General features: G+C 66.5%; 109 protein-coding genes, 1 tRNA gene, 1 pseudogene and 1 riboswitch (2 of these 112 only partly in view). Of the genes and pseudogenes, 56 read left to right on the forward strand and 55 right to left on the reverse strand.

What is annotated here, in order from left to right:
• From BVC93_RS16625 to BVC93_RS16660, 8 genes are all read left to right on the forward strand, one after another.
• A protein-coding gene (locus tag BVC93_RS16625; RefSeq protein WP_083738436.1) for an FAD binding domain-containing protein crosses the window boundary here: on the forward strand, window positions 1-277 show its 3' portion. Its footprint begins 614 nt before the window's first position; only the last 277 of its 891 coding nucleotides appear in the window; the start codon falls outside the window, past its left edge; the stop codon is at window positions 275-277.
• Window positions 278-293: 16 nt separating this feature from the next.
• A complete protein-coding gene (locus tag BVC93_RS16630; protein ID WP_083738437.1) occupies window positions 294-776 on the forward strand; it encodes a (2Fe-2S)-binding protein in 483 nt (160 codons plus the stop codon).
• Complete coding sequence (locus tag BVC93_RS16635) at window positions 773-3,160, forward strand: aerobic carbon-monoxide dehydrogenase large subunit (RefSeq protein ID WP_083738438.1); 2,388 nt, start codon at window positions 773-775, stop codon at window positions 3,158-3,160. Before BVC93_RS16630 ends, BVC93_RS16635 begins: the two co-directional genes overlap by 4 nt.
• A 67-nt stretch (window positions 3,161-3,227) precedes the next feature.
• Window positions 3,228-4,115: an XdhC family protein gene (locus BVC93_RS16640; RefSeq protein WP_083738439.1), complete on the forward strand. Its 888-nt coding sequence runs from the start codon at window positions 3,228-3,230 to the stop codon at window positions 4,113-4,115.
• Window positions 4,112-4,993, forward strand: a complete 882-nt coding sequence (locus BVC93_RS16645; protein ID WP_083738440.1) for an AAA family ATPase — start codon at window positions 4,112-4,114, stop codon at window positions 4,991-4,993. Before BVC93_RS16640 ends, BVC93_RS16645 begins: the two co-directional genes overlap by 4 nt.
• 28 nt (window positions 4,994-5,021) lie before the next feature.
• Window positions 5,022-5,675, forward strand: coding sequence for an SRPBCC family protein (locus BVC93_RS16650; protein WP_083738441.1), 654 nt, complete (start codon window positions 5,022-5,024; stop codon window positions 5,673-5,675).
• Window positions 5,675-6,880, forward strand: a complete 1,206-nt coding sequence (locus BVC93_RS16655; RefSeq protein ID WP_083738442.1) for a vWA domain-containing protein — start codon at window positions 5,675-5,677, stop codon at window positions 6,878-6,880. The genes BVC93_RS16650 and BVC93_RS16655 overlap by 1 nt, the downstream gene beginning before the upstream one ends.
• Window positions 6,877-7,782 carry an LLM class F420-dependent oxidoreductase gene (locus BVC93_RS16660; protein ID WP_083738443.1) on the forward strand — a complete coding sequence of 302 codons (906 nt, stop codon included), beginning with the start codon at window positions 6,877-6,879 and terminating at the stop codon, window positions 7,780-7,782. Before BVC93_RS16655 ends, BVC93_RS16660 begins: the two co-directional genes overlap by 4 nt.
• A gap of 87 nt (window positions 7,783-7,869) precedes the next feature.
• On the opposite strand, the gene BVC93_RS16665 is transcribed toward BVC93_RS16660, so the two are convergent.
• Window positions 7,870-8,712, reverse strand: coding sequence for an NAD(P)H-binding protein (locus BVC93_RS16665; protein ID WP_083741097.1), 843 nt, complete (start codon window positions 8,710-8,712; stop codon window positions 7,870-7,872).
• 90 nt (window positions 8,713-8,802) lie between these two features.
• Between BVC93_RS16665 and BVC93_RS16670 the strand changes: the two genes are divergently transcribed.
• Window positions 8,803-9,714 carry a LysR family transcriptional regulator gene (locus tag BVC93_RS16670; RefSeq protein WP_083738444.1) on the forward strand — a complete coding sequence of 304 codons (912 nt, stop codon included), beginning with the start codon at window positions 8,803-8,805 and terminating at the stop codon, window positions 9,712-9,714.
• Window positions 9,715-9,729: 15 nt separating this feature from the next.
• Here the strand turns inward: BVC93_RS16670 and BVC93_RS16675 are convergent, their stop codons facing one another.
• Entirely contained in the window at window positions 9,730-10,422 is a 693-nt protein-coding gene (locus BVC93_RS16675) for a VTT domain-containing protein (RefSeq protein ID WP_236949995.1), read from the reverse strand.
• Window positions 10,423-10,618: 196 nt separating this feature from the next.
• Here BVC93_RS16675 and fbaA point away from each other — a divergent pair, with 196 nt between their 5' ends.
• On the forward strand, window positions 10,619-11,653 hold the full coding sequence (gene fbaA / locus BVC93_RS16680) for a class II fructose-bisphosphate aldolase (RefSeq protein WP_083738446.1): 1,035 nt from the start codon (window positions 10,619-10,621) through the stop codon (window positions 11,651-11,653).
• Window positions 11,654-11,710: 57 nt separating this feature from the next.
• On the opposite strand, the gene BVC93_RS16685 is transcribed toward fbaA, so the two are convergent.
• On the reverse strand, window positions 11,711-12,499 hold the full coding sequence (locus tag BVC93_RS16685) for an Rv0361 family membrane protein (protein WP_083738447.1): 789 nt from the start codon (window positions 12,497-12,499) through the stop codon (window positions 11,711-11,713).
• A 96-nt stretch (window positions 12,500-12,595) separates the two neighbouring features.
• Here BVC93_RS16685 and BVC93_RS16690 point away from each other — a divergent pair, with 96 nt between their 5' ends.
• Window positions 12,596-13,012 (forward strand): DUF3151 domain-containing protein, encoded by a 417-nt coding sequence (locus BVC93_RS16690; protein WP_083738448.1) that lies wholly within the window; start codon window positions 12,596-12,598, stop codon window positions 13,010-13,012.
• A gap of 56 nt (window positions 13,013-13,068) precedes the next feature.
• On the opposite strand, the gene BVC93_RS16695 is transcribed toward BVC93_RS16690, so the two are convergent.
• Window positions 13,069-13,983: a cation diffusion facilitator family transporter gene (locus BVC93_RS16695; protein WP_083738449.1), complete on the reverse strand. Its 915-nt coding sequence runs from the start codon at window positions 13,981-13,983 to the stop codon at window positions 13,069-13,071.
• A gap of 100 nt (window positions 13,984-14,083) precedes the next feature.
• On the opposite strand from BVC93_RS16695, the gene BVC93_RS16700 reads away from it, so the two are divergent.
• On the forward strand, window positions 14,084-14,728 hold the full coding sequence (locus BVC93_RS16700) for a TetR/AcrR family transcriptional regulator (protein WP_442928960.1): 645 nt from the start codon (window positions 14,084-14,086) through the stop codon (window positions 14,726-14,728).
• Between the two features lie 194 nt (window positions 14,729-14,922).
• Here BVC93_RS16700 and BVC93_RS16705 read toward each other — a convergent pair whose 3' ends face one another.
• The gene (locus BVC93_RS16705) at window positions 14,923-15,702 is read right to left on the reverse strand and encodes a site-2 protease family protein (protein WP_083738451.1); all 780 of its coding nucleotides are present in this window, start codon (window positions 15,700-15,702) and stop codon (window positions 14,923-14,925) included.
• Between the two features lie 27 nt (window positions 15,703-15,729).
• Window positions 15,730-16,347, reverse strand: a complete 618-nt coding sequence (locus BVC93_RS16710; RefSeq protein WP_083738452.1) for a peptidase M50 — start codon at window positions 16,345-16,347, stop codon at window positions 15,730-15,732.
• A 57-nt stretch (window positions 16,348-16,404) separates the two neighbouring features.
• Between BVC93_RS16710 and BVC93_RS16715 the strand changes: the two genes are divergently transcribed.
• From BVC93_RS16715 to BVC93_RS16725, 3 genes are all read left to right on the forward strand, one after another.
• Window positions 16,405-17,697 carry an adenylosuccinate synthase gene (locus BVC93_RS16715; protein WP_083738453.1) on the forward strand — a complete coding sequence of 431 codons (1,293 nt, stop codon included), beginning with the start codon at window positions 16,405-16,407 and terminating at the stop codon, window positions 17,695-17,697.
• On the forward strand, window positions 17,694-18,311 hold the full coding sequence (locus BVC93_RS16720) for a PaaI family thioesterase (RefSeq protein WP_083738454.1): 618 nt from the start codon (window positions 17,694-17,696) through the stop codon (window positions 18,309-18,311). Before BVC93_RS16715 ends, BVC93_RS16720 begins: the two co-directional genes overlap by 4 nt.
• A gap of 83 nt (window positions 18,312-18,394) precedes the next feature.
• Window positions 18,395-19,057 (forward strand): hypothetical protein, encoded by a 663-nt coding sequence (locus BVC93_RS16725; RefSeq protein WP_442928961.1) that lies wholly within the window; start codon window positions 18,395-18,397, stop codon window positions 19,055-19,057.
• Between the two features lie 47 nt (window positions 19,058-19,104).
• Here the strand turns inward: BVC93_RS16725 and BVC93_RS16730 are convergent, their stop codons facing one another.
• From BVC93_RS16730 to BVC93_RS16785, 12 genes are all read right to left on the reverse strand, one after another.
• The gene (locus BVC93_RS16730; RefSeq protein WP_083738455.1) at window positions 19,105-20,301 is read right to left on the reverse strand and encodes a DUF222 domain-containing protein; all 1,197 of its coding nucleotides are present in this window, start codon (window positions 20,299-20,301) and stop codon (window positions 19,105-19,107) included.
• Between the two features lie 93 nt (window positions 20,302-20,394).
• Window positions 20,395-20,586: a ferredoxin gene (locus BVC93_RS16735; RefSeq protein ID WP_083738456.1), complete on the reverse strand. Its 192-nt coding sequence runs from the start codon at window positions 20,584-20,586 to the stop codon at window positions 20,395-20,397.
• Window positions 20,583-21,788 carry a cytochrome P450 gene (locus BVC93_RS16740; protein WP_083738457.1) on the reverse strand — a complete coding sequence of 402 codons (1,206 nt, stop codon included), beginning with the start codon at window positions 21,786-21,788 and terminating at the stop codon, window positions 20,583-20,585. The genes BVC93_RS16735 and BVC93_RS16740 overlap by 4 nt, the downstream gene beginning before the upstream one ends.
• An 82-nt stretch (window positions 21,789-21,870) precedes the next feature.
• Window positions 21,871-23,604, reverse strand: a complete 1,734-nt coding sequence (locus tag BVC93_RS16745; protein ID WP_083738458.1) for a dihydroxy-acid dehydratase — start codon at window positions 23,602-23,604, stop codon at window positions 21,871-21,873.
• Window positions 23,601-25,316: a phytoene desaturase family protein gene (locus tag BVC93_RS16750; protein ID WP_083738459.1), complete on the reverse strand. Its 1,716-nt coding sequence runs from the start codon at window positions 25,314-25,316 to the stop codon at window positions 23,601-23,603. The genes BVC93_RS16745 and BVC93_RS16750 overlap by 4 nt, the downstream gene beginning before the upstream one ends.
• Window positions 25,300-25,638 (reverse strand): hypothetical protein, encoded by a 339-nt coding sequence (locus BVC93_RS16755; RefSeq protein WP_157516960.1) that lies wholly within the window; start codon window positions 25,636-25,638, stop codon window positions 25,300-25,302. The genes BVC93_RS16750 and BVC93_RS16755 overlap by 17 nt, the downstream gene beginning before the upstream one ends.
• The gene (locus BVC93_RS16760; protein ID WP_083738461.1) at window positions 25,625-27,061 is read right to left on the reverse strand and encodes an aminobutyraldehyde dehydrogenase; all 1,437 of its coding nucleotides are present in this window, start codon (window positions 27,059-27,061) and stop codon (window positions 25,625-25,627) included. The genes BVC93_RS16755 and BVC93_RS16760 overlap by 14 nt, the downstream gene beginning before the upstream one ends.
• Window positions 27,062-27,073: 12 nt before the next feature.
• On the reverse strand, window positions 27,074-27,640 hold the full coding sequence (locus BVC93_RS16765) for a TetR/AcrR family transcriptional regulator (protein ID WP_083738462.1): 567 nt from the start codon (window positions 27,638-27,640) through the stop codon (window positions 27,074-27,076).
• A gap of 92 nt (window positions 27,641-27,732) precedes the next feature.
• Window positions 27,733-29,271: an APC family permease gene (locus BVC93_RS16770; RefSeq protein WP_083738463.1), complete on the reverse strand. Its 1,539-nt coding sequence runs from the start codon at window positions 29,269-29,271 to the stop codon at window positions 27,733-27,735.
• 109 nt (window positions 29,272-29,380) lie between these two features.
• A complete protein-coding gene (gene dmpG / locus BVC93_RS16775; protein WP_442929090.1) occupies window positions 29,381-30,340 on the reverse strand; it encodes a 4-hydroxy-2-oxovalerate aldolase in 960 nt (319 codons plus the stop codon).
• 41 nt (window positions 30,341-30,381) lie between these two features.
• Window positions 30,382-31,332, reverse strand: coding sequence for an acetaldehyde dehydrogenase (acetylating) (locus BVC93_RS16780; protein WP_083738465.1), 951 nt, complete (start codon window positions 31,330-31,332; stop codon window positions 30,382-30,384).
• 8 nt (window positions 31,333-31,340) lie between these two features.
• A complete protein-coding gene (locus tag BVC93_RS16785) occupies window positions 31,341-32,303 on the reverse strand; it encodes a hypothetical protein (protein ID WP_157516961.1) in 963 nt (320 codons plus the stop codon).
• 154 nt (window positions 32,304-32,457) lie between these two features.
• Here BVC93_RS16785 and BVC93_RS16790 point away from each other — a divergent pair, with 154 nt between their 5' ends.
• Window positions 32,458-33,231, forward strand: coding sequence for an IclR family transcriptional regulator (locus tag BVC93_RS16790; protein ID WP_083738467.1), 774 nt, complete (start codon window positions 32,458-32,460; stop codon window positions 33,229-33,231).
• Between the two features lie 70 nt (window positions 33,232-33,301).
• Here BVC93_RS16790 and BVC93_RS16795 read toward each other — a convergent pair whose 3' ends face one another.
• Entirely contained in the window at window positions 33,302-35,287 is a 1,986-nt protein-coding gene (locus BVC93_RS16795; protein ID WP_236949996.1) for an MMPL family transporter, read from the reverse strand.
• Between the two features lie 54 nt (window positions 35,288-35,341).
• Here BVC93_RS16795 and BVC93_RS16800 point away from each other — a divergent pair, with 54 nt between their 5' ends.
• The gene (locus BVC93_RS16800; RefSeq protein ID WP_083738468.1) at window positions 35,342-35,812 is read left to right on the forward strand and encodes a MarR family winged helix-turn-helix transcriptional regulator; all 471 of its coding nucleotides are present in this window, start codon (window positions 35,342-35,344) and stop codon (window positions 35,810-35,812) included.
• Here BVC93_RS16800 and BVC93_RS16805 read toward each other — a convergent pair.
• A complete protein-coding gene (locus tag BVC93_RS16805) occupies window positions 35,799-37,355 on the reverse strand; it encodes a Na+/H+ antiporter (RefSeq protein WP_083738469.1) in 1,557 nt (518 codons plus the stop codon). The genes BVC93_RS16800 and BVC93_RS16805 overlap by 14 nt on opposite strands.
• Before the next feature lie 73 nt (window positions 37,356-37,428).
• Between BVC93_RS16805 and purT the strand changes: the two genes are divergently transcribed.
• From purT to BVC93_RS16830, 5 genes are all read left to right on the forward strand, one after another.
• Complete coding sequence (purT, locus tag BVC93_RS16810; RefSeq protein ID WP_236949997.1) at window positions 37,429-38,742, forward strand: formate-dependent phosphoribosylglycinamide formyltransferase; 1,314 nt, start codon at window positions 37,429-37,431, stop codon at window positions 38,740-38,742.
• A complete protein-coding gene (locus BVC93_RS16815; RefSeq protein WP_083738470.1) occupies window positions 38,739-39,191 on the forward strand; it encodes an Rv0361 family membrane protein in 453 nt (150 codons plus the stop codon). Before purT ends, BVC93_RS16815 begins: the two co-directional genes overlap by 4 nt.
• 36 nt (window positions 39,192-39,227) lie before the next feature.
• Window positions 39,228-39,641 carry a rhodanese-like domain-containing protein gene (locus BVC93_RS16820; protein ID WP_083738471.1) on the forward strand — a complete coding sequence of 138 codons (414 nt, stop codon included), beginning with the start codon at window positions 39,228-39,230 and terminating at the stop codon, window positions 39,639-39,641.
• Between the two features lie 37 nt (window positions 39,642-39,678).
• Entirely contained in the window at window positions 39,679-40,896 is a 1,218-nt protein-coding gene (locus BVC93_RS16825; protein WP_083738472.1) for an O-succinylhomoserine sulfhydrylase, read from the forward strand.
• A 121-nt stretch (window positions 40,897-41,017) separates the two neighbouring features.
• On the forward strand, window positions 41,018-43,663 hold the full coding sequence (locus BVC93_RS16830; protein WP_192860017.1) for a helix-turn-helix transcriptional regulator: 2,646 nt from the start codon (window positions 41,018-41,020) through the stop codon (window positions 43,661-43,663).
• Here BVC93_RS16830 and BVC93_RS16835 read toward each other — a convergent pair.
• A complete protein-coding gene (locus BVC93_RS16835) occupies window positions 43,660-44,514 on the reverse strand; it encodes an SDR family oxidoreductase (RefSeq protein WP_083738473.1) in 855 nt (284 codons plus the stop codon). The two genes, BVC93_RS16830 and BVC93_RS16835, sit on opposite strands and share 4 nt — an antisense overlap.
• A gap of 125 nt (window positions 44,515-44,639) precedes the next feature.
• On the opposite strand from BVC93_RS16835, the gene BVC93_RS16840 reads away from it, so the two are divergent.
• The 3 genes from BVC93_RS16840 (at window position 44,640) to BVC93_RS16850 (ending at window position 46,597) form a co-directional block, all read left to right on the forward strand.
• The gene (locus BVC93_RS16840; RefSeq protein ID WP_083738474.1) at window positions 44,640-45,155 is read left to right on the forward strand and encodes a GNAT family N-acetyltransferase; all 516 of its coding nucleotides are present in this window, start codon (window positions 44,640-44,642) and stop codon (window positions 45,153-45,155) included.
• A complete protein-coding gene (locus BVC93_RS16845; protein WP_083738475.1) occupies window positions 45,152-46,270 on the forward strand; it encodes an LLM class flavin-dependent oxidoreductase in 1,119 nt (372 codons plus the stop codon). Before BVC93_RS16840 ends, BVC93_RS16845 begins: the two co-directional genes overlap by 4 nt.
• A gap of 108 nt (window positions 46,271-46,378) precedes the next feature.
• Window positions 46,379-46,597: a hypothetical protein gene (locus tag BVC93_RS16850; protein WP_083738476.1), complete on the forward strand. Its 219-nt coding sequence runs from the start codon at window positions 46,379-46,381 to the stop codon at window positions 46,595-46,597.
• 37 nt (window positions 46,598-46,634) lie between these two features.
• On the opposite strand, the gene BVC93_RS16855 is transcribed toward BVC93_RS16850, so the two are convergent.
• Window positions 46,635-47,378 (reverse strand): MBL fold metallo-hydrolase, encoded by a 744-nt coding sequence (locus BVC93_RS16855; protein WP_083738477.1) that lies wholly within the window; start codon window positions 47,376-47,378, stop codon window positions 46,635-46,637.
• A gap of 94 nt (window positions 47,379-47,472) precedes the next feature.
• Between BVC93_RS16855 and fgd the strand changes: the two genes are divergently transcribed.
• On the forward strand, window positions 47,473-48,483 hold the full coding sequence (fgd, locus tag BVC93_RS16860) for a glucose-6-phosphate dehydrogenase (coenzyme-F420) (protein WP_083738478.1): 1,011 nt from the start codon (window positions 47,473-47,475) through the stop codon (window positions 48,481-48,483).
• Here fgd and BVC93_RS16865 read toward each other — a convergent pair whose 3' ends face one another.
• From BVC93_RS16865 to BVC93_RS16885, 5 genes are all read right to left on the reverse strand, one after another.
• Window positions 48,484-50,184: an ArnT family glycosyltransferase gene (locus tag BVC93_RS16865; RefSeq protein ID WP_236949998.1), complete on the reverse strand. Its 1,701-nt coding sequence runs from the start codon at window positions 50,182-50,184 to the stop codon at window positions 48,484-48,486. It abuts the gene before it with no gap.
• On the reverse strand, window positions 50,181-52,139 hold the full coding sequence (locus BVC93_RS16870) for a cellulose biosynthesis cyclic di-GMP-binding regulatory protein BcsB (protein WP_236949999.1): 1,959 nt from the start codon (window positions 52,137-52,139) through the stop codon (window positions 50,181-50,183). The genes BVC93_RS16865 and BVC93_RS16870 overlap by 4 nt, the downstream gene beginning before the upstream one ends.
• Window positions 52,136-53,581: a glycosyltransferase family 2 protein gene (locus BVC93_RS16875; RefSeq protein ID WP_083738479.1), complete on the reverse strand. Its 1,446-nt coding sequence runs from the start codon at window positions 53,579-53,581 to the stop codon at window positions 52,136-52,138. Before BVC93_RS16875 ends, BVC93_RS16870 begins: the two co-directional genes overlap by 4 nt.
• On the reverse strand, window positions 53,571-54,695 hold the full coding sequence (locus BVC93_RS16880; protein WP_083738480.1) for a hypothetical protein: 1,125 nt from the start codon (window positions 54,693-54,695) through the stop codon (window positions 53,571-53,573). The genes BVC93_RS16875 and BVC93_RS16880 overlap by 11 nt, the downstream gene beginning before the upstream one ends.
• Before the next feature lie 764 nt (window positions 54,696-55,459).
• On the reverse strand, window positions 55,460-56,956 hold the full coding sequence (locus tag BVC93_RS16885) for a hypothetical protein (RefSeq protein WP_083738481.1): 1,497 nt from the start codon (window positions 56,954-56,956) through the stop codon (window positions 55,460-55,462).
• Window positions 56,957-57,515: 559 nt separating this feature from the next.
• On the opposite strand from BVC93_RS16885, the gene pta reads away from it, so the two are divergent.
• Window positions 57,516-59,594: a phosphate acetyltransferase gene (pta, locus tag BVC93_RS16890; protein WP_236950000.1), complete on the forward strand. Its 2,079-nt coding sequence runs from the start codon at window positions 57,516-57,518 to the stop codon at window positions 59,592-59,594.
• Complete coding sequence (locus BVC93_RS16895) at window positions 59,591-60,796, forward strand: acetate kinase (RefSeq protein ID WP_083738483.1); 1,206 nt, start codon at window positions 59,591-59,593, stop codon at window positions 60,794-60,796. Before pta ends, BVC93_RS16895 begins: the two co-directional genes overlap by 4 nt.
• A 33-nt stretch (window positions 60,797-60,829) precedes the next feature.
• On the opposite strand, the gene BVC93_RS16900 is transcribed toward BVC93_RS16895, so the two are convergent.
• From BVC93_RS16900 to glnX, 3 genes are all read right to left on the reverse strand, one after another.
• Complete coding sequence (locus BVC93_RS16900) at window positions 60,830-63,136, reverse strand: serine/threonine-protein kinase PknG (RefSeq protein ID WP_083741104.1); 2,307 nt, start codon at window positions 63,134-63,136, stop codon at window positions 60,830-60,832.
• Between the two features lie 114 nt (window positions 63,137-63,250).
• A complete protein-coding gene (locus tag BVC93_RS16905; protein ID WP_157517242.1) occupies window positions 63,251-64,210 on the reverse strand; it encodes a glutamate ABC transporter substrate-binding protein in 960 nt (319 codons plus the stop codon).
• Window positions 64,210-65,529 carry a protein kinase G-activating protein GlnX gene (gene glnX / locus BVC93_RS16910; protein ID WP_083738485.1) on the reverse strand — a complete coding sequence of 440 codons (1,320 nt, stop codon included), beginning with the start codon at window positions 65,527-65,529 and terminating at the stop codon, window positions 64,210-64,212. The genes BVC93_RS16905 and glnX overlap by 1 nt, the downstream gene beginning before the upstream one ends.
• 142 nt (window positions 65,530-65,671) lie before the next feature.
• Between glnX and BVC93_RS16915 the strand changes: the two are divergent.
• Window positions 65,672-66,118 (forward strand): annotated as a pseudogene (locus tag BVC93_RS16915) (NUDIX hydrolase); the annotation flags it as partial.
• Window positions 66,119-66,169: 51 nt separating this feature from the next.
• Here BVC93_RS16915 and thiE read toward each other — a convergent pair.
• Window positions 66,170-66,835, reverse strand: coding sequence for a thiamine phosphate synthase (gene thiE / locus BVC93_RS16920; protein WP_083741105.1), 666 nt, complete (start codon window positions 66,833-66,835; stop codon window positions 66,170-66,172).
• A gap of 127 nt (window positions 66,836-66,962) precedes the next feature.
• On the opposite strand from thiE, the gene thiO reads away from it, so the two are divergent.
• Genes thiO through BVC93_RS16950 form a run of 6 tightly spaced genes read left to right on the forward strand, consistent with a single transcriptional unit; the run spans window position 66,963 to window position 71,389 of the window.
• A complete protein-coding gene (thiO, locus tag BVC93_RS16925; protein WP_083738487.1) occupies window positions 66,963-67,973 on the forward strand; it encodes a glycine oxidase ThiO in 1,011 nt (336 codons plus the stop codon).
• The gene (gene thiS, locus BVC93_RS16930; RefSeq protein ID WP_083738488.1) at window positions 67,973-68,170 is read left to right on the forward strand and encodes a sulfur carrier protein ThiS; all 198 of its coding nucleotides are present in this window, start codon (window positions 67,973-67,975) and stop codon (window positions 68,168-68,170) included. Before thiO ends, thiS begins: the two co-directional genes overlap by 1 nt.
• Before the next feature lie 43 nt (window positions 68,171-68,213).
• Window positions 68,214-68,930, forward strand: a complete 717-nt coding sequence (locus tag BVC93_RS16935) for a thiazole synthase (protein ID WP_442929091.1) — start codon at window positions 68,214-68,216, stop codon at window positions 68,928-68,930.
• 43 nt (window positions 68,931-68,973) lie between these two features.
• Window positions 68,974-69,714: an SGNH/GDSL hydrolase family protein gene (locus BVC93_RS16940; RefSeq protein WP_083741106.1), complete on the forward strand. Its 741-nt coding sequence runs from the start codon at window positions 68,974-68,976 to the stop codon at window positions 69,712-69,714.
• Between the two features lie 5 nt (window positions 69,715-69,719).
• Entirely contained in the window at window positions 69,720-70,634 is a 915-nt protein-coding gene (locus BVC93_RS16945) for an ABC transporter ATP-binding protein (RefSeq protein WP_083741107.1), read from the forward strand.
• Window positions 70,631-71,389, forward strand: a complete 759-nt coding sequence (locus BVC93_RS16950; protein WP_236950002.1) for an ABC transporter permease — start codon at window positions 70,631-70,633, stop codon at window positions 71,387-71,389. Before BVC93_RS16945 ends, BVC93_RS16950 begins: the two co-directional genes overlap by 4 nt.
• On the opposite strand, the gene BVC93_RS16955 is transcribed toward BVC93_RS16950, so the two are convergent.
• On the reverse strand, window positions 71,360-72,055 hold the full coding sequence (locus BVC93_RS16955; RefSeq protein ID WP_083738490.1) for a slipin family protein: 696 nt from the start codon (window positions 72,053-72,055) through the stop codon (window positions 71,360-71,362). The two genes, BVC93_RS16950 and BVC93_RS16955, sit on opposite strands and share 30 nt — an antisense overlap.
• 337 nt (window positions 72,056-72,392) lie before the next feature.
• Between BVC93_RS16955 and BVC93_RS16960 the strand changes: the two genes are divergently transcribed.
• Both BVC93_RS16960 and BVC93_RS16965 read left to right on the forward strand, forming a co-directional pair.
• Window positions 72,393-73,895, forward strand: coding sequence for a M20/M25/M40 family metallo-hydrolase (locus tag BVC93_RS16960; RefSeq protein WP_083738491.1), 1,503 nt, complete (start codon window positions 72,393-72,395; stop codon window positions 73,893-73,895).
• Between the two features lie 133 nt (window positions 73,896-74,028).
• On the forward strand, window positions 74,029-75,501 hold the full coding sequence (locus tag BVC93_RS16965; RefSeq protein WP_157516962.1) for a M28 family peptidase: 1,473 nt from the start codon (window positions 74,029-74,031) through the stop codon (window positions 75,499-75,501).
• 11 nt (window positions 75,502-75,512) lie between these two features.
• Here BVC93_RS16965 and BVC93_RS16970 read toward each other — a convergent pair whose 3' ends face one another.
• The 3 genes from BVC93_RS16970 to BVC93_RS16985 form a co-directional block, all read right to left on the reverse strand.
• Entirely contained in the window at window positions 75,513-76,823 is a 1,311-nt protein-coding gene (locus BVC93_RS16970; RefSeq protein ID WP_083738493.1) for a uracil-xanthine permease family protein, read from the reverse strand.
• A 494-nt stretch (window positions 76,824-77,317) separates the two neighbouring features.
• Window positions 77,318-78,493 (reverse strand): APC family permease, encoded by a 1,176-nt coding sequence (locus tag BVC93_RS16980; protein WP_442929092.1) that lies wholly within the window; start codon window positions 78,491-78,493, stop codon window positions 77,318-77,320.
• 89 nt (window positions 78,494-78,582) lie between these two features.
• Entirely contained in the window at window positions 78,583-79,440 is an 858-nt protein-coding gene (locus tag BVC93_RS16985; RefSeq protein WP_083738495.1) for an alpha/beta fold hydrolase, read from the reverse strand.
• 64 nt (window positions 79,441-79,504) lie between these two features.
• On the opposite strand from BVC93_RS16985, the gene BVC93_RS16990 reads away from it, so the two are divergent.
• Window positions 79,505-80,116: a TetR/AcrR family transcriptional regulator gene (locus tag BVC93_RS16990; protein ID WP_083738496.1), complete on the forward strand. Its 612-nt coding sequence runs from the start codon at window positions 79,505-79,507 to the stop codon at window positions 80,114-80,116.
• A gap of 37 nt (window positions 80,117-80,153) precedes the next feature.
• On the opposite strand, the gene BVC93_RS16995 is transcribed toward BVC93_RS16990, so the two are convergent.
• Window positions 80,154-80,837, reverse strand: coding sequence for a GntR family transcriptional regulator (locus BVC93_RS16995; protein ID WP_083738497.1), 684 nt, complete (start codon window positions 80,835-80,837; stop codon window positions 80,154-80,156).
• Between the two features lie 208 nt (window positions 80,838-81,045).
• On the opposite strand from BVC93_RS16995, the gene BVC93_RS17000 reads away from it, so the two are divergent.
• The 8 genes from BVC93_RS17000 to BVC93_RS17035 all read left to right on the forward strand — a co-directional run bounded on the left by BVC93_RS17000 (window position 81,046) and on the right by BVC93_RS17035 (window position 88,336).
• Window positions 81,046-81,861, forward strand: coding sequence for a transporter substrate-binding domain-containing protein (locus tag BVC93_RS17000; protein ID WP_083738498.1), 816 nt, complete (start codon window positions 81,046-81,048; stop codon window positions 81,859-81,861).
• A 15-nt stretch (window positions 81,862-81,876) separates the two neighbouring features.
• The gene (locus BVC93_RS17005; RefSeq protein ID WP_083738499.1) at window positions 81,877-82,539 is read left to right on the forward strand and encodes an amino acid ABC transporter permease; all 663 of its coding nucleotides are present in this window, start codon (window positions 81,877-81,879) and stop codon (window positions 82,537-82,539) included.
• Window positions 82,539-83,249, forward strand: coding sequence for an amino acid ABC transporter permease (locus BVC93_RS17010; RefSeq protein WP_083741110.1), 711 nt, complete (start codon window positions 82,539-82,541; stop codon window positions 83,247-83,249). The genes BVC93_RS17005 and BVC93_RS17010 overlap by 1 nt, the downstream gene beginning before the upstream one ends.
• On the forward strand, window positions 83,246-83,974 hold the full coding sequence (locus tag BVC93_RS17015; protein WP_083738500.1) for an amino acid ABC transporter ATP-binding protein: 729 nt from the start codon (window positions 83,246-83,248) through the stop codon (window positions 83,972-83,974). Before BVC93_RS17010 ends, BVC93_RS17015 begins: the two co-directional genes overlap by 4 nt.
• Window position 83,975: 1 nt before the next feature.
• The gene (locus tag BVC93_RS17020) at window positions 83,976-85,574 is read left to right on the forward strand and encodes an N-acyl-D-amino-acid deacylase family protein (protein WP_083738501.1); all 1,599 of its coding nucleotides are present in this window, start codon (window positions 83,976-83,978) and stop codon (window positions 85,572-85,574) included.
• Window positions 85,575-85,611: 37 nt separating this feature from the next.
• Entirely contained in the window at window positions 85,612-86,748 is a 1,137-nt protein-coding gene (locus BVC93_RS17025) for a mandelate racemase/muconate lactonizing enzyme family protein (RefSeq protein ID WP_083741111.1), read from the forward strand.
• A 65-nt stretch (window positions 86,749-86,813) separates the two neighbouring features.
• Window positions 86,814-87,374, forward strand: coding sequence for a bifunctional 4-hydroxy-2-oxoglutarate aldolase/2-dehydro-3-deoxy-phosphogluconate aldolase (gene eda / locus BVC93_RS17030; protein WP_236950003.1), 561 nt, complete (start codon window positions 86,814-86,816; stop codon window positions 87,372-87,374).
• Window positions 87,362-88,336, forward strand: coding sequence for a sugar kinase (locus BVC93_RS17035; RefSeq protein WP_083738503.1), 975 nt, complete (start codon window positions 87,362-87,364; stop codon window positions 88,334-88,336). The genes eda and BVC93_RS17035 overlap by 13 nt, the downstream gene beginning before the upstream one ends.
• A gap of 16 nt (window positions 88,337-88,352) precedes the next feature.
• Here BVC93_RS17035 and BVC93_RS17040 read toward each other — a convergent pair whose 3' ends face one another.
• From BVC93_RS17040 to thiD, 6 genes are all read right to left on the reverse strand, one after another.
• Window positions 88,353-88,616 (reverse strand): hypothetical protein, encoded by a 264-nt coding sequence (locus BVC93_RS17040; RefSeq protein ID WP_083738504.1) that lies wholly within the window; start codon window positions 88,614-88,616, stop codon window positions 88,353-88,355.
• Between the two features lie 17 nt (window positions 88,617-88,633).
• Entirely contained in the window at window positions 88,634-90,124 is a 1,491-nt protein-coding gene (locus BVC93_RS17045; RefSeq protein ID WP_083738505.1) for a flavin-containing monooxygenase, read from the reverse strand.
• A gap of 80 nt (window positions 90,125-90,204) precedes the next feature.
• Complete coding sequence (locus BVC93_RS34065) at window positions 90,205-90,351, reverse strand: hypothetical protein (protein ID WP_236950005.1); 147 nt, start codon at window positions 90,349-90,351, stop codon at window positions 90,205-90,207.
• Window positions 90,348-91,748 carry a hypothetical protein gene (locus BVC93_RS17050; RefSeq protein WP_236950006.1) on the reverse strand — a complete coding sequence of 467 codons (1,401 nt, stop codon included), beginning with the start codon at window positions 91,746-91,748 and terminating at the stop codon, window positions 90,348-90,350. Before BVC93_RS17050 ends, BVC93_RS34065 begins: the two co-directional genes overlap by 4 nt.
• A 137-nt stretch (window positions 91,749-91,885) precedes the next feature.
• Window positions 91,886-92,506 (reverse strand): alpha/beta hydrolase family protein, encoded by a 621-nt coding sequence (locus tag BVC93_RS17055; RefSeq protein WP_083738506.1) that lies wholly within the window; start codon window positions 92,504-92,506, stop codon window positions 91,886-91,888.
• Window positions 92,503-93,333, reverse strand: coding sequence for a bifunctional hydroxymethylpyrimidine kinase/phosphomethylpyrimidine kinase (thiD, locus tag BVC93_RS17060; protein ID WP_157516963.1), 831 nt, complete (start codon window positions 93,331-93,333; stop codon window positions 92,503-92,505). The genes BVC93_RS17055 and thiD overlap by 4 nt, the downstream gene beginning before the upstream one ends.
• Window positions 93,322-93,431: riboswitch (TPP riboswitch) on the reverse strand. Its footprint overlaps the gene before it by 12 nt.
• Before the next feature lie 136 nt (window positions 93,432-93,567).
• Between thiD and BVC93_RS17065 the strand changes: the two genes are divergently transcribed.
• Window positions 93,568-95,310 carry an MFS transporter gene (locus BVC93_RS17065; protein ID WP_083738507.1) on the forward strand — a complete coding sequence of 581 codons (1,743 nt, stop codon included), beginning with the start codon at window positions 93,568-93,570 and terminating at the stop codon, window positions 95,308-95,310.
• On the opposite strand, the gene BVC93_RS17070 is transcribed toward BVC93_RS17065, so the two are convergent.
• Entirely contained in the window at window positions 95,274-96,329 is a 1,056-nt protein-coding gene (locus BVC93_RS17070; protein WP_083738508.1) for a LacI family DNA-binding transcriptional regulator, read from the reverse strand. The genes BVC93_RS17065 and BVC93_RS17070 overlap by 37 nt on opposite strands.
• A 309-nt stretch (window positions 96,330-96,638) precedes the next feature.
• Between BVC93_RS17070 and BVC93_RS17075 the strand changes: the two genes are divergently transcribed.
• The 4 genes from BVC93_RS17075 to BVC93_RS17090 all read left to right on the forward strand — a co-directional run bounded on the left by BVC93_RS17075 (window position 96,639) and on the right by BVC93_RS17090 (window position 100,173).
• Complete coding sequence (locus BVC93_RS17075; protein WP_157516964.1) at window positions 96,639-97,715, forward strand: ABC transporter substrate-binding protein; 1,077 nt, start codon at window positions 96,639-96,641, stop codon at window positions 97,713-97,715.
• An 85-nt stretch (window positions 97,716-97,800) separates the two neighbouring features.
• Window positions 97,801-98,586, forward strand: a complete 786-nt coding sequence (locus tag BVC93_RS17080; protein ID WP_083741113.1) for an ABC transporter ATP-binding protein — start codon at window positions 97,801-97,803, stop codon at window positions 98,584-98,586.
• The gene (locus BVC93_RS17085; protein ID WP_192860018.1) at window positions 98,579-99,346 is read left to right on the forward strand and encodes an ABC transporter permease; all 768 of its coding nucleotides are present in this window, start codon (window positions 98,579-98,581) and stop codon (window positions 99,344-99,346) included. Before BVC93_RS17080 ends, BVC93_RS17085 begins: the two co-directional genes overlap by 8 nt.
• Entirely contained in the window at window positions 99,343-100,173 is an 831-nt protein-coding gene (locus BVC93_RS17090; protein ID WP_083738511.1) for an ABC transporter permease, read from the forward strand. The genes BVC93_RS17085 and BVC93_RS17090 overlap by 4 nt, the downstream gene beginning before the upstream one ends.
• Before the next feature lie 5 nt (window positions 100,174-100,178).
• Here the strand turns inward: BVC93_RS17090 and BVC93_RS17095 are convergent, their stop codons facing one another.
• Window positions 100,179-101,357, reverse strand: a complete 1,179-nt coding sequence (locus tag BVC93_RS17095) for a M24 family metallopeptidase (RefSeq protein ID WP_157516965.1) — start codon at window positions 101,355-101,357, stop codon at window positions 100,179-100,181.
• Window positions 101,358-101,432: 75 nt separating this feature from the next.
• Here BVC93_RS17095 and BVC93_RS17100 point away from each other — a divergent pair, with 75 nt between their 5' ends.
• Genes BVC93_RS17100 through BVC93_RS17110 form a run of 3 tightly spaced genes read left to right on the forward strand, consistent with a single transcriptional unit; the run spans window position 101,433 to window position 104,327 of the window.
• Window positions 101,433-102,497, forward strand: a complete 1,065-nt coding sequence (locus BVC93_RS17100) for an alpha/beta hydrolase family protein (protein ID WP_083738513.1) — start codon at window positions 101,433-101,435, stop codon at window positions 102,495-102,497.
• Window positions 102,498-102,555: 58 nt separating this feature from the next.
• Window positions 102,556-103,512 (forward strand): ATP-binding cassette domain-containing protein, encoded by a 957-nt coding sequence (locus BVC93_RS17105; protein ID WP_083738514.1) that lies wholly within the window; start codon window positions 102,556-102,558, stop codon window positions 103,510-103,512.
• Complete coding sequence (locus BVC93_RS17110) at window positions 103,509-104,327, forward strand: ABC transporter permease (RefSeq protein WP_083738515.1); 819 nt, start codon at window positions 103,509-103,511, stop codon at window positions 104,325-104,327. Before BVC93_RS17105 ends, BVC93_RS17110 begins: the two co-directional genes overlap by 4 nt.
• Before the next feature lie 2 nt (window positions 104,328-104,329).
• Here the strand turns inward: BVC93_RS17110 and BVC93_RS17115 are convergent, their stop codons facing one another.
• On the reverse strand, window positions 104,330-104,602 hold the full coding sequence (locus BVC93_RS17115; protein ID WP_083738516.1) for a hypothetical protein: 273 nt from the start codon (window positions 104,600-104,602) through the stop codon (window positions 104,330-104,332).
• A gap of 79 nt (window positions 104,603-104,681) precedes the next feature.
• Window positions 104,682-105,494: an FAD:protein FMN transferase gene (locus BVC93_RS17120; RefSeq protein ID WP_083738517.1), complete on the reverse strand. Its 813-nt coding sequence runs from the start codon at window positions 105,492-105,494 to the stop codon at window positions 104,682-104,684.
• 144 nt (window positions 105,495-105,638) lie between these two features.
• Between BVC93_RS17120 and BVC93_RS17125 the strand changes: the two genes are divergently transcribed.
• Window positions 105,639-106,679, forward strand: coding sequence for a 4Fe-4S binding protein (locus tag BVC93_RS17125; RefSeq protein ID WP_083738518.1), 1,041 nt, complete (start codon window positions 105,639-105,641; stop codon window positions 106,677-106,679).
• A gap of 29 nt (window positions 106,680-106,708) precedes the next feature.
• Here BVC93_RS17125 and pth read toward each other — a convergent pair whose 3' ends face one another.
• The 8 genes from pth to BVC93_RS17165 all read right to left on the reverse strand — a co-directional run bounded on the left by pth (window position 106,709) and on the right by BVC93_RS17165 (window position 112,631).
• The gene (pth, locus tag BVC93_RS17130; RefSeq protein ID WP_083738519.1) at window positions 106,709-107,287 is read right to left on the reverse strand and encodes an aminoacyl-tRNA hydrolase; all 579 of its coding nucleotides are present in this window, start codon (window positions 107,285-107,287) and stop codon (window positions 106,709-106,711) included.
• 12 nt (window positions 107,288-107,299) lie between these two features.
• Window positions 107,300-107,950, reverse strand: coding sequence for a 50S ribosomal protein L25/general stress protein Ctc (locus tag BVC93_RS17135; RefSeq protein WP_083738520.1), 651 nt, complete (start codon window positions 107,948-107,950; stop codon window positions 107,300-107,302).
• A gap of 152 nt (window positions 107,951-108,102) precedes the next feature.
• Window positions 108,103-108,972 carry an oxidoreductase gene (locus tag BVC93_RS17140; protein ID WP_083738521.1) on the reverse strand — a complete coding sequence of 290 codons (870 nt, stop codon included), beginning with the start codon at window positions 108,970-108,972 and terminating at the stop codon, window positions 108,103-108,105.
• Window positions 108,973-108,982: 10 nt separating this feature from the next.
• On the reverse strand, window positions 108,983-109,636 hold the full coding sequence (locus tag BVC93_RS17145) for an LpqN/LpqT family lipoprotein (RefSeq protein WP_083738522.1): 654 nt from the start codon (window positions 109,634-109,636) through the stop codon (window positions 108,983-108,985).
• A complete protein-coding gene (arsC, locus tag BVC93_RS17150; RefSeq protein ID WP_083738523.1) occupies window positions 109,633-109,971 on the reverse strand; it encodes an arsenate reductase (glutaredoxin) in 339 nt (112 codons plus the stop codon). Before arsC ends, BVC93_RS17145 begins: the two co-directional genes overlap by 4 nt.
• Complete coding sequence (locus BVC93_RS17155) at window positions 109,972-110,952, reverse strand: ribose-phosphate diphosphokinase (protein ID WP_083738524.1); 981 nt, start codon at window positions 110,950-110,952, stop codon at window positions 109,972-109,974. It lies immediately after the preceding gene.
• 87 nt (window positions 110,953-111,039) lie between these two features.
• A complete protein-coding gene (glmU, locus tag BVC93_RS17160; RefSeq protein WP_083738525.1) occupies window positions 111,040-112,509 on the reverse strand; it encodes a bifunctional UDP-N-acetylglucosamine diphosphorylase/glucosamine-1-phosphate N-acetyltransferase GlmU in 1,470 nt (489 codons plus the stop codon).
• Window positions 112,510-112,559: 50 nt separating this feature from the next.
• Window positions 112,560-112,631 (reverse strand) — tRNA-Gln (locus BVC93_RS17165).
• 75 nt (window positions 112,632-112,706) lie between these two features.
• Here BVC93_RS17165 and BVC93_RS17170 point away from each other — a divergent pair.
• Window positions 112,707-113,300: a TetR/AcrR family transcriptional regulator gene (locus tag BVC93_RS17170; RefSeq protein WP_192860394.1), complete on the forward strand. Its 594-nt coding sequence runs from the start codon at window positions 112,707-112,709 to the stop codon at window positions 113,298-113,300.
• 295 nt (window positions 113,301-113,595) lie between these two features.
• Here BVC93_RS17170 and BVC93_RS17175 read toward each other — a convergent pair whose 3' ends face one another.
• Window positions 113,596-114,525, reverse strand: partial view of a diaminopimelate decarboxylase family protein gene (locus BVC93_RS17175; protein WP_083738527.1) — the 3' portion only. 264 nt of this gene lie beyond the right edge of the window; only the last 930 of its 1,194 coding nucleotides appear in the window; the start codon falls outside the window, past its right edge; it ends in the stop codon at window positions 113,596-113,598.

Consider the following 114,525-nt stretch of genomic DNA (forward strand, 5'->3'; position numbering starts at 1 on the left):
CGAGGACGGGGTGATCGTGGCCGCCCGGGTGGGGCTGACTGCGGTGGAACCCGATGCCGAGGCTCTGCGGGCGCTGTCCGCGGGATTGGTCGGCAAGCCCGCCGTCGAACAGACCTATGTCGAGGCCGGTCGCGCCGCCGAAGCAGCCTGCGAGCCCACGTCGGACATGCGCGGCAGCGCCGACTACAAGCGGCACCTGGCCGGCGAACTGACCATCCGAACGCTACGCACCTCCGTCGACCGGGTGCGCTTGGCTCCGATTCCCAGCGGCAACTAGAGGAGACCTCCCCGCCATGCATGTGAAGATGACCGTCAACGGCGAGCAGGTCAGCGCCGACGTCGAACCACGAATGTTGTTGGTGCACTTCCTTCGTGATCAGCTGCGGCTCACCGGAACCCACTGGGGCTGCGACACCTCCAACTGTGGAACCTGTGTCGTGGAGGTGGACGGAGAACCGGTGAAGTCGTGCACCATGCTCGCTGCGATGGCCTCCGGTCACTCGGTGGTCACCGTCGAGGGCCTCGAAGTCGACGGCCAACTCGACCCGGTGCAGGAGGGCTTCATGCAGTGCCACGGTTTGCAGTGCGGGTTCTGCACACCCGGCATGATGATCACCGCCCGCGCCCTGCTGCGGCAGAATCCCGACCCCAGCGAGGACGAGATCAGGGAGGCCATCTCCGGCCAGATCTGCCGGTGTACCGGCTACACCACCATCGTCCGCTCCGTGCAATGGGCGGCCAGACACCAGGATTCGACGGAGGTGAGCCCGGCATGACCACGCTCGAATCGCCCGAGGATCTGGCCGACAACGACAAGAAGCCCTGCGGCTACGGCCGGATGCTTCGCAAGGAGGATCCCCGGTTCATCCGGGGCCGGGGTACCTACGTCGACGACGTGAACCTTCCGGGCATGCTGCACCTGGCGATCCTGCGTTCGCCGTATGCCCACGCCCGCATCAACGCGATAGACACCTCTGCAGCCCTGGCACATCCGAAGGTCCGCGCGGTGGTGACCGGCGCCGACCTCGCTGCCAAAGGGCTGGCGTGGATGCCGACCCTGTCCAACGACGTCCAAGCGGTGCTGGCCACCGACAAGGTCCGGTTCCAGGGGCAGGAGGTGGCGTTTGTCGTCGCCGAGGACCGGTACTCGGCGCGCGATGCGCTGGAGCTCATCGATGTCGACTACGAACCCCTGGATCCGGTGATCGACGTCCGCCGCGCGCTCGACCCGTCGGCCGAGGTGATCCGCACCGATCTGGACGGCAAGACCGACAACCACTGCTTCGACTGGGAGACCGGTGACGCGGCGGCCACCGAGGCGGTGTTCGCCCGCGCCGACGTGGTGGTCAAACAGGAGATGGTGTATCCGCGCGTGCATCCGGCGCCCATGGAGACCTGTGGTGCGGTAGCCGATCTGGACCCGGTCAGCGGGAAGCTGACGCTGTGGTCCACCACCCAGGCGCCGCACGCGCATCGCACGCTGTACGCGTTGGTGGCAGGCCTGCCCGAACACAAGATCCGGGTGGTGGCGCCCGACATCGGTGGTGGTTTCGGTAACAAGGTGCCGATCTACCCGGGTTATGTGTGTGCCATCGTCGGCTCGCTGCTGCTGGGCAAACCGGTCAAGTGGATGGAGGACCGCAGCGAGAACCTCACCTCAACCGGGTTCGCCCGCGACTACATCATGGTGGGCGAGATCGCCGCCGACACCGAGGGCAAGATCCTGGCGATCCGCTCGCACGTGCTGGCCGACCACGGCGCGTTCAACGGAACGGCGGCGCCGGTGAAGTACCCGGCCGGCTTCTTCGGCGTGTTCACCGGGAGCTACGACATCGAGGCGGCCTATTGCCACATGACCGCGGTGTACACCAACAAGGCGCCGGGCGGTGTGGCCTATGCCTGCTCGTTCCGGATCACCGAGGCGGTGTATTTCGTCGAACGCCTGGTCGACTGCCTGGCATACGAGATGAAGATCGATCCCGCCGAACTGCGGCTGCGAAACCTGTTGCGCAACGACCAGTTTCCCTACACCTCCAAGACCGGCTGGGTATACGACTCGGGCGACTACGAGACCACCATGCGGTTGGCCATGGACATGATCGGCTACGACGACCTGCGTGCCGAGCAACAGGCGAAGCGGGAACGCGGTGAGCTGATGGGCATCGGCATGTCGTTCTTCACCGAAGCCGTGGGTGCGGGGCCCCGCAAGGACATGGACATCCTGGGGCTCGGCATGGCCGACGGGTGTGAGCTGCGGGTGCACCCCACGGGCAAAGCTGTGGTGCGGCTCTCGGTGCAGACCCAGGGGCAGGGCCACGAAACCACCTTCGCTCAGATCATCGCCGAGGAACTCGGCATCCCGCCCGACGACATCGACGTGGTGCACGGGGACACCGACCAGACCCCGTTCGGGCTCGGCACGTACGGCAGCCGTTCGACGCCGGTGTCCGGTGCGGCGGCCGCCCTGGTGGCCCGCAAGATCCGCGACAAAGCCAAGATCATCGCCGCAGGCATGCTGGAGGTGTCGGTGGCCGACCTGGAGTGGGACAAGGGCAGTTTCCACGTCGCCGGTGATCCCACGGCGGCGGTCACCATCGCCGATATCGCGATGCGCGCGCACGGTGCCGGCGACCTACCCGACGGGCTTGAAGGAGGTCTGGACGCCCAGATCTGTTACAACCCCTCCAATCTCACCTATCCGTACGGTGCCTACTTCTGCGTGGTGGATGTCGACCCCGGCACCGCCGTGGTGAAGGTTCGCCGATTCCTGGCCGTCGACGACTGCGGAACCCGGATCAATCCCATGATCATCGAGGGTCAGGTACACGGCGGTCTGGTCGACGGCATCGGGATGGCGCTGATGGAGATGATCGCCTTCGACGAGGACGGCAACTGCCTGGGTGGGTCATTGATGGACTACCTGATCCCGACGGCCATGGAGGTGCCGCACTTCGAGACCGGCCACACCGTGACCCCGTCGCCGCATCATCCCATCGGAGCCAAGGGAATCGGTGAGTCGGCCACGGTCGGCTCACCGCCTGCGGTGGTCAATGCCGTCGTGGATGCCTTGGCGCCCTTCGGTGTTCGACACGCCGACATGCCACTCACCCCGTCGCGGGTGTGGGAGGCCATGCAAGGCCGTGCCACCCCACCGATCTAGCGACACGACGATGCAGAGCGAGGGACGAGCGATGAGGAGGAGTGGCGCAATCGAACCTGTGACATCCATGCAGACCATCGGGGAACGGGCGCGGCAACTGCGCCGGGACCGCACCCCCTTTGTGCACGCCACCGTGGTGCGAGCACAACAACCGACCTCGGCGCATACCGGTGACGAGGCGATTCTGTTGGCCGACGGCACCATCGAGGGTTTTGTCGGCGGCCAGTGCGCCCAGACATCGGTGCGCCGGGCTGCGTTGGGCGCCCTGCAGGCGGGTGAGAGTGTGCTGCTGCGGGTGTTGCCCGACGGTGACATCCACTTTCCGGAGGCCCCCGGTGCGTGCGTGGTGGTGAATCCGTGTCTGTCGGGGGGTGCGTTGGAGATCTTCCTGGTGCCCGAGGTGCCGCCGCCTCTGCTGCATATCTGCGGGACCACGCCCATCGCCGAGGCACTGGCGCAGCTGTGCACCGGCCTGGGATACGACATGACCCGCGACGGCGACTCCGCCGATCTGGCCGGTGTCAGCGCGGTGGTGATCGCCAGCCACGGGGGCGCGGAGGCCGTCCAGATCCGTGCTGCGCTGAATGCCGGCGTCGGCTATATCGGCCTGGTGGCCAGCCGGACTCGTGGCGCGTCGGTGCTGGCCGAGTTGGAGCTCGACGACACCGAGAGGCCGCGGATCCACACACCGGTTGGGTTGGCGATCGGTGCCAGGACGCCGGCGGAGATCGCGGTGTCCATCCTGGCCGAGGTGATCCGCGGCATCAGGATCGACGGGCTGGCGCCTGCCGCCGGTGCATCCGCGCCACGTGTTGCACAGGCGGTGGACCCGGTGTGCGGAATGACGGTGATCGCCGGACCCGGCGCGGTGGCACTGCACGTCGACGGTGTGCCGCACTGGTTCTGTGGTGCCGGCTGCCGGGACGCCTACGCCGCCCGGCTCGAGGGCCTATGACGGCCTTCCGTGACGTGGATGAGGTGGTGCGCCGCTTCGATGAGCACGGCCATCTGATAGACCAGGGCACCGCAGCCGCCTTCTTCCTGGCCACTTCGATGGGCAGGCCGCTGTTGCTGGAAGGCGAGCCCGGCGTCGGCAAGACCTCTGCTGCCAAAACCCTTGCCGCCATCCTGGATTCACCGCTGATCCGGCTGCAGTGTTACGAAGGGCTGACTGCCGCTGAGGCGCTGTACGACTGGAACTACCAGCGTCAGCTGCTGTCCATCCGGCTGGCGGAGGCACAGGGAACCTCCATCAGCGAGGCCGACCTCTACACCGAGGCATATCTGGTGGACCGCCCGATCCTGCAGTGCATCCGGTATGAGGGATCCGCACAACCTGTGCTGCTGATCGATGAGATCGACCGCGCCGACGATGAGTTCGAGGCGCTGCTGTTGGAGTTCCTGGGCGAGTCGAGTCTGACGGTTCCCGAGCTGGGCACGCTGACCGCGCGCCGGTCGCCCATCGCGGTACTGACCTCCAACCGCAGCCGCGATCTGCACGATGCGCTGCGGCGCAGGTGCCTGTACCACTGGATCGACTACCCGGATCCCGGCCGGGCTGCGGCGATCGTGCGCCGCACCGTCGCCGGAGCCACCGACGCGCTGATCGCCCATGCCACTCAGTTCGTCGGCACGGTACGGGATCTCGATCTCGACAAGGCTCCAGGAGTGGCCGAGACCATCGACTGGGTGGCGGCGTTGGCGACGCTCGGAGTCGCCGACCTGGTGCCCGCCACCGCCGCACAGGGCCTGATGAGCCTGGGCGCGCTGGCGAAGACCCCGGATGACCGCGGCGCGCTCGAAGCCGCCTTCGCGCAGTACTGCCCATCGTGAACGCCGACCCCGAAAGGACCCGAGCACCATGAAGATCGCCAACGAGTTCACCGTCAGTGCCCCGATCGACCAGGCGTGGGATGTTCTCCTGGACCTCGAACAGGTGATCCCGCTGATGCCGGGCGCCCAGATGACCGGCCGCGACGGCGATGACGTGCTGGGCAAGGTGAAGATCAAGGTCGGTCCGGTCACCAGTGAGTTCAGCGGCAAAGTGCACTTCGTCGAACAGGATTCGGGCGCCTACCGCGCGGTGATCGACGCCAAGGGCAAGGAGGCGCGCGGTACGGGCAACGCGGCCGCCACCGTGACCGCCCAGCTCCAGCAGGCCGGGGAGGTCACCCGTGTTGTCGTCGACACCGACCTCAAGATCGTCGGCAAATTGGCTCAGTTCGGTAGCGGTATGCTGCAACAGGTTTCGGAGAAACTGCTCGGACAGTTCGTGGACTCCCTGGAGGCCAAGCTGGCGGCAGACAATTCCACCGACACCGCGGTGGTCGAAAGTGGTTCGCCGGAGCAGGTTTCCGTCGAATCCACACCGCCGGCCGCCGCCGAACCCGCGCCCATCGACCTGTTGGAACTGGCCGGGGGTACGAAGCTGAAGACCTACCTTCCCGTCGCCGTGGCGGTGGTGCTGGTCTTGCTGGCGGTGCGGGTTGCTCGTCGCAGGTCACGTCGAGGCTGATGGCTGCGCCGCTGCTGCTCCGCGGTGTGGACCGGGCGGCGTTCGCCGTCGCTCTGGTGGCGCGGTTGCGAGCCGCTGGTGTGATGGTGCCACCCGGTGGCCCGTCGACACTGGTGCAAGCGCTGGGGCTGCTGGATCCCACAACGCCCGACCAGATGTACTGGACGGTGCGCCTGACCCTGGTCAGCCGCGCGGACGACCTTCCCGCGTTCGACCAGGTGTTCGCGGCCGTCTTCAGCGACGCAGTGCTGGGCATGGATCCGCCGAGCTTGAAATCGAACTTGCCGCAACGCGTCTCCGAGGCCGAATCGATGGAGGGCGCCGACAGCGGTGAGGCGGCAGGCGGTGGACTGCCGTGGTCGACACGTCCGGCCCCGATGCGGGCCGGGGCACCTGCGGACACCGAGCGAGTGGTCCTCGACGTGTTGCCCAGCCGTCTCGCGGCCCGGGCGGAGGAGCCGTTCGACCAGTTCGACGCCGCGGACCTGCAGCTGATCGGTACGTGGCTGGAACGGGCCAGTGCCACCTGGCCACGTCGGCGGAGTCTGCGCAACACCGCGGGCTCACGCGGAAGGCGGATCGATCTGCGTCGCACCCTGCGGGCGTCCCGCAGTACCGGCTGGGAACCGTTGCGGTTGGCGGTGACCCGCCGAAGGATGCGGCCCCGCCGTGTCGTATTGCTCTGCGATGTCAGCAGATCCATGCAGCCCTACGTGTCGGTCTACCTGCACCTGATGCGGTCGGCCGCATTGCACGCGGTGGATCTTCGGCCCGAGGTCTTCGCCTGCGGCACCTCTCTGCGCCGGCTGACCCCGGTGCTGGCGCACCGCAGCGCCGACGTGGCCCTGGCGCGCGCCAATGCCGCCGTCGTGGACCGGTACGGCGGCACCCACCTGGGCGCGGGTCTGGCGAACCTGCTCGCAGGTGTGCACGGTGCCGCCCTCCGTGGGGCGGTGGTCGTGATTGCCTCCGATGGTTGGGATTCGGACCCGCCGGAGGTGCTCGAACAGGCCATGGCCAGGCTGTCGCGACGGGCGGACACGGTGGTGTGGCTCAACCCGAGGGCGGCCGCGGCGGGCTATGTACCGCTGGTGAAGCCCATGGCAGCGGCACTGCCGTACTGCGATCTGTTTCTCCCGGCCAACTCGTTGGCCGGGCTGCGTGAACTGGTCGAGGTGCTGTCCGCATACCATCGGACGGCATGACCGAAGGCTCGCGTGCGCGGATCGACTTTCCTTCCCGGATCGGTGTTTGGTGGGCCAGCGACACCTGGCCTATCACCGCGGCGCAGGAGGTGGCCCGCGACATCGAGGAGCTTGGTTTCGGGTCGCTGTTCCTGCCGGAGACCGTGGCCAAGGAGTGCCTCACCCAGTCGGCGGCGTTTCTGGCTGCCACCGAAAGGCTGGTGATCGGCACCGGCATCGCCAACATCCATGTACGACTGCCGTCTGCGGCCGAATCGGGTGGCCGCACGCTGACAGCGCAGTATCCCGGCCGGTTTGTGCTGGGCCTCGGCGTCAGCCACGGGCCCCTGGTCGAGCGCGGCATGGGCGGTACCTACACCAAACCTCTGGCCACCATGCGTGGTTACCTCGAGCGGATGGCCGCCCTGCCGGAACAGATCGAGCCGGGTTCCGGGCGTCCCGTCCGGCTGCTCGCCGCGCTGGGCCCCAAGATGATCGAACTGTCCGGTGAGCTCGCCGACGGTGCCCACCCGTATCTGGTGCTGCCCGAGCAGACGGCCACCACTCGGTCCATCCTCGGGCCCGACAAGTGGATCGTCTCCGAACAGGCGGTGGTGGTCGGCGGTACCGAGGAACAGCAGCTGCGGTACGCCCATGCGCACCTCAACGTCTACAGCGGGCTGCCCAACTACCGGAATTCTTGGCTCCGGCAGGGTTTCGACGAGTCCGATCTGGTGCGCGGTGGCTCGGACCGGCTGGCTCGTGCCGTCGTCGGCATCGGTTCGGTGCAGGACGCGGCGGCCAAGGTGACCGCGCATCTGGACGCGGGGGCCGACCACGTCGTGGTCCAGGTGCTCGGGGAGAGCCCGACGGACGACCCGCGGGAGGCGCTCAAGCAGCTCGCCGAGGAGCTGCCGCTCTAGCGTCGGGCGCCGAGGCGTCCCTCCCGCGGCCTTCGAGCGGTCGGGTAGGTGAGCCGGCGCCGGCCATCGAGTGCAGGTCCGTGTTCTTCACAGGAACGCGTCGCGGCGGCGTCCCACCCAGTCGTGAAAAGTCATGGGTGCACGGCCGGTGATCTCCCGTACCGCCGGGGTGACGACGGCGTCCTCGTTGACCTCGAATGCCCACTGGCTCATGAGGAGATCGAGGTACTGCGGCGGCAGTACCCGCCCGTAGAGTGCCCGGGCCTGGGCATCCGACAGCACGGTGATGTCGATTGTCTCGCCGATGACCTCGCTGATCACGCTCACCTGAGCCCGCATCGTCAACGATTCGGGCCCGGTGAGGACGATCTTCTCGCCGTCGAGCTCTGCGGAGGTGAGTGCGTGCACCGCGACGGCGGCGATGTCCTCATCGGCGATGGGCGCCTGATGGGACTCCGGGAACGGTAGACCGACGGTGCGGTGCTCACGAATCTGACTGGCCCAGAAGCGGATCGCGTTGCGCGCGAATGCGCCGGGGCGCAGGCACACGGTGGTGAAGCCGGCGTCGATGACCGCGTTCTCCACTGTTAAATGCCGCTGCTTGTTGTACTCGACGAACGGCTCGGTGCGCGTGGTGTCGATTGTGGACAGCACGACGACCTTGTCGACACCTGCGGCCTTCATCTCCTCGACGAGTCCCGGCAGAGCATCCGGGTGCGCGAAGCTGAACAGGAATACGGCGTCGACGCCCTCGAGGGCGGGTTTAATCGTGTGCGGTTGATCGAGGTCGCTGGGCACCGTCTGTAGCCGTGGCCACCGTCGGGGGTCGGGCCGCCGGCACGTCGCACGCACCTGAACTCCGGTGTCGCGCAGCTCTTCGATGATGCTGGAGCCCACGCCGCCGCTGGCTCCGGTTACCAGTATCCGCATCGTCATGTCCTTTTCCTTCGGTCGAATTCGACTTTAGGATTCGGGAACTATCAGCACCAATCATCTTTCGCAATATGCGACATTCATTGGATGAATCTTTCGGGTGTGGATCTCAACCTCCTCGTGGTGCTGCAGGCGGTGCTGCAGGAGCGCAGTGCCACCAAGGCCGCCGCGCGGCTCCATCTCACCCAGCCCGCAGTGTCGAATGCGCTGGCGCGCCTGCGTGTGCTCTTGGGTGACCCGCTGTTCGTGCGCGCAGGTCGCGGCCTGAGCCCCACCCCCGCCGCGCTGGCCGTGCAACCGCGACTGGAGCAAGCACTTCGACTCCTGGAGGAGGTGGTGCAGGATCTCGACGACTTCGACATGTCGACCACCACCCGTGAGTGGGTTGTCGCCTTCGCCGATCTCTACGGTCCACTGGTACTGCCCGAACTCGACCGCAGGCTGCAACAACAGGCTCCCCGGTCCAGCGTCCGGGTCGTCGCGCTGGACCGCATCAGCGTCGCTGACGCCCTGGCCACCGGTGAAGTCGACGTGTACTTGGGCATTCCCACCACAACACCGCCGGCGTGGTGCTCGGAACCGGCGTACACCGACGACCTCGTCGGCGTGATCGCCACCCACCACCCTGAGGCCGGCAGCGCCATGACACTCGACCGGTTTGTCGATCTACCCCACGCGCACGTTCGCATCAGTCCGGGGCGAGGCCGCGAGGTCGACGATGCGTTGGCTCGGCTCGGGCACAGTCGGCGCATCCGTCTCACGGTGTCGCACTACAGCTCGCTGTTTCCCGTGGTCGAGAACGGTCACTGCATCGCCGTCGCGCCTCGGCGACTGGCTCGGCACTACGCACGCCGGTCGGCAATCACCCTCTTCGAGTTGCCGCTGGAGTTGCCGACCTACGACGTTCGGCTGTTCTGGCATGTCCGAGTGGACGGCGACCCAGGCGTTGCCGCCCTGCGCGAAATTCTCCGCGAGATCGTTCACGCCGACGCCGCGTGAACCTCGCCAACGGGCTCAGGGCTGCTCGGGAGCGGGCGTGCCCTTGGACCGGCCGCGGGAGCGTTTCACGACCTCGAGGACGATCGGGATGATCGAGATCAGCACGATGGCGATGAAGATCATGTCGACGTTGTCGCGGATGACGGCGATCTGGCCGAGCAGGTAGCCCAGCAGGGTCAGGCCGGCACCCCAGATGACGCCGCCGAGGATGTTCCACTTGATGAACGTGGAGTACCTCATGTTCGCCGCACCCGCCACCAGTGGGGCGTAGGTCCGCACGATCGGTACGAACCGGGCCAGGAAGATCATCGCCGGACCATGCCGCTCGAAGAAGTCGTGCGCTTCGTCGATGTAGCTCTTCTTGAAGAGCTTGGCGTCCTCCTTGAACAGCCGCTCGCCACCGTTCTTGCCGATCCAGTAGCCCACCTGGTCACCCAGCACGGCGGCGATCGGGATGGTCAGCATCAGCACCCACAGCGGCGCGAACGCCGGAACTTCCTCCGATCCGCCAGCGGCCACCAGACCCGCGGTGAACAGCAGCGAGTCGCCCGGCAGCAGCGGGAACAGCAGGCCCGATTCGATGAACACCACCAGCAGCAGGCCGGCCAAGGTCCAGCTACCGAATGAGTTCAGCAGCGTCACTGGCTCCAGAAACCCTGGTAGGAGTGCCAAGTGGGTCACGGTTTCGGCGGAGGCCAGGGCGGTCACGGCGACCAGCGTACCGGCGAGGACTGTCAGTCCGGTCGATGCCGGCGTGGGGCACCCCCAGCGGAGCGAGGGGCGGACGAGCCGGGGAGAGAGGGCCGGACTGCGAAGGTCTTGACCCGGTCCGCGCTGCCGGCCGGGAACTCTTCTTGAGATACTGCAGGCACGCCGACGTCACGCCAGCCAGGAGGAGCACGCCATGCCGATCGCAACGCCCGAGGTCTACGCCGAGATGCTGAGCCGCGCGAAGGAGAACTCCTACGCATTCCCGGCCATCAACTGCGTCGGCTCGGAGTCCATCAACGCCGCATTGAAGGGTTTTGCCGACGCAGGCAGCGACGGCATCATCCAGTTCTCGACCGGTGGGGCCGAATTCGGGTCCGGCCTGGGCGTCAAGGACATGGTGACCGGAGCGGTGGCACTGGCTGAGTTCGCACACGTCGTCGCCGCGAAGTACCCGGTGACCGTGGCGCTGCACACCGACCACTGCCCCAAGGACAAGCTCGACACGTACGTGCGTCCGCTGCTCGCCATCTCCGCCGAGCGCGTCGCCAAGGGCGGCAATCCGCTGTTCCAGTCGCACATGTGGGACGGCTCGGCGGTGCCGATCGACGAGAACCTCGAGATCGCCAAGGAGCTGTTGAAGCTGTCGGCGGAGGCCAAGATCATCCTCGAGATCGAGATCGGCGTGGTCGGCGGCGAAGAGGACGGCGTTGAGGCCGAGATCAACGACAAGCTGTACACCACTCCCGAGGACTTCGAGAAGACCATCGACGCGCTCGGGGTCGGTGAGCACGGCAAGTACCTGCTGGCGGCCACATTCGGCAACGTGCACGGTGTCTACAAGCCGGGCAACGTGAAGCTGCGCCCCGATGTGCTGGACCAGGGGCAGAAGGTGGCCGTCGCCAAGCTCGGGCTGGCCGAGGGCTCAAAGCCGTTCGACTTCGTGTTCCACGGTGGCTCCGGCTCGCTGAAGTCCGAGATCGAGGACTCGCTGCGCTTCGGTGTGGTGAAGATGAACGTCGACACCGACACCCAGTACGCGTTCACCCGCCCGCTGGCCGGGCATATGTTCACCAACTACGACGGTGTGCTCAAGATCGACGGCGAGGTCGGCAACAAGAAGGTCTACGACCCGCGCAGCTACCTCAAGAAGGCCGAGGCGTCGATGTCCGAGCGTGTCGTCGAGGCCTGCAACGACCTGCACAGCGCCGGCAAGAGCGTCAGCGCCTAGGGATTTCGGCGTGATTCCGGTCGCTGAGCGGTCGGAATCACGCCGAAATCGCGGGAACTACTGGGGTGACTGGCAGATCTTCCAGCTGTTGTCCCGGAACTCCAGATCGAAGCTGCGAGTCGAGCGGGTCGACGGGTCGAACGCCATGAACGAGGTGACGTTGGCTTCGGCATGATCGCCGTTGACCACCACCTGATCGATGCTCGCCACCACCGGGTATTGCTTGGCCGCGGCCACCCGGGAGTGGGTGTCTTTCCACTGCCGGTCGTCGTACTTGATGTAGCTCTCCGCTGTGGAACCGCAGGTGACGCTGCGCAGAGTCGCCAAATCGCCGTTCTGGATCGCGGTGTCGAAGCTCTGGATGGTCTCGCGGACCTTGTCCTCCTGCGAGGCCACCGGCTCCTCACTGCGGGTCAGCAGCACCGTGGCGAGGATCGCGATGGCGGCCAGAGCGGCGATCACCAGGATCACCGCGATGACCCAACCCCAGCTGCGCCGGCGGCCCGGGATCTTGGGCACCTCGGTGCGCGGTGGGATGGTCTGCGGACCGGCAGGTCGCGGCGCGCCTTGCACGGCGAAGGCCGGGTCGGTCGGTGGGGCGAAGACCTCGGTGGCCGGCTCATCCGGCGTGCGACCGATGATCTGCGTGGACCCCGCGTCCATGCCCGACGGTGCGGTGTAGCGGCGTTCACCTGGGGTGATGGCCGGCTCGGTCTGCTGGTCGCCGGTCTGATCGGCGGCGGCGAACACCTCGGTGGCCGGCTCGTCGTGGGCCTGTGTGGTCTCGGTGTCAGCCTCGGATCCAGTTCCGGAAGCGTCCTGGTCCGGCCCAGAGGGGTCTGACATGGATCTAGGGTCCTCCCGTGCTGGCTGCATGACTGTGGTTCGAGACTAGTGCCACCGGCGCGTGCCCACTCCCACCCGCACGGCACAATAGTCGCCATGACGCGCATGGGTGATCTTCTGGGTCCGGAACCGGTGCTTCTGCCAGGTGACATCGAGGCGGAAGGTGATCTTGCGGCCGGCGAGAATCCGGCGATCGTGGCGGCGGCGCACCCGTCGGCCTCGGTGGCCTGGGCGACGCTGGCGGAGCAGGCACTCGACGAGGACAAGGCCGTCACCGCTTACGCCTACGCACGGACCGGCTATCACCGCGGTCTTGATCAGCTGCGGCGCAACGGCTGGAAGGGGTTCGGTCCGGTGCCGTTTGCGCACGAGCCGAACCAGGGCTTCCTGCGTTGTGTGGCTGCGCTGGCGCGGGCCGCGGATGCGATCGGCGAGACCCCCGAGTACGCACGGTGCCTCGATTTGCTCGACGATTGTGATCCGCGGGCGCGCGGGGAGCTCGGTCTGGCCTGATCGCCGCGAGAACACACGCCGCGGTTGTGCACCGGCGTGAGTTGGTCAGACGGGTACTAGTGGCTGTGCCCGTGGTGTTCGGGTTCGGGGCTGCCGCAGTCATTGGTGCAGCCGGGCGGCTCCACCTGGACGGTGGCGTGTGCCAGGCCGCGGGCGGTCATCACTGCCCTGGCGGCGCCCAGCACTCGCGCTGAGTCTTCGGTGCTGGTCAGATGCGCGGTGGCCATGTCCTTGCCGGGCACCAGCGTCCACACGTGCAGATCGTGTACCTCGGTGACGCCGGGGACATCACAGAGCGCCTGACGCAGTTCGTCGACGTCGATGTGAGTGGGGGAGCTCTCCGAGAGAATCCGCAGTGCCGCGCGGGCCAGGGCGACGGCCCGGGGCAGCACCCACAGGGCGACGAAGACAGCCACCACGATGTCGGCATAGGGCCATCCGGTGGTGACGGTGACGATGCCCGCGATCAGCACGCCGATGCTGCCGACGGTATCGGCCACCACCTCCATGTAGGCACCCTTGACGGCCAGGCTCTTCTCGGAGTCGCCGCGTAGCAGCACCACCACCGCGGCGTTGGCGATCAACCCGGCCAGGGCGACCACGATGAGCGGAACGCCGGGCACCTCGGGTGCGTCGCCGAGACGCTCGAAGGCCTCGTAGAGAATGAAGCCTGCGACGCCCATCAACAGGACGGCGTTGGCGACGGCGGTGAAGACTTCGGCGCGGTGCCAGCCATAGGTCCGGGCCGCCGAGGCCGATCCGCGCCGGGCCAGCAGAACCGCGGTCAGGCCCATGAACATCGCCACCAGGTCGGTGAGCATGTGGCCCGCGTCCGCCAGTAGGGCGATCGAGTTGATCATCAACGCTGTCACCAGCTCGACGAGGAAGAACACGGTGAGAATCGCGGCTCCGATGAGCATGCGACTGACTCGCGTGTCACCGCCGTGGCTGTGATCGTGACCGGCACCCATACCGAGCAATATATGCGCATCTGTGCATGTGTTGCAAGCAGATGTGTTCCCGCCATGCGGGAGAAGCACTTACATACAGACAGAAATGTATCCTGGAGCGGTGATTCGGCAGACGACGCGGCGGCGCAGCCAGGAGGAGCGCAGCGCTGAAACGCGCACCCGCCTGCTCGATGCCACCATCGAATGCCTGCTGCGCTACGGCTACGCCGGCACCACCACGCCACGGGTGGCCGAACTGGCCGGCGTCACTCGCGGGGCCCAGGTGCACCATTTCGGGTCCAAGGACGACCTGATCCTGGCGGCTTTGCAGCACCTGACGGCCAAGCGGATCTCCACCGAGGTGGCGCGGTTCTCCCTCGACTACGCGTCGGCAGAAGACCCCATCGACGCCATCCTTCAGCTGCTCTGGGATATCCACAGCGCACCTATTTTCATTCCGATCGTCGAGCTTTGGGTGGCCGGGCGCACGAACGCAGAACTGGGGCGGGAGGTGGCGAAGTTCGAGACCGTCGCCACCAGCACGCTGATGTCGGTCATCGGAGAGTTCGCGCCGGAGGGGATCCACCGCTCCATGGCCGACTTCGTCTACACCGCCATGGACTCGCTGCGCGGCATCCTGATCTCGAGCTTCGTCGACGGTGATCCCACGCGAGCGCGCCGGCGCTGGGACCGGGCCAGTGCGAATCTTCGGCGCATCGTCGACCCCGAGATCGTCGACTGGGCGCTGGCCCAGACCGCTCGCTGAGCCGGTCAAGTGGACGCACTTACATACACAGCTGTATGTTTATGTCAGCTTGCGGCGGCACGCCGGGGTGGCATTGGAAGGGCGGCACGACAGAGGGGGTCGTGCGGGCCCACCGAGGGGTCTGATGCGGCCCTGGCGGACCGCCGCGAGCTGCTCTCACTGTCGGCGGATAGCCGCCGAAACCGGGGCCGCGGCTACAGCCAGGCCGACCAGAAGCGGGTCAGTTGCCCGCCGATCGACGAAAGATATCCGGGCACGCCGGACAGTTCGTAGAGCCAGTACACGCCGGTGAAGAACCACTGGTTGAGGGCCGGTGCGATCAGCAGGATCAGCAAGATCATGAAACCCCACGGCTTGAACCGCTCCAGGGCCCGCTGCGTGTCGTAGCTCAGGTGCGGCTCGAGGGCGCCGTAACCGTCCAATCCCGGGATCGGCAGCAGATTGAGCAGCAGCGCCGTCACCTGCAGGAAGCCCAGGAACGCCACGCCTGCCCAGAACACCCCGTGAGCGGTGTCGTAGAACAGCCGGGCCAGCGTCAGGAGTATCACCGCCAGCACCAGGTTGGCGAACGGCCCGGCCAGGCTGACCATGGTGCGCTGTCGCGGGGTCATCGTGTATGTCTGCACATACACCGCCCCGCCGGGCAGACCGATGCCGCCGAGAGCGATGAACAGCAGCGGCAGCCCCAGTGACAGCAGCGGGCTGGAGTACTTCAACGGGTTCAGCGTGAGGTAACCCCGCACTGCGACATCGTGATCTCCGTAGCGCCAGGCGGTGTAGGCGTGCCCGAATTCGTGCAGGCACAGCGACAGCACCCAGCCCGCGATGACGAACACGAACACACCGGCGTAGGCCAGCACCGTGACCGACTCGGCGGCCAGCCAGGCCAGCACCCCACCAAGTGCGGTCACCGCGACGATCGCCAGGAAAACCGGGCTGGGCCGAACTGACTGCCCGGGGGGACGGATGCTCACGTATCGAAGCTACCTACCCGCCGACGCTCATACCCTCAACCAGCCCTCGATGTGCCGGTAGAACGTCGAGCGGCGCACCGGCCGCGGGGCCGCCACGCCGTCGCGCACCACGACCGCGCCCGGCGTGCCCAACTGCGCGGCGCGCCCGCTGACCCAGGGGCCGGAGCGCCAGCCGGTGCTGAGCACCCGGGCTCGCAGTCCCGGCATGGTGTGAGTCGGCTCCACCACAACGCCGGCCACCGCACCGTCGAACAGCACGGTGTCATCGACGATGCCCTCGCCTTCCAAAAGCTGGCCGTCGGCCGCCGGACGCCAGTAAGCGCGGCGCACCAGCACGGTCCCGGTTTCGTCGCGGATCAACGGAACCCGTTGTGCCGCAGCGGTAAGCGCGCGTCGCGCGCCGCGAGATCCCGGCAGATGCGCCACTTCCACGGCCAGCCGGTCGGCGCGCAGCAGCCGGGCCAGCACCGTCGCAAGATCGGCATCGCTGCCCAGCACCACCGCCCGTGTGACCTCGCCGACGGCGGCATCCACGTCGGCCGGTTCGGTGATGTCGACGCGCGGAATCGCGGTCAGCGCGCGGGGTATGGAACGCCCCCCGAAACGCAGCACCGTGGTCAAAGACGCTCCCGTCGAAATATGCAGGCAAAAGTTCGGATAAGGTAGCTCACCGGCTGGATCACAATACGCAGGAGAAACGCCATGCCGGCAATCGTCCTGATCGGCGCCCAGTGGGGCGACGAGGGCAAAGGAAAAGCCACCGATCTACTCGGTGGCCGGGTGCAGTGGGTTGTGCGCTACCAAGGTGGCAACAACGCCGGGCACACCGTGGTTCTCCCGACGGGAGAGAACTTCGCCCTGCACCTCATCCCGTCCGGGATCCTGACCCCCGGGGTCACCAACGTCATCGGCAACGGCGTCGTCGTCGACCCCGGTGTGCTGCTCACGGAGCTTTCGGGCCTCGAAGAACGCAAGGTCGACACCTCACGGTTGCTGATCTCGGCGGATGCGCACCTGTTGATGCCCTACCACGTCGCCATCGACAAGGTGACCGAGCGGTACATGGGCAGCAAGAAGATCGGCACCACCGGCCGTGGCATCGGTCCCTGCTACCAGGACAAGATCGCGCGCATCGGCATCCGGGTGGCAGACGTCCTCGACGAGGCGCTGCTGGCGCAGAAGATCGAGGCGGCCCTGGAACTGAAGAATCAGATCCTGGTCAAGATCTACAACCGCAAGGCGCTGGACCCCGACGAGGTGGTGCAGCAGCTGCTCACCCAGGCCGAGGGGTTCAAGCACCGCATCGCCGACTCCAGGCTGCTGCTCAACCAGGCTTTGGAAGCCGGTGAGACGGTGCTGCTGGAGGGCTCCCAAGGCACCCTGCTGGATGTCGATCACGGCACCTATCCGTTTGTCACGTCGTCGAACCCCACCTCGGGCGGCGCAGCGGTGGGCTCGGGGATCGGCCCCACCCGGATCACCACCGTGCTGGGCATCCTGAAGGCCTACACCACGCGGGTGGGCTCTGGCCCGTTCCCGACGGAGTTGTTCGACCAGTACGGCGCCTACCTGGCCAAGACCGGCGGCGAGGTGGGCGTCACTACCGGACGCCCTCGACGCTGCGGCTGGTTCGACGCCGTGATCGCCCGTTACGCCACCCGGGTCAACGGCATCACCGACTACTTCCTGACCAAGCTCGACGTGTTGTCGTCGCTGGAGACGGTGCCCGTCTGTGTCGGTTACACGATTGACGGCAAGCGCACCGACGAGATGCCGATGACCCAGAGTGACATCGCGCGCGCCGAGCCGATCTATGAAGAGCTGCCCGGCTGGTGGGAGGACATCTCCAGCGCCCGGGAGTTCGACGACCTGCCCGCCAAGGCCCGTGACTACGTGCTGCGGCTGGAAGAGCTTGCCGGGGCTCATGTTTCGTGTATCGGAGTCGGGCCGGGACGGGATCAGACGATCGTGCGCCGCGACATCCTGGCTCCGTGACCGATCCCGACTACGACCGCCACGGCGGGTTCCCGGTCTTCGAGCCCGCCCACCCAGGCCCCGGTTTCGGCCGGTTCCTGGCGTCGATGCGACGGTTGCAGGACCTCGCGGTGTCCGCCGACCCGGACAGCACGACGTGGGACGACGCCGCCGATCGGGTCGAGGCACTGGTGGCACTGCTGGCCCCGTCCGAGGCCGCAGAGGGCGTGGGACCGGCCAACCGGGTCGTCGAGCTGCCCGGTGGCGGCAGCCTGTTGATGCCGCCGTTTCGGGTGCGCAGCTTCGAGCCCGAGGGCGTCGAGTTGACTGTGCAGTTCAGTCGCTTCCACGTGGGCGGCAACTACGCCGTACACGGTGGGGTGCTGCCGCTGCTGTTCGATTCGATCTTCGGCATGGTGATCCACGCCGCGGGACGGCCCATCAGCCGCACCGCCTTCCTGCACGTGGACTACCGCAAGGTCACGCCCATCAACACCACGCTGACCGCGCGTGGCTGGATCCGTGAGGTGCAGGACCGCAAGGCCTTCGTCAACGCCGAACTGCGCGACCCCGACGGCAATGTGTTGGCCGAGGCCAACGGGTTGATGGTGCGTCTGCTCGCCGGGCAACCCTGACGGTCGGCGTAGAGACTGCACGTAGTGCGGCGTTTTGCGCTGAAATCCCGCACCCCGTGCAGTTTCGGCGGCACCATGATCACGTGACCATCGAACGTCCCGAGCGCACCCTGCGCCGGTTGTCCACCCCGCGCGCGGCGGGCCTGGCCGGAGTGTTGTTCGCCGTGCTGTTCGGCGTCGCGATCGCCCTGATCCACACCGCGCTTCCCGAAGGCGCCCAGCCGGGTGCGCAGTGGGTGGAAGGTTCGGAGGGCAAGCTGCGCGCTGCCGCGGTGCTGATGCCGTTCGCGGGCATCTGCTTTCTGTGGTTCATCGGGGTGGTGCGCGACGGGTTGGGCAGGTTCGAGGACAAGTTCTTCGCCTCGGTCTTCCTGGGCAGTGGGCTGCTGTTCCTCGCGATGATCTTCGTGGCGTCCGCGGTGGGGGTGGCGCTGGTGGCCAGCCGCGGTGCCGACTACGGAGCCGATGTGCACGTGTTCGGTCAAGCACTGCTGATAACGCTGTCGAAGACCTACGCCCTGCGAATGGCAGCGGTGTTCATGATGTCGCTGGCCACCATCTGGCTCAAGACCGGCCTGGTGTCACGGGGACTGGTGATCTTCACCTACGTGGTGGCGCTGATGCTGTTGGTGGCCAGTGACGTGACGGTGTGGCTGACACTGGCGTTCCCGGTGTGGGTGCTCATCGTCAGCGTGCTCGCGCTGAACAAGGCCGGGCTGATCGACCTGCACCGCGACGGCGATTGACCTGGCGAGCGCGGATTCTGCTGTTGGCGACTAACTTTGGGTCCTGGTCAGCTATGGATAATCGCCGGGGTCGATGATCCGTTCACCGGTGGTGCAGGTTGTTGGTGCGGGTTTGGCCGCAGTCCAACTCTGGCGGCGGGATCCATTCGGTGACGCCGTCTGTGGGGCGGTTCCTTGTGGTCCAGCCGGTGGTCTCGACCATGCGATTGTTCGGCCCGCAGGCCTTTGCCGTCGAACAGGGCCAGCCAGGGCCTTGAGTGGGCGGCAAATTTCAGGACATCGGCGATCGGCAGCAGGGTACCGCCGGCGGTGAGGCCGTGGCCGGTGCCCTTCTCCAGATCGGTGAGGCTGGCGGTGATGACCACGGTGGCGGGCAGGCCGTTGATGGTGCCCGTTGCCGTGGCGAGCATCCGTTTACACAGGGCCAGGAGCGCGTCGTGGTTCCGCTTGCCGGCGGTGCGGGTGTCGTTGTGTATCTGTTCTTCGGTGGGTTCGCCGTCGAGGCAGGGTGTCTCGTGAGCCGGGTTGCACATCCCGGGGGCGGCGTTCTTCTCCATCAACGGCTCCAAGACAGCCCACGCCTCCGGAGTCAACAACCCCTCAAACGGGCGCATCCCGTCCGGGCGCTGTTTGCCGAACCGGAGGTAGGCCAAGGCTTGGCGGTTCTCATCGGAGAACTCTCCGTCCTGGTTTAACAGGTACAGCATGTGTTGGGCGGCAGCGCGGAACTCGGCGGGTCCAAGTTCGCAGGCATGGTGGGCCAACTGGACTTCGGCGTTCTCCCGGGTCTGAAAGCCCACCGACACCGGCAGCTTACGGAAGAACCACCGCACATGCTTGATGTGCTCGGCGCCGATCACCCCCTGAGCCTGACCGCGGGCAAACGTGGGCATCGACGGCGCCAACGGCTCACCGATCATCGAGGTACGAGGCCTGAACAGCGCTGCCTCATCCAGCTGCCGGTGCGCCTCAGAGGTTGGGATCCGCAACCGCTGCGACAGCACAGCCGCGTAACTCTTGGCACCCAAGGCGACCGGCGAACTCTGGGAGGTGATCCGCTGATACACCCGATGATCGAGCACCGGCTGCGCACGGTTCACGGCTTCGCGGCGCTGCTGCAGCGCCAGCAACTCGGCATCGGTGAACGCGTCGATCGACAGCCGATTCATCTGCGCGGTCAGGGTTTCGATCTGGGCTTGGGCAGCCAGCATCGCCTCACGATCGGCGACAGCTGAGGAACCCATGACTCGAACATATAGGCGACCACCGACAGAAAGTGCGCCGATGTTGCACCAGATACTCAAGTGACAGAGGAGTTTTCGCCGTTCATCGTTCGATCACTCGGTGATACTCAGCGCTCCAGACGGGCAGAGCTGCACGGCTTTCCGCGCGTTGTCTTGCTCGGCAGAAGGCACCTCCTCGACCAACAGCACCACGATGCCGTCGTCGTCCTGATCAAAGACCGCTTCGCTGTTCATCACACAGACCCCGGCGCCGATGCAGACGTCGCGGTCGGCCTGCACCCTCACCAGGCCACCTGCAGCGACTGCAACCCGTAGATGAAGTGGAAGGACCGGAAGGCCACGTCGTCGAAGGGTTCGTCGAGGCGCAAGGTCGGGAAGCGTTGCAGCAGAGCCGGAAACGCGATCTTCATCTCCATTCGCGCCAGCGGTGCGCCCAGGCAGTGGTGGACGCCGTGGCCGAACGCCAGGTGTCCCATGGCACCGCGGCGGACGTCGAACGCCTCCGGGTTGTCGATGAAGGCGGGGTCGCGGTTGCCCGAGGGCAGCGAGACGAACACCAGTTGGTGCGCGGGGATCTGCACCCCGGCGATCTCGACCTCGGTGGTGGTGATGCGGGGGATGCCGGAGTGCACGATCGACAGCCAGCGCAGCAGTTCCTCCACGGCCGGGCCCACGGCATCGGGGTCGTCGCGCACCAGGGCCAGTTGGTCCGGGTGCCGCAGCAACGCCAGGGTGCCGAGGCTGAGCATGTTGGAGGTGGTCTCGTGGCCGGCCAGCAGCAGCAGGCTGCAGATGCCCACCAGCTCGTCGTCGGTGAGCTCCGATCCGTGCTCGCGCACCAGCATTCCCAGCATGTCGTCGCCAGGGGAACGACGGGCACCGGCCACCAGCGCCTGCATGTAGGCGCGCCCGGCGCGCTGCAGCTCGAAGCGTTCCTCGATCGGGATCGACAGGTCGAGCTGGCGGCTGGTGCGGTGCTGGAAATCGTCACGGTCGTCATACGGCACGCCCAGCAACTCGCAGATCACCAGTGACGGGATGGGCAGCGCGAAGTCGGTCACCAGATCACTTGGCGGACCGGCCTTTTCCATGGCATCCAGGTGCTGGGTCACGATCTCGGTGATGCGCGGCTCCAAGCGCTTCATCCGGCGGCCGGTGAACTCGCCGGTGAGCATGCGGCGCAACCGGGTGTGCCGGGGCGGGTCCAGGCCCAGCAGGTTACCGGACTGGGCGGCGCGCTGTTCCTCCTCGGACACCTCGGGTGCCCCGGGCACGAAGAAGCCGGGCGGACGCTCGTTGGAGAACCGCTCCGGATCCGAGAGCACCGTCTTCACGTCGTCGTGGCGGGTCACCAGGTACACCGGCATGCCGAAGGCGTTGACGACGGTGCGCACCCCCTCGTTCTCCCGGATTTCGCCGAGGGCGGGGATGGGGTCGAAGTCGACGCGCCGCATGTGCAGCGGAGGTGAGGCAGGTGCCTGGGTCATGGTGTCGACGTTACGCGCGGGATTGTTGGGGCCGCGCTAGGAAATCGTCGATCAGGCCGTTGACCAGGCCGGTATCACCGGCTCACCAGCCGCCCACCCAGCCGTCGAAGATGGCGTCCGGCTCGTTCTCGGGATGCTCGGAGCGGCCCACCAGGAAGTCGAAATCACACCCTTGGTCGGCCTGCAACACATGTTCGACGTACATCGTCGCGTAACCGCGGGGCTGTCGGCTGCGCGCCGGTGGAATCTGGCGTGTGGCCAGTTCCTCGTCGGGGACCAGCAGGTCGAGCGTGCCTGCATGCGCATTCAGCGAGATGATGTCGCCGTCGCGTACCAGACTCAGCGGCCCGCCCGCGGCCGACTCGGGGCTGACGTGCAGCACGCAGGTGCCGTAGGCAGTTCCGCTCATCCGGGCATCCGAGATGCGCACCATGTCGGTGACGCCCTGGCGCAGCAGCTTGCTCGGGATGGGCAGCTGCCCCCACTCGGGCATCCCGGGGGCACCCCGCGGGCCGGCATTACGCAGCACCAGAACGGAATCCGCCGTGACGTCCAGGTCGGGGTCGTCGAACCGCGCCATCATGTCGCGCATGTCGTCGAACACCACCGCGGGTCCCTGGTGCACCAGCAGCTCCGGGGTGGCCGCGCTGCACTTGATGACCGCGCCGTTGGGCGCCAGGTTCCCACGCACCACGGCCAGGCCCTTTGGCGGCTGGAACGGGGCGTCGACGGTGGCGATGACGTCCGCGGCGGTGGAGATCCTGCTGGGCAGGTTGTCGGCGACGGTCTTGCCGCTGACGGTCAGCACATCGGTGTGCAGCAGGGTCTCGATGGACTTCATCACCGCCGGGATGCCGCCGGCGTGGAAGACCTGCTCCACCAGGTGTTCACCGGCAGGCCGCACATTCACCATCAACGGTGTGCGGGCCGACAACTCGTGGAACCGGTCCAACGTCAAGGGCACCCGGGCGCGGCCGGCGATCGCCAGCAGGTGCACGATCGCATTGGTGGACCCGCCGACGGCCAGCATCAAGGTGATGGCGTTGTCGAAGGCCTCGGCGGTGAGCACCTGCGACGGCCGCACGCCTTCGGCGGCCAGACCGACGGCGCGCGCACCCACCTCCTCGGCCACCTGCATGCGTCGGGAATCCATGGCCGGTACCGCGGCGGCGCCGGGCAGCGTCATGCCCAGACCCTCCACGATGGTGGCCATGGTGGAGGCGGTGCCCATCTCCGGGCAGTGCCCCCGAGAGGGGCCAGCCGCCGCCTCAAGCCGCTCGTAGTCGGCCATCGACATCCGGCCCGCCCGCACGTCGTCGATGTACTGCCACAGGTCGGTGCCCACGCCCATCTGCTTGCCGTCGAACACCGCCGGTGCCGCCGGTCCGCCGGTCAGCACGATGGCCGGGACATCCGCGCTGGCCGCGCCCATCAGCTGGGCGGGCACCGTTTTGTCGCAGCCGCCCAACAGGACCACGGCGTCAAACGGGTAGGCCCGGATGGACTCCTCCACGTCCATCGCCATCAGGTTGCGGAACAGCATCGTGGTCGGCTTCATCAACTGCTCGCCCAGGGAGATGGTGGGGAACTCCAGCGGGAAACCCCCTGCCGCCAACACCCCGCGGCGCACCGAGTCGGCCAGGCCGCGAAAGTGCATGTTGCAGTTGACCACCTCGGACCACGAATTGCAGATCCCGACGATGGGCCTGCCCTCGAACGCCATCCGGGAGAACCCGGATGCGCGCATGGCCGAGCGGTGGACGAAGCCGGGAACATCCTGGCCGGCAAACCATTTGGCGCTGCGTAACTGACTCATCGGACGCGGGCGGCGTACGCGGTGATCTTGCGCAGTGCAGGTTGGCGGGCGGCTTGGTATCCGAACCAGCGGCCGGGCCTGGTGCCCATCAGGGTGCCGACCATCCGCTGCTGCCACGGCGCTCTGACCCCGGCCGGACGCAGCGGTGTCACCGGCGCCACCCCGTCGGAGTCGGCCAGCGCTGCCTTGGCGGCGTTGTGTCCGTTGGCCCCCATCACCCCGCCGCCGGGATGAGTGCCCGAGCCGCACAGGTAATAATTGCGCACCGGCGTACGGTAATTCGCGAGCTCGGGAATGGGCCGGGCACCGAACAACTGGTCGAGCATCATGGAGCCGTGGAAGATGTTCCCGTCGGTGATCAGATACTCGTTGTGCAGATCGTCGGGAGTGATGATCACCCGATCCAGGATGTGCTCACGCAGATTGGGTGCGTAGGTGAACAGGTCCTCGAGCACCAGGTCGGCCCACTTCTCCTTCTCCGCGGCCCAGGTGGTGCCGGTGAGCTCCGACGGCAGCTGCTGGATGCCGAGGGTCATGGTGTGCAGACCCGCAGGCGCCAGCGTGTCGTCGGTGACCGACTGGGTGACGGCCTCGATGACGAACGTGCTGGGGAACGTGCCCCGCCGCTGCGCCTCGTAGGCCTCCTCGAACGCCTCCCGGCTGGGGCCCAGCAGCTGGTGGCCGTGGTGCTGCGGACCCTCGGTGGCGTCGGCGAACGGAAGATACTGCGGCAGTTCGTCGATCAGCAGGTGGATGCGTGCCATGGAGCCGCGGGTGTCGATGTTCTGGACATCGCGCACCAGCTTGGGTGCCAGCACTCCTGGTTCCAGGAACTGCAGCAGCGACCGCTTGGGGTCGGCGTTGGAGAACACCTGCCCGGCGGTGATCACCGAGCCGTCGCGCAACCGCACCCCGGTGGCGACCCCGCGCTCCACGAGCACCCGGTCCACCGGGGCCGAGGTCCGGATGGTGGCACCGTGCGCTCGCGCGGAGGCGGCCAGCGCCTCGCTGATGGCGCCCATACCGCCGCGGGCCATGCCGAATTGGCCGAAGTTGCCGTTGAATTCGCCCCAGGAGTGGTGCCCGTAGGTGTAGGCGGTACCCGGTGTGGAGGGGCCGCCGAAGATGGACACCATGCCGAAGAAGGTGAGCATGCTCTTGATCCGCTCGTCCTCGAAGTAGCGGTCCAGCAGATCCCGCACCGAGAGCAGGGTGAACTCGTCGAACAGGGTCTGCTCACCGGCGGCCTCGAAGGCGGCGAACACCTCGGAGCGCTCCGGCGGCGGCTTCAACAGATAGGGGGTGACCAGTCCGGCGAAACGCTGCAACCGGATGCCGAAGTCGAGGAACGCCTGCGCGTCCTTCTTGTTGAGCTTCTCCAGTTCCCGCAGCGTGCGGTCGGTCTCCTTCCACATGGTGAAGGAGGTGCCGTCGCGGAACAGGCTGAACGACAACGCATCACCTTGGTACAGCTCCAGGCCGTACTTGGCCAGCTCCAGTTCGGTGATGATCTCGGGGCGCAGTAGGCCGGCGATGAAGGCGCACGACGACCATTTCGAGCCCGGGATCAGCTCCTCGGTGACGCAGGCCCCGCCCACGAGGTCGCGGGCTTCCAGCACCAGCACCGTCTTGCCGGCGCGGGCCAGGTAGTTGGCGGTGACGAGGCCGTTGTGGCCGGCGCCGATGATGACGGCGTCATAGTGAGTGGGCATCGGGACTCCTGAGTGGGGAATGACGGGTGAAGACGGTGCTGACGCTGTCCGGTTCCACCAGTTCGTCGAAGCGTGCGACGACGGGCTTGAGCTCGGGTGCGTTGTCGCGCACCTGTTCCCAGTCGGGCCAGGAAGTCACCGTCATCACTTCGACGACCACACCGTCGTCGGAGAGGTAGACCTCGAACCCCAGCACTTCGTCGAAACCGAGGCAGACCGGGCGGTCGAGCTCGGTGGAGAACTGTTCGAACTCGGCGACCGGCACCCCCGGCCGCAGGCGGAAGGTGTTGATGGCGCTGACGGTCATGTCAGGCGCTTTCACGGTTGATCATCACGTGCTTGATCTCGGTGTACTCCTCGAGCGCGTACACCGACATGTCCTTGCCGTTGCCGGACTGCTTGAAGCCGCCGTGCGGCATCTCCGGGGTGACGGGCAGGTGATCGTTGACCCAGACGGTGCCGAACTGCAGGTCGCTGGAGGCGGTCAGAGCCCGTCCGATGTCACGGGTGAACACCGAAGCGGCCAAACCATATTCGGTGTCGTTGGCCCAGGCGATCACGTCGTCGTTGTCGCCGAACCGGGTGACCGAGGTGACCGGTCCGAACACCTCGGTGCTGACGATCTCGTCACCCTGGCGGGCGCCGACCACCACGGTGGGGGCGGTGTAGAAGCCGGTGCCCGGGTTGTCACCCTGGATGAGCTCGGTGTGCCCGGTGGCCTTGGCGCGGTTGACGAATCCCTCCACGCGGTCGCGGTGGGCGGCGGTGATCACTGGTCCCATGGCGGTGCTCTCCTGCGCGATATCGCCGAGATCGAGTTCCTTGACTGCCTTTTCGAGACCGGACACCAGGTCGTCATGCACGCTGTCGTGCGCGTAGACGCGCGAGGCGGCCATACAGTCCTGGCCGGAGTTGCAGAACGCGCCCTCCATGATCTTGGCGACGGTCAGTTCGATGTCCGCGTCCGGGTACACCAGCACCGGAGCCTTGCCGCCCAGTTCCAGGTGCAGGCGCTTGAGGTTGGTGTCGGCCGAGGCCCGCATCAGGGCCCGGCCGGTGTCCACCGAACCGGTCAGCGACGACATCCGCACGGCCGGGTGCGATACCAGGCGGGCGCCCACGTCCTCGCCGTCGCCGGTGATGACGTTCAGCACGCCGGCCGGGAACAGGTCGGCCGCCAGTTCGGCCAGCCGCAGCACCGAGAACGGCGTGTGCTCGGAAGGCTTGAGCACCAGGGTGTTTCCGGTGAGCAGGGCGGGGGAGATCTTCCAGATGGCCATCAGCAGCGGGTAGTTCCATGGGGCCACCGAGCCGACGACGCCCAGCGGGTCGCGGCGGATGATGCTGGTCTTGCCGGCGACGTACTCGCCGGCAGCACGGCCTTCGAGGGTCCGGGCGGCGCCGGCGAAGAAGCGGAGGTGATCTGGGATCATCTCCATCTCCTCCAGGGCAAGCCCGATCGGCTTGCCCACGTTGCGGGACTCGATCTCGGCGAGGGTGCGCGCATCGTCTTCCACACGGTCGGCGAGCTTGAGGAAGGCACGGGCGCGTTCACCGACGGGCGTGCGGGCCCAATCCGGGAAAGCAGCAGCTGCCGCGGTGACGGCGGTGTCGACATCGGCGACGGTGCCGTGCGCCATCTCGGCGAACGCCTCGCCGGTGGCGGGTGCGGGAATCGGCACCTTGGCGCCCTCGGCTGCGGCGGTCCACTTTCCGTCGATGAACATCTTGTCGTGAAAGGTCATGATGGCTCCAGTTCAGTTCAGGCCGGACTTGGCGGCCGTGGTCAGCAGGGCGCGTATCGCGTCCTTCGAAATCGGTTGTTGAGCAATGGACATGTGCACCATCAGGCCCTCGACCACGACGTCGATCAGGCGGGCGGTGGCACGGTCGAAGTGGTGGGCCAGGGCATCTTCGGCCCGCTCCATCCATTCCTGCGTGATGCGCTTGGTGTCGGCTCTGCGCACCGCGTCGCCGTACAGTTCGAAGGTGACGGCGAGTTCGTGGGGATTGGCGGCCAGATCGTCGGTGATGGCCAGGACGATGCACTCGATCAGGTCTGATTCCGAATCGCAGGCTGCCAACCGGTTCTCGAAGCGGGTGGCCAACTTGTCGACGTGCGTCCGGAAGGCGAGCTGCACGATGTCGTCGAGTGTCTTGAAGTGGTAGGTGAGGGAACCGAGGGGGACGTCGGCGGCTTCGCCGATGGCGCGGTGGGTGATTCCCGCTACTCCGTCGCGGGCCAGCACCGCCAGCGCCGATTCCACGATGCGCTCCTTTCGGTCGGGGTCGTGACGGCGAGCGCGCCGGGGAGCCGTGGCCATATCGGACCTTCCTTTAGGAACGTCTGTACGTATCGATGGGGACAAACGTACCTATCGATGCCCCGGCGTGCTCGCTTTCGGCTGAATGTGCCTCAGACGGCTTCGGGAGCGGGGTCGGCGAGGTCGCGTTCGTCGAGCGCCTTGCCCACCAGCTCATAGCGGTCCGGTGCGAAGAAACGCAGATACAGCCCGTAAGCGATGCCGGCGAGCAGTGCCAGGAACACCAGCGACACCATCAGCACCGCGGTGGCCCCCTGCACACCCAGCAGGATGTCCAGGCTGTCGAGGGTGAGGATGAAGAAACCGGCGAGGCCGATGATCGCCAGGATTGGAGCGATCACGGTGTTCCACGGCCGCTTGTCCACGTTCGACTTGCGGAAGAAGGCGAAGATCGCGATTCCGGCCACCAGCTGCGAGGCGATGACGCCGATGGTGCCGATGCCGGTGGCCCACGTGAACAGCGTGGCGAACGGATCCTGGCCCGCGATGGCGAAGGCCAGGATGACCACTCCCACCATCACGCTCTGCACAATGGACGCCACCCACGGCGTCTGACGCTGCGGCAGGGTCCACCCCAGCGGCTTCCACACCAGGCCTTGACGACCCAGTGAGAACAGGTAGCGCGACACGTTGTTGTGGAACGTCACGATGGCCGCGAACGTGGCCGTGACGATCAGGATCTGGAACAGCAGCGAGATGTTGTGGCCGATGATGGTGTCGCTGGCGACGAAGATGAAGTTTCCACCGGTCTCGGTGGCGATGGCCACCACGTTGCCCAGGCCCAGCGCGTTCATGATCAGCCAGCCCGACACGGCGTAGAGGACACCCATGAACGCGATGGACAGGTAGGTGGCCCGGGGAATGGTTCGGGCTGGATCCCGGGCTTCCTCACCGTAGATGGCCGACCCCTCGAAGCCGATGAAGGACGCATGCGCGAACATCAGTGCCACACCGAGCGCGCCGGCCAGCACCACACTCGGGTTGAAGGGTTCGAAGCTGAACTCCGACACCGGAACCGCATCACCGAAGAGGCTGAAGACGCTCAGCACGGTGATCATCAGGACCTCGAGTGTCATGAACACCCCGAGCACGCGGGCCCCGGAGTGCACCCCCTGTACGCCCAGGCCCAGGCACAGTAGCAGGCCGACGAAGGCGTACACCCACCAGGGCACGCTGAGGCCCAGTGCCGGATTGAGCAATTCGGCTGCGTAGTAACCGAATCCGCCGTACAGACCGGCCTGGATCGCGTTGTAGGCGAAGATCGCCAGCGACGCCGAACCCAGCCCGGCGACCCGGCCGAGCCCCAGTGTGACGTAGGCGTAGAAGGCGCCGGCGTTGGTGACGTGGCGGCTCATCGCGACGTAGCCGACCGCGAAGATCATCAGCACCACGGCGGCGATGACGAAGGCTCCGGGCATTCCGACGCCATTGCCGGCGCCGATGATGATGGGGAACAGCGCCACGACCACGGTCAGTGGGGACGCGGCGGCGATGATGTAGAAGAAGATGCTCGGAACGCCGAGGGTGTTCTCTTTCAGGCCGTGGTTACGGCGCCCGCCGGGTTCGGTGGGAGTGACGGGCGCCGTCGTGGTCGGCCGTCGTGCGGGTTTGGGTGCGGTGACATTCTCCATGGTGTTTCATCTCTCGTGGCTTGGGACGATCGTAGGGGGCGGATCCGCGTCGAATCCGTTTCCAGGTGCCTGGCGATCGATCACCGGGCACGGTGGAGAAAGCGACTGTTCACCTCCTCATGTCCAGCGCGAGATCGGTGAGCAGGTCTTCCTGGCCACCCACCATCGCGCGGCGGCCGGCCTCGACCAGTAGGTCCCGGGTGTCGACACCGATGTCGGCGGCGAGACGTTCGGCGTGCAACAGGAAGCTCGAGTACACCCCGGCGTAGCCCAGCGTGAGGGTCTCGCGGTCCACCCGCACCGGGCGGCGTTGCAGCGGGCGCACCAGGTCGTCGGCGGCGTCCATGAGCGCGAACAGATCGCACCCGTGGGCCCAGCTGTTGAGATCGGCCACCGCGATGAACGCCTCCAGCGGACAATTGCCCGCCCCGGCGCCCAGTCCGGTCAGTGACGCATCCACCCGGTGTGCGCCCTCCTCCACGGCGGTGACCGAATTGGCCACGCCCAGAGCCAGATTGTGGTGGGCGTGCACGCCAATGGTGGTGGCCGGATCGAGCACGCCACGGTAGGCCTGCACCCGCTCGCGCACGCCGGTCATGGTGAGCCGGCCCCCGGAATCGGTGACGTATACGCACCCTGCTCCGGCGTCCTCCATGATCTTCGCCTGCGCCGCCAGGGTTTCCGGGTCGGTCAGGTGCGCCATCATCAGGAAGCCGGCCACGTCCAGACCCAGGTCCACTGCGGTGCCGATGTGCTGGCGGGCGATGTCGGCCTCGGTGCAGTGGGTGGCGATTCGCACCGAGGTGACGCCGAGGTCCACGGCAGCGCGCAGGTCGTCGACGGTGCCGATGCCCGGCAGCAGCAGCGTGGTGAGCCGGGCGTTGTTGATGACATCGGCTGCGGCGGCGATCCATTCGGCATCACTGTGGGCGCCGGCCCCGTAGGTCAGACTGCCGCCGGCCAGGCCGTCACCGTGGGCCACCTCGATGGCGGTGACACCGGCCTGATCGAGCGCCCGGGCGATGCGGCGGACGTCGGCGAGGGTGAACGAGTGTCCGATGGCGTGCATGCCGTCGCGCAGGGTGACGTCCTGGATGTAGAGGCCGTCGTTCACAGTGGCACCCCCGTGGTCGAGACCGCGTGCTCGGCCACCCGGACCGCCGCGGCGGTCATGATGTCGAGGTTGCCGGCGTAGGTGGGCAGGTAGTCGCCGGCGCCCTCCACCTCCAGGAACACCGTGACCTGGGTGAGGTCGGACGCTCGATCCGCCTCGGCGACAAGCCTTCTGCGGGCGTCGCCGGCAGGCACGGCGGCGAACTGGACGTCCTGGCGCAATCGGTAGCCCGGGACATAGCGGGCGACGTCACCCACCATCGCGACCACCGCCGCGCTGATCGCCGCGTGGTCCACACTCGACACCAGCGCGGCCACGGTGTCGCGCATGATCATCGCCGGTTCCGCGGGGTTGAGCACGATGATCGCCTTACCGCGCGCGGCGCCACCGACCGTTTCCAGTGCCTGTGAGGTGGTCTGGGTGAACTCGTCGATGTTGGCCCGGGTGCCCGGACCCGCCGAGCGCGACGCGATGGAGGCGACGATCTCGGCGTAGTGCACCCGGGTGACCCGCGACAGCGCGGCGACGATCGGCACCGTCGCCTGGCCACCGCAGGTCACCATGTTCAGATTGCGCCGGCCAGCCAGGCCGGTGAGGTTGACCGCGGGCACCACGTAGGGACCGAGGGCGGCGGGAGTGAGATCGACGACGAGCCGGCCGGTGGGTTCCAGCCGGGCGTTGTTGTGCCGGTGGGCGTAGGCGCTGGTGGCGTCGAACACGACGTCGATGTCGTCGAAGACGCTCATGGCCAGCAGACCGTCCACCCCCTCGGCGGTGACCGCCACGTCCAGGCCCGCCGCCCGGGCCAAACCGTCACTGCGCGGGTCGATTCCGACCATGGCGGCGATGTCGAGCACCTCCGACCGCCGCAGCTTGTACATCAGGTCGGTCCCGATGTTGCCGGAGCCGATCACCGCAGCCTTCGGGTGCCGTCGCGTGGTGTGCATTTGTGATGTCAGTTCGTCAGCGCCGCAGCGGCCAGCCGGGACCGAGGTGAGACGGCCACACCGGGGGTGCTGGTGGCGACCAACTCGTTGAGGATGGCCGCGTGCCGGACCTTGTGGCGGATGAGTTCCTCGTGGAACTCGGGCCGGACCCAGCCGTTGTACATCACGGCCTCGGACTCACCTGGCTCGATCTTGAAGTAGACCGGGCCTGCGACGCGGGCGATGTCGCCGGCCTCCCAGAGCCGGTTCATCCCGCCGAACGACTCGAAGGTCTCGGCCCAGACATCCAGGGGCACATCGACATTGCGCCGGATGGCGCCGAGCATGGGCCGGCTCAGGTCGCCCACCGGGTTCACGCTGTCGGCGCCGAGGTCCTGCAGGATCTTGATGGAGGCGGGGTTGGCGTGGCCGGCGTAGACGGAGATCTTGAACTTCGCGTCAGCGGGGATGTGGCCGGCGTCGCGGGCTTTGTTGAGGATGTCGAGCACCCCCTCGTCCCAGACGAGTACCCCGCGTATGCCGGTGGAGAAGATGCGCAGGTAGTCGTCGAGCAGGTAGCGGATGTTGTCCACCCCCCGGACGCGACGCCCACCGGCCTGACCTTCGGTGCTCAGGGCCTGACGGCCGGTGTCCCACCCGGTGCGCGGGCCGGGTACGGCGATCAGTTCGATGTCGTTCTCGGCGGCCAGCGTGGCGACGTCACGCAGTTCCGAGGTGTTCAGCAGCGTGGTGCCACCGCCGAACGCGATGATGCGGTGAATGAAGACATCCTGCTTGGCGGCCTCGTCCAGGAGTGCCTCGAGGGTCGAAAGGCGTTCCACTCCAGAGATTTCCAGCCGGTACTTGCCGCCGTCGTCGAACGATTTGTCCGAGGTGGCCAGCGTGTAGTCATCGGCCGACAAGAGGCCTTGGGAGGCCAGGATGGCGGCTCCGTTCACCTCGGATGTACGGCTGTCGGCTGCGGGGGACATTGCATCTCCTTAGGGGAAGCGGCTGTGCGGAGCGCTGAATTTCACTGAGTGATATCTGACTGCGCTGAATGAAAAATCTAGAAGACGCCCACCGCTCTGTCAACAGGAAGCGGGGCGGTCAGGGCTATCGCTGGGTGCTGGTAGCCTTCACTGGGTGAAAGACGAGGCGAGGTCCGAGAAGGGGTCGAACCTGATCGGCGTGGAACGCACGGCCCGTATTCTGAGCGCGGTCGCCGACGCGGAGAACGGCAATCTGACCGAAATCGCAAGGCGCACAAGCCTCAACGAGGCGACGGTGTTGCGCTACCTCAACAGCCTCGCCGCACTGGGCTACGTCGAGCGGTTCAACACCGCCCAGTATCGGCTGGGCTGGGAGATTTTCCGGCTGGGCCAACGCGCCTTCTCTGGGCAGGTGCCCGCCGACGCGGTGCTGCCCACCATGGAGCGGCTGATGCTCGAGTTCAACGAAACTGTGAACTTCGCTGCCAACAAGGAGCGCAGCGTGGTCATTCTCGAAGTGGTCGAGGGCCGGCGCGCGGTCACCAAGCTCAGCAACGTCGGGCAGTCGGACCCGTGGCACGCCTCGGCGCTGGGCAAGGCCCTGATGGCCACCATGCCCGACAGCGTCTGGCGCGACATCGTGGCCTCATCCGGGTTGCCGGAGCTGACACCGCACACCATCACCACCATGAAGAAGATGGCCGCCGAGATCACCGAGGTCCGCCAGCGAGGCTTCGCGGTGGACCGGGAAGAAGCCGCCGAAGAGCTGACCTGCGTGGCGGCGGCGGTTCCGGTGACCGGCGGCGGCCCGTCCCGCTATGCGCTGAGCATCAGCTTCCTGACTCACCGGTTGACACCGGAACGGCTGGAACACGCTGGGGCACAGGTGATCGCGGGAGCTGCGGAGATCGCCAAGAAGCTACCCTGACACCGATCGAGACGGACCTCAGTCGACAGATTCAGCCGATTCTGTCGACTGAGTTCCGTCTCGACGGCGCCTAGGAGTCCAAGTGCGCAGGCCACCAGACGCGCGGCCCGATCAGGGTGAACAGGGCGGGAATCACCACAGTGCGAACCACGAAGGTATCCAAGAGGATTCCCAGTCCGACGATGATGCCCAGCTGCGTCAGCACGATCAGCGGCAGCACGCCCAGCACACAGAACACCGCGGCCAGCACGATGCCGGCGCTGGTGATCACCGCGCCGGTGGCTGACACCGCCCGCACGATCCCGGCGCGGGTGCCGTGTCCCACGGTCTCCTCGCGTGCCCGGGTCACAAGGAAGATCGTGTAGTCCACCCCGAGTGCCACCAGGAACAGGAACGCGAACAACGGGGTGCTGTTGTCCAGTGCGGGAAACCCGAAGGCGTGCACGCTGAGCCAGCCACCCAGGCCCAGCGCGGCCAGTGAGCTCAGTACGGTCACCGCCACCAGAAGCACCGGCGCCACCACCGCCCGCAGGAGAAGCAGCAGCACCGCAAGAACCACGGCCAGGATCGCCGGGATGATCACCAGGCGGTCACGCACGGCTGCGTCGCGGGCATCCAATGCCTGGGCATCGGATCCGCCGACCAGTGCGCCCGAGTCCACCGATTGCACCGAATCCCGCAGCGCGACAACGGTGTCGAAGGCCTGGTCGGTGGCGGGCGCGGCGTCGAACACCACCGACCACCTGGTGAGCCCACTTGCGGACCGGCCCGCCTCGGTCACCGAGACCACGCCCGGGGTGTTCTCGATGGCAGCGGTCAGATCAGCAGTGCCGATGACGGTGGCCGGGTCGGTCAAACCGCTGGGGAAGTGGGCGGCCAACGTCTCGAATCCGCTGACGGATTCGGCCTTCACCCGGAACTGCTCGGTCTGTGAGAGGCCGATGTGCACGCTGATCAACCCGCAGGCCAGTACGGCCAGTGCGGTCACCGAGGCTGCCAGCACTTGCACCGGACGGCGGGCCACGGCCGCAGCCACACGGTGCCAGGCGCCGGAGTCCACCAAGTCGGGGCCGCCGGTGTGGGGGATGAACGGCCAGAACAACCGCACCCCGCACAATGCCAGCAGCGGTGGCAGCACCAGAAGTGAGAACACCGCTGCCACAACCAGTCCCGATGCCGCCTGCAGACCCAGGCTGCGGGTGCTCGGCGACATCGCGAACAGCAGGGTCAGCAGTGCCAGCACCACGGTCGCGTTGCTTGCCACGATGGCGGGGCCTGCTGCCCGCACCGCGGTGCGCAACGCCGAGCGGTGGTCGGTGTCGCGGTGCAGTTCCTCGCGGTACCGCGAAATCAGTAATAGCGCGTAATTGGTGCCTGCGCCGAACACCAGCACGCTGGTGATCCCGGCCGTCGACCCGTCGGCGGTCAGTCCTGCCAGTGCGGTGACACGTCCGCCGACCACCGACCCCAACCGGTCGGCGAAGGCGATCACCACCAGCGGTACCAGCCACAGCACCGGGGATCGGTAGGTGAGGATGAGAAGCAGCGCCACCACGGCCGCCGTCACCGTGAGCAGGGTGATGTTGGCGCCGGCAAAGGCGTTGGCGATATCGGCCCCGAACGCGGGGCCGCCGGTGACCTCCGCGCGCAGTTGTGGAGGAAGGCCGTCGGTGGTGGTCTGCCGCAGGGTGCTCACGGCGTCGTCGAGGGCGAAACCGGACAGGTCACCGTCGAGTGGAACCACCGAAAGGGCTGCCTTGCCGTCCTCGGAGAACATCGTGGCTCCGGTGGCCGCGCGGTCGGCGGCGTCGAGCACACCACCGTCGGTGCGGGTGATGACGATGACGGCGGGCGCCTGGTCTCCGCCGGGGAACTCGCCCGCCAGTGCCGCGGCGCGGGCCGATTCGGCGGTGTCGGGCAGTGATACCGGCGATTGATCGGCAGAGGAATCGCTCCCGGCAAGACCCATGAAGGCGCCGGACAGCAGGGTTATGGCGAGCGCGAGGATCCAGGAGCGAGGGGAGGTCACCAGATCCGCCAGACGATTCCAGCTCATGAGCATAAATATTTCAGTCACTGAACCATTTAGCAAGTGAACTATGCTCACGCCATGACCGCGCGAGCTCAGCTGGAGGGATTGCTGGCCGCCGACGTACGGGCGCTCTCGGCGGAGTCGGAACAGATCGGCCGCACGTTCGCCGGGATGCACGACCTGTCGGCCACCGACTTCCGTGCCCTGGTGCACGTGCTCGTTGCCGACGACGCCGGAGACCCGTTGACGGCCGGCGAACTTCGCAGGCGGATGGGCCTGACCGGCGGCGCCATCACCTATCTGGTGGAGCGCATGATCGCTTCGGGCCATTTGCGCCGCGAGTCCGACCCGACCGACCGGCGCAAGGTGATCCTGCGGTACGACGAACACGGACTGGCGGTCGGCCGGGACTTCTTCACTCCACTGTCAGAGCACACCCGCGCCGCGCTGGCCGAGCTGCCGGAGAGCGACCTGGCCGCCGCGCATCGGGTGTTCACTGCGCTGGTCGCCGCCATGCGTGAATTCCAGGCGGGACTCACTGCCGATTGAGCGTGGCCTCTTCGAGGTCCAAACCATGCAACAGGGTGCGCAGCACCTCGTCGTCGATGCGGTCCTCGTCGCGTTCCCGAATCAGCGCAGCCCGCTCGGCGGCCAGCATCTCCAGCCGCAGCCGGCGAAACACCGCGGCCGGCTGCTCATCCAGGTGTTCCTGCCCGCGCCCGCGGGCAGTGTTCCACCGACGCAGCACCTCGGCGGCTCGCTCGTTGAGCTCCGACCACTCACCGCTGCGGCGTTGCTCCTCGATCAGCTGGTCCAGGCGCTCGGCAGCCGCGGCACTGGCCCGGGCCTGCGCGGCGGTCGCTGCCAGAGCGTCGGTCCGAGCTTCATCACTCTGCACACCGAGAGCGCGGATCAGCCACGGCAGGGTCAGCCCATGCAGCAGCAGTGTGCCGATCACCACCACGAAGGTGAGGAACACCAGTTGCGGTCGGCCGGGGAATACGTCGCCGGACAATGTCGTGAGCGGCACCGCGAACGCCGCGGCCAGCGAGACCACCCCGCGCATCCCGGCCCACGCCACCACGAAGACATGCGAGGCCCGGGGGCGGGTGCTTCGTCGCACAAGGACGTACCCGCACAGGAACACCCACACGATGCGCACCACGATCACGGTGGCCAGCACTCCGAGCGACGCCACCAGCAGGGTGGCCGCCGAGATCCCCGCTAGCTCACTGATCACCTTCGGCAGCTGCAGTCCGATCAGCAGGAACGCAAACGACTCCAGCAGCAGCTGCAGCGCCTTCCACACCGCGTCGTCCTGCAGTCGGGTGGCGTAGCCGGCGTGGGTGGAGCGTTGGCCCACCACCAGTGCCGCTGCCACCACGGCCAGCACGCCGGAACCGTGCAGTTCCTCGGCGATCAGGTAGATCAGGAAAGGGGCCACCAACCCGAGCGCGCTCTCGGCCAGGGGATCGTCGAGCCGGCTTCGGGCCATATCGATCGCCCGCCCCAGCACCACACCCACCAAGACCCCGCCGACCACCGCGAGGACAAATGTGCCCAGCGCGCGGTCCCAGCTGGTCGCGGTGCCGATGGCCGCGGCGAGCGCCACCTTGTAGGCCGTGAGCGCGGTGGCGTCGTTGAGCAGTGATTCCCCGCCCAGCAGGGTCATCATCCGGCGTGGCAGGCCGAGTCGGCGGCCGATCGCCGTGGCCGACACCGCATCCGGCGGCGCGACGATGGCGCCCAGGGTCAATGCGGCGGCCAACGTCAGATCGGGCACCAGCTCGTAGGCCACCACCCCGACGGCGAAGGTGGTGACCAGGGGCAGACCCACCGCCAGCATGCCGATGGAATGCTTGTTGCGGCGCAGGTTCACAGAGGAGCTCTCCAGGCCCGCCGACCACAACAGCGGCGGCAGCAACACGAACAGCACCAGGTCGGGTTCCAGGGTGATCATCGGCACCCCGGGGATCAGCCCGCCTGCCAGCCCCACGATGACCAGGAGCAGCGGCGACGACAGGTTGTGGCGTCGCGCCAGCGCCGCCACAATCACTGCGGCCACCAACACCGCCAACGTCTGGGCACCCATGTCCGACCGACCTCCTCGAGCCCGCAACCTATCCTTGGACGCACAGCATGCAGGACAGAGCCAGGAGGTGCCCGTGAGCCAGGGGGGTGTACCTGGAGCTGACGGCGACGAGTCCGTGCCCGAGATCGACACCGATCCCGAACTGCGAGCCGACACCGACGACACCGACGAGACGGTCGCGGAGGAGACCCCGCAGGTCCGCCAGGTTCCGACGGTGCTGTTGCTGGGGGCAGGGGAGAACGGTCACGACCTGGTGGTGGCTTTCCGGCGACTGGGTGCGGCAGTGGTGGTCGCAGACAGCCACCCCGATGCGTCGGGGCATTCGGTTGCCGACGACGCGCACGTGGCGGAACTCACTGATCCCGAGCAGCTCTCGGCGCTGGTGGCCGCGGTGCGGCCCGACTACGTGGTGACCGCCACCGACGCGGTGGCCACGGACGCACTGGCTGCCGTCGAGGCGGACGGCGCCGACGTGGTGCCCAGCGCCCGCAGCGCGCGGCTGTCCCTGGACCGCGAGGGTCTGCGACGACTGGCCGCCGACGACCTCGGCCTGCCGACCGCGCCGTTCTGGTTCGCCGATTCGGTGCAGGAACTCGGGGCCATCGCTGACCACGCTGGATTCCCGCTGGTGGTCAAGCCGCTGGTGGCGTTGCCGGGTGAAGGACAGTCGGTGTTGCTGCGTCCCGATGACGTCGAACCGGCCTGGGACCGGGCGGTGTCGGTGGGCGGGCGCTTCACCCACAACCGGGTGCTGGCCGAGACCGTCGTAGAGATCGACTACGAGCTGACACTGCTGACCGTCCGGACCGGCGATGGTGTGCTGCATTTCAGTGAACCGATCGGCCACCGGCAGGTCGACGGGTTCGCTGGTGAGCTGGTGCTGGAGTCCTGGCAGCCGCAGCCGATGGGTTCTGCTGGTCTGGATGCCGCCAAGTCCATCGCCGCCCGCGTGGTCAATGCGCTCGGCGGGCGCGGGGTGTTCGCTGTCGAACTGCTGGTCCGAGGTGACGAGGTGTATTTCTCGGATGTCAGCGCCCGGCCCACCGACAGCGCGATGGTGACGCTGCGCTCACAGCGCCTCGACGTGTTCGACTTGCACGCCCGCGCTGTGCTGGGACTTCCGGTGGACACCATCATGATCTCGCCGGCGGCGGCGGAACTCGTCTACGGCACCGGGACCACCGACGCGCGGAACGTGGTGGCGGGCCTGGCAGCTGCGTTGCAGATCCCCGAGAGTGACGCACGGCTGTACACGAGGCCGGACGGCTGGGCGGGCCCGTCGCGGCGCAGGCTCAGCCTCGGGTTGTCCACCGCCGTCGACGTCACCACCGCGCGGGACCGGGTGCGACAGGTCTCGACGGCACTACGCAGACTGTGGGAGACATGACAAAAACCCCGAAGGAAGAGCCGGAGAACTCGGTCGGAGCCACGCCGTGGCCGTTCATGATCGCCCTCGCGATCATCGTGATCGTGATTGCCGGCATCGTTGTGGTGCGGTTCGTCGAAGGTGACGACATTCCCGAGGTCGACGTGGTGGCCCAGGCGGCCATCGCGCAAAACGATGCGTTGCAACGCGCCGACTACGCGGACTTCACCACCTACACCTGTGCGGCCGAGGTGGGTGAGGAATCGAAAGTGCTTCAAGCGCAGCAGGAGTCGGTGAACTCAAATGGTCAGCGCTACGTGGACGGCGTCTCGGGTGTCACGATCGACGGCGACACAGCCACCGGCACGGTGACCTACCACTTCGACAATGCGCCGGATCACCTGGTGCCCGTTGAGACCACGTTCGCCCGCGAAGACGGGCAGTGGAAGGTGTGTACGCCGGGACAGTGACGCGGGCGCCTGCGCAGATGTGGAAAACTCGCGTCTGTGAGTTATGCAGGCGATATCACTCCCGAAGAGGCGTGGAAGATTCTCAGCGACAACCCTGACGCGGTACTGGTCGACTGTCGCACCGACGCCGAGTGGAAGTTCGTCGGAGTGCCTGACCTTTCCGGTCTGGGTCGCGAGACCGTGTTCATCGAGTGGAACACCTCTGCCGGTACTCACAATGACAACTTCGTCGCCGACCTGGTGGCCGCCGGAATAGAACCGGGTGAGCGCCCGGTGATCTTCCTCTGCCGCTCGGGCAACCGTTCCATCGGCGCGGCCGAGGCCGCCACCGCCGCCGGGATCGCCCCGTCGTACAACGTGCTGGACGGTTTCGAGGGCAACCTCGACGAGCAGAAGCACCGCGGCGCCACCGGGTGGCGTGCGATCGGCCTGCCCTGGGTGCAGTCATGAGTGTCCAGCGAGGCACGAGCAAGGGAGCCGATCGCGCATGAGTGAGGACAAGGTCCCCAGCGTCCGCATCCCGACACCGCTGCCCGACGGGGTCAGCCAGGCCACCATCGGTGTGCGCGGGGGATTGCTGCGGTCGGGTTTCGAGGAAACCGCCGAGGCGCTGTACCTGACGTCGGGGTATGTGTACTCCTCGGCGGCCGACGCCGAGAAGGCGTTCACCGGCGAGATCGACCGCTACGTGTACTCCCGCTACGGCAACCCGACGATATCGATGTTCGAGGAGCGGCTGCGGCTGATCGAAGGTGCGCCCGCGGCATTCGCGACGGCTTCCGGCATGGCTGCGGTGTTCACCGCGCTCGGCGCGTTGCTGAAGGCCGGTGACCGACTTGTGGCCGCCCGCAGCCTGTTCGGCTCCTGCTTTGTGGTGTGCAACGAGATCCTGCCGCGCTGGGGGATCGAGACCGTGTTCGTCGACGGTGACGACCTGTCCCAGTGGGAGCAGGCGCTGTCGGTGCCAACCCAGGCAGTATTTTTCGAGACCCCCTCCAACCCCATGCAGTCGCTGGTGGACATTGCCGCGGTGTCGGAGATGGCGCACGCCGCGGGTGCAAAAGTGGTGCTGGACAACGTGTTCGCCACTCCGCTGCTGCAGCGGGGTATGCCGCTGGGCGCCGACGTGGTGGTGTATTCCGGCACCAAGCACATCGACGGCCAGGGCCGCGTGCTCGGTGGCGCCATCCTGGGTGACAAGGAGTACATCGAGGGCCCCGTGCAGACGTTGATGCGCCACACCGGACCGGCGATCAGCGCCTTCAACGCGTGGACCCTGCTCAAGGGGCTGGAGACGCTGGCCGTGCGGGTGGACTATGCGAACTCCTCGGCGCAGCGCGTGGCCGAGTTCCTGGAGGCACACCCGTCGGTGCAGTGGGTCAAATACCCGTTCCTGCCGTCGCATCCGCAGTATGACCTGGCCAAGCGGCAGATGTCGGGCGGCGGCACGGTGGTCACGTTCGAACTCGCCGGTGGCACCAAGCAGCGGGCATTCGAGGTGTTGGACAAGTTGCAGATCATCGACATCTCCAACAACCTGGGCGACGCCAAGTCCCTGATCACCCACCCGGCCACCACGACCCACCGGGCCATGGGGCCCGAGGGCCGGGCTGCCATCGGCCTGGGCGACGGGGTGGTGCGTATCTCCGTGGGGCTGGAGGGCACCGAGGATCTGATCACGGACCTGGACCGCGCGCTGGGCTGACGTGCGCTGGCTCTGTGTCCCCGGTACCCCTGCCCGGCCCTGGTCTCTCCTGGCCGCATCGTGCGCAGCGCGGCCTGAATAATCCGGCACGCGCGCAGCCTTCGGAGTCTATGCTGAGCGCGTGATCAGCGGTGACGCGCTGACCGGGCGGGACAGTGAACTGACGGCCATGCGCCGTGCGCTCAGCGGGGCGGGCAACTACTCCGGAGTGGTGATTGCGGGTGCCGCCGGAGTCGGCAAGACTCGGCTGGCCCGCGAGCAGTTGGCGCAGGCCGCCGCTACCGGCGTGCGCACCAGCTGGATAGTGGCTACCGCCTCGGCGCGTCCCATCCCGTTGGGTGCCTTCAGCGCAGCCGTGGGCGACGCCGCCACCGAGCCTGCTCCGAGCGTGCGGCGTGTCATCAGTTCGCTTGTCGCCCAGCAACGCACCGGCAAGGTGCTGATCGGGGTCGACGACGCCCATCTGCTCGACTGCTTCTCTGCGCATGTGGTGCACCAGCTGGCGCAGACGCGGGAAGCGCGGCTGGTCGTCACTGTTCGCACCGGTGCCGAGGCCCCGGATGCCATCAAGGCATTGTGGAAGGACGGCCTGCTGGCCCGGCTGGACCTGGAGCCGCTGTCGCCGGAATCCACCAGGGCCATGGTCGAATCCATTCTCGGCGGGCCCATGGATGCCCGTAGCGCGCAACGGTTCTGGAGGCTCACCGGCGGCAACGCCCTGTTCCTGCAACAGCTCGCCAAAGACCAGGCGTCCGCTGGCAATCTCCGTCAGGTTGCGGGTGTGTGGATCTGGCACGGTGGTGTGGCCGTCTCGCAGAGCATGAGTGATCTGGTGGGCACCCAGCTCGACCAGTTGCCACCGGAGCTGGCGCTGGTGGTCGACAGCCTGTCGCAGTGCGAGCCGCTGGACGTGGACCTGCTGACCGAGCTGGTGGGCCGCGGCAACCTCGAGATCGCCGAGCGGATGCATCTCATCACCGTCGAGCGCACCGGCGCCGGACTGCAGGCGCGGCTGGCTCATCCGCTGTTCGGGGAACTGCGGCGGGCACGCGCGGGTGAGATGTATCTGTCGAAGGTCCGTGGCCGGTTGGCGGGTCGGCTGGCAGGTGGCGCCGACAGGGATCCGCAGGCCGTGGTGCGCCGGGCGCTGCTCAACCTCGAGTCGGACCTGCCGCCGGACGCCGAGTTGTACCTGGATGCCGCCCGGCACACCATGCGGCTGCTGGATCTCGATCTCGCCGAACGGTTTGCCGCCGAATCCGCCAAGTCCGGCTCGGCCGAGGCGGTCGAGATCCGTGCGGTCAACCGCTTCCTGGCGGGCAGCGGTCAGGAGGCCGAAGACCTGCTGTGTGAGCTGAGCCGCGACGGCACCAGCGACAGCCACCGGTGGGCGGTGCTGCGGGCCGCCAACCTGATCTGGATGATGGCCGATCCGCACGCCGCAGGAGACATCCTGGCCGCCCTGGCCGCCGGGGCGGAGACCCAGACCGAGCAGATGTCGCGGTTCGCTGTCGAAGCCTGCCTGGACGCGGTACTGGCTCGCTGCTCGGATGCCGAGCAGAAGGCAAGGGCCGCTCTGGATTCCGGCTTGCTCTCGGATCTGGAGCACCTGCTGGCGTCGGTGGCGCTGATGATGGCGTGCGGTGCGCTGGGCCATGCCGAGGACATCACGCCCGTGGCGCTTGCGTCACTGGATCGGGCTGCCACGTCGCATGAGAGCGCGCACATGCGGTTCTGGTTCGGCGGTGTGTACGCCCGGGCGTGCCGGCTCACCGGGCGCATCGAGGACTGCGCACGTGCCGCCGATGTGTTGTCAGAGCTTGCCAGGGACATGCCGGGGCTGGCGTACGCCAACCTGGTGTTCCTGTTGGGCAGCGCAGAACTGATGCGCGGCGACCTGTCGGTTGCGGCTAGGCTTCTGCACGAAGCGCTGGCTGGCGTCGAGAACCACGGCATCACAACGGGTTTGAAGCCGGCATGCACCTTCGCGCTGGCCGAGACGCACGCCAAGCTGGGTCAGGCCAGGGCCGCGGCGGAGATGCTGGCGGAATTGGACAAGGTGGTGCGGCCCGACTTCCTGTTCATGCAGACGGGTCTGGCCATCGCGAAGGGCTGGGCGCTGGTGGCGGGCGGCAGGTTGGCCGAAGCCATCGACACGGTGTTGGCCGAGCGGCGGATCGCCGCGGGGCGTGGTCAGCCCACCCATGAGCTGGCGTGCCTGCAGGCTGCCACCCAGTGGGGCGCCAGTGAGCAGTTGCCCGAGATCGCGCGCCGAGCCCGGGAACTGGCCAACGAACTCAAGTTGCCATTGGCGGATGCTGTTGCCTTGCACGCGGAATCATTGCACCACCGCGATGGCGAAGGGCTGCTGGCCGCCTCTCAGGCGTACCAGGCGGTGGGAGACCGGGCCACCGCTGCCGACGCGGCAGCGCAGGCGGCCGTCACCTTCACCGGCGCTCAGTCCCGCAGCCGCGGGTTGTTCGCGGCGTCCATCGCCGCGCAATTGGCCAAGGACTGTGGCGGGCTGTCCACGCCCGCCACCCGCACGCCGCCCACTCCGACACCGCTGACCCCCAAGCAGCGTGAAGTGGCCGAGATGGTGGTGGCGGGGCTGTCGAACAAGCAGATCGCCGAACGCACCTGCAGTTCGCCCCGCACTGTCGAAGGGCACATCCTGCGGGCCTGCCAGCGTGTGGGGGCATCGTCGCGGGAAGAACTCGCCGAGATCCTGTGCCGTGGCGGGAACGGAAAACCGGCGTCGGCTTAGTCCTCGACCACCCCGACCGCGCTGTGGGCCCGCTTCTCGTAGGCGGCCCGCGCTGCGGTGTCGAACTTGAGGAACACGTCGTCGTTGCCGAACTTCTTAGTCAGCCAGCGCCTGCCCCTGGGCGGGAGCAGGGCGGTGAGTATGCCGACGTACCGCAGCGGACCCGGCACCGACAGGTGGGTGATCTTGGGGTTGTCGAGGGCCTTGATCACGCCGGCGGCGATGTCCTCGGGCTCGACGGGCTTCTGGGCGCCGGTGTTCTTGGTGCCGGAGGTCAGCTCGGTGTTGGTAAACGTGGGCATCACCACGCTGACGTGCACGCCCTGTGGGGCGAACTCGTCGGCCATCGCGGTGGTGAGTCCGACAACGGCGAACTTGGTGCCCGCATAGACCACCTGCCCCGGCAGGGCAAGCAGGCCGGCCAGCGAGGCGATGTTGACGATGTGGCCGCTGCGGCGCTTCACCATCTCCGGCAGCACCAGCTGGCTGCCGGTCAGCACGCCGTAGAAGTTGACCTCGACCGAGGTGCGGATCGCCTGTTCGGTGGCATCGAGGAACGGCCCGATGGGCATCACACCTGCGTTGTTGATCAGGACGTCGATGTGGCCACCCCCGTCGGCTCTGGCCTTGTCGAGGAACACGGCGAAGGACTCGCGGTCGGTGACGTCCACCGGGTAACCGCTGACCTGTCCGAGGCGGTTGAGTTCGGTGACCGATTTGTCTAGGACGGCGACGTCGCGGTCGCCGACGACCACCCGCGCGCCTCGCGCCAACAGTGCCTTGGCGGTGGCCAGGCCGATTCCGCGGGCGGCTCCGGTGATCACGATGGTCTTGCCTCGGATGTTGTCCATGAGGCCGAACTTTACACCTGTCAAGTTTTTGGGGACAAGCTCTCGCCACGGCTTTGTTTCGCTCAGGGTGAGTCGAAGGTGACCCCCGGAATGCATTCGCCGGCGCGGCGTTGGACCCTGGAGTGATGACCGGTCGGGAAGTGCGCTTCGTCCAGGTGGCGCAGGACGACGTGCTGGCCGTGCCGTTGTTGGCCGAGTTGGCTGCCGAGTACTCACAGCGATACGGCGGCGCCGAGGATGCGCACCTGCACAGCCTGCAGAACTACCCCGCGCACGAGTTTGTCCCGCCGCACGGTGGTCTGCTCATCGGAGTGGACGCCGAGGGCAGCCCGGTCACCGGCGGCGCCTTTCGTCGCTTCGGTGACGTGGACGGGGAACCCACCGCTGAACTGAAACGGATCTGGACGTCGCGCAACGCCCGTCGACAAGGGCTGGCCACGATGATGATGGTCGAACTCGAGGCCGAGATCGCCCGGCGGGGCTATCGCCGGATCTATCTGATGACCGGCGACCGCCAACCGGAGGCCGAGGGGCTGTACGCCTCGCTGGGCTATCAACGGCTTGATGCCCCACTGCCGACGCAAGGTCCGGTCTACCCGATTGCCTTTGTCAAGGCTCTGACCCGGGAGGTATCCGCGTGAGCGTGCCCTTGTCGATCCTCGATCTGTCGCCGGTGAGTGCTGGTTCCGATGCGCCGACGGCGCTGCGTAACACTGTCGACCTCGCCCAGCATGCCGAGGTGTGGGGCTTCTCCCGGTACTGGGTGGCCGAGCACCACTTCGTCTCCGTCGCCAGTTCGGCGCCTGCGGTGTTGATCGGCCAGATTGCGGCCGCCACCAACACTATTCACGTCGGGGCAGCAGCGGTGCAGCTGGGTTTCACCACGGCCGGCGCTGTGGTCGAGAGCTTCGGTACGCTGGCCGCGTTCCACCCCGGTCGCATCGACCTCGGTGTCGGCAGGTCCGGTCAGTTGCGCACCGAGGCTCAGAAGAAGCAGACGCCCAAGCCCGTCCCGTCCACCGAATGGCGCGAGGTCGGCGATGTGGTGGTCCCGCCACCGTTCGACGTCGCTGCGTTCCTGCGTGGTGAACGGCTGCGAGCCACCACAGCGCTGTTGCAGCAACCGGAAGCTGTCGCACCGGATTTCGCCGACCAGGTGGCCGACATTCTCGCGATGCTCGACGGCACGCACACGGTATCCGGGTTCGACGTACATGCGGTGCCCGGCGAATGCAGTGGTTTGGTGCCGTGGGTGTTCGGCAGCAGCAGCGGCCAAAGTGCCCAGGTGGCGGGTCGGTTCGGGCTGCCGTTCGTCGCCAGTTACCACATCACCCCGGCCACCGCGCTCGATGCGATCGCGGCCTACCGCAACGCATTTCGGCCCTCGGCTGCGCTGGCGCAGCCCTATGTGGTGGTGTCTGCGGACGTGCTGGCTGCCGACGACAGTGCCACCGCGCACCGGTTGGCCTCCAGCTTTGGGCACTGGGTGTATTCCATCCGCGCCGGTGGAGGTGCGGCGCCCTACCCGGATCCGGCCTCCGTGCCGCCGCTGACCGACGAACAGCGCGCCGTCGTCCTCGACCGCACAGCGACGCAGTTCGTCGGAGACCCTGCCGAAGTGACAGCCCGCCTGACCGCTCTGCAGCGTGTGGCGGCGGCCGACGAGTTGGTGATCACCTCGGTGGCGCACGACCATGCCGACCGGCTGCGCAGCCATCAACTGATCGCCGAGCAGTGGGGTCTGGCCAGCGCGTAGCGGAGTTCGTAGTTATTTAATTGCTATCGCAACTAGATATGGTTTTGCAGCTATTTGTGTGTAATGTGAGACCCGCAGCAAACATGAGCGCGGCCAGAGGGGAGCGGGGTGACTACTTTTCTTCGGCTCCTCGGGAACCTACCTGTCCTGGCATCGGTCACGATCGTCGCATGTGTCGCCGCCGCACTGTGGTTCGGCGGGTGGATCGGCACCGTCGTTGTGGTGGTCGGGGTGTGGATGATGTTCAACGCGGCGATAGTTCTGCGGGCACGCCAGCGTCAGCATGATTGCGCCCCGGTGGGGGAACAGCAGGACACCTGGTCATAGCGCGCGATCCAGTTGCGCAGTGACGCAACGGGTCCGGCTACCGGCGCAGCGCCTGATCGGCCATCTCGTGAATGGGTCCGCGCCAGATTTCGCCGTGACCGGGGATCAACACGTCGGTCTCCAGCTGGGCGAGGGCGTTCAGGCTTCGGGCGCAACCTTTTTCGTCGTGGTTGAACACCTTGTGCAACAACTGCGGGCCGAGCGTGGTCGAGGTGGGATGCCCGGTCACCAGTGCATCGCCGCTGACCAGCATCCCGTCCACCACGTAGGAGCAGTGGCCGCCGGTGTGTCCGGGCGTCGGGATGGCCTGCGGCTGACCCGGCAGGGTGGCCGCGATCTCACTGCTGAACACCTCGGCGGTCGGAATTCCGTCGTGGACGAAGGCCCCCTTGCGGACGATCTCGAGTGACCACGCCAGCCATCGCGGCCGCCAAACCTGCAGAACGACGTCCACCGGCGAGGCCTGCTCGAGGTACTCACGCTTCGCGTGGCCCACCTCGTCGGCATGACAGAAGACCGGGGTGCCGTACTGGGCGGCAAACCAGATTGCGGTACCAAAGTGGTCAATGTGCGCATGTGTCAACAGGATTGCCCGCAGATCGGCGATGTCGTAACCGACCTGGCGGATGGTGGCCAGAACCTCGTCGCGCTGCGCCGGATAGCCGGCGTCGATGAGGATCAGGCCGTCGTCGCCGGTCACCAGTGTCCAGTTCACCAGGCGGGTGCGCGCGAGGTACACGGTGTCGCTCACCTGGATCAGGTTGTTCTCCAAGGCCGCCATGGCTGGGAGTTTAACGGTGTCTGCGGCATCGGTCGGGGCCACAAGACTGCACCGCCGCGGGCTCCCATACCAAGCGAGGAGTAGAAATGAAACCGTGGCTGAACTGAAATTGGGTTACAAGGCGTCGGCGGAGCAGTTTGCGCCGCGTGAGTTGGTGGAGTTGGCGGTGTTGGCTGAGTCGCATGGGATGGATAGTGCGACGGTCAGTGATCATTTCCAGCCGTGGCGTCATGAGGGTGGGCATGCGCCGTGGTCGTTGGCGTGGATGACGGCGGTGGGGGAGCGTACTGAGCGGTTGCTGTTGGGGACGTCGGTGTTGACGCCGACGTTTCGGTATAACCCGGCGGTGGTTGCGCAGGCGTTTGCCACGATGGGGTGTTTGTATCCGGGCCGGGTTTTCTTGGGTGTGGGTACGGGTGAGGCGCTCAATGAGATTGCGACGGGTTTTACCGGTGAGTGGCCGGAGTTCAGGGAGCGGTTTGCCCGGTTGCGGGAGTCGGTGCGGTTGATGCGGGAGTTGTGGTTGGGGGATCGGGTCGATTTTGAGGGTGAGTATTACAGGACCAAGGGTGCCTCGATTTATGACGTGCCTGAGGGTGGTGTTCCGATTTACATTGCTGCGGGTGGGCCGCAGGTGGCCAAGTACGCCGGTCGTGCTGGTGATGGGTTTATCTGTACTTCGGGTAAGGGCGAGGAGTTGTATAGGGACAAGTTGATTCCGGCGATGCGTGAGGGTGCTGAGGCGGCGGGTAAGGATCCTGATGGTGTGGACCGGATGATCGAGATCAAGATTTCCTATGACACTGATCCTGAGGCAGCACTGGAGAACACCCGCTTCTGGGCGCCGCTGTCACTGACCGCCGAGCAGAAGCACTCCATCGACGACCCGATCGAGATGGAGAAAGCCGCCGACGCGCTGCCCATCGAGCAGGTCGCCAAACGCTGGATCGTGGCCTCCGACCCGGATGAGGCCGTGGCCAAGGTCAAGGACTACGTGGACTGGGGTCTCAACCACCTGGTGTTTCATGCCCCGGGTCATGATCAGCGCCGGTTCCTGGAGCTGTTCCAACGCGACCTGGAACCCCGCCTACGCAAGCTGGGCTGATCAGCCGCCAGGCCTGGGTGACACAGTCGGGTCGTCGGGTTCCTCGACGCGGTACAGCCGCCACTGACGACCCGACTGCCCGGCGACGTGGACCAGTGTTCCGAGGCCGGCGCCGTCATTCCAGATCGTCGGATACCGTTGGGTGATCGCGTCTTTCGCCGCGTTGCCTGCCGGATCCGACACCAGGATGTAGCGCACTCCGAATTTCCACGGCCGGTTCAGCGCCGCGGTGAAGTCATAGTCGCTGGTGACCAGGAACTGCTTGGGATTATCGGAGGCCAGCCACACCGGCGAACTGATGAAGGTGTCGGTCAGCACCGCCCCGGCGGGGAGATTCTGCCGGTCCAGCCAGCCGGCCAGCAGCTGATCCGAAGCCATCAGCTGCCGGTACTTCTCGGGTGGGTAGTTCTGCGGATCGATCAGCGAATTGAGCCCCAGCAGCAGTGGCTGATTCGTCGTGTTCGCGCGGTGCAGCATCGAGTGGGCCGTGACGGGAAATCCGACCAACACCGAGGCGACCAACAACCCCGCTGCCACTCGCGTCCACGCGGTGTCGAGGCGCCACATGCGGGCGGCGTCGGCGTTCGGAAGCCAGCAGACCAACGCAATGACGATCACCAAAGGTATTGCGGGCATGTAGAACCGAAACCAGCCGAACGTCGCCATTGAGTAGTGGCCCCAGGCCGCGAACACCAACACGGCACCGAAAGTGACCACCGGAACCAGGACGTCGGTGCGCCTCCGGAGCGCGGCGGCTACTGCGGCGAGCACCACGGCAAGGCCGACGAACGGTTGCATGCCGAACAAACGCTGACCGACCACGTATCCGTTGGCGTTCGTCGCCAGTCCACCGCGCTCGAGGGCCGTGGCGATCTGACTGGCATTGCCGTACTGGGACGAAATGGTGGCGAACAGCTCACCGGTGACGATCCACGATGTCAACGCCCACAACCCGACGGCCAGCACGACAGGCATGAGCACGATCATTGCGCTCGAAGCTGCTGAGTGCCAGCGTGTTTCGCGGGGTGCTCGAGTGAACGTAATCCACGCCACCAGGGCGGCGGCTCCGCACGCCGCGGGCACCATCTCATAGCGGGTCAGATATCCGACGCCCAGGGCAATTCCCGCTACCGCGAGATCACCGACATGCTGGGTCTCGACCCACAGCAGCAGCCTGCGGGTGCACCACAGCAGGCAGAACAGCATGGCGGCCTCGCTCATGCCGGACGCGCCGTAGACGACGACGAACGGATTCAGTGCGAAGCAGCACACGGCTACCCACAACCAGACTCGGCCCACGTTGCGGTCCAACGCAATCCGGCGGATCAGCACCGCAGCACCGGCCATGAAAGCGGCGCTCTGCATGATGCCGGCGAGCCCGTAGCTGCGTAACTCCGGCCACCAGTGGCTCAACGGCAGCAACGGGATCTGCACCAGGCTGGGTAACGGATTCCACACGAAGCCGACGGCGCCGAGGTGGGGGTCACGGCTCATCACTGTGTACGCCGCGTTGGCCACCCGGCTGAAGGCGTCGGGCTCGTAGAGGTCATACCGCAGCGCCATCACCGCCCCGGCGGTGAAATATGCTGCGGCCAAGGTCAGGAACAGCGCGAACCCGGGCCACCGAGAGTCCTGCCGTCCCGGTGCCCGCTCGACGCCCGGCCCCGGGGTGGCCGGGGCCGGAAGCGAGAGGGTGCTCACGCTGACTTGTTGCCGGAGCGCTGGCGCCGCACGAGCAGGACCGCACCCGCGCCCACCACAGCCACGCCGGCGACGGCCAGGGTGGCCCACATCCACAGCTTCCAGGCGTCGCTGGGAAGCACCTGGTTCTCGAGGTAACCGCCGGCTCGAATCGTGAGGTTCACGGTGTCGCCTTCAGCGCCGGTGGCCACCACGTCACCGCTGAGCGACCCCCATCCGTTCTCCAGACTGCGGATGTAGTCGAAATCGCGCTCGAGAAGCGGGTCGTCGCCGGAAATGGCCAAGACCATCCGGTCGTCATGGGTGAAGGTCTGCACCACCCCGAGTGCGCTCTTGACGTCGACCTCGGTGATCGTGGTGCCGTCTACGCGTAGCGGTTCGGCCGGATTCAGCGGCGGGTTCATGCCGAGTCGGCTGAGTTCCGCGGGTGACGCCACCGCGACCAGGCCCACAGAGTTGGCCGCTGCTTCTTCCAGCGGCACCACGTTGGGTCGCAGAGCAACGGTGGACTGTTGTGCCATCAGCTGGATTGCCTGCGCGGCGAACCGGATCTGAGCCGGATCCTGCACCGACACACTGAAATCCGGGGAGAAGGCCATCGGTGTGGCGGGAAAGCCGCCGCGGTTGCCCGTGCCGGGGGTGACGGTCACCGTGGACTCAGGATCGACGACGAACGTCATTCTGTCGGTCAACGGTGCGCACTGTCGCTTGGGGAAGTACCGGAGTTCGATGGCCATCCCCACGTTCGACGAGATCGCCTGGGCGGGGATGTCGAGGTTCAGGTCGACCCTGCCGGACTCGTCCAGGCGGGTGGAAGCCAACACCTCATCGCCTGAACGCACCAACATCGATGCTTCGCTGTCGACCACCGGCGTGTAGTCGGCCATCAGATGAACTTTCGCCGATTGGATCTCGCCGACCCCGAATGCCGTGGCGTCGAATCCGGTGTACACCGTCGCGGTGTTGAGCACCGAGGCCTGTCCGCTCAGGCCCAATTGGGAGAAGGTCATGGTGTCAGTCGCGGCAGGCAGCTGCTCGGACGCCGACGTCACCGATGCGGTGGACGTCTGTGCCAGGGAGAAGCGGCGATCGGTGAACAACTGAACCTGGCGCAGCAACGCCGGACCTTCGCCGGTGATGGCAAGCAGAGCCTCGGCAGTTCCGCCCTTTTCGACCACCACACCGGGTTCGCCGGTGTCGCGGATCTCGATGACCCGGCTGGTGGCGGGGGTGGCTTCGGAAGCCGCTGGGCGAGCGGAGGTGTCGACGTCGATTCGTACCGGCATCGGTCGATACATGTGGGAGAGTTTCGCAACCAGCGAGACGGCAGCCTGCTGCTGATCCGGCGTCGGATCAGCGCCGAGTCGGATGGTCACGGTGTCCAGATAGCCGGGCAGGAAGTCGGCAACCGTGGTCGGGTACACGGCATCACCCGAGTAGGTGGCGGCGATCCCGCTCAGTGTCACCTCGGGCGGATGGGTGCAGCTGTCGGTGCTGTTGTTGTCGTAGTCGCGGATCACGAACCGCAGCTTCGCGGCATCATCGGCCACTTCCGCCTTGGAGATGTTCACCGAGAAGGGTTTTGTGTCCAGGTTTGTGGGGATGGGGATGCTGGCGACCTGGGTGTTGTCGGTACCGAGGATGTCGATCCGTCCCGCCGTGTCGATGGCCGTACTGATCTGACCGGTCAACGTCAACGGACGTACACCCGCCGGCACCGGCATCGTGACGTCGTTGGTCTGATTGGCGCCGGTCAGGTCCACCTGGTCGGACATGCCCAGTTGCCGCCAACCGATGGCTGGAGAGACGCCGGGTTTGTTGGCAGGCGCGGCGGCGCTCGGCGATGAGTTGGTGTGTGTGTTGGTCGGCTCGGCAAGTGCCTGCGGGAGGCTGAGGCCGGCGGTCAGCGTCAGTGCGCCGGCCAAACCGGTCGCACGTAGCAGCGATGCTTTCACGATTGTTTTTCTCCATCAGAAGTTCCAGGCGAATGCGCTGGTAGAACAGGACTTTCGGAGAGGCCGTGAACGGTTTTCTCCCAGAAGAAGGGGCGGAAGATCAGCTGGTAGATCGCCTTGATCGCAGCGATCGACTGCAGGATCCAGTAGAGCGGCACGCACATTGCGGCCCACCACAGGTAGGGCTTGCCCTGGGCGTGGCAGACCACCAGCCCGACGAACACCGCCAACGGAGCGACCACGATGAACAACACCAGGCACAGGTAGTACGTCGTCGGCGGGAAGAAGGTGTTGACCAGGGGCGGCCGACCTGCGATCCAGCAGAGCAGCGCAAACCAGAACAGCAAGTTGAAGGCATTGCCCAGCGGGACTGCACCGGTCATCGAGATGAACCGCAGGATCGCCTTGGTGCCGATCTCACGTCGAAGTTGGAGGGGATGGCGCAGATGGACGATCATGGTCTGCAGATAGCCCTTGTACCAACGGGATCGCTGCCGGATCCAGTTGATGACGTCGGAGTTCGCCTCTTCCAGTGTCACCGAATCCAGGATGATGGTGTGGTAGCCGTACCGGGCCAGCCGCACACCGAGATCGGCGTCCTCGGTAACGTTGTACTCATCCCAGCCGCCCACCTCTCGCCACACTGCGGTACGCATGTGATTAGAGGTACCGCCTAGCGGCACAAGACATTTCGAGTCCTGGATAGCCGGCAGCACGATGCCGAACCACTGGTCGTACTCGAGGGCGAACCAGCGCGTCAAGAGGTTCTGCTTCTCGTTGAAGTAACCCAGCCGGCACTGGACGCAGCCGATGTCGGTGGTGGCGCGACGCATCGCGACCACCGCACGACGTAACTGCAGGGGTTCGGGGATGTCCTCGGCGTCGTAGATGGTCACCATTTCGCTGCGCGGATCGGCGACCGTCATGCCGTAGTTGCACGCTTTGGGTTTGGTCCTGGGATTGCTGGGCGGCACGAGGACCACCCGGATCGACGGCAGGCTCATGTCCTGAATGGCCAGCTGGGTGGCTAGATCGTCTTCCTCTATCAGCAGCAGCACCTCCAGTTTGTCCGCCGGGTAGTCCAATCGGCCGACCCCGGCGTTGAGGTACTGCATGATCGTCGGTTCGTTGAAGACCGGCACCAGCACCGTGTAGAACGGCAGCTCCTCGTCGGGGATCGCCAGTGCGTCTTCGTCGCTGACGGTGACGAGTGACGGGGAGGTGAATCCTTTGATCAGCAACCAGTTCCGGTCCAGCGAGGTGAAGAGATAACACACGGCGATCACGCTGGTGAGGATGGTCGCCATCTGGGAGGGGATCACCGCGATGGCAACAACGATCACCGCCAGCACGATCATCATCCGCACGATCGAGCGACGGTTCAGCGCGCTTCGTGCGGACAGATGGGCGGGCAGCCGGGCCTCGTAGGTCTCATTCAGCATGGGTGGTGGTCCCGGCGGGGTCCGAGCCTGCTTCGGATTGGAGACTCTTGACCACAGCAGCGGTTGCGTCACCGACTGCCGACTCCACGGCGGCGGCTCCGGTCGGCTGTTGGCGAGTCACCCACAAGAAGGGCTCGATCAGGGTGTTGTCAACCGTCAATTCTCGTGGAGCAGGTGGCGTCACGCCCGCGGTCTGACTGGTCAGCACGGTCACCTGTTGGTACACCTCGCCGCTGTGCCACACCCAGGTGACAGCGTTCCAGTGCGCGCTGTTCTCGTCCCTGGCCGAGTCCGCGTCGCTGTGTGCGGATCTGGCACCGGCCGGGCTTTCGGCACCGTCGTCCACCGGCGCGTAGTTCACCGGGACGGTGGAGGGATACCAGACCGCGTTCGAGAAGTCTTGCAGGCGAGCCAGATCAGACGTGGTGACGATGTCGACCACGGATTCGTGGGATTCCGGGGTGTTGGGTACGCGGTAGCGCACCAGGCTGGCGTCGGGGCCCAGAAAGCGGGTGATGAAATCGAAGCTCTCGATGGGTTCCAGTCCGCTCTTGTGCACCCAGTCGGCGGCAACGACATCTACCGGTGCGGGCCGCGTGATCGGCAGCTGGATGCACAGCATCGCGATGGCCAGGACAGCCAGCACGCCATAGGACTGGGGTTTGCACGTCGGCAGCGTCGAGGCCGTGGCAACCGAGTCGGGATCGCGCCGCAACCAGTTGATGCGGTGCAACGTCAGCACGACGATCAGCGGCACGGCACCGGCGGCGACGATCACGGTGAGGTACAGACCGGTATCGGCAAGCAGGAAGACCGCGGCAAGGGACAGGACGAGATTGCCCAGCGTCGCCAGCAGGCGCAAGCGCAGGGAGACGAATCGAGAGGCCAGGAACACCGCGATGGTGCCGACGACAGCCGATACCACCGTTATGGCGGTGTCGGATCCGCCGAGCTGAGCGGTCATCAGCATGAACGGCATCACGGGAGCCAGTACCAGACCCAGAATCCAGACGTTCCACATCCGCAGCACATGGCGGGCGGAGAACACCACGGTGCCGCAGGCGGCCACCCAGACCAGCAGCCCGATGTTGTCGATGTGCCACAGCGCAGCCAACGTGGGCAGTCGGTTCTGTACCAGGAGGATCGCGCCGATCCCACCGATTCCCAGCAGCGCGGCGGCGATCCAGTCGGATTCCGCGTCGATGACGCCGCGCGGGGGTGGCTGTAGCCGGCTGCTACCAGACCTGCCAGCACCGGGGCGACCACCAGGTACGCCGCTTGAGACCCCTCGAACGCGGCGCGGCCGATCTCGCTGAGTTGTACGAAGTAGGCCAGCGCGCTGACGAACAGAACGAACCAGATCCTGGCCCAGAGTTCGGGATTGACGCGGGAACGGATGGGCCGGACAGCGTATTCGAACTCATCCATGTCCACGCGCCCCGCGCCGGCGGCTGGGTCGGGACGAAAGAGAGGCAGATCGATGGACATTGGTCTCAGCTCTCGGTTCGAGCCGTGTCTCGCGGTGACACGGCGGTGGGCAAGCGGTCGGTCGTTTCGCCCCTCTGGCAGGAGAAGTGGCGACGTGGCGGTGATGGCCCCCGGGACGGGCCTGCCGCTACGAACCGGAGCAGTGGAACCTGTGGCGCACGGTGCTCGAACCTTGAAGTGTCGGGTCAGCATCGCATCGCCAATGTGAAGACAATACTGACGACCTGGAAAAAAGGCTAGATGATGCAAATCTAGCAAACAAATTCAAATGGTGTGAGCTCAGTCACATTTGTCCGCGCATGGCGTGTCGTGGAGTCGTGCCGGCCAACCCGTGGCGCAGCTGAACCGCCCGTCGCGCCACAGGGGTTGCGGCGGCTCACGAACTGCGCGTTAGGAACTCGGGACAGCCACCGAGTGCGGCGTACCGTTGGAGAGCAGGCGCTTGACCACCACATCGGTGCTGGCTGTGACGATGGGATCCACCGCACCGGCCTGCAGCTCTTGCTGACGGGTCAGCCACAGCGCGGGCTCGATCACCACGTTCTGCACGGTCAGTGGGCGTGGCTGTGGTGCCGGTTGGCCCCTGGTTTGGCTGGTGACGACGGTGACGCGCTGAAAGGCGTTGCCGGACTGCCAGATCCAGGTGACCGCATTCCAGTTCGCGGCATCGCCGGTCTCAGCGGTCTCCGCATCGGTGTGTGCGGTCTGCATGCCGCGCGGCGCGGTTGGGCCGCCCTCGTAGGGCTGGTAGTTCACCGGGGCCGACGTCGGGTACCAGACGGCATCGGAGAAGTCCTGCAGCCGAGCAAGATTGGGTGAGGAGATGACGTCGACCACGGTCTGGTACTCGCCTGCGCCGCCGGGTGCCCGGTAGCGGGTGAAGGTGGCATCCGGGCCCACGAAGTCGGTGATGAAGTCGAAGTTCTCGACGGGATCCAGTGCGGTGGTAGCCATCCAGTCCACAGGCACGCTCTCGATGACCTGGGAACGGGGCACGGGTAGGTGTACCCAGAGCATGGCGCCGGCGGCGAGTACCAGAGCCACATAGGAGCGGACCCTGCGGTGTGGCAGTGAGGCTGCCGCCGCTGAAGTGTCGCCCGCAGGTGTGCGCGCCAGGCGGTGCGCTGCGAGCACGACGACCACCGGAACGGCGCCAGCGGAAATGATCACGCAGACATAAAGGGACGTGTCGACCAACAGGAGGACAGCAGTTGCCGACAGCGCGACGTTGGCCACCGTGCAGAGCAACCGCCGGCGCATGTCGGTAAAACGTGTGGCGAGATAGACGGCGAGGCTGCCCAGGCTCGCCGCGGTCATCGCGATGGCCGTGTCTGTGCCGCCGAACTGCGCGGTGACCAACATGAACGGCATCACCGGCGCCAGGATCAGGCCGAGCACCCACACGTGCCACATCCGCAGGATGTGACGGGCGGAGAAGACCACCATGCCGGATGCGGCGACCCAGAGGATCAGCCCGATGTTGTCGGTGTGCCACAGCGCTGCCATGGTGGGCAGCCGGTCTTCGATCAACCAGAGAGTGGCGAAGCCACCCACCGCGAGCAACAGTGCGGCGATCCAGTCCGCGTCGGAGTCGCGTGCACCTCGCGGCGCGCGGACGTAACCCGACGCCACCAGTCCGGCCAGGATGGGGGCAACCACCAAGTACACCGACTGCGAACCGGCGAATGCCGCGCGGCCGACCTCGCTGAGCGGGACGAAGTAGGCAAGAGTCCCGATGGCCAACACAAACCAGATCCGCGCCCAGATCTCGGCTCGACTGGTTCGGGGTGGAACGGATACGGCAACGCTCGGAGTGCGGTCGTTGTCGTCGCTGACAACCTGGGTGCGGGTGGAACCCGCACCGTACGCCGGGGTATCAGTAGCCATTTTCTCTGTTCTGACTCTATGCCAAGGGCGGTTGTGGCAAAGGACTACACTACGCGATTTGCGGTTCTGTCCGGCCTGAGGTCGTCGAGAACCGCGTGTCGATTCGACATCGATTTCGTCGTTGAAGTGCGTCGACCCCGCGTTCTCGAGGTCGGTCACCGTACGCACGATTGCGAAATGCGACGTGCTCTCCGCATTCAGCAGCGCTCCCCCCGAGACACTGCTGAACCCGGCGTGGACACTCGTGCAACACCTCGAGTGTCCGCCTGGCAACTGCTTGACGGGGACAGGAGGTCACGCGACGTGCCGGTTACTGAACGTGCGTGAAATCCCGCCGTGTACTGCCTGCCGCCGGTATGCTTTCAGCAGTTCCCGGACAGATGCCACGGTTTAGCACTGTCGCGTTGCCGCTGTTCATATCTGACGAGCTGGCAAAAACGTTAGCGCATGCAGATCCAGCAAACACTCCTGATGAATTGTGATTTGCATCACACTGTGATCCTGGTGGCGATCCGGTGGGTCGCTGGAACGTTTTCCCCTGATGCGCAAGGCTAGGGGGGTGCCAGCGGCCCCAGGATTTGCGTCCAGTATCTACGTCGCTTCCCCTGAAGGTGACACCGGCAAATCCACCATCGCGCTGGGAATCCTCCACCGGCTGACCGCCACGGTGGCCAAGGTTGGGGTCTTCCGCCCCATCACCCGCCTCGGCGAGGAGCGCGACTACATCCTGGAGCTGCTCCTGCCTCGGACTTCGGCAGGTCTCACCTACGAGGAATGTGTGGGTGTCAGCTACCAAGAACTGCACGAAGACCCTGACTCCGCGATCGCAGAGATCGTCGACCGGTTCCATCGCGTCGCAGACCGGTGTGACGCGGTGTTGATCGTCGGCAGCGACTACACCGACGTCGCGAGCCCCAGCGAGCTCGGTGTCAACGCACGCATCGCCGTCAACCTCGGTGCTCCGGTTGTGCTGGCCGTCCGGGCCAAGGGCCGCACCCCGGATGAAGTGGCTCAGGTGGTGGAACTGTGCCTGGCCGAGCTGCGTAACCAGCACGCGCACACCGCGGCCGTGGTCGCCAATCGGTGCGAGCCGGCCGATATGGCCGACGTGGCCGCCGCCCTGCAGCGTTTTGAGCCCAAGTCCTACGTGCTTCCCGAGGACAAGTTGCTGGTCGCTCCCTCGGTCGGGGATCTGCGCGCCGCTGTCGGCGGCACCCTGATCAAAGGTGACCAAGCCCTGCTCGGCCGCGAGGTGCTCGATGTCCTGGTGGCGGGCATGACCGCCGAGCACGTGGTGGAGCGGCTCACCGAGGGCGTCGCTGTGATCACGCCGGGGGATCGGTCCGACGTCGTGCTCGCGGTGATGAGCGCACATGCCGCCGAAGGATTCCCGTCCTTGTCGGCGGTGATCCTCAACGGCGGATTGGACCTGCACTATTCGATCGCCGCGCTGGTCGACGGGCTGCGCCTGAAACTGCCCATCATCGCCACCGATCTGGGCACGTTCGCCACGGCCAGCGCGGTGGCGGGCGCGCGAGGCCGGGTCACCGTCGACTCGGCACGCAAGATCGACACCGCCCTGGAATTGATGGACCGCCACGTCGACATTGCCGATCTGCTCAACCAGCTGGCCATCGAGATCCCCACGATCACCACTCCCCAGATGTTCGAGTACCAGCTGATCGACCGCGCCCGCGCCGATCGCAAACGGATCGTGTTGCCCGAAGGTGACGACGACCGCATCCTCAAAGCGGCGGGCCGGCTGCTGGATCGCGGTGTGGCCGAGTTGACGATCCTCGGCGACGAGGCACTGGTCCGTGGCCGTGCCGCCGAACTGGGCGTCGATCTCTCCGGCGCCGACGTGCTGAACCCGCGCACCAGCGAGCTGTGCGACCAGTTCGCCCGGCAGTACGCCGAACTGCGCAAGAAGAAGGGCATCACGGTCGAACAGGCCCGTGAGATCATCAACGACGTCTCGTACTTCGGCACCATGCTGGTGCACAACAACCTCGTCGACGGCATGGTGTCCGGCGCGCGGCACACCACCGCACACACCGTGCGCCCGGCATTCGAGATCATCAAGACGCAGCCCGATGTGTCCACCGTGTCGAGCATCTTCCTGATGTGCCTCGAGGATCAGGTGCTGGCCTACGGTGACTGCGCCATCGTTCCCGATCCCACCTCCGAACAGCTCGCCGATATCGCCATCAGTTCGGCACGCACCGCCGCGCAGTTCGGCATCGCGCCTCGGGTGGCGATGCTGTCCTACTCGACGGGCACTTCCGGTACGGGAGCCGACGTCGACAAGGTGCGTTCGGCCACCGAGCTGGTACGCCAGCGTGCTCCAGAACTGTTGGTGGAAGGTCCCATTCAGTACGACGCGGCCGTGGAACCGTCCGTCGCTGCCACCAAGATGCCAGACTCGCAGGTGGCGGGCCGGGCGACAGTACTGATCTTCCCTGACCTCAACACCGGCAACAACACCTACAAGGCGGTGCAACGCAGTGCCGGGGCCATCGCCATCGGCCCGGTACTGCAAGGTCTCAACAAGCCGGTCAACGACCTGTCCCGAGGAGCGTTGGTGTCCGATATCGTCAACACGGTGGCCATCACCGCGATCCAGGCGCAGGGTAGATGAGTGATCAGCGCACCGTCCTGGTGCTCAACACCGGCTCGTCGTCGGTCAAATTCCAGCTCGTGCAACCGGATGCCGGCACCTCGGTGGCCCACGGCATCGTCGAACGCATCGGTGACGAGAACGCCGGCGCCAAACTCGTTCTGGGCGGCCAGGACTGGCAACGCGACGGCGCCATTCCCGATCACGAGGCGGCACTGCGCACCGTCTTCGAACTCTTCGACGACGCCGGTGCGCAGTTGGGTGAACAGGGTTTGGTGGCAGTCGGACACCGGGTGGTGCACGGGGGACAGGACCTGTACCGCCCCACCGTCGTCGACGATGCCGTGGCCGCCACCATCACCGAACTGGCTCCGCTGGCGCCGCTGCACAACCCGCCCGCGGTGCTCGGTATCGAAGTGGCCCGCAAGGTCCTGCCGGACCTGCCGCATGTCGCGGTGTTCGACACCGCGTTCTTTCACGATCTACCCGCCGCTGCCGCCACCTACGCGATCGACCGGGATGTGGCCCAGCAGTGGAAGATTCGCCGCTACGGCTTCCATGGCACATCACACCAGTACGTCAGCGAGCAGGCGGCCGTATTCCTCGGTGTCCCCGTGGAGAGCCTCAACCAGATCGTGCTGCATCTGGGCAACGGAGCGTCGGCCTCGGCCATCGTGGGTGGGCGGCCCGTCGACACCTCCATGGGGCTGACACCGATGGAGGGTCTGGTGATGGGCACCCGCAGTGGTGACATCGATCCCGGCATCGTCATGTATCTGTGGCGAGCAGCGCAGATGAGCATCGAGGACATCGAGACGATGCTCAACCGTCACTCCGGTGTGCTGGGTCTCGGCGGTGAGATCGACTTCAGGGAACTGCACAAGCAGATGGCCACCGGATCGGAAAAGCAGAAGGCCGATTCCCAATTGGCCTATGACGTCTACATCCACCGGCTGCGCAAGTACATCGGCGCGTACCTGGCCCTGCTGGGGACGGTGAACGTGCTGACGTTCACCGCGGGCGTCGGTGAGAACGACGCCGCGGTACGCCGGGATGCGCTCTCAGGGCTGGCGCCGTTGGGTATCGAACTCGACGAGCACCTCAACGACAGCCCGGCTCGCGGCCCCCGGATCATCTCCGCCGAGCGGTCGCCCACCACGGTGCTGGTGATCCCCACCAATGAGGAACTCGCAATCGCCCGCGCCTGCATCGACGTCCTCTGACGTACGCGCCCACAGCGAGGTTCGGGGAGCAGATCAGAAAGTGCTGGTCGGGCGCACGGTGTTGGCCATGTCAACCAGGGCGTAGCGATGGGCCTGCGTCGGCGCCACCCGCGCCAGTGCCCGCAGCGAGGCCTCCACGCCCAGCTGGAGACCGTGCTGGGTGAACGGGAAACCGAGAATGTGATTGGTACTGGCCTCGTTGTCGGCTATCCAGTCCATCGCGGTGCCCAACACCAGCGCCCGCAGCTGCAGCACCCGCGGTTCGCTGTCCGGCAGCGCCTCCACCCGTCGCGCCGCATCGCGGATCTGCTTCTCGGTCAGCTCACTAGTGGACCGCCCCGACAGCAGCGTCACCGCACCCGTCAACCGGGCGGTGGTGAAATGCCGTGACGTGGCCGGAACCTGGTCCAGGGTGCGCACCGCAGCCTCGCGCTCGCCGTCGGCCGACTGCGCGCGTGCCAGCCCGAAACCCGCCGAGATCACGCCGTTGTCGGTGTTCCACACCGTGCGGTAGAACTGCGCCTCATCGGGATCACCCGCCAGTTCAGCTGTGGCGGCCAAGGCGATCTTGGGGGCCTGCTCGCCGGGCAACGTGTCCAGAACCTCGCTGAAATGTTTTGTCGCGGAATCATAGTCGGCATTGAGTAGATCGGAGACGGCTCGGAACCAGACCAGCCGCCAGCGCCAGCCCACCCGTTCGGCCAGATCGTCGAGCTTGCGGGTGGCCTTGGCGACATCACCGAGGTCCAGCAGTGCCCGCACCTCCATCAACGGCAGTTCGGTGGATTCCGACAGGTCGATCTCGTCGGAGTCCAGCGTGCCGTGGCGAGCCGCCCGCAGCGAGTCCAGCGTCTGCACCGGCTGTGAAAGTACGGTCGCACTCAACACTTTCGCACCGACATCGGCGGGATCCACCAGCGGAACCGGCAGTGCGGTCACGATCTCGGGTGCAGTCAGCTTCTCGGAGTGCGGCTTGCCGTCGTAGTACACGTCGGTGTGCGCCACCAGCAGGTCGACGCCGAAGGTGGCACGTGACGGCGAGAACACCGTCGACAGGCCGGGCCGCGGTACCCCGCTGTCGTGTGCCACCACCTCGCGTAGCACACCGATCAGCTGAGAGGACATCTCGTCGGAGCTGGCGAACCGGCGCCTCGGGTCGGGATCGATGGCGCGACGCAACAACCGGCGGAAGCTGTCGTACTCCTTGAGCACCGGGTCGCTCTCGGGCAGGCCGTCGACGTAACGCCCCCTGCGGGTCTTCAACTTCAGTGTCAGCGCGGCCAGGGTGCGGCCCACCGTGTAGATGTCGGTGGCCACGGTCGGGCCGGTGCGCACGATCTCCGGAGCCTGGTAGCCAGGGGTGCCGTACAGGTATCCGAACGAGTTGATCCGCGACACCGCACCGAGGTCGATCAGCTTGAGCTGCGATTCGGTGAGCATGATGTTCTCGGGCTTGAGGTCGTTGTAGCACAACCCGATCGAGTGCAGGAAGCCCAGTGCGGGCAGGATCTCCAGCATGTACGCGATGGCCTGGGCCACCGGCAGCACAGTGCCCTTGGGCTGTTTGAGCGACGTGCCGCCGACATACTCCATCACGATGTAGCCGACGGGTTCGCCGTGCGAATCGGGGTGCTCGACGAAGTTGAAGATCTTCACGATCGACGGGTGTACGACCTCGGCGAGGAACTGCCGCTCGGCCATCGCGATGGCCTGGGCCTCCGCGTCACCGGAGTGCACCAGACCTTTGAGCACCACCGGACGTTCGTTGACGTTGTGGTCCACCGCCAGATACACCCAGCCCAGCCCGCCGTGGGCGATGCAGCCCTTGATCTCGTACTGGTCGGCGACCATGTCGCCGGGACCCAACTGCGGCAGGAAGGAATACGGGCTGCCGCAGTGCGGGCACCATCCCTCCGACAGCGCTTTGCCGTCCGACGTCGACCGGCCGACGGGTTTGCCGCAGTTCCAGCAGAACCGTTTCGATTCCGCCACAACGGGATTTGTCATCAACGCGGCCAGCGGGTCGATCTCCGGCACCCGCGGGATCTCGACCAGGCCACCGCCGAGGCGGCGGGTGGGCGAGATGGCGCGGGTCAGCGTTGTACTGGTGTCTTCGGGTTCGGTGCCCGCACTCGAGACGAAGGTGCCTTCGGAGACGTCGTCGAAGTTGGGTCGGAAGATGGCCTGGGTGGCCATGGGCCGCATGGTGGCCACCGAGTCGAACAGGAGCTCGGCGGGCTGTGTGCCGGGCCCCTCGTCGTCCGGGCCTTGCTCGTTCGCAGCCGCCGGTTGCGAATCCTGGTCCTCGTCGTCGAACAGCGCAGTCAGATCCTGCCGCATCGTGGAAGGACCCTCTTCATACTCGGCGTCCGACCCTGTGTCGATTTCGTCCCTCGAGCTCGTTGGCCGGCCGGGGAATTCGGGGTCGAGTTCGGTGTCACCCATTCGGCTCACCTAGTCCACATACCGGGCGCTGGGTGGGGCCGGCGGCGGACCCAGCACCGTCAACCACTTGCGGTACAGCGTGTTCCACGTGCCGTCGCGTCGGATCCGTTCCAGGGTGCCGTTGACGAAGCGCACCAACCCTTCGTTCTGCAAGTTGATCCCGATGCCGTATGGCTCCTGGTTCATGTTCGGGCCGACGATGTGCAGGTAGGGATCTTGCGACACCAGCCCGGCCAGGATCGAGTCGTCGGTGGACACCGCGTCCACCTGTCGCTGTTGCAGCGCCACCAGACAGTCGGCCCACGTCACCACGGTGACGATGATGGGAGCCGGGGTGATCTGGCGGATCCGTTCCAGCGATGTGGTTCCCTTGGCCGCGCACACCCGTCTGCCGGGCAGGTCGGAGGCCTGGCTGATCGCCGAGTCGCGAGGCGCCAGGATGCGTTGGTAGGCGTTGAGATACACCGTCGAGAAGTTCACCAGCTCGCGCCGCTCGCAGGTGATGCTCATGGTCTTGACCACGATGTCCACTTCGTTGTTCTGCAGGGCGTTGATCCGGTCGGCCGACGACAGGATGCGGTACTCCACCTGCGATGGGGTGCCGAAGATGTCGCGGGCCACCTCGCCGGCGATGTCGACGTCGAATCCGGTGATCTCGCCGGTGATCGGATCGCGGAAGGAGAACAGGTTGCTGCCGATGTCGAGGCCGACGATCAGCCTGCCGCGGGAGCGGATGTTGGCCACGGCGTCTTCGGCGTCGGCCCGGTTCGAGAACGGGCGCAGGCTCGCGGTGCGGTCGCAGTCCTCGTCGTCCGGGTTGGGTGGGGTGGGAGCCTCGGGCGCCATCTCCTCCATGCCGGCGGGGGTGGGCGGCGGCAACGTCAACAGCGGTGCCGACGTCGGCGGCAGGGTGGTGCCGCACCCGGTCATGATCACCGCGCACGCCGCCAGCAGAGCCTTCCACCTCATCATCGGTACTCACTGAGTCGCGGCCAGATGCCCAGGGCCACCGCCACCGCGGCTCCGAGTGAGAGCACCACACCACCCACCGTGGCGCCGGACAGCACCCGGCGCGCGTTGGCGATGTCGTTGCGCAACTGGGCGCGGCTCTCGCGGATACCGCCGTCCAGCGCCTCCTCCAGCTTGTCGAAGGCCGGGGTGGAGTCGTCCTCGCCGGTGCCCAGCGCCACCTGGGTGGCGGCCTGGTAGTTGCCCACCGAGATGTAGGCGTTGATCCGCTCGTCGGCCGATCTCCACCGGGTCAGCAGTTCGTCGGCGTTGGCCAGATCGGACTTGTCGATGGCGTCTTCTCGTTCCAGGTACTGCCTCAGTTGTTGTTGCATGGTGTCGATGCGTTGGTAGTAGGACTGCTTGCGGACATCCTCGTCGCCGCGGCGGATCAGCGACAAGGTCTCGTCGGCGCGGGCCTGCTGCGCGGTGATCGCCAAAGTGGTGATGGTCTTCAACGATTCTGCGGCGGTGTCCTTGGCGCTGCGGCTGCCCGCCGTCGAGATGGTCAGCGCGGTGCCCACCCACACCACCATGATCAGGATGGCCAGGCCGCCGGCGACCAGTCCGGGATTGACCCGGCGGCGGGTGCGTCGAGCCAGCCAGCGGTGTGCGAACGCACCGAACAGGATGGTGGCGCCGATGACCATGATGACGGGTGCGGGGATGCGTGTCGAGGCCGTGGTCTCCTCGTCGACGCGGGCGCTGGTTACCTCGTAGAGCATCTGGGCGCTGGGCAGGATGGTGTCCTGCATCAGTGAGGACGCCTCCGACAGGTACGACGAGCCGACGGGATTGCCGGCCCGGTTGTTGGTGCGCGCGGTTTCGATCAGCCCGGTGTAGACCGCCAGCTCGGCGTTGATCTTGCCCAGCAGCTCCTGCATCGGTTTGTCGGTCAACCCGCTGGACGCCTGCGTCAGCGCCACCGCGGCGTCGGTGATGGCCTGTTCATACCGTTGTCGCACCGGCCGCGGCTCGGCGCCCGCGATGAACGCGGTGGCCGCGGCGGCATCGGCCACTGACAGCGTGGTGTACAGCTGACCTGCGGCGAATGCCAGCGGTTCGGTGTGGTCCAGCACGGTGGTGAGCTGCTGTTGGCGCTGGTCGATGGTGGTGGATGTGGCGAACGCGCTGATCACCCCGAGGGTGGCCAGGATGATGCCGATGGCCAGGATGCGGCCAGGGGTGGTCCACAGGAACCACCACCGCGGATGTGCGGGTTCGGCGGGCGACCGGGACGCCAGCGGCTCGGTCGACGGGTGCGCCAACTCAACCGTCACCTTGTGCGGACCTCGTTTCCCGCTTGCGCTTGTCCGGACTCCTGCCAACTGTATAAGCGAATTCTAAGAGCATCTGTGTGACGCGTGGGGTGAGATCGGTGAGCCGGCACACGGTGCAGGTGCGCCGCTTATTGTTGAGCGCGTGCATGGCGACGGTGACGGGTGGGTGGTGGTGCCCGAGACCCGCGCACATTACTGGGGCAGATTCGGTGCGGCGGGGCTGTTGCTGCGCGCTCCGACACCCGACGGAGCCACTGCCGTGTTGTTGCAGCATCGCGCACCGTGGAGCCATCAAGGCGGTACCTGGGCACTGCCCGGCGGCGCCCGCGACAGCCACGAGACCCCGGAACAGGCCGCCGTGCGCGAAGCGTGGGAGGAGGCCGGGCTGACCGCCGAGGTGTTGGTGGTGCGGACCAGTGTCGTCACCGCTGAGGTGCCGGGGTGGACCTATACGACGGTGATCGCCGACACGGGGTCGCTGCTGGAGACGGTGCCCAACCGCGAGAGCTCGGAGCTGCGCTGGGTGCCGGTGGACAATGTGGCGGGTCTGCCGCTGCACCCCGGTTTCGCCGCCAGTTGGCCGACGCTGCTCGACGTCATCGGCGAATTGGGCGTGATCTCGGTCGCTGACCGATAGTTTTCACGCCGAAATCGCAGCTTTCAGCCGGCGGGCGGCGGCCTGCGGATCATCGGCTGCGGTGATGGCGCGGACGACGACGACGCGGGTGGCGCCCGCCTCGAGCACCTGCGGAAGCCGCTGTTCGTCAATGCCGCCGATCGCGAACCACACCCGGTCGCCCGCGGCGTCGGCTGCGTAGCGCACCAGATCCAACCCAGGCGCGGTACGCCCGGGTTTGGTCGGCGTCGGCCAGCACGGTCCCACACAGAAGTAGTCGATGTCCTCCGCCAGCGCCCGGTCCACCTGCGACGTGTCATGGGTCGACCGGCCGATCAACGGCCGCGCCCCGATGATGTCGCGGGCCACCGGCAGCGGCAGGTCGTCCTGCCCGAGGTGCAGCACATCGGCGCCAGCTGCCCGCGCGATGTCGGCGCGGTCGTTGACGGCCATCAGAGCGCCGTGGCGCGCGGCGGCGTCGGCCAGGATCTGCAATGCGTCCAACTCCTGCAGCGCCTCCAGCGCACCGAACTCCCGCTCACCTGCCGACCCCTTGTCGCGCAGTTGGATGATGTCGACGCCGCCGGACAGCGCGGCGTCGGCGAACTCGGCCAGGTCGCCGCGTTCACGACGGGCATCGGTGCACAGATACAGTCGCGCGTTCCGGAGACGGTCCAGCTGTTCGGGCATCTGGCGAGGGTACTGTGGTGTCTCGACAGCGCGGGAGTCCCGGTCGCGGGGCTGAGAGTGGGCACCACACATTGCCCTTACCGTCACACCTGATCCGGGTAATGCCGGCGATAGGGAGCCAAGGCTCATGCAGCACAGAGGATTGCTGGCCGTCATCGGCGGCGGTGTCATCGGCCTGTCGGTGGCGCGGCGCGCCGCTGTCGACGGCTGGGCGGTGCGGGTACATCGCGCACCCGAGACCGGCGCCTCCTGGGTGGCCGGCGGCATGCTCGCCCCGCACAGCGAGGGCTGGCCCGGTGAGGAAGAGCTGCTGCGCCTCGGGCTGGAGTCACTGGCGCTGTGGCGCGCCGAGGGCCCGGGGTCGTTCCTCGACGGCCTGCCTGCCCACATCGTCACCGCCCGTGAGTCGTTGGTGGTGGCCGTCGACCGTGCCGACGCCGCTGACCTGCGCACAGTGGGGGACTGGCTGTCGGCACAGGGGCACCCCGTGGAGGCGACCACCAGCGCCCGCGACATCGAACCCCTTCTGGCGCAAGGTATCCGGCATGGTTTCCGGGCCGGCACCGAGCTGGCCGTCGACAACCGAGCGGTTCTCGAGGCATTGAGAAACCACTGCGCACAGCTGGGTGTGCAATGGGCGGGCCCGGTCACCGACCTGGCGGACACCGACGCCGACGTGTGCGTCATCGCCAACGGCATCGACGCTCCGAAACTGTGGCCCGGTCTGCCGATCCGGCCGGTCAAAGGTGAAGTGCTGCGGCTGCGTTGGCGCTCGGGGTGCCTGCCGGCGCCGCAACGTGTCATCCGCGCCAGGGTGCGCGGTCGCCAGGTGTACCTGGTGCCCCGTGGTGATGGCGTGGTGGTGGGGGCCACCCAGTACGAACACGGCCGCGATACCGCGCCGACGGTGGCCGGCGTGCGGGAACTGCTCGATGATGCCTGCGCGGTGGTGCCGGCGCTCGGCGAGTTCGAGCTCGCCGAGTGCGCTGCGGGACTGCGGCCCATGACCCCGGACAATCTGCCGCTGGTGGGGCGTCTGGACGAACGCACCCTGGTGGCGGCGGGCCACGGTCGGTCGGGGTTTCTGTTGGCTCCGTGGACTGCGGAGAAGATCAGTGCGGAACTGGTGAGTGTCTGATGAAGATTCTGCTGAACGACGAGGAGATCGAGATCGAGGAGCACACCACGGTGTCGGCGCTGCTGACACTGCGGGGTATCCCCGACAAGGGTGTGGCGGTGGCGGTTGACTGGGCGGTGCTCCCTCGGTCTCGTTGGGACACATCACTGTCCGATGGTGCGCGAGTGGAAGTGGTGACGGCGGTGCAGGGTGGCTGAGAATCTGACGATCGCGGGCCGTAGCTTCGGCTCCCGGCTGATCATGGGTACCGGTGGCGCTGCCAACCAGTCGGTGCTCGAGGAGGCGCTGATCGCCTCGGGCACCGAGTTGACGACGGTCGCCATGCGCCGCGTGGACGTCACCGAAGGCACCGGTGTGCTGGGTCTGTTGGAGAAACTGAACATCACCCCGCTGCCGAACACCGCGGGGTGCCGCGGCGCCGCCGAGGCGGTGCTGACGGCGCAACTCGCCCGCGAGGCGTTGGGCACCAACTGGGTCAAGCTCGAGGTCATCGCCGACGAGCGCACGTTGTTGCCCGATGCCATCGAATTGGTGCGCGCCGCTGAGCTTTTGGTCGACGACGGTTTCACCGTACTGCCGTACACCACCGACGACCCCGTGCTGGCGCGCCGGCTCGAAGACACCGGGTGCGCGGCGGTGATGCCACTGGGGTCACCCATCGGTACCGGGCTCGGCATCGCCAACCCGCACAACATCGAGATGATCGTCGAGCAGGCGGGTGTCCCGGTGATTCTCGATGCCGGCATCGGCACCGCCTCAGATGCGGCGCTGGCCATGGAATTGGGTTGCGACGCCGTGCTTCTGGCCACCGCCGTGACCCGTGCCGCCAACCCGCCCGCCATGGCGGCAGCGATGGCCGCCGCCGTCACCGCAGGTCATCTGGCCCGGCACGCAGGCCGGATCCCGAAAAGGTTCTGGGCGCAGGCGTCGAGCCCCAGCGGCGCAGTTGCGCCATGATGGTGACGTGCTGAGGGGCCGCTACGTCGCGTTGGGCTCATCCATGGCGGCGGGCCCCGGCATCACACCGAGGGCGCCTGGTTCGCCGAGGCGGGCGGGCCGGTCGCAGCGGAACTACCCCCATCTGGTGGCGCATGCGTTGCAGCTGGAACTGGTGGATGTCACGTACTCCGGCGCCACCACCGCCCACGTGCTGTACGAATCGCAGCACGGGGCACCGCCACAGGTCGAAGCGCTGCGCGGAGACGAGGTTCTGGTCACCGTCACCATCGGCGGAAACGACATCGGCTACGTGCCGGCACTGATGGCCGCAAGCCTGCCCCGCCGCGCACGGCAGCTGCCGGTCCTGGGCGCCAAACTGCGCGAGATGTTGGACCCCGCGGCCCGCGAACGGGCATTGCTGCGCCTCGAGTCGTCACTGCGTGCCGTCGGCGAAGTGGTGCGCCGTAAGGCGCCGGAAGCCCAGGTCCTGTTCGTCGACTACCTCACACTGTTGCCGCCGGCCGGTACACCGGCACCGCCGTTGCGTGACGAGGATGCCGATCTGGGCCGGTATCTGGCGGCGCGTCTGCAGACCGCGACCGCGGCAACCGGTTGCGACCTGGTCCCGGTCGCCGACGCCAGCACAGAGCACCATGCTTGGTCAGCGGTGCCCTGGACGGTCGGCGCCAGACTGCCCGTACCGCGTCTTTTCGGGGGAGGCGCCGCACCATTCCATCCCAACGCCGCCGGCATGGCGGCCGTCGCTCAGTTGGTGGTGAGCCGCGTAAGGTCGCCGCAGTGACTCCGGTGATCGAACTGAGCGGGCTCACCAAAGTGTTCGGGCGCGGTGCCCGGGCCACCAGAGCCGTCGACGATCTGACCTGCACCGTGGAACCTGGAGTGGTCACAGGCTTCCTCGGTCCCAATGGCGCGGGCAAATCCACCACCATGCGCCTGATTCTCGGGCTGGACCGGCCCACCTCGGGCTCGGCCACCATCGCCGGGCAGCACTACCGGGAGCTGAGGGATCCGCTGCGCACCGTGGGTGCCCTGCTGGATGCGCGCAGTGTGCACCCCGGTCGGTCGGTGCGGGCGCACCTGAGTTGGATCGCGGCGGCCAACGCCATTGCGATGTCCCGGGTGGACGAGGTGCTCGGCATCGTCGGTCTCGCCGAAGTGGCCGCCAGGAAGGCCGGGGCGTTGTCGCTGGGGATGAGTCAGCGCATGGGCATCGCAGCCGCACTGCTGGGCGACCCGCCGGTCCTGCTGTTCGACGAACCGGTCAACGGTCTGGACCCCGAGGGCATCCGCTGGGTGCGCACGCTGATGCGCGACCTGGCCGCCGAAGGCCGGACGGTGTTGGTGTCCAGTCACCTGCTGGCCGAGATGGCCAACACCGCCGACCGGTTGTTGGTGATCGGGCGGGGCAAGCTGGTGGCGGCCACCTCGGTCGACGATTTCGTGGCGCGCTCCCGCGGTGGTGTCGTCCGGGTCCGCAGCCCGCACCTGGACCAGTTGCGGGCGGCTTTGGTCGACGCCGAAATCGGCTTCGACGACCACCCCGACATGTTGTCGGTCAGCGGTGCGTCGGCTGACGTGATCGGAGACCTGGCGGGCCGCAACGGCATCACGTTGCACGAGCTGAGCCCACAGAAGGCGTCGCTCGAGGAGGCGTATCTGGAATTGACCGACGACGTCACCGACTTCCGGTCGGCGTCATGAGCCAGGTGATGTCCGCGCTGGCCGCCGAACGCATCAAGCTGGTCAGCACCCGCGCCCCGTGGCTGGCGGTGACGACGGCCGCCGCGCTCAGCATGGCGCTGGCGGCGCTGCAGTCGTGGGGGAGCGGGATGGCGACGATGACGTCCGAGGACGCCGCCGACGGTGTCGCGATGATCGGGGTGCCCATCCTCATGGTGGTGGCATCGATGACCATCACCTCGGAGTTCCGCACGCAGATGATCCGTACGACGTTTTTGGTGGTCCCCAACCGCTACCTGGTGCTGGGAGCGAAAGCGGTGGTCAGCGCGGTGGTGGCGGCATTGGCCGCCGCGATCATGGTGCTGGCGTCGGTGGTGGTGGCCGGATTGGCCGCACCACCGCTGTCCAGCGACGCGCTATCGCTGGCCGATCCACGGCCCTGGCTGGTGGCGGGCGCTTTTTCGGTGTACGCGGCCGTCGCCGCGGTGTTCGGTGTCGGTGTCGGCGCATTGATCCGGGCCGCGCCGGGCACCGTCGTGCTGCTGTTGTTGTGGCCGTTGGTCATCGAGACCATGCTCGCTGTGCTGCCCGACGTCGGGGCCCAGGTGGGGCCGTTTCTTCCCTTCGTGAACGGGGTGGCGTTCACCGGGGTCGAACCGCTCCACCTGGGCTTCGACTTGCGCTGGGGTGAGCTCGGCGGACTGCTGTACTTCACGGCGGTCACCGCGGTGGTGTTCGCCGCGGCGTCAGTCGTGGTCAACCGGCGTGATCCCTGACGGGACCTCGCCAACCGACAACACCACCCGCGAGCCGTACGGCATCGCCTGGACCAGCCGCAGCTGCGCCAGCGCGGGATGCGCGTCCAGCAGCCGGCCCGCATTGGCCAGCGCCCGCAGCGCCGCGGTTTCCGCGCGCGCCGTCTCCAGCTGGGCCGCACCGCGCGCCTTGGCCGTCGCCAGCTCCATTGCTGCCGAACGGATCTCGGCGGGCACGATGACGTCCTTGACCAATGCCTCGCGCACCTCGATACCGACACGTGCGCCGGCTGCCTGTGCGGAGGCCAGGATGACGGCGGCGTCCAGACGGTCACGACGCGCCATCACCTCGTCGGCGGTGACGCCGGAGATGGTGTCGCGCAGCGTGATCTGCGCGGCCAGGTACACCGCCGCTACAGGGTCGGCGGCGGTCTCGGTGAACGCCACCGGATCGCTGACGGCCAGTCGCAGCGCCACGGTGACACGCAGTGACACTGCATCGGAGGTCAGCACCTCTTGCGGCGAGAGCACCAACAACCGCTCACGCATCTCGACGACGGCGCAGGTCGTGAAGCCGACGAGCCAGTGCGTGCCGGGCGACAGCACCCGCGCCAGCGTGCCGTTGCGGTAGACCAGCGCACTCTGGCCCACTCCTACAGTGAGGCGGTTGATGATCGAAACAGACATGCGTTCCTCCTTTCCGTGTTTGTGTCGCGGTCTGTCGTGTTCAGTTCACGCATGGGGGCACCGCCGCCGGGCGACAGCGCCGGTGGGGAGACGCAGCGGGCGTGTCACCCGCTGTGTTCCGCAGGACCGACGCTCCCGACCTCCCGGGGGCGGTGCCAGGGATGGTTGAAGGAGGACTCGAACCTCAGGTTTTCCAGACCATGCCAGTGGATCCAGGGCAACTGCGCGGAAGCGTTGCGGTACCCCGCTCGGCCCGCCACCCGCTGGAACCGCAGGACAGCGTGCCAGTCGCGGCAAGCCGGACGCAACGGAATTTCGCGCCAGTATCTTGGAGCCAATGGTGGACAAGAAACTCGCCGCGATCCTGCTGGCGCTCGTGATGGTGCTGACCGCGTGCAGTCAGCAGGCCCAGGAGCCGCAACCGGTTCCCGCGGCGCCGGGCACCCCGGTCGAGGCCGTCGAGTTCGCCACCTCGTTGCAGCAGCGTGTCACCGGCGAGGCCATGATGAACCACCTGCGCGCATTGCAGGACATCGCCGACGCCCATGACGGCAACCGCGCCGCCGGGACATCCGGGTACGACGCCAGTGTCGACTACGTCGCCGAGGCACTGCGAACTGCGGGCTTCGAGGTGCAGACGCCTGAGTTCGAGGTCCGGGTGTTCCGTTCCGAGCCGGGCACCATCACCGTGGGCGACGCCGAGTACGGTGTGCGGGCGCTCGAATACTCCACCGGGACCGCGGCTTCCGGGGTGACGGCGAGGCTGGTACCGGCGAGGGCGGAAGACAGCCCCGGCTGCACACCGCAGGACTACGACGGCCTGGATGTCTCCGGTGCCGTGGTCCTCGTCGACCGCGGACACTGCCCGTTCGCGGAGAAGGCGGCCGTCGCGGCCGAACGTGGCGCGGTGGCCGTCGTCATCGCCGACAACACCGACGCTCGACAACTCGGCGGCACGCTGGGTGACGGCACGTCGGTCAAGATCCCGGTGGTCAGTGTCAGCAAGGCCGACGGTGCGCGGCTGCGGGCTCGTCCCGGTGATGCCACCATCCGCGTCGAGGCCGAGGTGCAGGAGCTCACCAGCCGCAACGTGATCGCCCAGACCTCCACCGGATCCACCAGCGACGTCGTGATGGTGGGCGCCCACCTCGACAGCGTGCCGGAAGGGCCGGGCATCAACGACAACGGGTCCGGGGTGGCGGCGGTGCTGGAAACCGCTCTGCAGCTGGGCAGTTCGCCGCCGGTCAACAACGCGGTGCGGTTCGGATTCTGGGGAGCCGAGGAGATCGGGCTGGTGGGTTCGCGCAAGTATGTCGAATCGCTCAACGGCGACCAGCTCAAGGACATCGCGATGTACCTGAACTTCGACATGGTGGGTTCCCCGAACCCCGGGTACTTCACCTACGACGGCGATCAGTCGACGCCGTTTCGCCGTGATCAACCCCCGGCGCGCGTGCCCGAAGGGTCGGCAGGCATCGAGCGCACGCTGACGGCCTACCTGGAGTCGGCGGGTATGCCCGCACAGGACACGTCCTTCGACGGACGCTCGGATTACGACGCGTTCACCTTCGCCGGTATCCCGTCCGGTGGCTTGTACTCCGGGGCCGAGGAGGACAAGACGCAGGCTCAGGAGCAGCAGTGGGGTGGCACGGCCGGGGAGCCGTTCGACCCGAACTACCACCGGCCGCAGGACACCATCGACAACATCGATCCCACCAGCCAGGGCATCCAGGGCGCCGGTGTCGGTTACGTCGTGGGGTTGTACTCCCAGGATCAGTCGGGCCGCAACGGTATGCCGATTCGTGATGATCGGACCCGCCATGAGATCGCCCCGTCCTGACGTCGGACCGCGTTAGCCCGGTCGCCGATGCGGTGACGGAGGAGCCGGGGAGGCAGGGCCGGGCTACAAATCGGGTTAGCGTGGTCGCCGATGCGGTGACGGAGGAGCCGGGGAGGCAGGGCCGGGTTAGCCTGTGCGGGTGAGGCGTGTAGCTGCGGGGGTGTTGTCGGTTCTTGTACTGGCAGGGTGTTCATCGCAGCCTGCGCCGCCCGCACCCGAACCGGTTGTCAACCTGGCCGACCATCTAGCCGAGCAGGTCACCGAAGCCGGGATGGCGGTGCACCTGCAACGCCTGCAGGACATCGCCGACGAGTTCGGCGGCAATCGGGCCGACGGCACGCCGGGCTTCGACGCCAGTGTCGACTATGTGGTCAAGATGTTGCAGGACAAGGGTTTTGATGTCGAAATCACAGAGTTCGAGCGGCTGGAGAACCGGAGCCCGGGCCGGCCGACGGTGACTGTCGGCGGCCGCGCCTTTCAGGTGGATCAGGCGTCGCTGCTGCTGCAGACTCCCGGTGTCAACGGACCCGTCGTCAAACCCACCCGCAGCCCTGGGTGTGCGGCGGCTGACTATCCTACGCAGGTGCCGCGGGGCGGGATCGCCGTGGTCGACGACACCGCTTGCTCGGTGGTGGCCAAGCAGAAAGCGGCCGCCGCCAAGGGCGCCGCCGCGTTGGTGGTGGTCAGTGCCGGTGGTCGAAATGGAAGTCCGCCAGGGCTTTTCGAGCGGAACTACTACGAACAGCTGACCCTGCCGGTGGCCATCATCGGCGACGAGGGTGGGGCTGCGCTGCGGCGTGCCACCGGCCCGGCGCGGGTGGTCCTCGATGGCCGAACGGTCAAGCTGACGTCACGAAACGTAGTGGCGCAGACCAAGACCGGCTCCGCCAGTGACGTGGTGATGGTGGGTGCGCACCTGGACAGCGTGCCGGAGGGGCCAGGGATCAACGATAACGGCACCGGGGTGGCGGCGGTGCTGGAGACGGCGTTGCGGCTGGGCGCGGAACCGGACATCACCAACGCGGTGCGCTTTGCGTTCTGGGGGGCTGAGGAGAAACGGTTGGCCGGCTCCATCGACTACGTGTTCGGCCTCAGCCGCGACGAGCTCAACGACATCGCGCTGTACCTCAACTTCGACATGATCGGTTCACCGAACGCCGGCTATTTCACCTATGACGGCGACCAGTCGGGCACGCCGAGCCCCGACTTCAGCGCCGATGACGTGCCCATCGGATCCGACGGGGTGGAGCGCACGCTGGCGGGGTATCTGAACCTGGCCGGTATGCGCCCGGCCGATATGCCATTGGCCGCCAACACCGATTACAGCCCGTTCATCTCCGCGGGCATCCCCGTGGGAGGCATGACCACCGGTGGCCCACAACAGAAGACCACCGTCCAGGCCCGGTTGTGGGGCGGTCGGGCCGGTGTCCCCTTCGACCCGAACTATCACAGCAATCGCGACACAGCGCGCGCGGTGAACCGGGATGCGCTGGCCATCATGGGTGCTGGTGTGGCGTTTGCCGTGGGGACCTACGCGTCGTCGATCGAGGGACCGAATGGGGTCCCGGCGCACCCGTTGCGTCACCGCTCGGCGATGGGGCCCTGACGTCCACGCACTCAGCTGTTGTCGGAGGGCAACGGTTCAGCCGGGGTCACGGGCGCCGGCGGCGTGCCCCGCAACGCACTGAGCCCACGCATCCCGTGGTACACCACCAATGCGGCGATAGAGCCCAACGCGATGCCGGTGAAGATGAGATCGCCGATCTGCCAGGTGAAGTCGGCGATGCCGATGATCAGCGCGATGGCGGCGGTCATCTGGTTGATCGGCAGTGAGAAGTCCACGTGGTTGGTCAGCCAGATCCGGATGCCGAGCACACCCACCAGGCCGTAGAGCACGATCGTCGCACCACCGAGGACGCCGGGCGGGATGGCCGAGATGGTGGCACCCACCTTGGGGCACAGGGCCAGCAGGATCGCGGCGATGCCGGCCACCCAGTACGCCGCCGTGGAGTACACGCGTGTGGCCGCCATGACGCCGATGTTCTCGGCGTAGGTGGTGGTGGCTGAACCGCCGCCCGCTCCGGCCAGCACAGTCGCCGCGCCGTCGGCCATGAGCGCGCGGCCGGTCAGTGGATCGACGTCGGTGCCTGTCATCTGGCCTACTGATTTCACATGACCGATGTTCTCGGCCACCAACGCGATCACCGCCGGCAGGAACATCGGCAGAACCGCGAGACTGAACGACGGCGCCTGGAACTCGGGCAGCCCTATCCAGGCGGCCGACGCGATCCCCGAGGTGTCGACGTCACCGAGCGCCAGCGCCAGCAGGTAGCCGATCACCACGGACAGGAAGATGGCCAACCGGCCGATCAGGCCTCGGAAGAACGCCAGCGCCGCGATCAGGAGTACCAGCGTGACGATGCCGACCAGCGGCCCTTCGACGAAGTTGTTCTTGGCCGCCGGGGCCAGGTTGAAACCGATCAGCGCGACGATCGCGCCCGTGACGATGGGCGGCAGGGTCATGTCGATCCAGCGGGTTCCCGCCACATGCACCACCGCGCCGATGAGGATCAGCAGCACGCCTACCGCGATCAGTCCGCCGAGCGCGCTGCCGGTGCCCGCGGCCGCTGTCGCGGCGGTCACGGGGGCGATCACCGAGAAGCTGGAGCCCAGGTAGCTGGGCAGCCGGTTGCCGGTGATCAGCAAGAACAAGATGGTGCCGATGCCGGAGAACAGCAACGTGGTGGCCGGCGGGAATCCGGTCAGCACCGGCACCAAGAAGGTGGCGCCGAACATGGCGACCACGTGCTGGGCGCCGATGCCGATGGTTTTGGGCCAACTCAGCCGTTCGTCGGGGCCGACGACGAAGTTCGGGTCGGTGGTGCTCGCAGTGTCTTGTCCGACGGGCTTCCAGGTCAGTGGAATCATGCACCGATCAGACACCACCGGGTCAGCTGCCGCACACCGAACTGCGGAGACCGCCAGTCGACGTAGGGCGGGCATTGGCCTGATTTCCCGCCCCACAGTGACGCGCTGTCACCAGATGACCACCGACTCGCCCTAACGTACGACAACCACGCTGTCGGCTCTGCCCGTCGCTGCCCTGCCCGCACTGCGCCGGGCCATCGCCACGTGGTCAGCTGTCGCACACCGAACCGCGGAGACCGCCAGTCGACGTAGGGCGGGCATTGGCCTGATTTTCCGCCCTACAGTGACGCGCTGTCACCAGATGACCACCGACTCGCCCTGGCGTACGACAACCACGCTGTCGGCTCTGCCCGCCGCGGCCCTGCCCCCACGGCGGCCCGGGCCATCGCCACGGGTCAGCTGACCCCGCGAACTCACCTGGTGGAAATCGACCTGTCCGAGAAGCTGCAGATCGGCCGCGGCGCACCGCGGAAGGGCATGAGCCAGTTTCGACATCAGTGGCCGTCGCTGGACGGCGCCGCGGTTCCCGTCGCCTGCTTTCGCCGAAATCCGTACACCGCAGCGCCTGTGGCCAACACCGCGGCGCCGATCAGTACGGACATCCACGGCAACGTCAGGGCCAGCACCAGGCAGCCGAGCAGGCCGATCACGGGGATCACCCGCCGCCCCAGCGTGAATGCGGCGGCGTTGGCGATCGCGTAGTACACCAGCACCCCGAACGACGAGAAGCCAATGGCTCCACGTAGATCCACGGTTGCAGCCAGTACCGCCACCGCGGTGCCCACAGCGATTTCGGCATAGCGCGGCACCCCGGAGGACGCCGTCGCCAGTACCGGGGGCAGGTGGCGGTCGCGGGCCATCGCCAGCGTGGTTCGCGATACGCCGAGGACGAGCGCCAGCAGCGCACCGAGTGCAGCCAGTGCCGCACCAACACGCACCGCGGGTTCGAGCCAGTCCAGACCCGCCGCGACCACCGCGTCGGCCACCGGGGCAGTCGCGGTCGCCAGGCCGGCGGTGCCCAGTGCCGACAGCAGGGCAAGTGCCACAGCCACATACACCACCAGCGTGATACCCAGTGCCAGCGGGATGGCCCGGGGGATGGTGCGCTGCGGGTCGCGCACCTCTTCGCCCAGTGTCGCGATACGGGCATATCCGGCAAACGCGAAGAACAGCAGACCGGCGGCTTGAAGGACGCCGAAGAACGTTGCCTCCGAGCCGCTTCCGACGGAGGGTCGGGTCCCGGACACCGATATTCCCACCACGACGGCGGCCAGGACCGCCAGCACCACCGCGACGATCACCCGGGTCACCAGAGCAGAGCGCTGCACCCCGAAACAGTTCAGCACCGTCAGGGCCACCACGGCGATCACCGCGACCAGATGCGCCTGAGCAGGCCACACGTAGAACCCCACCGTCATTGCCATCGCGGCGCATGACGCGGTCTTGCCCACCACGAACGACCACCCGGCGAGGTAGCCCCAGAACGGGCTCAGCCGTTCGCGGCCGTAGACGTAGGTACCGCCAGATTGTGGATACAGCGCCGCCAACCGGGCCGAGGAGGTCGCATTGCAGTAGGCCACCACCGCCGCCAAGCCCAACCCGACCAGCAGCCATGACCCGGCGGCGGCCGCAGCAGGCGTGAACGCCACGAACACGCCCGCGCCGATCATCGACCCCAGCCCGATGGTCACGGCGTCGGGCAGCCCGAGCCGTCGTGTCAGCGGTGCATTCACCGCCTACTCATAACACGCGAAGGTGATCAGGGGGTGGCGCCGACTGTGGCGATCGCCTGCACCACGGCAGTGGGATTGTCGATGGGAACGAAGGTCCGTGCGCCGGGTACCTCGATGAACGAGCTGTGCGGGAAAAGTGCTGCCAGCCGTCGGCCGAGCTCGGGGGTGAAGCACCGGTCGGCCGTACCCCAGACCACAGTGACCGGCCGGGGAAAGTTGTGCAGTCGTGGTGCCACGTGCGTCAGATCGGTGCGGGCGACATTGCGCAGCATGGCCGCCAGGTCCCCGGCGATGCGGGCGTCGTCGCGTGCCGGTGCCACCCAGGACGCGGTGAGCGCGGGATCTGCGTCGGCGAGTAGTCCAAAACCCAAGGGGGAGTGCCGGAGTGCTTTCAGTTTCAATGCGGTGAACAGTGCCTTGATCGACCGAGGGCCGCGCAGCGTGGCGAACACGGCGTTGAAGGGGAAGGGCGGGAATTTGTCAAAGGCGTCGCAGTTGGTGAGCACCAGGCGGCCGATGCGCTCGGGATGGGCATCGATGAGGAACTGGCACAATCCGCCGCCGGTGTCGTTGCCGACGAGGGTGACGTCGTGCAAGTCCAGGGCCACCAGGAAGTCGTGGATGGTCTCGGCGACGCCGGCGGGAGACTGTCTGCTGCGGTCGGTCACTGCAGTGGTGTGTGAGCCCAGTGGCCAGTCCGGCAGGAGGCAGCGATATCCCTGGTCGGCCAGTCGCCGGGCGACGTCGAGCCAGAGCCGGTGGTCGACCAGCATGCCGTGCACGAACACCACCGGCGGGTGGGTGGAATCAGCGGGTCCGAGCTCGCGGTAGTGGATGGCGCCGTGTGGAAGATGCACAGTGTGCGGAAGCGTGACGTGTGGCATGTCGGCTATCCTTTCGCCGTCCGACACTTACAAACACTGAGTACGAAAGTTACATACCGCCTGTATGAAAGTCAATGCCCGTCGCACCCAGGCCGAGCGCACCGCCGCCACCCGAGCGGCGCTGCTGCAGGCCGCCCGGAACCTGTTCGCCACCAAGGGTTTCGCTGACGTGTCCACCCAAGCCATCGTGGAGGCCGCCGGCGTCACCCGCGGGGCGCTATATCACCAGTTCGCCGACAAGGCCGAGCTGTTCACCGCCGTGTACGAAGAGCTGGAAGCCGAATTGGTGGCAGCGGTCGGCGCCGGCATCGCCGAGGCCGCGCCCGCGGGCATCGTCGACGCGATGCGCCTGGGTGCCAGGCTGTTCCTGGACTTGTGCTCCGAGCCGGCCGCGCAGCAGATCGTGCTGGTGGACGCGCCGACCGTGCTGGGCTGGCAGCAGTGGCGCGCGATGGGCGCCAAGTACGGACTGGGGGTCATCGAGGCCATGCTGTCGCAGGCGGTTGCCGAGGGAGCCATCCCCGAGCAGCCGTTGCGGGCGGGCGCGCATGTGCTGTTGGGGGCGCTCGACGAGGCGGCACTCTACGTCGCGGCGGCCGCCGACCAGCGGGCGGCCAAGCACGAGATGTACGCGGTGTGCGACCGCATCATCCTGGGGCTGGCGGCTCCGCGCTGATCCGTCTCAACCGCATGTCGGCCCCGCGTCGGCGGGGTCAGTCGGTCTGCTCGTAGGCGAGCAAGCTCCGGGCGCTTTCCATGATGTGCACATCCAGGGCCAGCTGAAGCTCGTCGGGGCTGTCGTGGAGAATCGAATTGAGCAGCACCCGGTGTTCCTCCGGTATTGCGAAGGGACTGGCGTGGCGTTTGGCCAATCGGTGGATCTGCATGCGGATCCGCGGTTGCACACTCGCCCAGAGCTGCAGCGCGTGTACGGAATGTGCACTGCGAACTATGGTTTCGTGGTACGCGACATCCAGTTCGTTGAGTTGGTCGAGGTCGTTGTCTGCCGCGGCCGTGCCCATCAACGTCACGAGGCGTTCCAGTTCGGCGATGGTCTCCGAATTGCCGCCGATCTTCGCGACCGCGAAGGACTCGATCGACAGTCGGACAGGTAGGAGCACGCCCAGCAACTCGTCGGCGCTGACGGAATTGACAAAGGCGCCCCGGTTCGGAATGTGCTGTACCAGGCCTTCGCTTTCCAGCTGCCGCAGCGCTTCTCGCACTGGGCCTGGGCTGGTGCGCAGGCGTGCGGCAAGAATGTCCTGTTTGAGTTGCTCCCCGGGGGCGAGACTGCCCTTGACGATCTGCTCGCGCAGCCAATCGGCGATCTGGTGCCGCCGCGACTGGGTGATCAGGGACGGGGCGTCCCCGGAAAGGCCCTCTGCGGCGTGGGTCATGCGATCGTCTCCCTCCGCGCCGGGCCGGCGCCATGTCAATCGTAAGCAACACAGGACGCCCGGGCCGGACCGTGGGACACGATCCGAATCCAGGGTTGCCAAGATCATAGATTGTAAATAATCTCTAATCGCCGCCGGGTTCGCCGGCGGACGGTGTAACCGCCTTCTCGCGACGGACCGTCGAATCACTCACGAATCTGAGGAACCCATGGGCAATGGCATACGCGCGGCAATAGCCGCCCTGGCAGTGGTGCTGCTGGCAACCGGCTGTACATCGTCGGGTCAAACCGGGCCGGCGGCAGGCGGTCCCAGCACGCTGACGAAGGTCCTCGAGAACAAGAAGCTTGTTGTCGGCGTTTTCGCGGACGCACCGCCCTATGGGGTGATGAGCGCATCAGGTGAGTACGAGGGTTTCGACATCGACAAGGCCCATGCGCTGGCCGATTCGCTGGGGGCCGAGGTGGAATTCGTGAGTACCACCAATGCAAGCCGCATTCCGATGCTCGAAACCGGCAAGGTCGACGTCATCATCGCCGCACTGACCAACCTCGACGAGCGCGCACAGGTAGTCGCGATGACACGGCCGTACGCCTCCGAGGGCCAACTGGTGGTGGTGCCCGCGGGAAGTGACATCCGCACCTACGATGACCTCGCCGGACGCGCCGTTGCGGCTACCCGGGGTAGCGTGCCTGCCACCATACTCGAAACGCGGTTTCCGCAGGCCAACGCCAGTCTCTTTGAAGCAGTTGCCGATTCGATTCAGGCGCTGCGCAGCGGAAAGGTCGATGCCTTGATGGAAAGCACAGCCGTGGTCGCGGACATCCGCAGCAGCCAGGGCGATGCCGTGCGCGTTCTGGAGGCACCCGCGTTGTCGCCGTCGCTGGTCTCCTTCGGGGCCAAGATGGGCGACCAGCTATGGCTGAACTACCTGAACAACTTCATCATGAACTACAACATCAGTGACGCCGCAAACGAGTCGTACAACCGGTGGCTCGGTATGGACGTCCCCGAGCTGATCAAGTAGCTGTGGCGGGCCATTATGCAGCTCTACTACGGGGATGTCATTCCCTATCTCGGGCCCCTGTTCAAGGGGCTGGCAGTCAGTCTCGGGGTAAGCCTTGCCGCTGCCGTCGCCGGCGGTGCCCTGGGCGTTGTCCTTTACGCGGGCAGCGCATCTCGTGCGCGAGCTCTGCGGGCGGCGGCGGGCACCTACATCGAGGTCATCCGGAACACCCCGCTGTTGCTCCAGCTCTACCTCGTGTACTTCGCGCTGCCACAGGCCGGTGTGAACCTGGATCCGGTCGCGGCTGGCATCGTGGCACTGACCATCAACAACGCCGCCTACATGGCCGAGATCTATCGCGCCGGGTTCCAGTCCGTGCCAGCAGGTCTCCGGGAAGCCGGAGCAGCACTCGGGATGAGCTCCCGAGACACCTTCTGGCGGGTGCTGTTCCCACCGGCCGTGCGCAATGTCCTGCCGGCCATCACGAATCAGACCATCCTGCTGTTCCTGGCGTCCTCGGTGACCTCCGTCGTAGCGCTGCCTGACCTCATGCACGCCATGTTGGGGATCACCTCGAGCACATTCCGCACCATCGAGACTTTCACCGTCGGCGGTCTGCTGTATTTCAGCGTCGCCTTTCTCATCGCGAGCGTATCGCGGGTCGTCGAGACGAAGTTCATCAGATGGAAGGTGGCGTGATGTTCCAAGCGTTCGGCTGGCAACACCTGTCACTGATCCTGCAGGGAGCACTTGTCACTGTGCAGATCTGTGTTCTGTCAGTGATTTTCGGTGGATTCTTCGGCCTGTTGATCGGCTTGATGTCCACCGGAACCATCCGCCCGCTGCGTTGGGTGAGTGGTGTTTACGTTGGTCTCATCCGCGGAATCCCCGTGCTGCTGATCATCTTCTTCGTCTACTTCGGCATCCCGCTGCTGGCGCCCGGTAGCAGCCTGCCCGACTACTGGGCAGGTGTCATCGCGCTGTCCGTTTTCGCGGCAGCGTACATCGGTGAATTGGTTCGAGGCAGCATCCAAGCGGTGCCGCGGGGGCAGTTCGAGGCTGCCGAGGCGCTCGGTATGCCCTACGTCGAGAGAATGCGCTGGATCATCCTGCCGCAGGCTGCACGTCTGATCGTGCCACCAGGTGTCGGCTTCCTGGTGATCTTGATCAAAGACAGTTCGCTGGTGGCGGTGATCGGACTGATCGAGCTGACCCGAGCCGGCAACATCGTGAGCTCGCAGACAGCGGATCCGATCATGGCCTACAGCGTTGTGGGTGCGTTCTACTTCGTCATCTGCTTTGCCTTGTCGAGCGTTGCCAGACGGTACGAACGGCGCCTCGGAACGCGCGTGCCCGCACCCAAAGTCGGTGACGCGCTCACCGCCCTCAATCCAGGAGCCAGAAAGTGATCAACGTCGAGAACCTCCGCCTCAGCTTCGGTGATAACGAAGTGTTACACGGGGTTTCGTGTGCTGTCGCCGAGCGCGAGGTGGTGTGCATCATCGGTGCCTCGGGGTCCGGCAAGAGCACGCTACTTCGGTGTATGAATGGCCTGGAACGGCCATCGCACGGCAGTATCGTCATCAACGGCCACACGCTCGGGCCGCAGGAGAACACCGCCGACCTGGCGGTGGTCAGACGTGACGTGGGCATGGTCTTCCAGCATTTCAATCTTTTCCCCCATATGTCTGTGTTGGACAACGTTGCACTGGCACAACAGCGAGTCCTGAAGCGCACCAAAGCAGCTGCCCTCGAGCGCGCACGTAGCCTCCTTGATCGAGTCGGTCTGACGGACAAATCCAGGGCCTACCCGGATGCCTTGTCCGGCGGCCAGAAACAACGAGTGGCGATCGCCCGGGCATTGGCGATGGACCCGAAGATCATGCTGTTCGACGAGCCCACGTCAGCGCTCGATCCCGAGATCGTGGGAGAAGTACTCGCCGTCATGAAAGGGCTTGCTGCCGATGGCATGACCATGGTGGTGGTGACCCACGAGATGGGGTTCGCCCGCGAGGTCGCCGACCGTGTGATCTATATGGACAAGGGAAGCATTGTCGAGGTTGCCGAACCCACAGATCTTTTCAACGCCCCGAAAGAACCCAGAACCAGAGAATTCCTGAGCAAGGTGCTCTGAGGTGGCCGCACTCGATACCTTGATCGTCGGTGCCGATGTCATCGATGGCACAGGAGCTCCCGCCACACGGTGCGACGTGGGCATCGAAGGCGACCGGATCGCCTACCTCGGAGTCGACGTTGCGGTGCAGGCTGTGCACACCGTGGATGCCAGCGGGATGATCGTCACGCCTGGTCTCATCGACCCGCACAGCCACAGTGACTGGTCGATTCTCGGAAACCGGCCCGCTTACAGCACCATTCACCAAGGTGTCACCAGTGAGGTGGTGGGCAATTGCGGAGTCACGTACGCGCCACTGGGCGAAGATGACGTCGAATCGGCACAGAACGCCTTGCAGGCAATGGGATTCGACGGCGAAGTGAATTGGCGAAGTTTCGGTGAACTCCTGGACCGGGTGCATTCGGGGGGCACCGCCCAGAACCTGATGTGGTTCGTCGGGCACACGGCGATACGAGCGGCAGCGCAATCCAACGCAGTCAGATACCGACGATGCGAGCAGCAGGAACGGGTCAGGCTTCTCGAAGAGGCACTGGACGCAGGTGCTATCGGCTTCTCCAGCGGCCTCGAATACGGTGCTGGGCGATTCGCCGACGCAGCCGAGATCGCCGAGCTGGCGCGCGTGACGGGGCGACGAGGCGGTATGTACTCCAGTCACATTCGTAATCGCGACGCCGGGTTGGGCGAAGCCGTCGATGAGTTCTTCGACATCGTCCAGCACGGTCAGGTCCGCGCCCAACTTTCGCATCTGAACGTCCGCCACGACACGGGCGCGCCCGGCGGCGCGTGGGAACGTGCCGCCGGGCGGGTGGTCGACGAGCGCCGGCGGGGTACCGATGTCCTTGCGGACATGACGCCGTACCCGCACGGAATCGGTTTGGCTGCCGGTCTGCTTCCCGGCTGGCTCGCCGAGCGTCCGGCAGCAGAAGCAGCCCAGCTGCTCAACGACGCAGAGGTCCGGGCTCGGGTCCGGCAGGACTGCGACCGTTACTGGCGATTTGTCCATCGGGGGCAGTGGGATCGGGTTCGGCTCGGGGTATCGGCCGGACACCCTGAATGGGAAGGGTTGACGTTTCCGGAGATCGCGGAGCAACATGGCCGCGACGAATGGGATTGCCTGTTCGATGTGCTGGCCGCTGCCGGCCCAGATCTGGGGAGTGTGCAACTTCTCGGCCTGCTGTTCACCGAAGATCACCTCGCGGAGGCTATTTCGCACGACCATTTCCTGTTGGGGGTCGACGCATTCACGGCATGTCGTCGAGGGCCGCTGAGCACCCGGACCCGGCATCCGCTGTTCTACTACGGGCACACGCACTACCTTGCCCACCACGTGCCCGCGGGAACCCTGACGTTCGAAGACGCAATTCACAAGATGACCGGCATGGTGGCCGACCATTTCGGCATCCGCCAGCGCGGATATCTGCGCGAGAAGTACTTCGCCGATGTCGTCGTGTTCGACCCGAATGTGTTGTCACGAACCGATACCTGGGCCATGCCGCCGGAGGACTATGCGGACGCTGCTCGCCACGTGTGGGTCAACGGGGTTTCCGTGATAGCCGACGCGCGGCACACCGGCCGGCTTGCCGGTCAAATGCTGCGCTGATGTTCAGAACACAACAAACATGGAGGAAGACCGGAACATGAAGATCACCCGAATCGAGACCTGCGGCCTGCGGGGCGCCACGCCGGAGGGCGGTTGGTCCAACGAGTTGCGTCCCGACGACGTCGTGCACACTCTCGTTGCTGTTCACACCGAATCCGGCCACGTCGGAATCGGAAGCGCCTTCACCGCAGAGGGATTGGTGCGTGCTGCGTTGGACCTGCTGAGTCCACAACTGGTGGGGCAGAGCGCACTGGAGGTCGAGCGCCTCACGGAGACCCTGCACCAGAGTGCTTTCTGGATGGGCCGGGGTGGCGCTCTGACACACGCCACCAGCGCCATCGACATCGCGCTGTGGGACCTCGCCGGCCAAGCCATGGATCAGCCGGTCGGCCGCTTGCTGGGAGGGCGCTACCGGGACCGTGTCCGGCCCTACGCTTCGGTCTTGATGGACGAAGCGCCGGTTATGACCGAGAACCTGCAATCACTGGTGGAAGAGGGCTTTACCGCGTTCAAGATCGGATGGTGGAAGTTCGGACGCGTCGACAGCGCAACCGACGAGCGCACCGTGGCTGCGGCGCGGGAGGCGGTCGGTGATCGCCTTCTCGCGGTGGACGCGGGAGGTTCTGAGGCGTTCTTCCCTGGTGGTTTGTCGTGGGCCAAGCGCACCGCGGACATGCTCGCCGCATACGATGTGGCATGGTTCGAGGAGGCGCTGGATCCTGACGACGTCGACGGATTCGTGGCGCTGCGTGCGTATTCCAAGGTTCCGATCAGTGGTGGCGAGGTGCTGACCCGTCGGCAGGCATTCGCGCCGTTCATCACAGCAGGCGCGTTCGACATCGTGCAGCCGGACACCACAAAAGGTGGCGGTCTGAGTGAGTCACGTCGGATCGGCTGGAGCGCACAGGATCACGGTATCCGCCTGGTGCCACATGGTTGGAACACCGGAGTTGGGCTGGCGGCTGACCTGCAGTTGGCCTCGGCGCTGGCCGGCACGGACCTCGTTGAGTACAAAACGGGTGCAGCCTATATCGACGAACTCGTGGCCGGCGGCTGGAGTCTGGACGCCGAAGGAATGCTGCCCATTCCGCACACCGCTGGTCTCGGTATCTCGCTGAACCCCGACTCGCTGGGCGCTTACGGCACGAATCCTACTTTCGCGCTGGCGGTATGAGCATGACGCAGCCGGACTTCGCGATGCTCCGGTACCCCGTCATTCCTCTGTTGACGGTACGGACGATGTCAGATGTCGACGCGCTCGGAGGTGGCCTCGTCGACGGCGGGCTGCCGGTTGCCGAAGTGGCGCTGCGAAGTGAACACAGTGTGGCGGCGATCCGGCGACTGGCGGCCCGTGGTGACATCGAGGTCGGTGCGGGAACGGTACTGACAGTGCAACAGGCCCGCACGGCGCTCGATGCAGGAGCGCGCTTCATCGTGACACCCGGCCTCGATCTCGAGGTGGTGCGGTACACACAGGACGCTGGCGTTCCGGTCATTCCGGGAGTGCTGACGCCGTCGGAGATCCAGGCGGCTTCGCGTCTGGGCTTGACTCACGTCAAACTCTTCCCCGCCGATGCCGTGGATGCGATCGCCTGCCTGAGAGCCTTCACCGCCGTGTATCCAGGTATGCGGTTCATGCCTTCTGGTGGAGTTCGATTGACCAACGTCGCGAACTACCTTTCTCTGCCCTCGGTCTTCGCCGTTTCCGGCAGCTGGATCACAGCGGAGCCCGACCAAGGTGTGGTGGCGAGCGCAGCCAGGGCGGCGTTGTCGGCAGCCGAATCGGTATGTGCGCAGTGACCTCGAGTGATCCGCTCGACGTCGTCACGGTGGGGGAGAGCCTGGGCCTGATCACCGCAGACCGGGTCGGATCACTGAGCCATGTGCGGGACATGCAGCTGGGGTTCGGCGGGGCCGAGAGCAACGTCGCCATCGGCGTGGCACGCCTCGGCGGTTCCGCCGCGTGGATCGGCCGGGTTGGCGCGGACTCGCTCGGTCACATGATCGTGCGGGAACTGCGCGCAGAAACGGTGGAGGCAGTGGCGATCGTCGATTCCGAGTCCGCTACCGCGCTGATGCTCAAGGAGCGTCCCCGACCGGGTGCCAGCCGCGTGACCTACTACCGCCGGTTCCAGGCCGGTAGCCGGCTACGCCCTGCCGACATACCCCGCCACGTCGTGCAACGCGGTCGCATACTGCATGTCACCGGTATCACCGCCGCCCTGGGCGAAGGCCCGCAGGCAGCTGTTCATGCTGCGATCGATCATGCCAAGAGCGCGAACAACATCGTGAGTTTCGACGTCAATCATCGCGCCAGTTTGTGGACGGACCGAGATTCCGCAGTGAATGCCTATCGGGCGCTGGCTCGACGTGCCGATATCGTCTTCGCCGGCGAGGACGAGGCCGAACTGGTAACGGGCACCAGTGATCTGCAGCGGCAAGTCGACGGACTGCTCGCCCTCGGCGTAGACCAGGTGGTCATCAAGCGGGGCGCTCGAGGTGCTGTCGCGGCGGCCGAGGACACGTTCCACACCCGGGATGCTCACCCAGTGACCGTGGCCGACACGGTGGGTGCCGGCGACGCCTTCGTGGCGGGGTGGCTGGCCGAGTTGGCGCGGGGCGCTTCCCCAGAGGCCTGCCTGGACGTCGCATCGGCGTGTGGCGCTCTGGCGTGTACCGGCTTGGGGGACTGGGAGGCCGCGCCCACCCGGGGTGAGCTCGCCCGGCTCTCAGGTGTCGGTGATGATCCTGTGAGCCGTTGACTCCGTGGGCGGCCCGCTAGCGGTTGCGCGCCCCGTTGATGCCCAGATACGCCACGTACCCGAGCCCACCGAACAGGGCGGCCTTGCGGGTCTTGGTGCTGAGTAGACCCAGGCCGAGTGCGGACTCGATACCGCCGTTGATGTAGATGAATCGGCGGGTGTTCTGCGGGAACGCCGGGGCGGTGATGGACTCGAACAGTTCCGGCTTGACGAAGTGCGCCACTCCGGTGGCGGCCAGGGCCAGGCCGGCGAAGCTGGGAAAACGAGACTGTGAAGGCATTCGAGAGTGCTTTCTTCTCAGGCGATTTGGTAGTCGCTCAGCGGGAATTCGCTGGCTTCTTTGATGGCGTCTTTGGTCGACATCGAGCGCAGCAGGCTGGGCTCGCCGTGCGGATTGAAATAGTACGACCGTGAGCTCGCGCAGTTGCCCAGCGTCCACAGCGAGTCGCCCAGCAATTCGGTCATCCGGTCCAGGTAGGCGGTGTTGGCGGCCTCGGTGACCTCGAACGTGGTGGCGCCGCGTCGCTTCACCTCACTCAGCAGCCGATCCATCAGCCGCATCTGGTATTCCATGGTGTTGAAGAAGTTCAGACCCAGGAATGCATACGGGCTCGCCAGGCTGAGGTAGTTCGGGAAGTACGGTATCGACACACCCTGATAGGCCTGGAACCTGGTGTCACGCCACCACTTTCCGAGGTTGCGGCCGTCGCGACCGATCACCTCGATGGCCGGGAAGTTGGCCTCCCAGAGATCGAAACCGGTGGCCAGCACCAGGGTGTCGATCTTGGTCTCGGTGCCGTCGTTGTTGACGATGCCGTCAGCGGTGATGTGGTCGATACCGTCGGTTTGCAGGTGCACATTCGGCTTGGTGAAGGTGCGGAAGTAGCTGTTGGAGAACGTCGGACGCTTGCAGCCGATGTCGTAGTCGGGAGTCAGCTTGCGCCGCAGGTCCTTGTCCCTGACCTGGATGAACTGGTTGATCTTGCACAGGTCCATCGCGGAGATGTTGAGCCGACGGAACAGCGGCACCCGGTAGTTCACCACGCCCACGTTGATCATGGTCTCGTAGATGGTGTCGGTGATGGCGCGAATCACCCTCTGCGTCCAGGGCATTCGCGCGAACAGCCGCTTGGTGCGCTCGGAGATGGCGAAGTCCAGTTTGGGTGCCACCCAGATCGGGGTGCGCTGGTAGACGGTCAGGTCGGCCGCGGTCTTGGCCAGCTCGGGGATCAGCTGCACCGCGGTGGCGCCGGTGCCGATCACTGCGATCCGGTCGCCGGCTGGGTCGTAGGCGTTGTCCCAGTCGGTGGTGTGCACCACCTTGCCGGCGAAGTCGGTGATGCCGTTGATATCTGGCAGCTTGGGTTGGGACAGAAAGCCGGTGGCAGTGATGAGGTAGCGGCAGCTCACTGTTTCGCCGCCGGCCAGGGTGACCTTCCAGTGGGAGGTCTCCTCATCCCACCGTGCGCTCTGCACGTCGGCGTTGTACCGGATGTGGCGACGCACGTCGTACTTGGTGGCCACGTCGTCTGCGTATTTCTTGATCTCCGCGCCGGTGGAGAACAGTCGCGACCAATTGGGGTTGGGCTCGAAGAAGTACGAGTAGGTGGTGGTGGGGACGTCGACGGCCAGCCCGGGGTAGTGGTTGACGTACCACGTGCCGCCCAGGTCGTCCTCGCGGTCCAGCAGTACGAAGTCGTCGAACCCGAGTCGCTTGAGCTGGATCGCCGCACCGATGCCGGCAAAGCCGGCGCCGACGATGACGACGTCGGTGTGCTCCGATGTCATGCCACGACGATACCTCAACTTACCCGTCAGTAAGTTAGGGTCCTTGGTCCTTTCCTGGCTGCCGGTCGGAAGGGATTTGATCAGGCGCGCACAAAGCCCAGGTTGTCGCCGATCACGGTGTTGGGGCCGATCGGCAACTGCGTCGCGTCGTCTCCGGCGACGGTGACGAATTCGATGCGCTCCCGCCAGACCTTGCGCAGTAGGTCCTCGAAGGCCATGGTGGTCAACTGCTCACCAGGGCAGCGACGGTAGCCGAACCCGAACGGCGCAAACCCTGCGTAGTCGCACACCGGCATGGGTTGGTCGTCGATGACGCCGAACACCGTGCCGAACGCACTGCTGCGTAACGCGGCTTTGCGTCCGTCCTTGACGGCGACGTCCGTGGGTTGGAACGGGCACTGCGCCAAGCCCATCTGATGGATGCGTGCCTCGTCGACGTCTTGGCTGGTGGGCGCGTTGCGATAACGCGCAGGATCGAAGGCGTCGGGGTTGGTCCACTGCACCGGATCCTTGCTGGTGGCCGGGTGAGGTGTGGCCACGTAGTTGTGACGTTCGAACACCGGTTCCCTGGTCTCGGCCACCGCCGAGATGCTGCCGCCATTCGGGAGATGACCCGAAAGAGTTCCATCACAAAGCGCTCGAGTGGTGGAAACGCACTGCCATCGGGCTCGTCGAAGGCTCCGGACATGGTCTTTGTGAACGAATCCTTGGTTGCTGCGTCGCCGGTGTCACGACCCAGTGTCGCCATGATGTTGTAGAGGCTGTTGCCCCACTGGCTGAACGCGACGAAGTTGTGGAAGCACTCGAACACCACGTCCTTGTGGTTGAAGTGCTCGCTGTCCTCGCCGTTCTTGAGCCAGAACCACGCGAACGTCTTGTCGGCGTCTTGGATGGTGCCGGATTCGATGTCGGCCAGCCTGTCGTCGATCCACTGCTTCAGGAACGCCAGGTGGCCCCGGACGGTCATGTAGTTGTCGTGAACGATCTTCTGTGTCGGATCACGATACGCCAGAACGGTATTGAAGCTGGCGCCGATCTCGCGGACCTCAGCGGGAATGGCGTCGCCGGTGACACCGAGATGCAGATCCCAGTAGAGATCCCAGAAGGTGTCCAGGTAGGTCTGCATCAGTGGTTTGTCGGCGTTGGACGGGCTGAACAGGCCGTCGAAGAACGTCGTCACCTTCGCTTGGTATGCGCCGGCGTAGAGATCAGGCGTGACAGCCGACATGTAGATGCGTTTACGCAGATTGTCAGGGCCGCGCTTCTCGAGGCCCTGCAAAAAGACGGTGACCCCATCTTCTGGAGCAGGACCCCACTGATCGCTGAGCAGCCCCCACATGTCGTAGGGCAGCGCGTTCTCCTTGGTCAGCGCCACGTCGATCATCGGCAGCACCGGCCGTTGGCCCTCGATCACGCTGTTCTGAAAGAACGGGACGATGACGTTGTCGACGTACTCCGCGTCGAATTCCTGCAGATACTGCTGCCTCAGCCGCGACACCTCGTCGGAAGCCGCGGTGTCCTCGACCGTGGCCACCTCGGTTGTCGTGCTGCAGCCCGCCAGTGACTGCGCGGACACCACAGCAACTGCCCCGGCGCCGCCGGCCAGGAAAGCACGTCTGCGCATCCCGCTGTCTCCTCTTTTTTTTGAAAGGCGATGACGAGAATTTACGCACGAGAAAGAAGAATCAGCAACCCCTGTTTGGTACCGCCGATGCCGACGAGTTGGTCGACACCCTGCTCGAACTCACCGTCGGCAGGGTGCTATCCGAGGCCGCTGACCCGTAACGCGCCGTCCACGGCCAGCGTGGGAACGTCGAGTGTCTTGGAGCCCAGATCGTGGCGTGCGCCGGTGATCTCGACGATCTCGGAAGTGCCGCCCAGCAGCGCCGCCGCAACCGTCAGCTCCGCAATCGAGCCGAACGGATCGGCAGTTCCGTGGGTGAAGACCGTCGGTACGGTGATCTGTGGCAGGTGCTCGGTGCGGGCCCGCTCGGGCTTGCCCGGTGGGTGCAGGGGGTAGGAGAACAAGGTGAGTGCCGCCAAGTCGGCACCCTCGGCGGCGACCATGGACGTCATCCGGCCACCGTAGGAATGCCCGCCGGCCAGTACCGGACCAGCCGTCAGGGTGTGGGCGAGGTCGATGGCCTCGAGGATTCCTGCCTGATCAGCTGCCGCCGACCCTGACGGCGGCCCCTTCGGGCGACGACGTCGGTAGGGCAGGTTGTAGCGGATGGCCAGCCAGCCGCGCCGGGCCCACTCGTCGCAGATCCTGCCCAGCAGCGGAGCCTCTCGGCTGCCGCCGGCACCGTGGGTCAGCAGAACCACGCCGGTGGGGGCACCCTGGGGCTCGTGGGCCACCCCGGCGATGACGTCGAGGTTCATGTCTGCAGCCGGAACAGTGCGTTGACCGGACCGTGGCCGTGACCCAGCGGATAGGCGGTCCGAATGCATTCGGTCACCCAGGTTTTCGCGAAATCCACCGCCTCGGGCACCGAAAAGCCATGTGCCAGAGCGCACGTGGTCGCCGCGGCCAGGGTATCTCCGGCTCCGTGGTCGTGGCCGGTGTCCACCCGCGGTGCGTGGAACTCGTGGAATTCGGTGCCGTCGAACAGCAGGTCGGGGCTGGCGTCCGACGACCGCAAATGCCCACCTTTGACCAGGGCCCACTGCGGACCGAGTGCGTGCAGCGCGCGGGCCGCCTCTTTCTGGGTCGCCTCGTCGACCACCTCGATGTCGACCAGCAGGCGCACCTCGTCGAGGTTGGGGGTCACCAGGGTGGCCAGCGGGAACAGTTCGGTGCGCAGGGCCGACAGTGCGCTGGGGTGCAGCAGCGGATCGCCGTGCATCGATGCGCACACCGGGTCGACCACCAGGGGAGTGCCTGCGCATTCGGCCTGCCAGGTCTCGGCCACGCAGCCGATGATCTCCGCGGACGCCAGCATCCCCGTCTTGGCCGCCTGGATTCCGATGTCGGAGGCCACCGCACTCATCTGCCCGGCGATGATGTCCAGCGGTATCTCGTGAAAACCCTTGACGCCCAGGGAGTTCTGCACGGTGACCGCAACGACGGTCACGCACCCGTGCAGTCCCAGCATCGCGAAGGTGCGCATGTCGGCCTGGATGCCCGCGCCGCCACCGGAGTCGGAGCCGGCGATGGTCATGACGCGGTGCGGGGTGTGCCCGGGCAGGGGCAACGGCAAAAAGTTCACTTCACTCCCTACGCCGGTATTACCCGGTCAGGTTCGTACGGTCGACGGCCCCAGCCGTCCTCTCAGCGCACTTGGTGTGCACTCCCGCGTGGTGCTCGTGTGGGTTCCGATGCCCAACTTAGCGCAGGCGTCGGGAATAGGAATTGCGCCCCGATGATTTACATAGCTAACATATACAAGTTGTGGCGCACACCGTGGTGGGCTGCTGGCCGACTCAGATACGAAACGAAGAAGATGACTGCCGAGCTCACGACTGACACCAGCCTCAACGACACCGCGCGCCGCCGGATCCGGATGGATCACGACCACCCCCGCTACAAGTGGATCGTCTTGTCCAACACCACGTTGGGCACGCTGTTGGCCACCATCAACGCCTCTATCGTGTTGATCTCCCTGCCGGCGATCTTCCGCGGTATCGGGCTCAACCCCCTGGCCCCCGGCAACGTCAGCTACCTGCTGTGGATGCTGATGGGATATTTGGTGGTCACCGCCGTGCTGGTAGTCCCGTTCGGCCGGCTGGGGGACATGCTGGGTCGGGTCCGCATCTACAACCTCGGCTTCGTCGTGTTCACCGTGGCCGCCGTCGCGCTGTCCTTCGACCCCTTCCAGATGGGCGGCGGGGCGGTGTGGCTGATCGCCTGGCGCGTGGTCCAGGGTGTCGGTGGTGCCATGCTGATGTCGTCCTCGTCGGCCATCCTGACCGACGCCTTTCCCGCCAACCAGCGGGGGATGGCGCTGGGCGTCAACATGGTCTCGGCGGTGGCCGGCTCGTTCCTGGGCCTGCTGATCGGCGGCTTCCTGTCCGAATGGCACTGGCAGGCGATCTTCTGGGTAGGAGTGCCGATCGGTCTGGCCGGCACCGTCTGGAGTCTGCGTTCACTCAAGGAACTCGGCTCCCGCACTCCCGGCAAGCTGGACTGGGCGGGCACGTTGACCTTCGGCATCGGGCTGACCGTCCTGCTGCTGGGCATCACCTACGGCATCCAGCCCTACGGTGACTCCAGCACCGGGTGGACCAATCCGATGGTGCTCGGTTCCATCGCGCTGGGCCTGGCGCTGTTGGTGGTGTTCTGCGTCGTCGAGCTCAAGGTCGCCGCACCGATGGTCGATATGCGACTGTTCCGGTCGGCCTCGTTCGGGATGGGCAACTTGGCCGGACTGCTGTCTTCGGTGGGCCGCGGCGGACTGCAGTTCATGCTCATCATCTGGCTGCAGGGCATCTGGCTTCCTTTGCACGGGTACAGCTTTGAATCGACGCCGTTGTGGGCGGGTATCTATCTGCTGCCGATCACGGTCGGCTTCCTGGTGGCCGGCCCCATCGCCGGATCGCTGTCGGACCGCTTTGGTGCGCGACCGTTCACCGTCGGCGGCATGGTCCTCATGGCAGTGACATTTGTTGCCCTGCTGCTCATCCCGGTGAACTTCGACTACTGGCTGTTCGCTCTGATCGTGTTCCTCAACGGGCTGGGCGGCGGCATCTTCACCGCGCCCAACACCGCGGCCATCATGTCGAGTGTGCCCGCATCGCAGCGTGGTTCGGCCTCCGGTGTGCGCGCCACGTTCTTCAACGCCGGCTCGTCTCTGTCGATCGGCATCTTCTTCTCGCTGATGATCGTCGGTCTGGCCAACACACTGCCGTCGGCGCTCAGCACCGGATTGCAGGCTCAGGGAGTGTCTGCCGACGTCGCCCAGGACGTGGCCGGCCTGCCGCCGGTGGGCAGTCTGTTCGCGGCATTCCTGGGTTACAACCCGATTGCCGAACTGCTCGAGCCGTCACATGCGCTGCAGCAGCCGGGAGTGAATGCCGATGTGCTGACGGGTAAGACATTCTTCCCCGAGCTCATCACCGAACCGTTCCACACCGGCCTGGTGGTGGTGTTCTCGGCGGCCGCGGTGATGATGGTGCTGGGTGCTATCGCTTCGTGGATGTCGCCGGGCCGCTACGCCGACGCCCCTGGCGCCGACAACGCCGCCTGATGTGACGGCGGTGGCGCCGTCGACCCGCGCACCACGAGTTTCAGCGGGAACTGTACGGACAGCGGCGGGCGGTGTGGTTGGGCGAGCAGTTCGAGCAGCATGCGTGCCGCCTCGGCGCCGATGTCCTGGTTGGGAATTCCGATGGTGGTCAGCGGGGGCCGCAGCTTGTCCAGGAATGGCATGTCGTTGAAGCCGACGACACTGATCTGGTCGGGACAGCAGATGCCGCGCTCGGCGAACACGTCGTAGCAGCCAAGGGCGATCAGGTCGTTGCCCGCGACGATGGCGGTGAAATCGGTGCCCGCGTCGAGCAGCCCGCGCAAGGTCTCGGCGCCGGCCTCCTCGCTCCAACTCGCACACGTGGCGGTCAGGGCAGGGTCCTCGTCGGCGCCGTGGTCACGGATGGCGGCCCGGAAGGCGCGGGCACGTGCCACACCCGTCGACGTGGTCTCGGGCCCGCCCAGGTGTGCGATCCGGCGATGGCCCAGCGCGGTCAGGTGCTGCACCGCCAGATACACCCCGGCCGGGTCGTCGGGTGCCACCGCAGGGGCGTCGACCCCATCGGGGCGGCGGTTGACCATCACCATCACGACGCCCTGCTGGTGCAGCTGGATCAGCAGGGGGTGTTCGATCCGGGCCGTCGCGACGATCAAGCCCTCCACCTGCCGCGACAGCAGAGAGTCGACCAAACCTTGTTCGCGTGCCTGGTCGTTGTCGGTGTTGACGACGAGTGCGCTGTAGCCCGCCGCCTCGAGGGTGCGCTCGATGCCGCGCAGGATCGGCGGGAACAGCGGATTGGTGAGATCAGGGATGAGAACCCCGATGGTGCCCGACTTGGCCGTCTTGAGGCCGCGGGCGATGGGGTTGGGTCGGTAGCCCAACGACTCGGCTGCCCGGATCACCCGGCGCGCCGTCTCGTTGTTGACCAGACCGCGCGTGGCCGGGTTCAGTGCCCGGGATGCTGTGGCGGCATGCACACCCGCCGCCACAGCCACGTCACGCAAGGTCGGGGTCGACACGGATGTCAGCTTAGAGAGCCGCGTCGCAGAACACGTGTCGCCGCGGCGGACCGACAACAGATTGCCTGTGCCTTGTTGCACTCGATTGCACGGGTTGCTCTGGCATGGAGGCTCCTCGTTGAGCAGCTAAACGACGGGAAAGTGCCGCTTCTAGCTGGAACAATAGGCCGCTCGTGATTCTCATCACAGGAAGTTCGCAGAAATCGTTGACATGGATACGGCCGGATTGCTTAGCTAGGTTTGCAATCGATTGTGACGACCGGCGCAGCGGGGCGCGGCGCGCAATTGTGCACGGGCGGAGGATTTCTCGTGACTTCAGCATCGACAGATCGAAAGGCGGGCGTGCGCCGGGCAGTGACAACGGCTGCCGCGTGCGGGGCACTGCTGTTCACGGCGGCTTGTGGCGGGGGCGGCGACGCCGCCGGCCCATCCAGCGAAGGCGGCGGCGGTGGTGAGCGGGAGAAACTGATCGTCTCCATGCCCGTGATCCCACCCAACTTCGTACACGTCATGCCCTGGGTCGCTCAGGACCAGGGCTTCTACGACCAGTTCGGGGTCGACGTCGAGCTCGTCAGCCTCGACACCGGCGTGACCGCACTGCGTGGCGCGGAAGCGGGCTCCGCCGACATCGCGGCGGTTCCCACCCCCACGCTGATCAATGCCGTCGCTCAAGGCGGCTCGGCCAAGGCCTTTTACACCTACTCCGACAAACTCGACGTGCAGATGGTCACCACTGCGGACGTCAACGGGTGTGAGGACCTGCGGGGCAAGGTCGTCGGTGTGGACGAGGTGGGCGGCTTCGCCGAGGTGCTGACCAAGATGTACTACACCTCGTGTGGGTTGACGCAGGAAGACGTCACCTATGGCAACTTCCCCGGTGCCGAGGGCCAGGCCATGGCGCAGGGTCAGTCGTCCTCGGGTGTGCTGCACATCGACGAGGCCCAGGGCGTCATGGAACAGTTCCCGGATGCCGGTCTGAAATCCGTGGTGAATCTGTGGGACGTCGTGCCCGATTGGCACTACGCCGGATTCGCCGCACCGGAGTCGATTCTGCAGGAACGTCGCGACGCCATCGTGGCGTTCACCGCCGCCAACATCGCCGCCAACCGGTTCATGACCGACACCGCGAACAAGGAGGCCGTCCTCGACACCGCCGAGGAGGTCACCGGTCTGGACCGCGAGATCCTCTCGCAGACCTACGACACCTTCATCGCCGACGAACTGTTCCCCGATGACAACGGCTATTCCCAGGAAATGGTGGATTTCACCGCCGATCAGCAGGTGAAGCTGGGCAACATCACCGAGGACATCAAGCCGACCTACGAGCAGTTGGTCGACACCACGATCTACGACGACGCACTCGCGCTCTACGAAGAGAAGTCCTGACCTTCGCCTCACGGTGCCGTTGGCGGCCAACAGATCACGGCCGTCACCGGCGCCGCACCATCACCGAACATCGAAAGGCGCCGTCGTGGCGAATGTCGACATCAAGGACCTCTCGAAGCACTTCGGGCCGCTGAGTGTCTTCGACAACATCAACCTGCACGTCGACGAATACGAATTCGTCTCCATCCTGGGGCCCAGCGGCTGCGGCAAGACCACGCTGCTGCGCATCGTGGCCGGCATCGAGCAGGCCACCGGTGGCGCTGTCTTCATCAGCGGTGAGCAGAACTCCAAGCCACGCCCTGACATGACGTTGGTGTTCCAGAACTTTCGGCTGCTGCCTTGGCGCACGGTCCAGGACAATGTCGGCTACGGCCTGCGACTGCGCGGCCACAGCAAGTCGAAGGCACGGGAAGCGGCGCAGCAATATGTCGACATGGTGGGGCTGCAGGGGCGCGAGAAGAAGTACCCCTACCAACTCTCCGGCGGCATGCAGCAACGTGTCGGTCTGGCCCGCGCCCTGGCCATCCGGCCCGAAATCCTCTTGATGGACGAGCCTTTCGGTGCGCTCGACGCCCAGACCCGCGAGCTCATGCAGGAGGAACTGCTGCGCATCTGGTCGGCCGACCGCAAGACGGTCATCTTCGTCACCCACTCCATCGACGAGGCGATCGTGTTGTCGGACCGGGTGGTGGTGATGCAGGCCAACCCGGGCCGGATCGTCGAGGACATCACCATCCCGTTCGAGCGTCCGCGCAATGCCGCCACCATCCGGGTGGACCCGGTGTTCGCCGAACTGCGGGCGCGGATGTGGTCGCTGCTGCGGCAGGAAGAACTGAAGGCCGGTTCTCTACACGGAGTCAGTGGTGACTGACGGCACGTTGAGCAGAAGCCGAATCTGGCAGCTGCGCATCGGTTTTGCCATCTTCGTGCTGGCGCTGTGGTACGTCGTCGCCATCACCACCGGTGATCTGTTCCTGGCCGAACCGCACGTCATCGCCCAGCGGCTGTGGCAGTCGGTCCTGGACGGCGAGTTCCTGCAGTACGCCCAGCCCACGGCGTACATCATCGCCGTCGGTGCCGCCCTCGGAGTGGGCCTCGGTGTGCCGGTCGGCCTGCTCATCGGGCGGGTCCGGTGGCTTTACTGGCTGACCGAGGCGCCCATCAACATCTTCTACACCACCCCGCTGGTCGCGCTGATCCCCTTCATCCTGGTGATCCTCGGCTTCAACAACACCTCGAAGATCCTGATCGTCTTCCTGTTCACCGTCCTACCGGTGATCATCAACACCGCGTCGGGGGTGCGCACCGTCGACCCCGACCTGCTGGAGCTCACCCGGTCGTTCTGCGCGCCCGAGTGGACGGTCTGGCGCGACGTCCTGATCCCCGGCGCGCTCCCCGCCATCATGACCGGCCTGCGGATCGGTCTGATCCATGCTCTGGTGGGCGCCGTTCTCGCCGACTTCTACGCCGGCGCCAGCGGCTTCGGGTACCTGATCATCCTGTACTCCAACCGCTTCGACATCGCCGGTGCGCTGGGACCGGTGCTGGTGCTCGCGGCAACCGGGACCCTGATAGCCACCCTGCTCAAAGGCGCGCAGCGCCGACTCTCGCCGTGGCAAGGAGCGTCATGACCCACACCGTAGGTGCCGCACTCCCCATGCCCACCCCCGCGCCCGCCGCGCCGAAAGCGCGCCGCCCCGCACGGGTGAGCGCGCAGCGGCTGATCTGGTTCCTGGGTCTGCTGATCGTGCCCGTGGCGTGGGAGCTCTACGCCGCGTTCGCGGACAGCCCGTTGATCGTGGGACCCATCGCGGTGCTGGAAGCGGGCGTCGAGATGGCCCGCGACGGTGAGCTCACCACCGCGATCTGGCAGAGCGCATCGGTGTTCGTGGTGGGGATGGCCCTGGGCACTGCGTTCGGCCTGCTGGTCGGCATACTGGTGGGCCGGTTCCGGTCGATGGACGTCATGCTGGATCCCTACATCTCGGCGCTTTTCGCGACGCCACTGGTGGCCGTCATCCCGATTCTGGTGGTGGCGTTGGGCTTCGGCTTCTTCGCGAAGGTGGTGATCGTCGCGATGTTCGCCTTCTTCCCGGTGACCATCAACACCGCGGCCGGCGTCCGGGGTGTGCCCCGCGATCTGGACGAACTGGCCCGGTCGTTCTGCTCGACCGAGCTGCAGGCCTGGCGCGACATCCTGATCCCCGGGGCACTGCCGTTCATCGTCACCGGTATCCGGCTTGCGGTCGGACGTTCCCTGATCGCGGTGGTGGTGGCCGAATTCTCCACTGCGGTGACCGGTCTGGGCTTTCTGATCCTGGTGAACTCACGCCGGTTCAACATGGCCGAGTCGCTGGTACCGGTGGTGCTCCTGATGATCACCGGTTTCGTTCTCTACACGGCGCTCAAGAGCGTCGAGACCCGGCTGGCACCGTGGATCGTCCGCACCGCCGAATAGTGCGGTCAGCCATCGATGCGGCCCAGCCCGCGCGGGAACTGGTGCAGCCGGGCACATCCGGTGGCGGTGATCTCGAAGAGCTCACCGGTCTGCACCCCGATCCGGCCGTCGGGGGTGGTGACGTTCGGCTGCACCACGATCGTCATGCCCTCGGCCAGCGGCAGCGTCGGCAGCGCTTCCAGAGTGCGGCTGCGCGAACCGAACACCGGCGGCAGGTAGCCGCCGCCCAGACCGTGCACCAGGTCGTCGACGGTGGTGAAGCCGGCGTCTTCGATCACATCGGCCGCCGCCACGATCTGTTCGGGCAGCACTCCCGGGGCCAGCATGGCCTCGATCCGGCTCAACGCCGCGTCGGCCACCTGGTGCAGTTCGGTGACCAGGGGTGTGGGTGGCTCGGCGACGGTGAAGGTGCGCAACAATTGTCCCGGGTAGTCCAGGCCCACCGCGGTGCTCAATTCGCAGGCCAGCACATCACCACGGTTGACCACCCGGCCGCTGGGCCACTGCGACGGCACACATTGTGCGGGCTCGGCCATGGCGGTGAGCGCGAAATAGTGGATGTAGTTGGTGCCACCGTGGGCGAGGTAGCTGTCCTCGACCAACGCGCCGAGCTCGTATTCGGTGCTGCCTGCATGGGTTCCGTCCCGCAGCGCCGCGCAGGACAGATCGGTCAGGTGCGCCGCAGCGCGCAACCACGCCAACTCCTCCGCCGACTTGCACAGCCGCATCCTGGTGTAGGAGCCGTTGAGATCTGCAAGGCCGCCGATGTTTTCGCGCAGGGCGGTGTGCATCCCGAACGGGACGGCGCCCACCACCGCCACCTCGCCGCCGACGGCGCCGCGGCGGCGCAGCTCGTCGAGCAGCGACGCGGTGGTGGACCCGGCCCAGCGTACGTCGGCGGCCGGCGCCAGAGCGCGGGCCTGGGGTACGTGGTTGAAAAAGTGCACCAGCAGCGTGTCGGGTTCGCCGATGGTGTGCACCACCACTGCTTCCCGGGTGACCGGCCAGCCTGTCAGCCACTGCACCGCACTACCGGACCGGTTGGCCCCGTAGAGCACACAGTGCCGCACCCCCGCCGCCGCCAGAGCGGCATCGAGAACCTCGGTGCGACGGCTCATCTCGTCGGCCGAGAACGTGGGCCGGCTGGGGCCGGCCAGGACGTCGAGTGGGTGCGCTCCGGTCATCAGCGAAACGTAGTGCACTGTACTGCTATCGGTCAAACATGTTGTTGTGCAACATAACTGAGGAGATGAGGAAAGATGGCCCAGGATGAACTGGTCGCCTCGGCGATTGCCCACTGGGGTCCGCGGTTCACGGTCAACGGTGTCACCGTCGCCGATTTCGAGCGGGTGACCGCGCGGGTGCAGACCTGGCCGCAATGGTGTGCGTCGTGGGTGGCCGCAGGTGCTGAGCACGAGGAACTCGGGCGTACCGCGCTGGCGGAGGGCCGACTGACCTCGGCGGGTGAGCACCTGGCGCAGGCCGCGGTCTATCACCACTTCGCGAAGTTCGTGTTCGTCGTCGACGTCGACGAGATGAAGGCCGCACATCAGCGGGCGGTCGACTGCCTCGACGCCGCGCTGCCGTACCTGGACCCACCTGGCCGTCGGCTCGAGCTGCCCTTCGAGCACAGCCGGCTGGTCGGCATCCTGCGGGTTCCGGACGGGTCGGGCCCGCACCCAGTGGTGGTGATGCTGCCCGGGCTCGACTCGGCCAAGGAAGAACTGCGCTCCACCGAGCAGGGGTTTCTCGACCGCGGCATGGCCACGCTGGCACTCGACGGCCCCGGGCAGGGGGAGTCGGAGTACGACTTCCCCATCCGCGGCGACTGGTCGGCGGTCGCGGAGTTGATCTGGCGCACGGTGTCGGAGGCGCCGGAGCTCGACGAGTCCCGGTTGGCGGTCTGGGGTGTCAGCCTGGGCGGTTACTACGCGCCCCGGGTCGCCGCGGCGCTCGGTGACCGGGTGTCGGCCTGTGTGGCACTGGGTGGCCCGTTCAACTTCGGCTCGGTCTGGGAGGGTCTGCCGCAGCTGACCCGCGACACCTTCCGGGTGCGGTCGGGCACGTCCACCGACGCCGAGGCCCGCGACGTCGCCCTGACCCTGGGCATGGACGAGGTGGCTGCCGATGTGGTGGCCCCGCTGCTCATCGTGTTCGGTCGCAAGGACCGTCTCATCCCCTGGGAGCAGGCGGTGAAGCTGCGCGATGCGGTATCCGGCCCCGTGGAGCTGCTGATGTTGGAGGACGGCAACCACGGGTGCGCCAACGTCGCGCCGTGGCATCGGCAGCGGACCGCCGACTGGCTGGCGGCGCAACTGCGGTGAGCCCGGCGGGGCGAAAATTCTTGGAGACCTGTCGGTGGCACCGGCTACCGTCGACAGCATGCCCGACGCCGCCATCGAGGCCATCGATCTGGTCAAGAAATTCGATGCTTTCACCGCCGTGGACGGGATCAGCTTCACCGTCCCGCAGGGCACCGTCCTGGGGCTGCTCGGTCCCAACGGTGCCGGTAAGACCACCACCGTCCGGATGATGACCACCTTGACGGTGCCCACCTCCGGGACTGCCAGGGTCGCCGGTTTCGATGTCCTCCGTGAGCCCGAGCAAGTGCGCCGCAACATGGGGTTGACGGGCCAGGCCGCCACGGTGGACGAGTTGCTCACCGGGCGGGAGAACATCCGGATGATCGGCAGCCTGTACGGGCTGCGGCGCAAGGAGCTCGACCGGCTCGGGGATCAGCTGCTGCACCAGTTCTCCATCGCCGATTCCGCCGACCGCGTGGTCAAGGGCTACTCCGGCGGTATGCGGCGCCGGCTGGATCTCGCTGTCAGCCTCATCGCGGCTCCTCCGGTGCTCTTCCTCGATGAGCCGACCACCGGCCTGGACCCGCGGTCGCGCAGCGAGCTGTGGGAGGTGCTGCGTCAACTGGTCGCCGACGGCACCACCTTGCTGCTCACCACGCAGTACCTGGAGGAGGCCGACCAGCTGGCTGACGAGATCGTGGTGGTCGATCGCGGGCGCATCATCGCGCAGGGCACCCCGCTGCAGCTCAAACAGCAGGCGGGCAACGCCAGCCTGGTGGTCACCGTGTCGCACGCCGCAGATCTGGAGATCGCCCGGTCGCTGATCGCCAGAACCGGAGCCGAGGTCCACGTCGATGTCGGTGCGCGCCGGCTCACCGCCTCCGCCGAGGGACTGGAGGCCATGACCCGGGTGGCCGGCTGGCTGCAGGAGAGCGCGATCGAGGTCGACGACATCGGTCTCACCCGCCCCAGCCTGGATGACGTGTTCCTGTCGTTGACCGGTCGCACCAGTACGGCCGAGGAGGTGCGCGTATGACCACCCGCCCGCAGATCAGGGCGACGTCGCTGGCCTATCAGTCCTGGGTCATGGTGAAGCGCAACCTGATCCACACCAAGCGCATGCCGGAGATGTTGTCTGACGTCACCGCGCAGCCCATCATGTTCGTGCTGTTGTTCGCGTTCGTTTTCGGGGCGTCCATCACCAACACCGGGGGAGCCTCCTACCGTGAGTTCCTGCTGCCCGGGATCCAGGCGCAGACCATCGTGTTCTCCGCGTTCGTGGTGGCCTCCGGTATCACCGCCGACGTGGAGAAGGGCATCATCGACCGCTTCCGGTCACTGCCCATCTCCCGGTCGTCGGTGCTCATCGGCCGCAGCATCGCCAGCCTGATCCATTCCTCCATCGGCATCGTGGTGATGGCGTTCACCGGACTGGCCATCGGCTGGCGTATCCGCAACAGCGTCGCCGAAGCGGTCCTGGCCTTCGCGCTGGTGCTGGTGTTCGGCTTCGGGATGATCTGGTTCGGCATCCTGGTCGGCTCGCTGCTGAGGTCGGTGGAGGCGGTCAACGGTGTCATGTTCACCGTGCTGTTCCCGGTGACGTTCCTGGCCAACACTTTTGTGCCCACCGAACCCATGCCGCACTGGCTGCGCGTCATCGCCGAATGGAACCCCGTGTCGTCGCTGGCGCAGGCCATGCGCGAGCTCTGGGGCAACGGGCCGCCAGCACCGGTGGATGCCCAACTGCCACTGCATCATCCGGTACTGGCGACCATCTTGTGGTCGCTGGCCATTACGGCCGTGGTGGCCCCGTTTGCTTTGCGCGCGTATGCCAAGCGGACGTCGGACTGAGCTCAGTCGTCGATGTAGACGTGCGGGCAGCTCAGGTCGACATAGACGGTGCGCAGTGCATCATTGGACAGTGGGCGGACGGCGTTGACGGAGCACTGCGAGAGGGGTCCGTTGCGTGATCCGTTGATCTGCACGTTGTAACCCTGACTGCGCAGCTCCTGAATGGTTGTGGTTGCCGACGACCCGCTGGGAGCGGCAAATGCATTGCCGGCCAAGCCGATTGCTGCAGGAATAACGGCGGCGAAGGACAGGGTGGCGTAGAGGTGACGCTTCATGGTTTACTCCTTGTGGTTGAGAGAGCGGACGGGTGTGCAGACCCTCCGCCGGGTTTGATTACCAGCTGTCGGTTTTCACCTATTTGGTGAACAGCGCACCGGGGAAGGTGCGCGAGATCTCGGCGTGGCCGTCGTGAAACAGCCTGATGTAGGAGAATCGAAAGTACCGGGCCAGTCGCGACGGCGGTGTGGAGAACAGCTCCTTTCCAATGGCATTGGCGGTGGCGGCCTCGGCGGCCACCACCCAGGTGGCGCACACGGAGCCGTCTGATTCGGCGGCCGTCGCGCACAGGGCCTGGTCGGTGACCGTGGCGACGCCCACTGCCAGGCTGGGGTCATCGGGATGTCGCAGTGCGATGGGCAGCGGAACCGACCCGCTGTGCCGTATCCCGTTGGTCGTGTTGATCACAAAATCGTCTGCTCCGAGACGGTGGAGTAGTTCGGTGACCAGGTCCACCAAGTGGCCTGTCCCGGCGGCACCGACATCGATGGACAGTGCCCTGCGGGTGGTCAGCGTGGTTCCGGAATGCGCGACGTCGCAGACCCATGAGGGGCTGTGCGCGCCGTCCGGCGATGCCATCATCGGAGCGCCGGCTCCGCCGGTGGCGGCGGACACTGCGTCGAACAGGCCGAAAAGCCGCTCTGCTTCCGGAGGGAACTCGAAGCTGCCCCCGTCGCGCCGGCTGATCGTGCGCAGCAGGGAGTCGGTATCGGACTGCGAGAAGCTCCGGTGATGCTGCTGCACCAGTTCGGTGATCGCTGTGATTGCCCGCTGGGCCAACGGCTGCGCGGTCTCGATGCCCGCCTCGCCGTCGGATACCGGAAAGGTGAACCGGCGCTGGTGTTCTCGTGAGTGGGCGGCGGGTGTCACGACGGACTGCAGGTGTGTCATCAGTGGTCCTCAGCTAGGTGGTGGGCCGGTTGACATCAACGCTATCGGCGGGCGGGCGCGGCGCCCAGGACTCCATAGGAAGTCCATATGCGGCCAGTTCAGGGCGGCTCTGGACAGCTAGGTATATATGTCTATACTCAGCCTATGGCAGGAAAGATCTCGCCCCGCATCGCCGACCATCCGACGGTGCGCGCGGTGCTGGCGCGCAACAGGGCGAAGCCCGGTGTCATCGACGCCGACTGGCTGCGCCAAGTCTGTCTCGATGCGGGTGCCGATGACGTGGGCTTCGCCAGTGTTGCTGACCCGGCGCTGGCCTCGGAGTCGCACCATGTCGAGGCCGCGCTGCCTGGCGCCAGGAGCTATCTCTCGCTGGTGGTGAAGATGAACCGCGACAACGTGCGCTCGACTGCTCGCAGTGTGGCCAACCAGGAATTCCACCGGACCGGCGAGATCATCAACGGGGCGGCGCACCGCATCACCCGCGCACTGCAGGACGCCGGCCACCGCGCGCTCAATCCGTCGGCCACGTTCCCCATGGAGATGGACCGGTACCCGGGCCGTATCTGGGTGGTGGCTCACAAGCCCGTCGCCGTGGCGGCGGGGATGGGGGTGATGGGTATCCACCGCAACGTCATCCACCCGCGGTTCGGCAACTTCATTCTGTTGGCCACCGTCATGGTGGATGCAGAGATCAGCAATTACTCTGTGCCGCTTGACTATTCACCCTGCCTGGAGTGCAAGCTGTGTGTCGCGGCGTGTCCTGTCGGTGCCATCGGCAAGAACGGTGAGTTCGATTTCATGGCGTGCTCGGTGCACAACTACCGTGAGTTCATGGGCGGTTTCACCGACTGGGCGCAAACCATCGCAGACAGCGCTGACGCACGGGATTTCCGCGAGCGCGTCACGGATTCGGAGAACGCGTCGATGTGGCAGAGCCTGTCGTTCAAAGCGAACTACAAAGCGGCGTACTGTCTGGCTGTCTGCCCGGCCGGAGAAGAGGTCATCGAACCGTATCTCGAGGACCGTAAGGGCTTCATGGATCTGGTGCTGAAACCGTTGCAGGACAAGGCGGAAACGCTGTACGTGCTGCCCGGCTCAGCGGCCCAGGCGCACGCCCAGAAACGCTTTCCGCACAAGCCCGTCAAGGTCGTCGACAGCGGGATCCGGGGCCCCCGCCGGGGCTGACCCACCCGCTCGGGGAGTGGTGGAGGCACTCAGGTCCAGGCGTGTACCTGGTTCTGGGCGGGCTCGATGCCCAACTGCACCAACAACTCCGCGGCATCGGCGGCCTGCTCACAGATCACGCCGAGTTCGGGGCGCTCGCGGGAGTTGAACGGCTCCAGTACAAAAGCCGCGCCGGACTTGTTACCGGGAGGCCGTCCGATGCCCACCCTGACCCGATGAAAATCTCCTGTGCCCAACGCTGAGGACACCGACCGCAGCCCGTTGTGCCCGGCGGCACCGCCGCCGAACTTCAGCCGGATCCGGCCGAAGTCGATGTCGAGCTCGTCGTGCACGATCACCACATCAGCGGGGGCCACGGAGTAGAAACTGGCCAGCGGCCCGACCTGTCGGCCGGATTCGTTCATGTAGACCCGCGGCTTGGCCAGGATCACGGCCTTGCCGCCGAGGCGGCCGGTGGCCACCTCGGCGCCAGAGCGTTTGTGCACCTTGAACTTCTCGCCCAGCCTGTCGGCCAGGACGTCGACGACCATGAACCCGATGTTGTGCCGGGTCTTGGCGTAGTCCGGCCCGGGATTGCCCAGGCCGACCACGAGCATCGGTTCGGCCATGTCGAGGTGTGACTACTCGGACTCTGCTTCGGCGGAAGCGTCCTGGGCCGGAGTCTCGGCTGCTCCGCCTTCGGCCTCGCCGCTACCTTCGGCGTCCAGGTCCTCCTCGGTGGGAGCCTCCACGATGTTGACCACCAGGGTCTCGGGATCCGAGATCAGCGACACACCCGCGGGCAGTTCGATCTGGGCAGCGGTGATCTGGGTGCCGGCCTCGACGCCCTCGACGGACACCGTGAAGCCTTCGGGGATGGACAGCGCCTCGGCTTCGATCTCGATGGTGCTGGCATCCTGGGTCACCAGGGTGCCGGGGGCGGCGTCACCTTCGATGGTGACGGTGACCTCGACGGTCACCTTCTCGCCCTTGCGGACCACCAGCAGGTCGGCGTGCTGGATGTTGCGGCGGATGGGGTGGATCTCCAGCGACTTGGTGAGCGCCAGCTGCTCGGTGCCTTCGACGTCGAGCACCAGGATGGCGTTGGTGCCGGAGTGGCGCAGCACGGCAGCCAGCTCCTGCGACGGCAGCAGCAGGTGCTGGGGGTCGGTGCCGTGGCCGTAGAGGACCGCGGGGACCCGGCCTTCGCGGCGGGCCCGGCGGGACGCGCCCTTGCCGGTCTCGGTGCGGACCGACACGGTCAGTTTGTTGGAAACGGGGCCTTTGGCCATGAGACTGCTCCTGTGCTTGTGTGAAAAGTAGGCACAGCGAGAGCAGAAGAATCCGCAGTACTTGCGGGTCTCCGTCGATAACGGTGGACACCATCCACCCTCGCCGTGACGCCCGGCAAGGTTAACGCACCACCACGGGAGAAGAGAAATCGTCAGAGTGGGAACCGGGTGCCGGTGAGCTGCTCGGACAGCTCCCACAGCGCCGCGGCGGTGCGGGTGTTGCGGGCCAGCGGGCTGCGGCCGACCGGCTGGGAGGGCCCGCGACTGCCGAACCGCGGTCCGATGAAACTGTCGCCCGGCACCGCCTGCGACGCAGCGAACAGCGTCTGGCGGGCGCCGAAGGAAGCGTCGGTGGCCAGCAGCTTGTTGGCGGCCAGCCACACCGGGGTGCCGATCTTGTTACCCGTCTGGCCCTGCAGGTTGGTGGCCGAGTACCCGGGGTGCGCGGCCACCGCCCTCAGCGAGGACCCCGCGCGGTCGAGCTTGCGCTGCAATTCGCTGGTGAACAGCAGGTTGGCCAGCTTGGACTGCCCGTAGGCGGGCCAGGCGAAGTACGGCCGGGATCGGTAGTTGAGATCGTCGACGTGCACCCGGCCGATCAGGTGCATCATCGACGACACCGTGACCACCCGGTCGGTGAGCTTGGGCAGCAGCAGATTGGTGAGGGCAAAGTGCCCCAGGTGGTTGGTGCCGATCTGGCTCTCGAATCCGTCGGCCGTCTCGGCGTAGGGCACCGCCATGATGCCCGCGTTGTTGATCAGCACATCCACTGCCTCGACACCGTCGGCGAAGGCCCGCACCGACGCCAGTGACTGCAGATCCAGTGCCCGCACCTCGACGTCACCCGTCATCGCGGCGGCGGCCGTCTCACCTTTGGTGGTGTTGCGGACGGCCAGGATCACGTTGGCCCCGACCCGGGCCAGTTCGCCTGCGGTGACCTCACCGAGGCCGCTGTTGGCTCCGGTGACGATGACGGTGCGTCCGGCGAACGACGGCAGATCTGCGGCAGTCCATGAGGTCATGCCTGACAGGTTAACGACGAACTGTCACGGTGAAACCCTTGATGACCTCTTCGATCGGATCGGATTGTGCGACGGCTTGATTGGCCAGCGTGCTGGCGGTGAACTGAATCAGATAGCGGTCGAAGTTCGCGGTCACCGGGATCACCACCCTGTTGTAGGTGTGCACCCGCTGCCCGTCGGGGGCGTCGTAGCTGCCCTCGATCATCGCCGACGGGAAGCCGCCGAAGTCGTCGAATGACTCGCCGAGCTTGGTGAAGTTCTTCGACATGGTGGCATCGGCATTGGCGTGCTTGATGGCCTCGGCGACGTCGAACCCGCCCCACAGTTTGAAGGCCATCACCATCGCGTTGGGGTAGTGCGCCGTGGAGTCGACGGGTCGGATCAACCGCACGTCGCGCAGGTCCGGGTCGTCTGCGCTCGCCCACCCGTCGGGCACCGGCAGGGTCACCGTCACATCCCCCAGGCCGTCGACGGGCAGGGGTTCCCCGGTGACGCCCAGGGCTTCCAGGTACTCGTAGAACGGCGTCGGCTCCTCGGTGGAGGTCTTCGGCGTCGGGGTGGACACGGTGGGACTGTCGGTCCAGATCGATTGGTAATCAGGCGTTTCCGCGCCGCAGGCGCTGACCAGCAGCGCCGCGGCCAGCGCGGCCACGCCGACTTTCACAGAATCTCGCGCACCGCGTCGATCGGGCGGGCCAGCCGGGTCCCCTTGGCGGTGACGACGAACGGCCGCTCGATCAGGATGGGATGCTCGGCCATGGCATCCAGCAGTTCGTCATCGGAGGCGTCGGCCAGACCCAGCTCGGCATACAGGGATTCGCGTTTGCGTACCGCGGTGCGCACGTCGATCCCGGCGTCGGCGATCAGCGCAGCCAGCTCGGTCCGCGAAGGCGGTGTCTTCAGGTACTGCACCACCGTCGGTTCGATTCCGGACTCGCGCAACAGATCCAGTGTCTTGCGCGACGTGCTGCAACGAGGGTTGTGGTAGATGGTGCTCATCTACGCCGAGCCGTCGAACAGACTGGTCACCGACCCGTTGTCGAACACCTGGCGGATGGTGTCGGCCAGCAGCGGGGCGATGGACAGCACGGTCAGCGCCGGGAACTGCTTGTCTTCGCCGATGGGCAGGGTGTTGGTGACGACAACCTCGCGGGCGCCGCAGTCGGCCAGGCGCTGCGGTGCCGGGTCGGACAGCACACCGTGGGTGGCGGCGATGATGACGTCGGTGGCGCCGTCCTCACGCAGCAGCTTGACCGCGCCGGCAATGGTGCCGCCGGTGTCGATCATGTCGTCGGTCAGGATGCAGGTCTTGCCCCGCACGTCGCCGACCACCCGGTTCGACTTCACCTGGTTGGGCACCAGCGGGTCACGGGTCTTGTGGATGAAGGCCAGCGGAACACCGCCAAGGGCGTCGGCCCACTTCTCCGCGACGCGCACCCGGCCGGAGTCGGGGGACACCACCACCATGTCGTGGGCGGCGTACTTCTCGGCGATGTAGCCGATGAGCAGCTTCTGCGCGCGCATGTGGTCCACGGGGCCGTCGAAAAAGCCCTGGATCTGGTCGGTGTGCAGGTCCACGGTGACGATGCGGTCGGCGCCTGCGGTCTTGAGCAGGTCGGCGACCAGGCGCGCCGAGATGGGTTCGCGCCCGCGGTGCTTCTTGTCCTGGCGGGCGTAGGGGTAGAACGGCACGATCGCGGTGATCCGCTTGGCGCTGCCGCGCTTGAGCGCGTCGATCATCAGCAGCTGTTCCATCAGCCACGAGTTCAGCGGCGCCGGATTGCTCTGCAGCACGAATGCGTCGCTGCCTCGGACGGATTCGTCGAAGCGGACGAAGATCTCGCCGTTGGCGAAGTCGCGGGCCGTCATCGCGGTGACCGGAACGTCGAGTTCCTTGGCGACCTGATCAGCAAGCTCGGGATGTGCTCGGCCTGAGAAGAGCATCAGGCTTTTGCGGTTGTCGGTCCAGTCGTGGCTCACTGTTGCCCTCGCCGGTTGGGGATCAATACGCGCCAATCGTACGTAGCGTTTCTGCGCCTTCGATGCCGGGTTACCGGATTGCCAACGTCAGGTGTCTCCTTCGGGATCTTTCTGGGCGGCCTTGGCTGCTCGGGCCGACGCGGAGTCCGGTCGCTTGCGCTGCACCCAGCCTTCGATGTTGCGCTGCGGGCCGGCTGACACCGCCAGCGCACCGGGCGGGACATCCTCGCGCAGGACGGTGCCGGCGCCGGTGTAGGCGCCGTCGCCAACGGTCACCGGGGCGACGAACATGGTGTCTGACCCGGTGCGCACGTGTGAACCGACGGTGGTGCGCCGCTTGGTCTGCCCGTCGTAGTTGACGAACACGCTGGAAGCGCCGATGTTGCTGTGCTCGCCGATGTCGGCGTCGCCGACGTAGGTCAGGTGCGGGACCTTGGTGCCGGTGCCGATGGTGGCGTTCTTGGTTTCGACGAAGGCGCCCAGCTTGCCGTCGGCGCCCAGGTGGCTGCCCGGACGCAGGTAGGTGAACGGCCCGACGGTGGCACCCACACCGATCGTCGAGGAGCTGCCATGCGTGCGTACGACGGACGCGTGGTCGCCCACGGAGACGTCTTCCAAGGTGGTGTCCGGCCCGACGGTGCAGTGCGTGCCGATCGAGGTGGCGCCCAGCAGCTGGGTTCCCGGCTGCACCACGGTGTCCTGGCCGATGGTGACCTCGACGTCGATCCAGGTGCTGGCCGGGTCGACGACCGTGACCCCGCCCAGTTGGTGGGCCGCCACGATGCGACGGTTCAGTTCGGCGCCCACGGCGGCCAGCTGCACGCGGTCGTTCACCCCGGCGACGAGCATGCTGTCGTCGACGTGTTTGGCGTGCACGATCTGCCCGTCGCCGCGCAGGATCGAGATGGCGTCGGTGAGGTACAGCTCATGCTGGGCGTTGTCGGAGCGCAGCCGATCCAGCGCCGAGCGCAGGGCCGTGGCGTCGAAGGCGTAGACCCCGGCATTGACCTCGCAGATGGCCTGCTGGCTGGGGGAGGCGTCGGCCTGTTCGACGATGGCGATCACTTCACCGTCTTGGGTGCGCAGCACCCGACCGTAACCCGTGGGGTCGGGCAGCGTCGTCGTCAAGACGGTGGCGGCTGCCCTGCCGGAGGGCAGCTCCGCCGTGTGTGTGTCGATCAGGCCGGCCAGGGTGTCGGAGTCCAGCAGTGGGATGTCGCTGGTGGTCACCACGACGGTGCCGTCGAAACCGTCGGGCAGCGCGGTGAGCCCGCACAGCACGGCATGACCGGTGCCCAGCTGTTTGTCCTGGATCGCGACGGTGACGGTGCGGCCCAGTTGCGCTGCCAGCTCGTCCACCGCCGGGGTGATGACCTCACGACTGTGGCCGAGCACGGTCACCAGATGCTGCGGGGACACCTTGGCCACCGCGTGGATGACGTGGGACAGCATGCTGCGCCCGGCCAGCGGGTGCAGCATCTTGGGGATGTCTGAACGCATACGCGTACCGGCGCCTGCAGCCAGCACGATCACAGCGGTTTCGGCTTGATTTGTCATGAAGCTCCGTGCTGATAGTCGCAAGGACTCGCTCGTCCCTCGCTCGCTTGCTCCGTCGCCAGGACTCGAACCTGAACTATCTGAACCAAAATCAGAGGTGCTGCCGATTACACCACGACGGACTATCGCGGCACGGAGTCTATACGCTGATGGCCGTGGCAGCCCCTGACAAAGAGGTGCGCGCCCCGCGGGCCCGGATGACCGGCAGCGAGCGACGGCATCAGTTGATCGAAATCGCGCGCACACTGTTCGCCGAGCGTGGCTACGACGCCACCTCCATCGAGGAGATCGCGCAGCGGGCCAACGTGTCCAAACCCGTGGTCTATGAGCATTTCGGTGGCAAAGAGGGTCTCTACGCCGTGGTGGTGGACCGGGAGATGTCGGCATTGCTCGACGGCATCACCTCGTCGCTGACCAACAATCGCTCCCGGGTGCGCGTGGAGATGGTGACGCTGGCGCTGCTGACCTACGTCGAAGAGCGCACCGACGGCTTCCGGATCATGATCCGCGACTCGCCGGCCTCCATCAGCTCGGGCACGTACTCGTCGCTGCTCAACGATGCGGTGTCGCAGGTGGCCTCGATCCTGGCCGGCGACTTCTCCCGCCGCGGCCTGGACCCCGAACTCGCGCCGCTGTACGCGCAGGCGCTGGTGGGGTCGGTCTCCATGACCGCGCAATGGTGGCTGGACACGCGCGAGCCCAAGAAGGAAGTGGTGGCCGCGCATCTGGTGAACCTGATGTGGAACGGCCTGACCCATCTCGAGGCGGATCCGCACCTGCAGGACGAGTAGGCCGTCGTCTGGCACCTTGAATCACCTGGGCACTCCGGGCGCCCAGACTCCCTCGCACCACGGGCTCAGGACTCCCGCAGGCTTCCCACGCCTTCTCCTTTTGCACTGCCAGTCACTTTCTGGCGGGAATTCGGCTCGAATCCCGCCAGAGAGTGACGCGCTGCCACTCTGTGGACACGCTGTCGCGCTGCGGACCCGCTGTCACTCTGCGGACACGCTGTCGCGCCGCGGTCGGGGCTGGCGTCCCACTGTCGCGCCGCGGACGTGCTGGCGTCCCACAGTCACCGCGAGTCACTCAGCGGCGGAAGTTCGGCCTGAATCCCGCCGCGGAGTGACGCGCTGTCGAGCGGCGGTCGAGGTCGGGGTCGGACAGGGCCTTCAGGCGGCCGTGGCGCAGCGACACCGACGGCGAAGTGGCAATGCCGTGGTTGTAAGCGCCCGAGCCGGCGACGGCGATCAGGTCGCCAGGGTGGACGTCACACGGAAGGTCGGCATCGCCGACGATCTCGACGCCATTGCTGCCGACGATCGTCGTCGGCTGCGACGGCCCCAGTACGTGCCGGTTGGCCAGGGCAGCGGTGCACCGCGTTCCGTAGGGCGCCGAACCGTCGACGGTGACGAGCGTGCCTTTGGTCGACGCCACCCGGTACAGCGTCACTCCGGCCCGGGCGATGAGCCCACGCCCCGGTTCCACCACGACGGTGGGCCGCGGAAACCGCTCGGTCGCGCAGGCTTCGTCCAGGGCGTCGTCAATGGTCAGCGACAGTGTGCGCAGATCCAGCGCCCGGTCTCCGCTGACATAGGGCACGGCGTGTCCGCCGCCGAGGTTGAGTTCGCCGAGGATCACGCCGTGCGTCTTGCGCGCGTCGGCCATGACGCGGATCATCCGGCGCACCATTTGGCCGTAGACCGCGGCGTCGGTGATCTGGGTGCCGATGTGAAAGTGCAACCCCATCGGTCGTAGCCAGGGTTCTCGCAGTACGCGCTGGAGCAGTCCCGGTTGCTCGGCGCTGACGAGGACTTTCTGCGGGTGCCTGGCCAGATAGTCGAGTTCGGTTGCCACGTTGACGACCACGAGGCCGACGCCGGCAGTCACTGCGGCCTCGACATCGTCGCCGTGGAACACGATTCGTGACGGGTCGACGCCACCGGTCAGCGCGGTGGCCAGCTCACCGGTCGAACAGACGTCCACGCCCAGGTGTTCGTCCACGGCCCAGCGAGCCAC

It is taken from the genome of Mycobacterium sp. MS1601 (assembly GCF_001984215.1).
Classification (GTDB): Bacteria; Actinomycetota; Actinomycetes; order Mycobacteriales; family Mycobacteriaceae; genus Mycobacterium.

Coding starts and splice junctions, on each gene's coding strand:
- BVC93_RS16955 (WP_083738490.1), bottom strand. CDS start 72,055: ATGTCTGTTTCGATCATCAACCGCCTCACTGTAGGAGTGGGCCAGAGT.
- BVC93_RS17040 (WP_083738504.1), bottom strand. CDS start 88,616: ATGCCTTCACAGTCTCGTTTTCCCAGCTTCGCCGGCCTGGCCCTGGCC.
- BVC93_RS17110 (WP_083738515.1), top strand. CDS start 103,509: ATGACCACCCGCCCGCAGATCAGGGCGACGTCGCTGGCCTATCAGTCC.
- BVC93_RS16855 (WP_083738477.1), bottom strand. CDS start 47,378: ATGGCGGCCTTGGAGAACAACCTGATCCAGGTGAGCGACACCGTGTAC.
- BVC93_RS16825 (WP_083738472.1), top strand. CDS start 39,679: ATGAGTGAGGACAAGGTCCCCAGCGTCCGCATCCCGACACCGCTGCCC.
- BVC93_RS17100 (WP_083738513.1), top strand. CDS start 101,433: ATGGCCCAGGATGAACTGGTCGCCTCGGCGATTGCCCACTGGGGTCCG.
- BVC93_RS16900 (WP_083741104.1), bottom strand. CDS start 63,136: ATGCGGCAGGATCTGACTGCGCTGTTCGACGACGAGGACCAGGATTCG.
- BVC93_RS16660 (WP_083738443.1), top strand. CDS start 6,877: ATGACCGAAGGCTCGCGTGCGCGGATCGACTTTCCTTCCCGGATCGGT.
- BVC93_RS17115 (WP_083738516.1), bottom strand. CDS start 104,602: ATGAAGCGTCACCTCTACGCCACCCTGTCCTTCGCCGCCGTTATTCCT.
- BVC93_RS17140 (WP_083738521.1), bottom strand. CDS start 108,972: ATGACCTCATGGACTGCCGCAGATCTGCCGTCGTTCGCCGGACGCACC.
- BVC93_RS17035 (WP_083738503.1), top strand. CDS start 87,362: ATGTGCGCAGTGACCTCGAGTGATCCGCTCGACGTCGTCACGGTGGGG.
- BVC93_RS16950 (WP_236950002.1), top strand. CDS start 70,631: ATGAGCCAGGTGATGTCCGCGCTGGCCGCCGAACGCATCAAGCTGGTC.
- BVC93_RS16960 (WP_083738491.1), top strand. CDS start 72,393: ATGGTGGACAAGAAACTCGCCGCGATCCTGCTGGCGCTCGTGATGGTG.
- BVC93_RS16940 (WP_083741106.1), top strand. CDS start 68,974: ATGGCGGCGGGCCCCGGCATCACACCGAGGGCGCCTGGTTCGCCGAGG.
- BVC93_RS17025 (WP_083741111.1), top strand. CDS start 85,612: ATGAAGATCACCCGAATCGAGACCTGCGGCCTGCGGGGCGCCACGCCG.
- BVC93_RS16655 (WP_083738442.1), top strand. CDS start 5,675: ATGGCTGCGCCGCTGCTGCTCCGCGGTGTGGACCGGGCGGCGTTCGCC.
- thiE (WP_083741105.1), bottom strand. CDS start 66,835: ATGCCCGAACAGCTGGACCGTCTCCGGAACGCGCGACTGTATCTGTGC.
- BVC93_RS16690 (WP_083738448.1), top strand. CDS start 12,596: ATGACGCGCATGGGTGATCTTCTGGGTCCGGAACCGGTGCTTCTGCCA.
- glmU (WP_083738525.1), bottom strand. CDS start 112,509: ATGACAAATCAAGCCGAAACCGCTGTGATCGTGCTGGCTGCAGGCGCC.
- BVC93_RS17050 (WP_236950006.1), bottom strand. CDS start 91,748: ATGCGCAGACGTGCTTTCCTGGCCGGCGGCGCCGGGGCAGTTGCTGTG.
- BVC93_RS17170 (WP_192860394.1), top strand. CDS start 112,707: ATGACCGGCAGCGAGCGACGGCATCAGTTGATCGAAATCGCGCGCACA.
- BVC93_RS16895 (WP_083738483.1), top strand. CDS start 59,591: ATGAGTGATCAGCGCACCGTCCTGGTGCTCAACACCGGCTCGTCGTCG.
- BVC93_RS16715 (WP_083738453.1), top strand. CDS start 16,405: ATGCCGGCAATCGTCCTGATCGGCGCCCAGTGGGGCGACGAGGGCAAA.
- BVC93_RS17105 (WP_083738514.1), top strand. CDS start 102,556: ATGCCCGACGCCGCCATCGAGGCCATCGATCTGGTCAAGAAATTCGAT.
- BVC93_RS16785 (WP_157516961.1), bottom strand. CDS start 32,303: ATGTCCCCCGCAGCCGACAGCCGTACATCCGAGGTGAACGGAGCCGCC.
- BVC93_RS16670 (WP_083738444.1), top strand. CDS start 8,803: ATGAATCTTTCGGGTGTGGATCTCAACCTCCTCGTGGTGCTGCAGGCG.
- BVC93_RS16840 (WP_083738474.1), top strand. CDS start 44,640: ATGACCGGTCGGGAAGTGCGCTTCGTCCAGGTGGCGCAGGACGACGTG.
- BVC93_RS16730 (WP_083738455.1), bottom strand. CDS start 20,301: ATGGGTTCCTCAGCTGTCGCCGATCGTGAGGCGATGCTGGCTGCCCAA.
- thiO (WP_083738487.1), top strand. CDS start 66,963: ATGCAGCACAGAGGATTGCTGGCCGTCATCGGCGGCGGTGTCATCGGC.
- BVC93_RS16630 (WP_083738437.1), top strand. CDS start 294: ATGCATGTGAAGATGACCGTCAACGGCGAGCAGGTCAGCGCCGACGTC.
- BVC93_RS16740 (WP_083738457.1), bottom strand. CDS start 21,788: ATGACCCAGGCACCTGCCTCACCTCCGCTGCACATGCGGCGCGTCGAC.
- BVC93_RS16795 (WP_236949996.1), bottom strand. CDS start 35,287: ATGAGCTGGAATCGTCTGGCGGATCTGGTGACCTCCCCTCGCTCCTGG.
- BVC93_RS16770 (WP_083738463.1), bottom strand. CDS start 29,271: ATGGAGAATGTCACCGCACCCAAACCCGCACGACGGCCGACCACGACG.
- BVC93_RS17090 (WP_083738511.1), top strand. CDS start 99,343: ATGACCCACACCGTAGGTGCCGCACTCCCCATGCCCACCCCCGCGCCC.
- BVC93_RS17125 (WP_083738518.1), top strand. CDS start 105,639: ATGGCAGGAAAGATCTCGCCCCGCATCGCCGACCATCCGACGGTGCGC.
- BVC93_RS17120 (WP_083738517.1), bottom strand. CDS start 105,494: ATGACACACCTGCAGTCCGTCGTGACACCCGCCGCCCACTCACGAGAA.
- BVC93_RS16635 (WP_083738438.1), top strand. CDS start 773: ATGACCACGCTCGAATCGCCCGAGGATCTGGCCGACAACGACAAGAAG.
- BVC93_RS16645 (WP_083738440.1), top strand. CDS start 4,112: ATGACGGCCTTCCGTGACGTGGATGAGGTGGTGCGCCGCTTCGATGAG.
- thiS (WP_083738488.1), top strand. CDS start 67,973: ATGAAGATTCTGCTGAACGACGAGGAGATCGAGATCGAGGAGCACACC.
- pth (WP_083738519.1), bottom strand. CDS start 107,287: ATGGCCGAACCGATGCTCGTGGTCGGCCTGGGCAATCCCGGGCCGGAC.
- BVC93_RS16805 (WP_083738469.1), bottom strand. CDS start 37,355: ATGGGTGCCCAGACGTTGGCGGTGTTGGTGGCCGCAGTGATTGTGGCG.
- BVC93_RS16905 (WP_157517242.1), bottom strand. CDS start 64,210: ATGAGGTGGAAGGCTCTGCTGGCGGCGTGCGCGGTGATCATGACCGGG.
- BVC93_RS16745 (WP_083738458.1), bottom strand. CDS start 23,604: ATGAGTCAGTTACGCAGCGCCAAATGGTTTGCCGGCCAGGATGTTCCC.
- eda (WP_236950003.1), top strand. CDS start 86,814: ATGTCAGATGTCGACGCGCTCGGAGGTGGCCTCGTCGACGGCGGGCTG.
- BVC93_RS16875 (WP_083738479.1), bottom strand. CDS start 53,581: ATGCTGAATGAGACCTACGAGGCCCGGCTGCCCGCCCATCTGTCCGCA.
- BVC93_RS16980 (WP_442929092.1), bottom strand. CDS start 78,493: ATGATCGGCGCGGGCGTGTTCGTGGCGTTCACGCCTGCTGCGGCCGCC.
- BVC93_RS16885 (WP_083738481.1), bottom strand. CDS start 56,956: ATGGCTACTGATACCCCGGCGTACGGTGCGGGTTCCACCCGCACCCAG.
- BVC93_RS16780 (WP_083738465.1), bottom strand. CDS start 31,332: ATGCACACCACGCGACGGCACCCGAAGGCTGCGGTGATCGGCTCCGGC.
- BVC93_RS16750 (WP_083738459.1), bottom strand. CDS start 25,316: ATGCCCACTCACTATGACGCCGTCATCATCGGCGCCGGCCACAACGGC.
- BVC93_RS16665 (WP_083741097.1), bottom strand. CDS start 8,712: ATGCGGATACTGGTAACCGGAGCCAGCGGCGGCGTGGGCTCCAGCATC.
- dmpG (WP_442929090.1), bottom strand. CDS start 30,340: ATGCACGCCATCGGACACTCGTTCACCCTCGCCGACGTCCGCCGCATC.
- BVC93_RS17135 (WP_083738520.1), bottom strand. CDS start 107,950: ATGGCCAAAGGCCCCGTTTCCAACAAACTGACCGTGTCGGTCCGCACC.
- BVC93_RS17005 (WP_083738499.1), top strand. CDS start 81,877: ATGCAGCTCTACTACGGGGATGTCATTCCCTATCTCGGGCCCCTGTTC.
- BVC93_RS16800 (WP_083738468.1), top strand. CDS start 35,342: ATGACCGCGCGAGCTCAGCTGGAGGGATTGCTGGCCGCCGACGTACGG.
- BVC93_RS16935 (WP_442929091.1), top strand. CDS start 68,214: ATGGGTACCGGTGGCGCTGCCAACCAGTCGGTGCTCGAGGAGGCGCTG.
- BVC93_RS16995 (WP_083738497.1), bottom strand. CDS start 80,837: ATGACCCACGCCGCAGAGGGCCTTTCCGGGGACGCCCCGTCCCTGATC.
- BVC93_RS16640 (WP_083738439.1), top strand. CDS start 3,228: ATGCAGACCATCGGGGAACGGGCGCGGCAACTGCGCCGGGACCGCACC.
- BVC93_RS16760 (WP_083738461.1), bottom strand. CDS start 27,061: ATGACCTTTCACGACAAGATGTTCATCGACGGAAAGTGGACCGCCGCA.
- BVC93_RS16685 (WP_083738447.1), bottom strand. CDS start 12,499: ATGTCAGACCCCTCTGGGCCGGACCAGGACGCTTCCGGAACTGGATCC.
- BVC93_RS17010 (WP_083741110.1), top strand. CDS start 82,539: ATGTTCCAAGCGTTCGGCTGGCAACACCTGTCACTGATCCTGCAGGGA.
- BVC93_RS16835 (WP_083738473.1), bottom strand. CDS start 44,514: ATGGACAACATCCGAGGCAAGACCATCGTGATCACCGGAGCCGCCCGC.
- BVC93_RS17095 (WP_157516965.1), bottom strand. CDS start 101,357: ATGACCGGAGCGCACCCACTCGACGTCCTGGCCGGCCCCAGCCGGCCC.
- BVC93_RS17045 (WP_083738505.1), bottom strand. CDS start 90,124: ATGACATCGGAGCACACCGACGTCGTCATCGTCGGCGCCGGCTTTGCC.
- BVC93_RS16815 (WP_083738470.1), top strand. CDS start 38,739: ATGACAAAAACCCCGAAGGAAGAGCCGGAGAACTCGGTCGGAGCCACG.
- BVC93_RS17055 (WP_083738506.1), bottom strand. CDS start 92,506: ATGAACCTCGACGTCATCGCCGGGGTGGCCCACGAGCCCCAGGGTGCC.
- BVC93_RS17000 (WP_083738498.1), top strand. CDS start 81,046: ATGGGCAATGGCATACGCGCGGCAATAGCCGCCCTGGCAGTGGTGCTG.
- BVC93_RS16695 (WP_083738449.1), bottom strand. CDS start 13,983: ATGGGTGCCGGTCACGATCACAGCCACGGCGGTGACACGCGAGTCAGT.
- BVC93_RS16990 (WP_083738496.1), top strand. CDS start 79,505: ATGAAAGTCAATGCCCGTCGCACCCAGGCCGAGCGCACCGCCGCCACC.
- BVC93_RS17065 (WP_083738507.1), top strand. CDS start 93,568: ATGACTGCCGAGCTCACGACTGACACCAGCCTCAACGACACCGCGCGC.
- BVC93_RS16765 (WP_083738462.1), bottom strand. CDS start 27,640: ATGGCCACGGCTCCCCGGCGCGCTCGCCGTCACGACCCCGACCGAAAG.
- arsC (WP_083738523.1), bottom strand. CDS start 109,971: ATGAGCACCATCTACCACAACCCTCGTTGCAGCACGTCGCGCAAGACA.
- BVC93_RS16985 (WP_083738495.1), bottom strand. CDS start 79,440: ATGCCACACGTCACGCTTCCGCACACTGTGCATCTTCCACACGGCGCC.
- BVC93_RS16970 (WP_083738493.1), bottom strand. CDS start 76,823: ATGATTCCACTGACCTGGAAGCCCGTCGGACAAGACACTGCGAGCACC.
- fbaA (WP_083738446.1), top strand. CDS start 10,619: ATGCCGATCGCAACGCCCGAGGTCTACGCCGAGATGCTGAGCCGCGCG.
- BVC93_RS16650 (WP_083738441.1), top strand. CDS start 5,022: ATGAAGATCGCCAACGAGTTCACCGTCAGTGCCCCGATCGACCAGGCG.